This window comes from Algoriphagus iocasae (assembly GCF_014206875.1).
Lineage (GTDB): Bacteria > Bacteroidota > Bacteroidia > Cytophagales > Cyclobacteriaceae > Algoriphagus > Algoriphagus iocasae.
This window is the reverse complement of the sequence record NZ_JACIJO010000001.1, coordinates 346,029-461,371: the sequence shown is the minus strand read 5'-3', so window position 1 is coordinate 461,371 and position 115,343 is coordinate 346,029. Positions and strand designations below refer to the sequence as shown.

At 39.7% G+C, this 115,343-nt stretch carries 100 protein-coding genes and 1 tRNA gene (2 of these 101 cut by a window edge); 65 read left to right on the top strand and 36 right to left on the bottom strand.

The window, feature by feature from the left end; genetic code table 11:
- Both FHS59_RS01990 and FHS59_RS01985 read right to left on the bottom strand, forming a co-directional pair.
- Positions 1-330, bottom strand: partial view of a hypothetical protein gene (locus tag FHS59_RS01990; protein ID WP_184492734.1) — the 5' portion only. It extends 159 nt beyond the left edge of the window; 330 of the gene's 489 nt are visible here — the first part of the coding sequence; it begins with the start codon at positions 328-330; its stop codon lies off the left edge, out of view.
- 11 nt (positions 331-341) lie between these two features.
- Positions 342-1,436: a ferredoxin--NADP reductase gene (locus FHS59_RS01985; RefSeq protein WP_184492733.1), complete on the bottom strand. Its 1,095-nt coding sequence runs from the start codon at positions 1,434-1,436 to the stop codon at positions 342-344.
- A 217-nt stretch (positions 1,437-1,653) separates the two neighbouring features.
- On the opposite strand from FHS59_RS01985, the gene purB reads away from it, so the two are divergent.
- The 5 genes from purB to FHS59_RS01960 all read left to right on the top strand — a co-directional run bounded on the left by purB (position 1,654) and on the right by FHS59_RS01960 (position 5,108).
- Entirely contained in the window at positions 1,654-2,997 is a 1,344-nt protein-coding gene (gene purB, locus FHS59_RS01980; protein WP_184492732.1) for an adenylosuccinate lyase, read from the top strand.
- A 249-nt stretch (positions 2,998-3,246) separates the two neighbouring features.
- Positions 3,247-3,699 carry a GNAT family N-acetyltransferase gene (locus FHS59_RS01975; RefSeq protein ID WP_184492731.1) on the top strand — a complete coding sequence of 151 codons (453 nt, stop codon included), beginning with the start codon at positions 3,247-3,249 and terminating at the stop codon, positions 3,697-3,699.
- The gene (locus FHS59_RS01970; protein WP_184492730.1) at positions 3,699-4,010 is read left to right on the top strand and encodes an MmcQ/YjbR family DNA-binding protein; all 312 of its coding nucleotides are present in this window, start codon (positions 3,699-3,701) and stop codon (positions 4,008-4,010) included. The genes FHS59_RS01975 and FHS59_RS01970 overlap by 1 nt, the downstream gene beginning before the upstream one ends.
- Positions 4,011-4,120: 110 nt before the next feature.
- Entirely contained in the window at positions 4,121-4,423 is a 303-nt protein-coding gene (locus FHS59_RS01965; protein ID WP_221444426.1) for a DUF1801 domain-containing protein, read from the top strand.
- A gap of 31 nt (positions 4,424-4,454) precedes the next feature.
- Positions 4,455-5,108, top strand: a complete 654-nt coding sequence (locus FHS59_RS01960; protein WP_184492728.1) for a carbonic anhydrase — start codon at positions 4,455-4,457, stop codon at positions 5,106-5,108.
- Positions 5,109-5,163: 55 nt separating this feature from the next.
- Here FHS59_RS01960 and ctlX read toward each other — a convergent pair whose 3' ends face one another.
- On the bottom strand, positions 5,164-6,093 hold the full coding sequence (ctlX, locus tag FHS59_RS01955; RefSeq protein ID WP_246388262.1) for a citrulline utilization hydrolase CtlX: 930 nt from the start codon (positions 6,091-6,093) through the stop codon (positions 5,164-5,166).
- A 4-nt stretch (positions 6,094-6,097) separates the two neighbouring features.
- A complete protein-coding gene (locus FHS59_RS01950) occupies positions 6,098-6,964 on the bottom strand; it encodes a hypothetical protein (protein ID WP_184492727.1) in 867 nt (288 codons plus the stop codon).
- 105 nt (positions 6,965-7,069) lie between these two features.
- On the opposite strand from FHS59_RS01950, the gene FHS59_RS01945 reads away from it, so the two are divergent.
- A complete protein-coding gene (locus tag FHS59_RS01945) occupies positions 7,070-7,492 on the top strand; it encodes a hypothetical protein (protein WP_184492726.1) in 423 nt (140 codons plus the stop codon).
- A 47-nt stretch (positions 7,493-7,539) separates the two neighbouring features.
- Here FHS59_RS01945 and FHS59_RS01940 read toward each other — a convergent pair whose 3' ends face one another.
- Genes FHS59_RS01940 through FHS59_RS01930 form a run of 3 tightly spaced genes read right to left on the bottom strand, consistent with a single transcriptional unit; the run spans position 7,540 to position 11,644 of the window.
- A complete protein-coding gene (locus tag FHS59_RS01940; RefSeq protein WP_184492725.1) occupies positions 7,540-9,822 on the bottom strand; it encodes a xanthine dehydrogenase family protein molybdopterin-binding subunit in 2,283 nt (760 codons plus the stop codon).
- A 26-nt stretch (positions 9,823-9,848) separates the two neighbouring features.
- Positions 9,849-10,307: a (2Fe-2S)-binding protein gene (locus FHS59_RS01935; protein WP_184492724.1), complete on the bottom strand. Its 459-nt coding sequence runs from the start codon at positions 10,305-10,307 to the stop codon at positions 9,849-9,851.
- 47 nt (positions 10,308-10,354) lie between these two features.
- Entirely contained in the window at positions 10,355-11,644 is a 1,290-nt protein-coding gene (locus FHS59_RS01930) for a Gfo/Idh/MocA family protein (protein ID WP_184492723.1), read from the bottom strand.
- Between the two features lie 239 nt (positions 11,645-11,883).
- Here FHS59_RS01930 and FHS59_RS01925 point away from each other — a divergent pair.
- The 4 genes from FHS59_RS01925 (at position 11,884) to FHS59_RS01910 (ending at position 14,419) form a co-directional block, all read left to right on the top strand.
- Positions 11,884-11,957 (top strand) — tRNA-Asn (locus tag FHS59_RS01925).
- A gap of 55 nt (positions 11,958-12,012) precedes the next feature.
- Positions 12,013-12,321 carry a GIY-YIG nuclease family protein gene (locus FHS59_RS01920; protein ID WP_184492722.1) on the top strand — a complete coding sequence of 103 codons (309 nt, stop codon included), beginning with the start codon at positions 12,013-12,015 and terminating at the stop codon, positions 12,319-12,321.
- A gap of 528 nt (positions 12,322-12,849) precedes the next feature.
- Positions 12,850-13,329 carry a DsrE family protein gene (locus FHS59_RS01915; protein WP_184492721.1) on the top strand — a complete coding sequence of 160 codons (480 nt, stop codon included), beginning with the start codon at positions 12,850-12,852 and terminating at the stop codon, positions 13,327-13,329.
- A gap of 292 nt (positions 13,330-13,621) precedes the next feature.
- Positions 13,622-14,419 (top strand): hypothetical protein, encoded by a 798-nt coding sequence (locus tag FHS59_RS01910; protein ID WP_184492720.1) that lies wholly within the window; start codon positions 13,622-13,624, stop codon positions 14,417-14,419.
- Between the two features lie 58 nt (positions 14,420-14,477).
- Here the strand turns inward: FHS59_RS01910 and FHS59_RS01905 are convergent, their stop codons facing one another.
- Genes FHS59_RS01905 through FHS59_RS01895 form a run of 3 tightly spaced genes read right to left on the bottom strand, consistent with a single transcriptional unit; the run spans position 14,478 to position 16,710 of the window.
- Positions 14,478-14,756 carry a LytR/AlgR family response regulator transcription factor gene (locus tag FHS59_RS01905; RefSeq protein ID WP_317168127.1) on the bottom strand — a complete coding sequence of 93 codons (279 nt, stop codon included), beginning with the start codon at positions 14,754-14,756 and terminating at the stop codon, positions 14,478-14,480.
- Positions 14,757-14,773: 17 nt separating this feature from the next.
- Complete coding sequence (locus FHS59_RS01900; protein WP_184492719.1) at positions 14,774-15,424, bottom strand: hypothetical protein; 651 nt, start codon at positions 15,422-15,424, stop codon at positions 14,774-14,776.
- A 38-nt stretch (positions 15,425-15,462) separates the two neighbouring features.
- The gene (locus FHS59_RS01895; RefSeq protein WP_184492718.1) at positions 15,463-16,710 is read right to left on the bottom strand and encodes a serine hydrolase domain-containing protein; all 1,248 of its coding nucleotides are present in this window, start codon (positions 16,708-16,710) and stop codon (positions 15,463-15,465) included.
- Between the two features lie 329 nt (positions 16,711-17,039).
- Between FHS59_RS01895 and FHS59_RS01890 the strand changes: the two genes are divergently transcribed.
- The 10 genes from FHS59_RS01890 to FHS59_RS01845 all read left to right on the top strand — a co-directional run bounded on the left by FHS59_RS01890 (position 17,040) and on the right by FHS59_RS01845 (position 26,399).
- Entirely contained in the window at positions 17,040-18,017 is a 978-nt protein-coding gene (locus FHS59_RS01890; protein ID WP_184492717.1) for an AraC family transcriptional regulator, read from the top strand.
- 218 nt (positions 18,018-18,235) lie between these two features.
- Positions 18,236-18,940, top strand: coding sequence for a DUF4386 domain-containing protein (locus tag FHS59_RS01885; RefSeq protein ID WP_184492716.1), 705 nt, complete (start codon positions 18,236-18,238; stop codon positions 18,938-18,940).
- Complete coding sequence (locus FHS59_RS01880; protein WP_184492715.1) at positions 18,937-19,893, top strand: NAD(P)-dependent alcohol dehydrogenase; 957 nt, start codon at positions 18,937-18,939, stop codon at positions 19,891-19,893. The genes FHS59_RS01885 and FHS59_RS01880 overlap by 4 nt, the downstream gene beginning before the upstream one ends.
- A gap of 228 nt (positions 19,894-20,121) precedes the next feature.
- Positions 20,122-21,903, top strand: coding sequence for a tetratricopeptide repeat protein (locus tag FHS59_RS01875; RefSeq protein WP_184492714.1), 1,782 nt, complete (start codon positions 20,122-20,124; stop codon positions 21,901-21,903).
- A gap of 4 nt (positions 21,904-21,907) precedes the next feature.
- Positions 21,908-23,134: an MFS transporter gene (locus tag FHS59_RS01870; protein ID WP_184492713.1), complete on the top strand. Its 1,227-nt coding sequence runs from the start codon at positions 21,908-21,910 to the stop codon at positions 23,132-23,134.
- Positions 23,135-23,238: 104 nt separating this feature from the next.
- Positions 23,239-23,859: a CatB-related O-acetyltransferase gene (locus tag FHS59_RS01865; RefSeq protein WP_184492712.1), complete on the top strand. Its 621-nt coding sequence runs from the start codon at positions 23,239-23,241 to the stop codon at positions 23,857-23,859.
- 227 nt (positions 23,860-24,086) lie between these two features.
- Positions 24,087-24,302 carry a hypothetical protein gene (locus FHS59_RS01860; RefSeq protein ID WP_184492711.1) on the top strand — a complete coding sequence of 72 codons (216 nt, stop codon included), beginning with the start codon at positions 24,087-24,089 and terminating at the stop codon, positions 24,300-24,302.
- A 141-nt stretch (positions 24,303-24,443) separates the two neighbouring features.
- Positions 24,444-25,004, top strand: coding sequence for a hypothetical protein (locus tag FHS59_RS01855; protein WP_184492710.1), 561 nt, complete (start codon positions 24,444-24,446; stop codon positions 25,002-25,004).
- Positions 25,005-25,093: 89 nt separating this feature from the next.
- On the top strand, positions 25,094-25,447 hold the full coding sequence (locus FHS59_RS01850; RefSeq protein WP_184492709.1) for a hypothetical protein: 354 nt from the start codon (positions 25,094-25,096) through the stop codon (positions 25,445-25,447).
- A gap of 82 nt (positions 25,448-25,529) precedes the next feature.
- On the top strand, positions 25,530-26,399 hold the full coding sequence (locus tag FHS59_RS01845) for an SDR family oxidoreductase (RefSeq protein WP_184492708.1): 870 nt from the start codon (positions 25,530-25,532) through the stop codon (positions 26,397-26,399).
- Between the two features lie 74 nt (positions 26,400-26,473).
- Here the strand turns inward: FHS59_RS01845 and FHS59_RS01840 are convergent, their stop codons facing one another.
- Together FHS59_RS01840 and FHS59_RS01835 are read right to left on the bottom strand one after the other, a co-directional pair.
- Complete coding sequence (locus FHS59_RS01840; protein ID WP_184492707.1) at positions 26,474-27,163, bottom strand: LytR/AlgR family response regulator transcription factor; 690 nt, start codon at positions 27,161-27,163, stop codon at positions 26,474-26,476.
- A complete protein-coding gene (locus FHS59_RS01835) occupies positions 27,151-28,269 on the bottom strand; it encodes a sensor histidine kinase (protein WP_184492706.1) in 1,119 nt (372 codons plus the stop codon). The genes FHS59_RS01840 and FHS59_RS01835 overlap by 13 nt, the downstream gene beginning before the upstream one ends.
- Positions 28,270-28,472: 203 nt before the next feature.
- On the opposite strand from FHS59_RS01835, the gene FHS59_RS01830 reads away from it, so the two are divergent.
- Both FHS59_RS01830 and FHS59_RS01825 read left to right on the top strand, forming a co-directional pair.
- Positions 28,473-29,354 carry an ABC transporter ATP-binding protein gene (locus tag FHS59_RS01830; RefSeq protein WP_184492705.1) on the top strand — a complete coding sequence of 294 codons (882 nt, stop codon included), beginning with the start codon at positions 28,473-28,475 and terminating at the stop codon, positions 29,352-29,354.
- A complete protein-coding gene (locus FHS59_RS01825) occupies positions 29,351-32,914 on the top strand; it encodes a M1 family aminopeptidase (RefSeq protein WP_184492704.1) in 3,564 nt (1,187 codons plus the stop codon). Before FHS59_RS01830 ends, FHS59_RS01825 begins: the two co-directional genes overlap by 4 nt.
- Before the next feature lie 486 nt (positions 32,915-33,400).
- Here the strand turns inward: FHS59_RS01825 and FHS59_RS01820 are convergent, their stop codons facing one another.
- Positions 33,401-33,712: a hypothetical protein gene (locus FHS59_RS01820; protein WP_184492703.1), complete on the bottom strand. Its 312-nt coding sequence runs from the start codon at positions 33,710-33,712 to the stop codon at positions 33,401-33,403.
- Between the two features lie 351 nt (positions 33,713-34,063).
- Here FHS59_RS01820 and FHS59_RS01815 point away from each other — a divergent pair, with 351 nt between their 5' ends.
- Positions 34,064-34,483 carry a helix-turn-helix domain-containing protein gene (locus FHS59_RS01815; protein ID WP_184492702.1) on the top strand — a complete coding sequence of 140 codons (420 nt, stop codon included), beginning with the start codon at positions 34,064-34,066 and terminating at the stop codon, positions 34,481-34,483.
- 81 nt (positions 34,484-34,564) lie between these two features.
- Here the strand turns inward: FHS59_RS01815 and FHS59_RS01810 are convergent, their stop codons facing one another.
- Complete coding sequence (locus FHS59_RS01810) at positions 34,565-35,074, bottom strand: PIN domain-containing protein (RefSeq protein ID WP_184492701.1); 510 nt, start codon at positions 35,072-35,074, stop codon at positions 34,565-34,567.
- Positions 35,074-36,129 carry a helix-turn-helix domain-containing protein gene (locus FHS59_RS01805; RefSeq protein WP_184492700.1) on the bottom strand — a complete coding sequence of 352 codons (1,056 nt, stop codon included), beginning with the start codon at positions 36,127-36,129 and terminating at the stop codon, positions 35,074-35,076. The genes FHS59_RS01810 and FHS59_RS01805 overlap by 1 nt, the downstream gene beginning before the upstream one ends.
- A 261-nt stretch (positions 36,130-36,390) precedes the next feature.
- Here FHS59_RS01805 and FHS59_RS01800 point away from each other — a divergent pair, with 261 nt between their 5' ends.
- Genes FHS59_RS01800 through FHS59_RS01790 form a run of 3 tightly spaced genes read left to right on the top strand, consistent with a single transcriptional unit; the run spans position 36,391 to position 38,563 of the window.
- A complete protein-coding gene (locus FHS59_RS01800) occupies positions 36,391-36,618 on the top strand; it encodes a DUF2188 domain-containing protein (RefSeq protein WP_184492699.1) in 228 nt (75 codons plus the stop codon).
- A gap of 5 nt (positions 36,619-36,623) precedes the next feature.
- Positions 36,624-37,391 carry an SMODS-associated NUDIX domain-containing protein gene (locus tag FHS59_RS01795; protein WP_184492698.1) on the top strand — a complete coding sequence of 256 codons (768 nt, stop codon included), beginning with the start codon at positions 36,624-36,626 and terminating at the stop codon, positions 37,389-37,391.
- Positions 37,388-38,563, top strand: a complete 1,176-nt coding sequence (locus FHS59_RS01790; RefSeq protein WP_184492697.1) for a nucleotidyltransferase domain-containing protein — start codon at positions 37,388-37,390, stop codon at positions 38,561-38,563. The genes FHS59_RS01795 and FHS59_RS01790 overlap by 4 nt, the downstream gene beginning before the upstream one ends.
- Positions 38,564-38,985: 422 nt before the next feature.
- Here FHS59_RS01790 and FHS59_RS01780 read toward each other — a convergent pair whose 3' ends face one another.
- Complete coding sequence (locus FHS59_RS01780; RefSeq protein WP_184492696.1) at positions 38,986-39,333, bottom strand: DUF3024 domain-containing protein; 348 nt, start codon at positions 39,331-39,333, stop codon at positions 38,986-38,988.
- Between the two features lie 332 nt (positions 39,334-39,665).
- Here FHS59_RS01780 and FHS59_RS01775 point away from each other — a divergent pair, with 332 nt between their 5' ends.
- The gene (locus FHS59_RS01775; protein WP_184492695.1) at positions 39,666-40,328 is read left to right on the top strand and encodes a DUF6266 family protein; all 663 of its coding nucleotides are present in this window, start codon (positions 39,666-39,668) and stop codon (positions 40,326-40,328) included.
- A gap of 192 nt (positions 40,329-40,520) precedes the next feature.
- A complete protein-coding gene (locus tag FHS59_RS01770; protein ID WP_184492694.1) occupies positions 40,521-41,366 on the top strand; it encodes an N-acetylmuramoyl-L-alanine amidase-like domain-containing protein in 846 nt (281 codons plus the stop codon).
- Positions 41,367-41,432: 66 nt separating this feature from the next.
- Here FHS59_RS01770 and FHS59_RS01765 read toward each other — a convergent pair whose 3' ends face one another.
- The 6 genes from FHS59_RS01765 to FHS59_RS01740 all read right to left on the bottom strand — a co-directional run bounded on the left by FHS59_RS01765 (position 41,433) and on the right by FHS59_RS01740 (position 51,271).
- Entirely contained in the window at positions 41,433-44,138 is a 2,706-nt protein-coding gene (locus tag FHS59_RS01765) for a DUF4184 family protein (RefSeq protein ID WP_184492693.1), read from the bottom strand.
- A gap of 10 nt (positions 44,139-44,148) precedes the next feature.
- A complete protein-coding gene (locus FHS59_RS01760; RefSeq protein ID WP_246388260.1) occupies positions 44,149-44,550 on the bottom strand; it encodes a response regulator in 402 nt (133 codons plus the stop codon).
- A gap of 125 nt (positions 44,551-44,675) precedes the next feature.
- Positions 44,676-45,170, bottom strand: coding sequence for a cupin domain-containing protein (locus FHS59_RS01755; RefSeq protein WP_184492692.1), 495 nt, complete (start codon positions 45,168-45,170; stop codon positions 44,676-44,678).
- Positions 45,167-49,237, bottom strand: coding sequence for a PAS domain S-box protein (locus FHS59_RS01750; protein WP_184492691.1), 4,071 nt, complete (start codon positions 49,235-49,237; stop codon positions 45,167-45,169). Before FHS59_RS01750 ends, FHS59_RS01755 begins: the two co-directional genes overlap by 4 nt.
- Entirely contained in the window at positions 49,234-49,776 is a 543-nt protein-coding gene (locus FHS59_RS01745) for a heme NO-binding domain-containing protein (protein WP_184492690.1), read from the bottom strand. Before FHS59_RS01745 ends, FHS59_RS01750 begins: the two co-directional genes overlap by 4 nt.
- Positions 49,777-49,918: 142 nt before the next feature.
- Complete coding sequence (locus FHS59_RS01740; RefSeq protein WP_184492689.1) at positions 49,919-51,271, bottom strand: sigma-54-dependent transcriptional regulator; 1,353 nt, start codon at positions 51,269-51,271, stop codon at positions 49,919-49,921.
- A 177-nt stretch (positions 51,272-51,448) separates the two neighbouring features.
- On the opposite strand from FHS59_RS01740, the gene FHS59_RS01735 reads away from it, so the two are divergent.
- Genes FHS59_RS01735 through FHS59_RS01705 form a run of 7 tightly spaced genes read left to right on the top strand, consistent with a single transcriptional unit; the run spans position 51,449 to position 59,500 of the window.
- Entirely contained in the window at positions 51,449-52,327 is an 879-nt protein-coding gene (locus FHS59_RS01735) for a glycosyltransferase (protein WP_246388258.1), read from the top strand.
- Positions 52,328-52,341: 14 nt separating this feature from the next.
- Complete coding sequence (locus tag FHS59_RS01730; protein ID WP_184492687.1) at positions 52,342-53,427, top strand: mannose-1-phosphate guanylyltransferase; 1,086 nt, start codon at positions 52,342-52,344, stop codon at positions 53,425-53,427.
- A gap of 17 nt (positions 53,428-53,444) precedes the next feature.
- Positions 53,445-56,456, top strand: coding sequence for a glycosyltransferase family 39 protein (locus FHS59_RS01725; protein WP_184492686.1), 3,012 nt, complete (start codon positions 53,445-53,447; stop codon positions 56,454-56,456).
- Positions 56,453-57,277 (top strand): hypothetical protein, encoded by an 825-nt coding sequence (locus tag FHS59_RS01720; protein WP_184492685.1) that lies wholly within the window; start codon positions 56,453-56,455, stop codon positions 57,275-57,277. Before FHS59_RS01725 ends, FHS59_RS01720 begins: the two co-directional genes overlap by 4 nt.
- Positions 57,274-57,810 carry a hypothetical protein gene (locus tag FHS59_RS01715; protein ID WP_184492684.1) on the top strand — a complete coding sequence of 179 codons (537 nt, stop codon included), beginning with the start codon at positions 57,274-57,276 and terminating at the stop codon, positions 57,808-57,810. The genes FHS59_RS01720 and FHS59_RS01715 overlap by 4 nt, the downstream gene beginning before the upstream one ends.
- A gap of 21 nt (positions 57,811-57,831) precedes the next feature.
- The gene (locus FHS59_RS01710; protein WP_184492683.1) at positions 57,832-59,007 is read left to right on the top strand and encodes a glycosyltransferase; all 1,176 of its coding nucleotides are present in this window, start codon (positions 57,832-57,834) and stop codon (positions 59,005-59,007) included.
- A gap of 1 nt (position 59,008) precedes the next feature.
- Positions 59,009-59,500 (top strand): GtrA family protein, encoded by a 492-nt coding sequence (locus FHS59_RS01705; RefSeq protein WP_184492682.1) that lies wholly within the window; start codon positions 59,009-59,011, stop codon positions 59,498-59,500.
- 47 nt (positions 59,501-59,547) lie between these two features.
- On the opposite strand, the gene FHS59_RS01700 is transcribed toward FHS59_RS01705, so the two are convergent.
- Positions 59,548-60,387, bottom strand: coding sequence for a cyclase family protein (locus FHS59_RS01700; protein ID WP_246388257.1), 840 nt, complete (start codon positions 60,385-60,387; stop codon positions 59,548-59,550).
- Between the two features lie 265 nt (positions 60,388-60,652).
- Between FHS59_RS01700 and FHS59_RS01695 the strand changes: the two genes are divergently transcribed.
- The 10 genes from FHS59_RS01695 to FHS59_RS01650 all read left to right on the top strand — a co-directional run bounded on the left by FHS59_RS01695 (position 60,653) and on the right by FHS59_RS01650 (position 72,207).
- The gene (locus FHS59_RS01695) at positions 60,653-61,054 is read left to right on the top strand and encodes a hypothetical protein (protein ID WP_184492681.1); all 402 of its coding nucleotides are present in this window, start codon (positions 60,653-60,655) and stop codon (positions 61,052-61,054) included.
- Positions 61,051-61,242, top strand: coding sequence for a helix-turn-helix transcriptional regulator (locus FHS59_RS01690; RefSeq protein WP_008202526.1), 192 nt, complete (start codon positions 61,051-61,053; stop codon positions 61,240-61,242). Before FHS59_RS01695 ends, FHS59_RS01690 begins: the two co-directional genes overlap by 4 nt.
- A 155-nt stretch (positions 61,243-61,397) precedes the next feature.
- Positions 61,398-62,741, top strand: a complete 1,344-nt coding sequence (locus tag FHS59_RS01685; protein WP_246388256.1) for an ammonium transporter — start codon at positions 61,398-61,400, stop codon at positions 62,739-62,741.
- Between the two features lie 97 nt (positions 62,742-62,838).
- Positions 62,839-65,340: a phosphocholine-specific phospholipase C gene (locus FHS59_RS01680; RefSeq protein WP_184492680.1), complete on the top strand. Its 2,502-nt coding sequence runs from the start codon at positions 62,839-62,841 to the stop codon at positions 65,338-65,340.
- 513 nt (positions 65,341-65,853) lie between these two features.
- Entirely contained in the window at positions 65,854-68,028 is a 2,175-nt protein-coding gene (locus FHS59_RS01675; RefSeq protein ID WP_184492679.1) for a TonB-dependent receptor, read from the top strand.
- 127 nt (positions 68,029-68,155) lie between these two features.
- Positions 68,156-69,478 (top strand): aminotransferase class I/II-fold pyridoxal phosphate-dependent enzyme, encoded by a 1,323-nt coding sequence (locus FHS59_RS01670; RefSeq protein ID WP_184492678.1) that lies wholly within the window; start codon positions 68,156-68,158, stop codon positions 69,476-69,478.
- A 42-nt stretch (positions 69,479-69,520) separates the two neighbouring features.
- A complete protein-coding gene (locus FHS59_RS01665) occupies positions 69,521-70,612 on the top strand; it encodes a serine hydrolase domain-containing protein (protein ID WP_184492677.1) in 1,092 nt (363 codons plus the stop codon).
- 21 nt (positions 70,613-70,633) lie between these two features.
- Positions 70,634-71,188 (top strand): dihydrofolate reductase family protein, encoded by a 555-nt coding sequence (locus FHS59_RS01660; protein ID WP_184492676.1) that lies wholly within the window; start codon positions 70,634-70,636, stop codon positions 71,186-71,188.
- A 269-nt stretch (positions 71,189-71,457) separates the two neighbouring features.
- Positions 71,458-71,994, top strand: a complete 537-nt coding sequence (locus FHS59_RS01655) for a DUF2975 domain-containing protein (RefSeq protein WP_184492675.1) — start codon at positions 71,458-71,460, stop codon at positions 71,992-71,994.
- Positions 71,995-71,997: 3 nt separating this feature from the next.
- Positions 71,998-72,207: a helix-turn-helix domain-containing protein gene (locus FHS59_RS01650; protein ID WP_184492674.1), complete on the top strand. Its 210-nt coding sequence runs from the start codon at positions 71,998-72,000 to the stop codon at positions 72,205-72,207.
- Positions 72,208-72,254: 47 nt separating this feature from the next.
- Here the strand turns inward: FHS59_RS01650 and FHS59_RS01645 are convergent, their stop codons facing one another.
- Positions 72,255-73,949: a sulfatase family protein gene (locus FHS59_RS01645; RefSeq protein ID WP_184492673.1), complete on the bottom strand. Its 1,695-nt coding sequence runs from the start codon at positions 73,947-73,949 to the stop codon at positions 72,255-72,257.
- A gap of 415 nt (positions 73,950-74,364) precedes the next feature.
- Positions 74,365-76,059 carry a sulfatase family protein gene (locus FHS59_RS01640; protein ID WP_184492672.1) on the bottom strand — a complete coding sequence of 565 codons (1,695 nt, stop codon included), beginning with the start codon at positions 76,057-76,059 and terminating at the stop codon, positions 74,365-74,367.
- Between the two features lie 234 nt (positions 76,060-76,293).
- Between FHS59_RS01640 and FHS59_RS01635 the strand changes: the two genes are divergently transcribed.
- The 6 genes from FHS59_RS01635 to FHS59_RS01610 all read left to right on the top strand — a co-directional run bounded on the left by FHS59_RS01635 (position 76,294) and on the right by FHS59_RS01610 (position 82,959).
- Positions 76,294-77,739: a sulfatase gene (locus FHS59_RS01635; protein ID WP_184492671.1), complete on the top strand. Its 1,446-nt coding sequence runs from the start codon at positions 76,294-76,296 to the stop codon at positions 77,737-77,739.
- 8 nt (positions 77,740-77,747) lie between these two features.
- On the top strand, positions 77,748-78,950 hold the full coding sequence (locus FHS59_RS01630) for a glycoside hydrolase family protein (RefSeq protein WP_246388255.1): 1,203 nt from the start codon (positions 77,748-77,750) through the stop codon (positions 78,948-78,950).
- 81 nt (positions 78,951-79,031) lie between these two features.
- Positions 79,032-79,685, top strand: a complete 654-nt coding sequence (locus FHS59_RS01625) for a TetR/AcrR family transcriptional regulator (protein ID WP_184492669.1) — start codon at positions 79,032-79,034, stop codon at positions 79,683-79,685.
- Between the two features lies 1 nt (position 79,686).
- Positions 79,687-81,171, top strand: coding sequence for a sulfatase-like hydrolase/transferase (locus tag FHS59_RS01620; protein WP_184492668.1), 1,485 nt, complete (start codon positions 79,687-79,689; stop codon positions 81,169-81,171).
- A gap of 105 nt (positions 81,172-81,276) precedes the next feature.
- Positions 81,277-81,897, top strand: a complete 621-nt coding sequence (locus tag FHS59_RS01615) for an ABC transporter ATP-binding protein (RefSeq protein WP_184492667.1) — start codon at positions 81,277-81,279, stop codon at positions 81,895-81,897.
- 3 nt (positions 81,898-81,900) lie between these two features.
- Positions 81,901-82,959, top strand: coding sequence for a hypothetical protein (locus FHS59_RS01610; RefSeq protein WP_184492666.1), 1,059 nt, complete (start codon positions 81,901-81,903; stop codon positions 82,957-82,959).
- A gap of 28 nt (positions 82,960-82,987) precedes the next feature.
- Here the strand turns inward: FHS59_RS01610 and FHS59_RS01605 are convergent, their stop codons facing one another.
- Positions 82,988-83,464: a hypothetical protein gene (locus FHS59_RS01605; protein ID WP_184492665.1), complete on the bottom strand. Its 477-nt coding sequence runs from the start codon at positions 83,462-83,464 to the stop codon at positions 82,988-82,990.
- A 145-nt stretch (positions 83,465-83,609) separates the two neighbouring features.
- Positions 83,610-85,154 (bottom strand): carboxylesterase/lipase family protein, encoded by a 1,545-nt coding sequence (locus FHS59_RS01600; protein ID WP_246388254.1) that lies wholly within the window; start codon positions 85,152-85,154, stop codon positions 83,610-83,612.
- A 215-nt stretch (positions 85,155-85,369) separates the two neighbouring features.
- Here FHS59_RS01600 and FHS59_RS01595 point away from each other — a divergent pair, with 215 nt between their 5' ends.
- A complete protein-coding gene (locus FHS59_RS01595; protein WP_184492664.1) occupies positions 85,370-85,561 on the top strand; it encodes a hypothetical protein in 192 nt (63 codons plus the stop codon).
- On the opposite strand, the gene FHS59_RS01590 is transcribed toward FHS59_RS01595, so the two are convergent.
- Positions 85,539-87,383, bottom strand: a complete 1,845-nt coding sequence (locus FHS59_RS01590; RefSeq protein WP_184492663.1) for an alkaline phosphatase — start codon at positions 87,381-87,383, stop codon at positions 85,539-85,541. The two genes, FHS59_RS01595 and FHS59_RS01590, sit on opposite strands and share 23 nt — an antisense overlap.
- Before the next feature lie 339 nt (positions 87,384-87,722).
- Between FHS59_RS01590 and FHS59_RS01585 the strand changes: the two genes are divergently transcribed.
- Together FHS59_RS01585 and FHS59_RS01580 are read left to right on the top strand one after the other, a co-directional pair.
- The gene (locus FHS59_RS01585; protein WP_184492662.1) at positions 87,723-88,796 is read left to right on the top strand and encodes a phosphatidylinositol-specific phospholipase C1-like protein; all 1,074 of its coding nucleotides are present in this window, start codon (positions 87,723-87,725) and stop codon (positions 88,794-88,796) included.
- A gap of 16 nt (positions 88,797-88,812) precedes the next feature.
- A complete protein-coding gene (locus tag FHS59_RS01580) occupies positions 88,813-90,642 on the top strand; it encodes a metallophosphoesterase family protein (protein WP_184492661.1) in 1,830 nt (609 codons plus the stop codon).
- Positions 90,643-91,070: 428 nt separating this feature from the next.
- Here FHS59_RS01580 and tnpA read toward each other — a convergent pair whose 3' ends face one another.
- The 4 genes from tnpA to FHS59_RS01560 form a co-directional block, all read right to left on the bottom strand.
- Positions 91,071-91,517, bottom strand: coding sequence for an IS200/IS605 family transposase (gene tnpA / locus FHS59_RS01575; RefSeq protein ID WP_184492660.1), 447 nt, complete (start codon positions 91,515-91,517; stop codon positions 91,071-91,073).
- Between the two features lie 149 nt (positions 91,518-91,666).
- Complete coding sequence (locus FHS59_RS01570; protein WP_184492659.1) at positions 91,667-91,831, bottom strand: hypothetical protein; 165 nt, start codon at positions 91,829-91,831, stop codon at positions 91,667-91,669.
- 31 nt (positions 91,832-91,862) lie between these two features.
- On the bottom strand, positions 91,863-93,608 hold the full coding sequence (locus FHS59_RS01565; RefSeq protein ID WP_184492658.1) for a RagB/SusD family nutrient uptake outer membrane protein: 1,746 nt from the start codon (positions 93,606-93,608) through the stop codon (positions 91,863-91,865).
- A gap of 40 nt (positions 93,609-93,648) precedes the next feature.
- A complete protein-coding gene (locus FHS59_RS01560; RefSeq protein WP_184492657.1) occupies positions 93,649-96,735 on the bottom strand; it encodes a SusC/RagA family TonB-linked outer membrane protein in 3,087 nt (1,028 codons plus the stop codon).
- Between the two features lie 685 nt (positions 96,736-97,420).
- Between FHS59_RS01560 and FHS59_RS01555 the strand changes: the two genes are divergently transcribed.
- Entirely contained in the window at positions 97,421-98,593 is a 1,173-nt protein-coding gene (locus FHS59_RS01555; protein WP_184492656.1) for a sialidase family protein, read from the top strand.
- A 99-nt stretch (positions 98,594-98,692) separates the two neighbouring features.
- A complete protein-coding gene (locus FHS59_RS01550; RefSeq protein WP_184492655.1) occupies positions 98,693-99,157 on the top strand; it encodes a hypothetical protein in 465 nt (154 codons plus the stop codon).
- Between the two features lie 208 nt (positions 99,158-99,365).
- Here the strand turns inward: FHS59_RS01550 and FHS59_RS01545 are convergent, their stop codons facing one another.
- Positions 99,366-101,969 carry an alkaline phosphatase D family protein gene (locus FHS59_RS01545; protein ID WP_184492654.1) on the bottom strand — a complete coding sequence of 868 codons (2,604 nt, stop codon included), beginning with the start codon at positions 101,967-101,969 and terminating at the stop codon, positions 99,366-99,368.
- A gap of 273 nt (positions 101,970-102,242) precedes the next feature.
- On the opposite strand from FHS59_RS01545, the gene FHS59_RS01540 reads away from it, so the two are divergent.
- The 5 genes from FHS59_RS01540 to FHS59_RS01520 all read left to right on the top strand — a co-directional run bounded on the left by FHS59_RS01540 (position 102,243) and on the right by FHS59_RS01520 (position 108,471).
- Complete coding sequence (locus FHS59_RS01540; protein ID WP_184492653.1) at positions 102,243-103,694, top strand: PhoPQ-activated pathogenicity-related family protein; 1,452 nt, start codon at positions 102,243-102,245, stop codon at positions 103,692-103,694.
- 60 nt (positions 103,695-103,754) lie between these two features.
- The gene (locus FHS59_RS01535; protein WP_246388253.1) at positions 103,755-104,888 is read left to right on the top strand and encodes an alpha/beta hydrolase family protein; all 1,134 of its coding nucleotides are present in this window, start codon (positions 103,755-103,757) and stop codon (positions 104,886-104,888) included.
- 99 nt (positions 104,889-104,987) lie between these two features.
- Positions 104,988-106,001 (top strand): sialidase family protein, encoded by a 1,014-nt coding sequence (locus FHS59_RS01530; RefSeq protein WP_184492651.1) that lies wholly within the window; start codon positions 104,988-104,990, stop codon positions 105,999-106,001.
- Between the two features lie 21 nt (positions 106,002-106,022).
- Positions 106,023-106,955: a dihydrodipicolinate synthase family protein gene (locus FHS59_RS01525; protein WP_184492650.1), complete on the top strand. Its 933-nt coding sequence runs from the start codon at positions 106,023-106,025 to the stop codon at positions 106,953-106,955.
- A gap of 28 nt (positions 106,956-106,983) precedes the next feature.
- Positions 106,984-108,471, top strand: a complete 1,488-nt coding sequence (locus FHS59_RS01520) for a sodium:solute symporter (RefSeq protein ID WP_184492649.1) — start codon at positions 106,984-106,986, stop codon at positions 108,469-108,471.
- 89 nt (positions 108,472-108,560) lie between these two features.
- Here FHS59_RS01520 and FHS59_RS01515 read toward each other — a convergent pair whose 3' ends face one another.
- Genes FHS59_RS01515 through FHS59_RS01505 form a run of 3 tightly spaced genes read right to left on the bottom strand, consistent with a single transcriptional unit; the run spans position 108,561 to position 111,371 of the window.
- Entirely contained in the window at positions 108,561-109,946 is a 1,386-nt protein-coding gene (locus FHS59_RS01515; protein WP_184492648.1) for an NAD(P)(+) transhydrogenase (Re/Si-specific) subunit beta, read from the bottom strand.
- On the bottom strand, positions 109,943-110,230 hold the full coding sequence (locus FHS59_RS01510) for an NAD(P) transhydrogenase subunit alpha (protein ID WP_086501027.1): 288 nt from the start codon (positions 110,228-110,230) through the stop codon (positions 109,943-109,945). Before FHS59_RS01510 ends, FHS59_RS01515 begins: the two co-directional genes overlap by 4 nt.
- 13 nt (positions 110,231-110,243) lie before the next feature.
- On the bottom strand, positions 110,244-111,371 hold the full coding sequence (locus FHS59_RS01505) for a Re/Si-specific NAD(P)(+) transhydrogenase subunit alpha (protein ID WP_184492647.1): 1,128 nt from the start codon (positions 111,369-111,371) through the stop codon (positions 110,244-110,246).
- A gap of 497 nt (positions 111,372-111,868) precedes the next feature.
- Between FHS59_RS01505 and FHS59_RS01500 the strand changes: the two genes are divergently transcribed.
- From FHS59_RS01500 to FHS59_RS01485, 4 genes are all read left to right on the top strand, one after another.
- A complete protein-coding gene (locus FHS59_RS01500; protein ID WP_184494456.1) occupies positions 111,869-113,335 on the top strand; it encodes a Gfo/Idh/MocA family protein in 1,467 nt (488 codons plus the stop codon).
- A 108-nt stretch (positions 113,336-113,443) separates the two neighbouring features.
- Complete coding sequence (locus FHS59_RS01495; protein ID WP_184492646.1) at positions 113,444-113,947, top strand: DinB family protein; 504 nt, start codon at positions 113,444-113,446, stop codon at positions 113,945-113,947.
- A 117-nt stretch (positions 113,948-114,064) separates the two neighbouring features.
- Positions 114,065-114,859 carry an SDR family NAD(P)-dependent oxidoreductase gene (locus FHS59_RS01490; protein ID WP_184492645.1) on the top strand — a complete coding sequence of 265 codons (795 nt, stop codon included), beginning with the start codon at positions 114,065-114,067 and terminating at the stop codon, positions 114,857-114,859.
- Positions 114,860-115,086: 227 nt separating this feature from the next.
- Positions 115,087-115,343 carry the 5' portion of a DUF1549 domain-containing protein gene (locus tag FHS59_RS01485; RefSeq protein ID WP_184492644.1) on the top strand. It continues 2,215 nt past the right edge of the window, so the window shows 257 of its 2,472 coding nt (coding positions 1-257); it begins with the start codon at positions 115,087-115,089; its stop codon lies beyond the right edge, outside the window.

The window sequence follows — 115,343 nt, the reverse complement described above, 5'->3', positions numbered from 1 at the left end:
CAAAGTCGAAACCAAGGAACAGATGAATAGGATAAAAAACCGCTCCCTGGTTGCATTTGCATAAATCTTCACCTTTTTCAAGAGTTCCTCCTTCTGAAAACTTGCTTTAAGTTTTCTGTGAAACAAAAGGTACTGAACCAATAAAAGAGCCGTACCTGATCCCGCTAAAATTCCATTTAAAAAATCAGGCAATTCTGGTAGTCCCCAATCCAGATTCCCTGAATTATAATACAGGTAAATCATTCCAAAAACTGGCAATGCGATTAGCATTAAGATCAAAACCAATTGCTCAAGGCTTTTGTAGATCTTCCGGATTTCTTCAATTTCCATAAGTTTCGGAATTACTCAATTCGGATTTTCACATCGCTGGTTAGAGGTCTCCCTACGCAGCAAAGTACATAACCGTCTTTGATCTCATTATCACTAAGTCCGCCATCTTCATCCATTTTCACTTCTCCGCTTAGTAATTTCCCACGACAAGCTGTACACAATCCGCTTTGACAACTAAAAGGCATATTCAGATTTAGATCCAGCCCTGCTTCCAAAATAGTTTTGTCCGGAGAAACAGAAACCAAGTGCTCCTCTCCTTCTAGTTCTACCCATACATCACGGGTAAGCCCTCCTGCCAAACTTGCTGCTTCATGAGCTGCCTCTGCTGCCGCAGAATAGAAACTTTCTTTATGAATTTTTTCCTTTGGAATGTAAAGGGATGAAAGTAAATCCATTGTAGTCTCTAAAATCCCTTCTGGCCCACAGATAAAATATTCTGTTTCGTAATCCGCTTCCTCTTCAGCTGCTTTCACAAAACCTGACAGCATTTCGCTTGTCAGCCTTCCTTTCAAACCAGTCCATGCAGATGTCGGCTGACTAAGATTATGAATGACTTTTAGAGTATCAGGATATTTCTCTTCTAATTGATCAAGCTCTTTCTTGAAGATGATATGATCTTCATGTCTGCTGCAATACAGCAAAGTTACTTTTGATTTCGGCTCATTGACCAAAACAGACTTCAAGATTCCCATCATCGGAGTGATACCACTTCCGCCAGCTACCAAGAAGAAATGCTTTTGATTTTTGGAATGAAAATCTGTGGTAAAATGTCCTAATGGTTTCAGGACATTGATGGTTTTTCCAGGATGGATTTTTTCATTCAAAAAGTTCGAAAACAAACCACCAGGAACTCTCTTTACAGATATTCCGGGAAAAGGATCAACAAATGGCGAGGTGCAAAGGCTATAGGATCTTCTTTGCTCTTTGCCATCAAAATCTATGATGAGGGTCAAAAACTGACCAGGTTTATACTCTAAAAAAGGCTCTGGTTGCTCAAAATAAATACTTACTGTATCTGCCGTTTCTTTAACTACCTCCCTCACTTTTAGAGGCAGATAAGCAGGCTTCTTAACTTCCTCTTTCTTTTTCTTAAATAAATTGAACATTCGAAATCTAACTTTTTGAGTAATATTTTCAGACTGCAAAATTAACCCCTCCTCCCGAATAATTGCCTTTGGCCGGGATAATTTCCCCTGCATAACCCGAATTCTTTTAGGAGGGTTCGAAAATATCTCATAAAAGGAACGAAATCAGAGGAAGTAGACCCGAATTTTGGAGTCAAAAGGCTAAATTGCAGCCTCCTAAAACAAACGGAACACCCCAATGGAATTAAATGCGTTGACAGCGGTCACATCGGTAGATGGCCGATATGCCGGCAAAACAGCCCCTTTGAGAGCTTATTTTTCAGAATTCGCACTGATCAAAAATAGAGTTCATGTCGAGGTAGAATATTTTATCGCCCTTTGTGAGTTGCCTTTGCCTCAGTTAAAGGATTTCGATCATTCACTCTTCACTGAGCTTAGATTAATTGTGGATCATTTTTCACTGGAAGATGCTGAGAAAATCAAATCCACTGAAAAAATCACCAACCACGACGTAAAGGCTGTAGAATATTTTCTAAAAGAGAAATTCGATGCACTTGGTCTGGAGGCACAAAAAGAATTTATCCACTTTGGCCTGACATCTCAGGACATTAATAATACCTCCACTCCATTGATGCTCAAATCAGGGATGACAGAGGTAATTTTACCACAGTTGGAAGCAGTGATGCTGAAATTGGAGGAAAAGGCTGAAAGCTGGAAATCCATCCCAATGCTGGCGAAAACTCACGGTCAACCTGCATCCCCTACCCGTTTGGGCAAAGAAATCAATGTCTTCGTGGTGAGAATAGAAAAGCAATTGGAGCTTCTAAACCAGATTCCTTACACTGCAAAATTTGGTGGAGCTACCGGTAACATGAACGCCCACCAAGTTGCTTACCCAGAGATTGCCTGGAATGAATTTGCGGTAAAATTCGTCAGTCATTATTTAGGATTGGTGAGAAGTTTCCCGACCACGCAAATTGAGCATTACGATAATCTAGCAGCACATTTTGATGGACTAAAGAGAATCAATACGATTCTTTTGGACCTTGCAAAAGATATCTGGCAATACGTAGCGATGAACTACTTCAAGCAGAAAATCAAAGCTGGTGAAATCGGCTCTTCTGCGATGCCCCATAAAGTAAATCCGATTGATTTTGAAAATGCTGAAGGAAATCTAGGTATCGCTAATGCGCTTTTGGAACATCTTGCAGCCAAATTACCAATCAGCAGATTGCAACGTGACTTGACAGACAGTACCGTATTAAGAGTGATCGGTGTGCCTCTTGGACACATGGTGATCGCATTGGAATCTTTGGCGAAAGGCTTGGATAAACTGGAATTGAATGAAGCTGCGATTCATGCAGATCTGGAAGACAACTGGGCTGTCGTTGCTGAAGCAATTCAGACAGTCCTTAGAAGAGAAGCTTTCCCTAAACCATACGAAGCGCTTAAAGATCTGACCAGAACGAATTCGAAAATTACTGAAAGTTCGATCAAGGAATTTATTGCAAACTTGCCGATTTCGGATGAGTTGAAAGCAGAATTGAATCAAATCACCCCTTTCAATTACACAGGGATTTAAAGGAAAACAAAAGAATCATTATGATTGAAAACCGAGGCATATGTCTCGGTTTTTTTTCTGAAAATCCAATGGTATCCCGCAGATTGACGCAGAAAAAGAACGCAGATTCCCGCAGAATGCGTTCCGGGGACATGTTTCTTTCATCCCTGTTTGTGAAGTCCTAATTCATGAATGTTTTGTGCTTGACCAAAAGGAAAGTCTTGGCGATTTTAAAGAAGCTGTTTAAATTCAGTCTTTCCTTTCCCTAAGATGATCCAACTTTTAAGAACTGATTCTTCCAACCCTGATTTTCAAAACCTTGTGAAAAAGCTAGATGCCTATTTAGCATTTATTGATGGGGATGAAACTGCCTTTTATTCTCAATACAACAAGATTGATATGCTAAAAAATGCAGTGGTTTTATTCGAGGATGGAAATGCTATGGCTTGCGGCGCGATTAAAAAAATGGATGAAAACTCCATGGAGGTAAAAAGAATGTACACGGATGAAGCTAGTAGAGGAAAAGGCTTTGCGAAAAAAGTTTTAACAGAACTGGAGGAATGGGCAAAAGAGTTGGGCTTTGAATTCTGTGTTTTGGAAACCGGCAAAAGACAACCTGATGCCATTGCCTTGTATGAAAAATGTGGCTATCAAAAGATCCCCAACTATGGTCAATATTTCGGAATTGAAAACAGTGTTTGCTTCCAAAAACCCTTAAAATAATGGTCACCATCGAGGTTTTCAAATCCATTTGTCAAAGCTTTCCGAAGGTGGAAGAGATGCCACATTTTCATAAAACTTCCTTCCGGATCAAAAAGAAAATCTTCGCCACTCTGGATGAAAAAACCCAGAAAGCTACTCTGAAACTAAGCTTAAAAGATCAGGATCTATTTGGATTAATCGATCAAAACATGATTTATCCTGTTCCTAACAAATGGGGAAAGCAAGGCTGGACCAATGTGGAATTAAACTTAATTGACGAGGAAATTCTCAATGACATCCTTAGGAATGCTTATCTTGAAGTCAAGAAATGATTTTTATTAAAGGAACCTCAAATCGATAAGCTTAATTTTTTAGAAAATTGGAATTAAGAGAAGTAGACAAATTTTATTTTAAACAAAGCGAACCCCTTCAAACTTGTTTTTTGGCTTTGCGAAGCATGATCTTAGCCCAGAGTCCTGCTATTTCCGAAACCATCAAATATGGTATGCCCTGCTTTTGTTATCAGAATAAGCCGATGGTTTATCTTTGGAAGGATAAAAAGACTGAAGCTCCTTATCTTTTGTTTGTTCATGGCAACTTGATAAACCATCCAGGTTTGGAATCAGGCAACCGGGCAAAAATGAAAATATTCCCAGTGGAATCTGGTTCTAACCTGCCAAAAAAGGAAATTGAAGAGCTCTTGGAAATGGCGATTTTTGTCTTAAAATCTCAATTAAAAAAATGATCGTAAATTGGTCTTTTGAAAATTAACAAACATGAAATTATATAATCAGATTTTTGAGAACAACCAGAAATGGGTAGAAACTAAACTTGAGGTTGCTCCGGGTTATTTCCAGGATTTATCGAAAGGACAAAATCCTGAAATCCTTTACATTGGATGTAGCGATAGCCGGGTTTCAGCGGAAGAAATGACTGGCTCAGCACCGGGTGAGATGTTTGTGCATAGAAACATCGCCAATTTGGTACCCAATAATGACAACAGTTCAGCATCTGTTCTGGAATATGCCATCAACCACCTTAAAGTAAGACATGTAGTAGTCTGTGGACATTATTTTTGCGGAGGTGTGAAAGCAGCCATGCAGGCACAGGATCTTGGCATTTTAAATCCTTGGTTAAGGAATATTCGTGATGTTTTCCGAACTCATAAAACTGAACTAAATGCCATTAAAGATGAGGAAGCTCGCTACAAAAGGCTGGTAGAATTAAACGTGCAAGAACAGTGTATCAATGTCATCAAAATGGCATGTTGGCAAAAACGCTTTCTGACAGAAGGTTTCCCAACAGTTCACGGATGGGTATTTGATATTGAATCAGGAAAGTTGATTGATTTAAAAATCGACGTTCCTACCATATTGAAAGGTATCCAGGAAATCTATGATTTGGGAACCGTGGCCGGAACCGATCTATAAATTCAAAAAGTAATAATTAGATATATGCCTCAATTGACCTGCGTCGATTGAGGCATTATTTTTTTGGTAAAAAAATCTCAGCCATCATACATCTTGCACTTCCTCCGCCCAACTTTTCAATTGTCGGAATAGATGGGCTGATGATTGTCGTATACTTTTCGATTAATTGAATTTGCCCCACATTTAGAGAGTCAAGAGCGGTTTGAGACATCACTGTGAATTTCTCCCCTCCATCATTGCTGACTTCCAGCATATTCCCTGCAAAATTAAACTTCTGCTTTGGTGTAATAGGAATGACTTTCTTCCCAGCTTTTGTCAGTGCCTTCTGAACCCGTTGTTTTTCTGACGCTTTTGGGATGCTGTCTAAACATACCACTGCCAAATCCCTCCCGATATGCATCATCACGTTGGTATGGTAAATAGGACTGACTTTTCCATTTATTTCCTGAACGGAATGAAAACCCACCAGTTCGTAGCCTAAAATCTCTCCCACATATTGAAGAGGAAAACGATGTGTACGCTCAGAATAGCAAGCAAAAATCGTTTTGCTGTCATGATCCATCACCATACTTCCGGTACCTTCTAAGAATTGATTGTCATTTTCAAAAAAACTCAAATCTATGATTTCATCGATTTTATACCCTTTTTGAATCAATAGTTCGATCAGGTCCTTCCTTCTTTCCAGCCTACGGTTAGGTGAAAACATGGGATATAAAATCAACTTCCCGTCAGGATGGGTACTAAACCAATTGTTAGGAAAAACAGCATCGGTTTTTATCGGGTCAGTGGTATCCTCTACTACTTCCACATTGACACCTTGATCCACCAATAAATGGACAAAACCATCAAACTCCGATCTTGCCAACTCCCGGATTTCTTCCATGGGTCTCGGGTCTTCCTGCTGGTAAAAATTATTCCCAGCAGTTTCCTGATTAAAGCCAAAATTGGCTGGGCGAACCATCAGAATATTCGGAGAAGTTTGCATACAATTATTTCTTAGGATAACGATATAGCTTTGGTATGATAGCAAATCTAGCCTCACTAATCGTGTAAAATGCCTGTCCTTTTGGATTAAAGGCAATCGCCTCCCCTTGCGGTTCTGGCTCATAAGGCAATCGGACAGGTGATTTAGCAAGTGTGTTAGAAATAGACTCGCTGCCGTTCCTTTGCCAGTAGTAAATCTCAAGGTAGTTTTTTATGACGATTTGTGAGCCATCCTGAGAAATATCTCCAGCAACTGTACTTGTAATTGGCAGTTTCATCACTTCCTCCAAGATCGCTTCTCCATCAGAAAACTTATCCGCAGGTAGCCTAAAAAGGGTATTTTGCTTATCTCTTTTGGAAAGGATAAAAATATCACCGCTGATTGGATCTACCATCAAAGTTTCTGCATCCATCGGACCATCTGGGTAGCGCAAGACAATTTTCTCTGGGTTTACTTTCAGAGATTCCACTTTGTCGCTTGGCTCTGGAAATCGATAAATCGTGATAGATTCATATACAGCAGAATTATCACCTATATCCCCCACATAAATACTGCTTTGTCCATTTTTCCCCGGACCTATGGCTATATCCTCCCAATCTCTGTTCATGGCTCCCAAAAGTTCAATGTCTCCGAGTTCATTACCTAGTGAGTCCAATAAATAGACTTTAGGTTCCCCTCCACTATCATTATGCACATAAATTAAATTTGGGTTTAGCTTTCCAAAAACCATCCCACTGATCTCATTCAAAATAGGAGAATCAACACGTTTTACAATTATCCCATCCCCATATATAGAATCAATTGGGAAATTCTGGGCTTGAATCCTTTGAAAACATGCTAAAAACAAAACAAGTATTATGGATTTTTTCATTTCAAATTAAATGTGGTGCCCTAAATTAGAGAAAAACTACCAGCAGACTTAGTAATTGGCTAGTTCTAGGCAGGATTTAACGAACAAATAACAAGAGAAATTTCTATGGATCCCATATTAAAGAAAATGACCTGGAAAGGAGGGATGAATATCCAGGTTTGGAATGCTCCCAGCGAATTAGAACCTCTACTTTCAGAATGGGAAAAAGATGGATTAATTAAGCCAAGTATCAAACCGGATTTTATGCTTGCCTTTGTACAAAGTGAGGAGGAAGTGAAAAAGTATTTTTTTGAAATGCAGGCCTTGGCTCCAAATGACCAACAGATTTGGATGGCCTATCCAAAGGGAACATCAAAACGTTACAAAGCGAAGATCAACCGCGATTCGGGATGGAAATACTTGAGTGAATTTGATTATGAGCCTGTGAGGCAAATTGCTATCAATGAGGATTGGTCAGCGCTTCGGTTCAGAAACACAAAATTCGTGAAAGTCATGACCAGAAAGACAACTTTGAAGGATAAAAAATAAGCCCCGATCGCTTGAGCAATGGGGCTAAATAATACTGAAAGCTTGGATCAAACTTTGAAAGGCAATTTATAAATCCGCTGCCCATTCATTCGATACATGGCATTGGCCAAAGCCGGAATAAATGGTGGAACCGGTGGTTCACCTACTCCTGTTGGCTTGATTTGGCTTTCAACAATATGAACATGGATCTTCTTTGGCGAAGCCGGCATTCTGATAATCTGATAGGTATCAAAATTATTTTGCTGAACCTGCCCGTTTTCAAAAGTGATTGCTGAGGTAGTTGCAAGACTTGTAGCAAACTGAGATCCTCCTTCAAACTGAGAGCGAATTCGATCGGTATTGACTGCTACACCGCAATCCACCACATAGTGAACTTCCGGAATCAGAATTTTTCCGTCCGATCCTTTTTCCAATATGACCACACAACCCACATAGGTCAAGAAGCTTTTATGAGCAGCAAAACCCATGATTTTCCCTGCTTCCTTATTTGCTGTCCAATTAGACTTTTCTTTCAAGGTTTGAATGACATTTTTCATCCTTCCTGTATTCCAAGGATAATCCTCAATTTTCTCCCCATAATTAGGGTATTCACCATCAACCATTTCCGGTTGGAAGGTAATATCTCTGTCCTCTCCTAATAGTTCTAATGCATTTTCTATCGGATCCTTCCCTCTCGCTTCAGCTATTTCATCCATCATAGAATGGATCGCAAAAGCATGATGAATATTACTCACGGATCTCAACCAACCTACTCTGGTATTTCCAGTAGATTCATGGGATTCTATTCGAATATTTGGAACATCAAATGGGAAATCAACACAGCCTAAGCCCATTTCTCCATCAGATGGATGCAATTCTTCCTTACTACTCGTGGACCCAATCGCTGGGAATACTGTATGATGATTCCATCCGGTCAATTTCCCGCTTGAATCTAAGGTTGCATTGATTCTCTGGGCACTTTGTGAATGGAAAAAGTCAAAATGAAGATCATCATCCCGAGTCCACTGAACCCGAACCGGAGCATTGGCAGCTTTCGAAATCAAAGCGGCTTCCACTACAAAATCCGGTTTTGATTTTCTTCCAAAACCACCTCCCAATAAGGTGACATTCACTTTTACCTTACTGGCGTCAAGCCCTAATGCCCCTGCCACTGCTCCTCTCGCCCATTGCGGATGCTGAGTTGGTGCCCAAACTTCACAGGATCCATCGGCTTTTACATGAGCAATCGCCGCTGGTGGCTCGATGGTCGCATGGGCATAAAACGGCGCCTCATAGGTCCTTTCGATCTTTTTGGAAGCGGAACTATTTGCTCCATCAAAATCCCCTCTTTCTCTCCTTACTTTTCCTTTTCCCTTAGTACTCTGAAGCATTTCGGCCAGTTGATCAGCAGAATTATAGTTCTGATTTTCTCCTAAATCCCATTCTACTTCCAAAGCATCTCTTCCCTTGATGGCCGCCCAGGTATTATCTGCAATTACAGCTACTCCTTCCAGCGCTTTATCCAATCCAGGAGGAAATCCAGAACCTTCTATTTTCACTACCTGAACCACGCCTGGTACTGCCAAAGCTTTCTCATCATTGTAAGAAATGATTTTCGCTCCGATCACAGGAGTTCTTTTTACCACAGCGATTTTCATATTTGGAAGATCCACATCTGCTCCAAAAACGGCTTTCCCAACTGTGATATTCTTTAAATCATAAATTGGTACATCTGTGCCAATGAGATTGTAGCTAGAAAATTCGCGCAACTTCACATTTTCCGCTGCTGGAACAGGCATGTCTTTTAGCTTTCCTACCAAATCCCCGAAACTGGCACTTTTACCTCCTAAATGATGAACCATTCCATCTTTGGTATCGCATTCTGCTTCATCTACCCCCCAATCAGCCGCAGCCGCTGCTATCAGCATCTGTCTGGCTGTGGCACCCGCTTTTCTCATGGGCTCGTAAAACATTCGGACTGAAAAAGAACCGTCAGTATTCTGATTCCCGTATTTTTCTTCGTCTCCTTCGGCCTGTACAATCTTAATTTTCGACCAATCAGCACCTAATTCATCCGCAACAATCTGCGGAAGGGTTGTCCGGATACCAGTACCCATCTCAGACCGATGGGCCACAAGTGTCACCAAATTATCAGAGTCTATGGTCAGATAAACATTGGGTGCAAAGGTGACCAATTCTCCTTTTGGGCCGGAACATTGAAAATTCACTCCGAGGATTAAACCACCGGTGGCAAGAGAGCCTAATTTCAAAAAGTCTCTTCTGGAAGGAACAAAGACTTTGCTTTGATCCTCTCTTTTATTCTTCTGTAGAAATGGAATATTTGGAAGCATGAGTTTTGATTTTTTTTTGGGTGAGATTACATGGACTTTGAAGCGGAAACTATGGCATCTTTAATTCGATTGTAAGTACCACATCGACAAAGATTCCCTTCCATTGCCTGTTCGATTTCTGCTTCGCTAGGATTAGAATTCGAATTGAGCAAAGCCGCTGCATTCATAATCTGCCCAGACTGACAATAGCCACACTGTGGTACTATATGCTCCACCCAAGCTTTTTGGACAGGATGATCTCCATCTTCAGAAAGTCCTTCAATTGTCGTAATCTGACCATCCCCAACGGATGAAACCTGCACAGAACAGGATCTCACGGCAACACCATCCAAATGGACTGTACATGCACCACAAAAGGCTTGGCCACAACCAAATTTGGTTCCTTTCATACCTAGAAGGTCACGGATAACCCACAGAAGTGGCATATCCTCCACAGCATCCACCTCCTTGTTTTCACCATTTATATTCAATGTATACTTTGCCATAATCTTTTGTTTTTTGGGTTGAATATTTATCTAAGTTATTTCTTTCATTAAGCGCCTATTAAATTCCATTTTTCCCGGTAGGGTCTAAATATCAATTGGTTGGCGGCATCACTGTTTTTGAAAAGCTCTTTTTTTGCATCCCACTTTAATTCCTCTTTGAGTTTAAATGAAATCAAAGCCAAATGCATGGGCATTGTCATGTTTCGGGCATATTCTAAATAGGATTCTGGTTGGGAACGGGACTTCACCGCATCGATGAAATTCTGTTGATGCCCAGGCGAACGGACAATAGTCATTGGGATTTCAGGAATATCCTCCATGACTTTCCCATCAATTCGAATTTCCCTGCTTCCATAATCGCAAACCAATGTCCCTTTGGTTCCAATAAAATAGGCTCCAATATGTCTTCCGGCTGCACCAGGCAAATCCGGCGGAACGGAAGTCCAATGGATATCCAGTTTTTTAAATTTAAAATCTACGTCAATCCATCTGGGAGTATCTCCTACTCCATCTGATTTTTCTCCATTTGCCCGTACCTTTTTCAACCCTTCAGGAGCAATTGACCACCAAACTATGTCGGCGATATGGCACCAAAAATCCTGAAAAACTCCACCAGAATACTCCAAAAAATAACGGTAACTGAAATGACATTTTTCCGGTGCATAATCGGAATAAGGAGCCGGCCCTAACCACATATCCCAATTAAGACTGGGAGGTGGCGTTTGGTAAGTCAAAGCAGGAATCAAAGGAGGCTCACCAGTTTTCCACAAGTGAACCGTTTTAATTTTGCCCAAAATCCCAGACTGAATTATCTCAGCCACTCGATGGTAATTATCCCCAGCATGAATCTGGGTTCCTAACTGGAATATTTTCCCCGTTTCTTTTTGAGCATTCAGCATCAAATCCCCTTCTCTTTTTGCATAGGAAAGTGGTTTTTCACTGTACACATCTTTTCCTGCCTGAAAAGCCAAAATTGTGATTTGAGCATGCCAGTGATCCGGAGTTGCAATCGTCACCGCATCTACATCCTGCCGATCCAATACTTTCCTAAAGTCAGAATATAGTTGAGCTTTGGTGTCTGGATGAATTTCTTTTAGCTTTTCCAAAGCAACTTGTGCATGAGTTTCATCTACATCACATAAAGCGACGATTTCCACTTCTGGCAAATTTGCAAACCAATTCAGGTGGTTTAATCCCATCCCACCAAGCCCGATATGAGCAATTCTAACTTTATCCGAAGCAGCTGCTTTTACACCTTGAAAGGGTAGAAACTGAAGTCCTAAGGTTGTCAAGGCAGAATACCGAACAAAATCTCTACGGTTGAGATTGGTTTTCATAAGGTGGGTGGTCTTTTGGGGATAATAATTTTAAATAAATTACTAAATCCTTTCCGTATTCGTACTACAAACCTGCTTGAAAACACCTGCAGCTACTTAAAATCAAAAAATAAGTATCTGATTTTGAAGTAAGAATGAGTGACTTGAAAGATTTTTTTGGATTGGGTTTGGAATAAATCATATAGCCCCCTACATTTGCAACACCAATTCGGAAAACGCTCCGGGTTTAACCACAAAATTCCTCCTTAGCTCAGTTGGTTAGAGCATTTGACTGTTAATCAAAGGGTCCTTGGTTCGAGCCCAAGAGGAGGAGCTTCTAAAAGCCTTAATCTATCTAGATTAAGGCTTTTTTTATTAGTTTGGTTGCTATGTCACTTTTTATCTATATCCTTTATTCCGAATCAAAAGACCGTTTTTACATTGGTCAGTCGGAAGACCCTTTTCGCCGGCTCACTGATCATAATTCCGGAAAATCTAATAGGTACACATTCTCTGGTAGACCTTGGTTACTTAAAGCAAATTTTCTCGTAAGAGGCAATCGAGGAACCGCCTTAAAACTCGAAGCATTTATCAAAAAACAAAAATCCAGAAATTTAATAGAAAAGCTGGTAGACCCTGACTTTACCCCTACGGACGCCTTAGCTCAGTTGGTTAGAGTCCCGCATGTGCGGGATTAATCAAATCCCGTACGTACGGGATTGGTTCGAGCCCAAGAGGAGGAGCGAAACCTGATACGAAAGTGTCAGGTTTTTTTATGCCAACATTTTTTCAATTAATCAGAAAAGGATACTTTCTCAAGACAAGCCTAACCAACCTTGACCGGGTAGGTATTGCTCGAATTGAAAGGATAAGAGACTCGAATTCTTTGTCAGGCTGAACACTGGAGCTACGGGGGTAGCGGATATCGAAGCCTTTGTAACTATATCAAGTTCAGGGAAAATTAATAATTGTGAGAGGTAAGCATAATTAACAGTTATTCTTGTTCTCGACTACGCTCGAACTGACATGATTGGTGATTTGATTTCCATTTCAAAATTCTCGACCACATGACTATTGGATTGAGAGGAAAAGCAAAAGCCACTCATTTCTAAAAGGCTTTTACTTTACCTTCAACTTTGCTTTTTCTATTTCCTCCCCTGCTTTCCTACAAAATCCTTATTTTTAATCTTCTTATGTTTTAAGAATTACCAAACCCAGCTTCGACTATGAAAAAATCACTTTTATGTCTCATAACACTTACTTTCATTTTTTTAGGAAATGAAACCTGTTTTGGTCAAACAACGCTTAAAAAAGAAACCGTTACCGACCTCAGTAAAACTCCAAACTACGCCTTTGGAGTAAAAGACGAAGATGGTTTCAAAAGCGCATTATCGATATATGATACCTTTATAGAAAACGGGGTAGAGATTGAAAATTTTGAAATTGTAATGAAAGGCCCAGTAGTCAAAACGATGGTGAAAGACTCTGAACTTGAGAAGTATTTTGAGAAATATAATGGCAAAGTTCGTGTTAGTATTTGTAGTGTAGCGATGAAAAGACTTGGAGTTTCCAAAGAGCAGCTTTTTCCAGGATTGGAAGTGGTAGAAACTTACACGGTACGCGTTCTTCAATTACAGGCTTTGGGCTATAATTCGATTATATACTGGGAAAAAAAGCAGCACTCGGCAAGAGTAAATTTCAAATAAAATAGTGCCCTAGGTTTAACTGTTCACAGAAAACTCCTATTTACTATCGAAGAATACCTGTTCGGGTTCCATTATTTAATAGGAAGCAATTCATTTCTTATTATCTGAACTACCCAACCCAAGAAGTACATCTTTAAATATCGATAAAACCTCAAATGGTTGCCCTTTCATTGATAGGAGAAGCAAAACCTGACACGAAAGTGTTAGGTTTTTTTCATGTTCTAATTTTAATAAATCTAGTATATATTATTTTTAGTTTATTTCGTTAAAACTAAAGTTTTAACTTTTAGCCATGAAGACAATTCTACTATTCGTATTATTTATGATTCCAAACATCATTTTTTCTCAAGTAAAGGATCATGCTGCATACACTATGAACAAGCTTTCTTCATACGAAAAAAGAAAATTAAGATATAGCGAAAGCCGGGAGGATGGCAAATATTTCCTATTTCAGGCAGGACTCCGAAATCATAAAACCACACCGGGAGAAAATATATATTTTAACATCAATGGTGAATTAGACGGGGTTGTCAGTGGACTTTATGGGATTAGGAAAGGTAATATCTCTCTAGAAACAGGCTTCGGATTTATTTGGCACAATTCTACTATCAATCATTTTTTAGGTAATACAGGTGAAAAACTTGAGACCTATGTAAATTTCAACTCCGGATATTTGCCATTGGGATTTAGATACGATATCCCATTAGATGAGAAAAAAAGTGTCAGATTTGGTGCTCATGCCTCGGCAAATATCATCATCTTTTCAACAAGAAAGCCAAGCCAATCGGGGATTATCACTTATTATAGAAATTCAGGTACTGAGAATATTTACATAGACTTTCAAATAGAAGAGAAAAAGTTTCCAGCCTTTTTTAAGGTTGGCCTACATTCAGAAATAGCCATTTTTAAATCTTCTTTCTTGGTCATTCAAGGCAGCTATATTTTATCTCCAACTACCTACAGGACAATTTCATATAATTGGGAACTAAACAATGAATCTGGCTCATTTCGGAATGAAACAAAAATCGATGGATTGATTTTTGAAATTGCATACAAACTACCTTTGAATATTTTTAATCTCGAAAAGTAAAAGTGTAGAACTTCAAGGAGAAATTACAGAAATCAATAAACATCAACTTTTAATACCCTTACCCCAACAAGCTACTTACCTCCGCTCTATACGTCTGCCCGATTGGGATTTCATTCCCATCAATTTTGATTCGATTACCCTCGATAGTTTGGATTTTGGCAGTATTGACCAAATAGGATTTATGAACCCTTAGGAATTTTCCTTGTGCCAATCTCTCTTCTAACTCAGAGATTTTCTCAGGACAAATCATCATTCCTGATTGATGGAAAACCTTGAAGTAATTCCCCAAGGCTTCCACCAAGAAAATAAAATCAGCTCCAAACCAGCAACATTCCACAGATACTATTCAGCCGATTAGAAGTTTACTCCAAAGTAAAGATTGGGTTCAAAGAGGAAATAATTCTTCCATTTATCATCCAGTTGTTTGAATCCTTCAGGAGTATTGGTATCAAAAACCCAAAACTGGGAATGAACCTGAGGCTCGATGAAAAATCGCTTTTTCTTGCCGAAGTCCAAATGATAGCCAAGATGAAAGGAATTATATAGTTTAAAGCCATTCCCAATTTTGTTATTATCTTCATCTAAATAGGTTTTATACTGGGGCAATACTTCCACTGTTGCAAATAAGCCCTTCCAAAGCATACGTTGATAACTTATTCCGATCCCGGATTCTCGTACATGCCCTGGATAGAATTCACTTCCTGAATCTACTTTATCCAAAAGTCCATCCCACCAGAGGATACCCATTGGCTGAAATAATCGCCAGGTGGCAAACTTTACCCCAACTATATTCTTATTATCCAAATTGCGCTTCACATGAAATTCTATGTGCTGAGTATTTGTCCTATCATTCCAGGATTTTTCAAATAATTGGGGTACAATAATTACTGGGAAACTGACTCTATATTTATGAGTTAGTAAAGTTTCCTTGCTAGTTTTTTGGCTGTTTTGAGCAGACGCACTTAGAGTTATAAGCGTTAGAATAATGATCAATACGTTTTTCATTTTTATAATTTTTAGTAGTGAGATAGTTTAATTAAGAATTAATAGTTCGTTGTGAATTCCTTAATTGCGTCTTGAATCATTTCGGCCAATTCAAAATAGGCCGTTTCATTTTCTTCAGTAGAAGCATCCATATTGGTCAAAAGGAGATACCCCGTATTTTCAGTCATGTCGAACTGTAAACTGCAAGTTGTTCCAGGGTCGCTGCCATCATGTTTGACTTCGCTTCCATCCAAAAACCAGAAAATACCTTGATTTGCAGCCAACCCTGCTGGCAATTCGCCATGGGGAAGCATAGCTTCAAAAAGCATTTGATAACCCGCTTCTGAAAACAAATTGGATGACTTTCCTATTGCACCAGACATCATATCCATCAGGTATTTTGCTAAGTCTTCGTTGTTGCTGTAAATACTGCCATCTGGGTAGGAATCATTGGCGTACTTTGGGAGAGGGGTGTTTTTGTCCCAATACAATTTTGCGAGGTCAGCAGGATTTAGATTAGCCACCTCATAAGCGGTTTGAAACATATCCAAAGGCTGAAAAATGTTTGCATTTACGTACGCTTTGAAGGGTATGCCTGTAGCTGACTCAACCAAATAGGCCGCCAAAGAAGTAGCGACATTCGAGTAACTCCATGTTTCACCTGGAGCAGTCTCAGCAAAATTATCCAAGCTGTAGAAGGCTCCTCCTTCTTGATAGTATTCAGCCAAGAATTCATTTAGAGGCAAAGTTTCCCTTTGTTGGATACCAAAACCATCAGTCAACAATTGAGCGCCTTCAGTGGATAAATTTTCGCCAGGCAAAATATGGTAGGCTTTAAAGTACACATCAGGATTATCGAGCAGTCCAGAGGTGTGGGTAACGAGATGCTTTATCTGAATAACAGCATTAGGCATTTTGGGATTTTGTATGGTGAAAGGCAAAATGTCATTGATGTCCGTATCTAAAGAAAAATACCCCTGCTCTATCGCTTTCACGATAGCTGCCCCAACAAAAGTTTTGCTGATTGAACCTAGAGGTTGGGTAGTGTGATTGGTGTAGGCAATGCTGTTCTGGATATCTGCTTTTCCAAATGATTGTTGGTAAAGAAGTGAATCGTGTTTTACCACTGAAACTGCAAAACCTGGAGCTTTCGCCTTGATATAAATTTCAGCTAAAACTGCTGTCAATTCCGAAGGTGTTGAAATGGAACCTGAGCGTGGGTGTGGATTTTCCTCAAACTTGTTGCATGAAAAAAGAATTGGTAACATGAAAAATGAGAAAATCAGAACGGTAAAAGGCTTTTTCATAGATTGACTTTATTAAAATTTTAATTCAATAGGATGCTTTTCCCCTGTCTCCTACCGAAGAATCAGCAGAAAAAGAAATCCTTATCAATTGATCTGAAATGCTGATTGGTCAAATTGACATTGCAAAAATGAAGTTGAATAACATGTCAATCGTCCCATAATGTAATTGTGGACATTTTGATGAGATTCGGGACTTTTGGGCAAGAGTGGTGAGTCGGAATAAGCAGCTATGCTTTTCAATTCCTAAAAAAACCTTGAAGAATCCATATAGAGTCTCCCAGAAATAAATCTATTTTTTTGGGTAATATTACTTGACCAGAAAGAATAATATGGATTTTGTAAACGCAAGCATCTACTTAAAAGCCAAATACTTAGCTATTAAAGAAGGGATGCCTCCGCTTCAATTCTTTAAGAAACACTCAACCGTTAACCCTACCTATTTACCAATTGATTTCCTTTTTGAAATTTATGAATGGGCCAGAGACAACCTTTCACCGGGATTCAGTGTGCGTCAGGGAGAGCAACTGAATTCAGAAGACTATGGTACCTTGGGACTATCCTGGAAAACCAGCTGGCAGGCAAAGGATATCCTGGAAAGATTGCAGCGATACATGGTCTTGGTCACTGATCAGGGAACTATACAGTTACTGGAAAAAAACACTCACTCTCAGCTCTTTCTCCACCGACCTCCCCGTCGAAAAGGAATCGAAATGGCAAATGAAGTTTCCTTTGTCATGCTGACGGGAGTTTTGCAGGAAGTGACAGGGCAAAAAATCCAGCCAAATCAAGTGACTTTTCAGCATTCAGAATCCTCCTCTCAAAAAGCGCTTGAAGAATTTTTTCAATGTCCGGTGGAATTCGGAGCTTCTCAAAATATGCTTCGATTTCGAACAGAATTACTAGAAATTCGGACAATAAAAGCCGATAAAAGTATTCATCGATTTCTTTTAGATCGTTTAGAAGAGGAGAAAAAAGGGATTTTCTCGCAATCAGATCACCTACTAATGGACATTCGGCAACTGATCACAGAGGTTCTACCCAGTGGTATCCCAAGTATCATAGAAATTGCAGATCAACTCAATATGAGTGCCCGAACGCTCAAGCGTAGACTTGCTGAGAAAGAATTGACCTTTCGGAATCAGGTTCAACTGATTCAGCAAGAAACTGCACAGGATTTATTGCTGAATTCCCCCCTTAGCATAGCTGAAATCGCCTTTCAGACAGGTTTTTCCGAACAAAGTGCTTTTAACAGGGCTTTCAAAAGATGGACCCAACTTTCCCCTTTGGAATATCGCAAAACTCAGTGAATGAGTTCGAGTGGCCTTAAATGTCAAAGAATTGGCACAAAGCATCAATCTTACTTTTTTACCCTGCTTTACTTTTACACCTATCAATTAAACAGATTTTGAATCAAGGAAATCCTCAAGATTTTACCTCATTTCCGGAAATGGACTTCCGAGTAGAAAAGTAATGGAATGATTATTTCCTGATTTGAAGCGAAATCCAATCCAAAACCCCTAGAATAATGGGAAATCAAATCCAAAATACCCCACAGGTCAGACTTATTGGAACACTATATGTCTTTGTCATCATTTTGGCAGGTTTTAGTCAGGGATATGTGAGGGAAGGAATTTTTGTTGAGGGAGATGTTTTCAATACTTCCGAGAATATCCTTGAAAATGAAGGGCTATTCCGCCTCGGACTCATGACGGATCTTTTAGCATTTTTATTAGATGCCATCATTTCTGTATTGCTTTATTTACTTTTTAAACCCTACGGAAAAACACTTGCCCTTATTTCTTCTTCCCTGCGGCTTTTGGCACATCCCGCGATTGGAACGCTCAATCTACTCAACCACTACCTTGCACTTCATGTATTGAAAAGTGAAACTTTGTCTTTGTCTTTTAATCAGGATCAAATAGCCTCTCTAAGCCATCTCTTCATGGATGTACATAGCTATGGATACCTGATTGCAGGAGCTTTTTTTGGGATTCATTGTCTTTTACTGGGAGTTCAGCTCTTCCAAAGTGGTGTCTTCCCTAAGTTTCTTGGCATGCTCATGTTTTTTGCCGGTTTGGGCTATTTAGTTGAAACATTTGGTGACTTTACTTTTCCCGGAAACGAGGTGCTATTCTCTTGGATCGTTGGCATATCTGCTGCTTTGGGCGAAGTCACCCTGGCATTTTACTTCCTGATCAAAGGCTCAAAAATCAAATCCGTTACAGCATGAAAGCAATAATCTATCAAGAATATGGTTCAACAGAAAACCTCAAACTTCAAGAGATAAATCAGCCTGAACCCAAAGCAGATGAGGTTTTAATCAAGGTTCTGGCGGCATCGGTCAATCAAGCTGATAGACATCTTTTGAGTGGAACTCCCTTTCCGGTTCGTTTTACCACTGGATTGTTTCGACCGAAGTTTCAAACGCTTGGGGCAGATGTTTCGGGAGTGATTAAGAGCATTGGGAAAAACATCAGCCAGTTTAAGGTAGGTGATGAAGTTTATGGGGATCTTTCAGGGATTGGCTTTGGAGGCTTTGCTGAATATGCTGTAGCCAAAGAAGAGGCCCTGGCAATAAAGCCCAAAAATCTATCATTTGGGGAAACAGCAGCCATGCCCATGGCCTCGGTAACGGCTTTGCAGGGATTAAGGGATTTGGGAGAAATTCAAAAAGGAGATGAGGTACTTATCAACGGAGCTTCAGGAGGTGTAGGTGGTTTTGCCGTCCAAATCGCCAAGGCCTACGGTACCCGGGTCACAGCAGTCTGTAGCGGAAGAAATGAGGATCTGGCTAAAATACAGGGGGCTGATGAAGTCATAGATTATTCCCTTCGCGATTTCACCAAAGAAGATCGAAAATTCGATTTGATTCTAGATGGACCAGTTAATCATTCACTCAGTGAAATAGAAAGAGTTTTGAAAGGAAATGGAAGGTATGTTGCCTTTGGCTTTTCCATGGAGGCGCTTCTTCTGGGATCTTGGAAATCTTTCCGAACTGGGAAGAAATTCGAAACCCTACTTGCAAAAGCGAAACAAGCCGACCTTAAGCTAATGGCAAACCTTGCTGATGAAGGAAAGATCAAACCTTATATCCAACAAAGCTTTACGCTCGATGAAGTTCCTCAAGCTTTGGATTTGTTGATCAATGGAAAGGTTTCGGGAAAATTGGCAATTACCATCTAATCTTATGATTGGGATTTTAGAATTCAGCTACCTTTTCTACTATTGAATTGTAAGTAAATAGGCAATAAATGATTGCCAAAAAAAGTATCAATTAGAGACTCAATAAATCCACTTTATCTATGTTTTTAGCTTTAACATTTAGCCAAAAACTTCAGGAAGTTTTATCTTGAGTGCTATTTATGACCTAATTTCAATTACCAAGATGTTCTTGGGCTTTTTTTCCTTTGGATGAATCAACGCTCCATCGCAGTACTCCCTTTTGATAATCTCAGTTCAGATCCGGAAAATGAATATTTTTCTGACGGAATGGCTGAGGAAATCATCAATGCACTAAGCAAAATCCAAAGCCTAAAAGTAATAGCCAGAACTTCTTCCTTTGCCTTTAAAGGTCAAAAAATCGACGTACGTATTATTGGCAATAAACTGGGCGTCGCTTCTGTCATCGAGGGTAGTATTCGAAAAGCGGGAAGCCGGGTTCGGATCGCAATACAACTTATTCGCACAGACAATGGATTTCATATCTGGTCCGAAACCTTTGACCGGACTTTGGAGGATATTTTTGACCTACAGGATGAAATCAGCCTTTTGGTCGCAGATCGAATTCGGGAGAATTTTGGGCATATGGATATTGAGGACAGCCTTGTATCTTCCAAAACAAGTAACCCGGAGGCATACGACCTTTTCCTTAAGGCAAGTCATCACTTTAAGCGAAAAGACTTGGCCGATGTCAAAGAAGCTCTCCTGTTGTTTACCAAAGCCACCGAACTAGACCCCGAATTTACCGAGGCTTATGCTTATATCGGAGAAACCTATCTTCACCATGCTGGTTTCAATTTAATTTCTGCCAAAGAGGGTTTTCAGAAATCCAGAGAATATGCTCAAAAAGCACTGAATATCAATCAAAAAGACATGCGTGCCCATAAGGTCATGGCTTATGTCCACCTCTTTCATGACTGGAATTGGGAAGCAGCCATCCAATCCTACAATCAAGCAGTAGCAGCAGGACTGAATAACGAAATTGATTTTATTACCAACTACTATATTTTCATCCAAAAGGATTACGACTTGGCCATTGCTATCGCCAAAGAAAATCAATCTAGGGATCCACTTCACATCATAAGCTACTGGTGGTTAGGACTCTGTTATTACCTCTCGGGCAGGTTTAAAGAAGCTCTTTCTGCATTTGAAGAAAGCTTACGGATCGACCCTGATTTCAGTGAAGCTCTTCGCTGGAAAGGTTTGGTTTTAGGGTATCTGGGAAGATTTGAAGAGGCCTTTCAGACCCTCGACAAAGCGATCGAATTGACCAAGGGGGAAGGCTTGGTCAAACTGGATCTGATGACAGTAAAAGTGCTTAGCGGTGAGATCGAAGGAGTGCTCGAGGAACTCGAAAACAGTCACTACATTGACCCCTGTGACCCAGCGGCTTTATACAGTTTGATGAATCGACCAGATAAGGCGGTATACTTTCTTCAGAAAGGCTTGGAAGAAAAATCAAGTATGATGGTAAGCTTAAAATACTGGTGGGTTTGGGACAATATTCGAGAAGACCAGGGATTTCTGGAAATCTATAAACAAATGAATTTCGAAGACCATAAAGTACATCGACAGCATCCATCCAACCAGCAACTCGTCATTGCACAATCCAGTCAAATGACAGAGGAAGAATGTGAATATTTTCTTCAAAGCCTGCGGGCAAAAATGGCCTTGGAAGAGGTAGTGACTGACACCAATCTTACCTTACGCTCTTTGGCTGAGCAGATTGAGCTGCACCCAAACAAGCTTTCTTGGCTAATCAACATGAAACTGGGTCAAAATTTTAATGACTATGTCAATTCCCATCGCCTTTCTATCTTCCAGCGAAAAGTCATTGACAAAGCCAATGCACATATTACCTTGTTGGGAATGGCATATGAAAGTGGATTTACATCCAAATCAGTGTTCAATGATTTTTTCAAAAAATCAACAGGTCTGACACCCAAAGCCTGGGTAAAAGCTCATAGAAATTAACCCCATGCGAGAAAAGGAAGAATTCACTTCTTATCAAAAGTTAGTCATTTTGGGCCTGGGCAGCCTCCTTTTTACAGTTGTATTAGACTACATGCTATTGCCAGCCTTGAGCAGTACTCTTCTCGATAAGCTCAATCTCAGCACGGAAGAATTCGGTTTGGTTGCTTCTGCCTATGCCGTAAGTGCCGGGATTTCCGCCATTCTTGCATCTGGTTTTGCGGATAGATTTGATCGAAAATCCTTTCTGATCGTATTTTACAGTGGATTTTTAATGGGAATCATTTTCTGTGCGTTGTCGCCCTCATTTCCCATGCTTTTGGGAGCCAGAATTATTACTGGGGCTTTTGGAGGAATGATTGCCTCGATTTCTTATGCCCTTGTGGCTGATTTGTTTACCTTAGAACAAAGAGGTCAAGTGATGGGATGGATCCAAATGGCTTTTGCTGCCAGTTTAGTGATAGGCCTTCCTTTGTCCCTATTTCTAGCCAGCTCTTTTTCCTGGCAATTATCTTATGGGTTGATCTTTGGTTTGGGAAGCCTGGCTCTATTGCTTGTTAGTTTTATTATTCGTCCTTCAAAAAAACATAGCACAAGACTTTCTTCCCCCTGGGCACATCTTTTTCAAAGTTTAAGAAGGTCTTCCTATTGGACTGTTTTTGGAGCCAATATTTTGATTGTAGGAGGAGATGTGATTTTTATGACATTCAATGCGGCTTACCTTACTTACAACCTTGGAATTGAAGAAAGTGAACTTCCATGGGTTTATGGAGCCATTGGTCTGACTACATTGATTTCAGCTCCTGTATTTGGAAGGATTTCGGATAGGATTGGGAAATGGGTTGTTTTTTCCACGGGGACTTTGATAGCCATTTTAGCAGTTCTGGTTTACACCTGGTCAAATACGGCATCTTTTGAATGGATTATTTTGCTCCATGTAATTTTATATTTGGGAATAAACGCAAGAATGATCTCCCTTTCTGCTTTGGCAACAGCGATCCCTGCAGCTTCCAACCGTGGTGCTTTCATGGCCATTGATTCATCTATCCAGCAATTGGCTGGAGGTTTAGCAGCTGCAGTTGCGGGCTGGGTTATTTTTCAAGATGCGGATGGCAGATTACTTCATTATCCTCAAATAGGTTCGCTGATTGCAGTATTGATGGTCCTTTCTTCGGTATTGGTGCTTTTGGTAAACATAATAGTCAATACCAAATCTACCTCCGAAGAGAACTGATTTAGGCGAGATCTTTCCTAATACGTCCGAAATCATAAACCCGGACGCTTATAATCACTTTTTTAGGCTCTTTTACTTCATTCCCATCAAAAAACGATCTAATTATGACTGCTCCAGATAAAGAACAAGCCTTTCCCCTTGCCGGCTATAAGCGACTTTGCTTTCTAAAGAACCTGATCAAAAACCCACAAATTCAGGTAGGGGACTTTACCTATTATGATGATTTTGAAGATGTTCACAATTTTGAAAAAAATGTCAAATACCTCTTCGATTTTGTAGGCGACCGGTTAATCATCGGAAAGTTTTGCATGATCGCTTCAGATGTGACTTTCCTTATGAACGGAGCCAATCACCTTTCCAAAGCTCTATCCTCTTATCCTTTTGCAATTTTTGGGAAAGGCTGGGAAAAAGCCATGGAAGGCAAAAGCTATCCTCAAAAAGGTGACACCATCATCGGGAATGATGTGTGGATCGGATATGCTGCAACCATCATGCCCGGAGTCAAAATCGGAGATGGAGCTATCATTGCGAGCAAGTCGGTCGTCACGAGAGATGTAGAACCTTACAGTATTATAGGAGGCAATCCTGCCCAAGAAATCAGAAAGCGCTTTTCTAAAGAAAAAATAGAACAGCTATTGAAGTTGAAATGGTGGGATTGGCCGATTGAGCGAATCACCCAAAACGTACAGCATCTTACCGGCGATCGAGTAGCGAATTTGCTTTGAGCGAAATAAATCTGAATCTGCTAACCTTCAATGCCAAAGGGAAATCAACCTCCTTTTGGCATTTCTTTTTTTAGCGCGCTCCCCAAAAAGCTGATTTTTCATTCCTCAATTTCCTCCAAAGTCCGGGATTTCACGAAAACGTCCCAAATCATAATTCAAGACGACTGGAGACGCTCTATACCCCAACTTTGTCACAGTTATTTATCAAAAACCTAACACATACAACGATGAAAAATAAAGCAATCACACTAGGAACAAGTATTGGTATCGCCATTGGAACACTGCTCGGAGTAGCAATAGGCACATCCATCGGCATCATCGCACTCGGATTATTGGGAGTGGACTTTGACAATCAAATCACTTTCTGGATCAGCACAGGAATGGCTGTAGGTGGAGGAATCAGCCTGGTCAACTTTATGCTCAAATCCTCCAAAGAAGATTAATCAGGCATCAATTGGGTTAAAGTCCGGGATCTCACCAAAACGTCCATAATCATATTTCAAGACGACTGCCCACCCCCTTTAGCCCAAATTTGTCCCATCAATTTTGAAACAGACACAAGTAAAACTTAAACAACACAAAAAATGAAAAAGCTAATCTTTATCTTCTTCTTTGGCCTGATCACAACTCTGAATATTCAGGCCCAAACTGAAAACCCCATCCACAAAGGCTTCACCGCCGGAGCCTCTGTCGGTGTAGGAGTACTACACTTCACAGATGGGATGTCCGAAAAAGCCACCCGTGGAGGAATCTCCCTCCCTAACCTAAAAATGGGTTGGTTTGTATCTCCCCGAACGGCAATTTATGTCAATACCGTTGGTCAAATCTATGATTCAGAGGGAGTTGACCGAAGCTTCGAGGGTATTATCCCATCCATCCAATATTGGGCTACGGATAAGTGGTGGATCAGCGGCGGTTATGGTGCATCTCTTGATATGCGAGCACTTTATGAATCAAAGGCTGATTCCAAAAAAAATGAATGGGGAAAAGGAGTTTTGATCTCTACAGGTTACGAAGTTCTACAGCGTGAAAAGTGGGCCCTGGATATCCAAAGCCGTCTTTATATGGCTCGGGTAACCAGAATTGAAGGTGGTAATCTGGATGCAACCAATTTCTCCATCGGAGTAGGTATTACGCTTTTCTAAAATCAGAAAATCATTTTAAAAGAACCAGCTAGGACAGTCATGTTTCATTCATAGGCTATCCTTCTGGATTTCTTCAAACCAATTAAGCCATGAAATCCCAAAATATTTTCCTATTCCTTTTTGCTATGTTCAACTTTCAATTCCTCTTTGCTCAAAACATCCTTAAAAAGGAAAAAAACCTAGACAGTCTTTTCCAGGAAACAATGGAAAATGAGTTGCTTCATAATGCCCTCTTTCGGCTTGAATCCAAAACGCTGGAATTTCAAAAAAGCTGGGCTCATGGACACTTTATTGACGGCAAAAAAGTAGAAATCAATAGCCCATTCCATATTGCCAGCCTGGGAAAAACCTTTACAGCAGTGACTATTGCCCAGAATTGTATGCTTATTTCAGCGGTACTTTCAACCAATCTGAATTCCAAAAAGGATCTATGGAGTTTTTGATCAAGGTATTGATGGAGCTAAAAAACACTAAAATTTAGGCTTAGATAACCCTCTGAATTTAAAAGACCAAACTCAAAGAAACATGCAAGGAAAAATAATTCTGGCAGGAGCCACCGGGTATTTAGGAGGTTATATCTCCAAGGAGCTCAAGTATCAAAAATTTGATTTTTTGGCTTTTGGACGTAGCGAAGAAAAGCTCAAAAAAATGGGCTTAGCTCATACGCAATTTCAAGTCGTCGATGTTACGAAATTGGATACTTTTCCAAAAATCGAGGAACCAATAGACACAGTTATTTCAACTGTTGGAATCACCCGTCAAAAGGACGGACTAAGTTATATGGATGTGGATTATCAAGCCAATCTCAATCTTTTAGAGTTTGCCATACGGCACCGAGCAAGAAAGTTTGTTTATGTATCCGTGCTAAATGGAGAACAACTGCGTCACTTGAAAATAACTGCAGCTAAAGAACGCTTCGTCGATTCCTTGAAAGATTCAGGATTGGAATACAGCATCATTAGACCTAACGGTTTTTTCTCCGACATGAAGGACTTCTTGGCAATGGCAAAATCAGGCCGCGTGTATCTGTTTGGAAACGGGGAATTCAAACTCAATCCCATTCACGGAATGGATCTGGCTCGAGTGGTCATTGACAGCATTGCGTCCCCTCAAAAGGAAATCGAAGTTGGCGGCCCGGATATTTTTACACAAAATGAAATCGGGAAACTTGCCTTAGAAGCCTTGGGTAAAAAAATAAAAATCGTCCATCTTCCTGATTGGATGCGGAGGACTGCATTAGCCTTCATGCGTACCTTTACAAGTTCTAAGACTTATGGGCCAATAGAGTTCTTTTTAAGTATGATGGCTCAGGATAATATAGCTCCACGGCATGGCGTACATCGTCTCGAAACTTTTTTCCGGGAAGAGAGTGATCATACAAAAGAAGCAGTGTAGCTAGTTTTACTGGAAAATAGATTGATGAATTCTTGAACAACTAGTTCATTCTACGACAATTATAAGAGAAAAATTCAAGTCAAATACCCTAAAAGATTTGCTTTATAAGTCTGACCAACAGGAACTTTTATCCCAGAAATACTGATTTGATTTCCTTCCACATATTCTATTCGATGTCGATTGATCAGATATGACTTATGAACACGAATAAAATTGTGAGAAGGGAGCTTGGATTCCAAATCTGAAATCTTTTCAGGACAAATTATCATACCTCCAGAGTGAAAAACCTTGCAGTAATTCCCAAGTGCCTCCACATATAAAATCTCCTGCATTTTAAGCTGTACATGCTTTTTGTCTGACTTAAGAAAAATCCGCTCTGGTTCATCCTCTTTTTTGGAAGCTGAAGCATTTGAAGAGCATACCTTATTGATAGCTTTGATAAACCGATCCAGACTGAATGGTTTCAGCAAATAATCGGCAATATCCAGCTCATAACCTTGGAGGGCAAACTCCTGATGAGCAGAAGTTACAATCACCTTGGGAGGGTTTGGCAGAGATTTCAATAATTCAAAGCCTGTAAGTTTTGGCATATTGATATCTAAAAAGATCAGATCTACCTGATTACTCCTGAAAAACTCCAAAGCCTCAAATCCATTGTAGAAATTGCCCGCTTTTGCCAAAAAGGAAAAGTTCTCACAATAGCCTTCAATAATACGATGCGCGATAGGCTCATCATCCAAAATCACATAGGTTACCTGCTCCATAAGATTTCCAAAACCAAAGTATAGATACCGTTCTTTTGAGTGATTTGCAAGGAATGTTCCCCGGGATAGGTTAATTCCAGTCTTCTCTTTAAGTTCTCTAAACCAATTCCATTTCCCTCATTCTTACTTTCCAAATCATAATTATTGGCCACTTTCAGGCTAAGCTTTTCCAGATTTGCAGACAAATCAATGGTAACAATAGCGCCTTCAGTAAGTTTTTCCACCCCATGTTTAAAAGCATTCTCAACCGGAACAATAAAAAGCAAAGGGGCGATTTTTAAACCATCAATAACATCTACATTAAATTCAATGGTAGGCGCATTCCGGTGTCGCAATTTGTGCAAGGCTAAAAAACTCTCAAGGTATTCCACCTCCTTGCTCAGCAAGACCTCATTTTCTTTTCCTTCATAAATGGTATACCGCATCATATCCGACAGCTTCAGCACCACCTCAGGTGCAGCATCAGATTTCTCCACACAAAGTCCATAGAGGTTATTAAGTGTATTAAAGAGAAAATGCGGATTGATCTGGTTTTTCAGCATGGCCAGTTCAGCCTGATTTTTCTGGTTTTCCAGATCTCTCATCCTTTTCCATTGCTCAAATACCCAAAGCAGCAGGAAAAACGGAATAGGAATCAGCAGCATAAAAATCGCTAATTCATGATTTTCTCTCAGGTAAGTTTCATTCCATCGAATCAGCGTAAAAACAATCCAAATCAGCCCATAGACAAGAAAAATGACCTTTTGGAATTTTTTAAAAAATATGGGAGCCACAAATTGGGCTATCCCCATCCAAAATAGGATCAGCAAAAATATAGAAACAGGATTATCAGGAATCGACATCCATTGATCCAAAAGCAAAGTTCCGGTGAGAAATAGTGCCAAATAGAGAATCCTTAGTAAACTCTGCTTGCGAAGGCGAATCTTTCGACTGTAGTAAAAAAGCAAACTAGCCAACATCCACCATGAACCAAGAATCAGGATATTTTCAAGGTATTCATCAAAATCAATTTTGATAAAACCCATCCTCTGAAGCAAAAAGCAGACGAGTACCGTCACAGCGAAACCCCATCCTAGGGCTTTGAATAAAGTTAATTTTGGAAACATACTTCTAAGATAGGGGGCAGGTATTTTGGAGAAAATAAAGATGACCAACGCTTTCTATTTCATGACGAACATCAGCAAGCTGGCGATTTCCCCAAAAAAAATATAAAATCTCAAGTTCATCCTCCTAACCGGGCAGTTCGACATCTAAATTATTTCTGCTCAGACCGATTTCCAACCTTCGTCTTTCCAGAAATAAAAAGGCAATGAAGAACATTCTTGAAATCAACAATCTCTGCAAAACCTATCCCAATGGCGTAAAGGCATTGGATGGCGTGTCTCTCACCACAGAAAACGGAATGTTTGGTCTCCTGGGCCCAAACGGTGCTGGCAAATCAACGCTCATGAGAACTTTGGCGATGCTTCAGTCGGCTGAATCCGGTAAAATTCTGTTTAACGGAACGGATGTTCAACCACAACCTGAGATTATCCGATCCGCACTAGGATACTTGCCACAGGAATTTGGAGTTTATCCAAAGGTCTCTGCCTTAGAATTATTGGATCATATCGCTGTCCTCAAAGGGATTACAGATTATGGACAGCGAAAGGAACAGGTGGATTTTCTTTTGCAACAAACGAATCTCTACCAACACCGAAAAAAGGCTGTGTACTCCTATTCAGGTGGGATGAGACAACGATTTGGAATTGCTCAGGCACTACTTGGCGATCCCAAACTGATTATAGTGGATGAACCCACCGCAGGTCTGGACCCCGAAGAAAGAAATCGATTTTTGAATCTTCTTAGTGAAATCGGGGAAAACATCATCGTTATCCTTTCTACCCATTTGGTGGATGATGTGTTGGAGCTTTGTCCTCAAATGGCAATTATGAATCAAGGTAAAATCCTTGTTCAGGGAAATCCAGTCTTGCTCACTGCACGTTTGAAGGGCAAAATATGGTGTAAAAAAGTCACCAAATCGGAGTTGCCCCAGTATCAGGAAAAGCTGAATATCATCTCTTCAAAATTGATCGCCGGAGAAACGCTGATTCATGTAATAGCTGATGAATTACCAGCTGCAGGTTTTGAATCTACCCATCCCAATCTGGAAGACTTCTATTTCACCACCCTTAAAAGTTTCAAGAAATGAAAGGCTTCAAATTTTTATCCCTGCTTCTTTTTGAGCTCAACTACCAACTCAGAACCAAAGCAGTGTACCTCTTTACTCTGATCTACTTTGGCTTTGCCTGCTTGATGGGAAGTCAGGGTGCCACCCCAGCTGGCGTGAATTACAATTCGGAATATGAGCTGTTCTTTAAAATGGGCCTGATCAGCTTGGGAGCGGTCTTTTCCATCATGTTTTTTGTAGTGACGGCCGTTCAGAGAGATAGCAAATATGGAATGGAAGCACTTATTTTTTCCAGTCCACTTTCCAAATCAACATTCTTTTTCAGTCGTTTCTTGGGCGCCTGGCTTGTAGGAATTCTGGTGATTATACTAGCAATTCCAGGCTTCTACCTGGGAGTTAATATCTCCGGACTAGATCCAAGCAAAGTTGCAATTTTCCAGATTCAGGATAGCATTGCTGTAGCAGGGATGCTTCTGATTCCTTCAGTTAGCATTTGCACTGTTCTGCTATTCTCCGCTTGCCTGATCACCAAAAACTCTTTGGCCACCTATTCCGTGGCGGTTTTAATTTATGCTTTGTATTTCATCTCTGCCATTTTCCTGAACTCACCGCTCTTGGCAAATGCAGCTCCAGTTTCCAGCGAGAACTTATTCCTAGCAGCTCTGGCGGACCCTTTTGGGCTATCAGCTTTCTTCGAGCAAACCAATCTTTGGACTCCTTTTCAAAAAAATCAGGAGCGGATTTCATTTATCAGTTTGCTGGGGTTGAACAGGTTGATCTGGCTAGGGATCAGCGGATTGATTTTGGCAGCTTGCTTTCGCATATTCTCTTTTAGATCCCACAATCAAAAACAGCAAAAAACTGACCTCCTCAAAGAAACTGAAGGTGTAAATCGTCTTTCATTCCCCAAACCAAAAAAGGCTACCATTTCAATCCGTAATTACTTCCCAATCCTTACTTCTCTGATCCGAATGGACCTGAAATTCATATTCCAAAGCATTGCATTTTGGGCAGTGCTGGGAACCTGGATTGTGCTGGCCGTAACTGAAATCTATTCTAAACTCTATGCTGGGGGAGCCTATGATGAGAATTACTTTCCTGCCAGCCAACTGCTTTTGGAGCAGGTCCAGCAACCTTTGTATTTGTTTGGAATCTTGCTGCTGGTGTTTTTCTCTGGTGAATTAGTCTGGCGAGTAAAAAATGTTAAATCACATGAAATAATAAGTGCCACACCTTTTCCAAACACCTATTTTTTCCTTTCTAAACTGGGTTCCCTCTCAATTCTAGTAATGCTTTTGATCGGAGTGACAATGGTTATTTCCTTAAGCTTCCAGTTAATACAAGGCTATATGAATTCAGACAGCTTCGCAATCTTTAGCATTTTGTTATTTCCGGGAATCCCCCTACTCTTCTATGCTTCCTTTTTTCTTATAATTCAGAATTTCTCTCGAAGCAATTACCTTGGCATGGGACTTTCAGTCCTTGCATTCGCCTTATTTGCCGGGCCTTTAGGAACAGCAATAGGTTTAAATCATCCTTTGTGGCAAATGGGCGATCTACCTCCTCTAAGCTACAGCCAGCAAGCAGGATGGGAGATGAACAGTCCAGGATTTTGGATTTTTGCATTGCTTTGGTCAGTTCTGGCCCTATCGGCAATTCTGCTTTTGGCCAAGCATTGGACCGGCGGATTGAATAGAATCAAAGTCACTCAAGTCTGGAATAAACCCACCTTTTTCGGACTTGGGGCTTTGCTGGCATTCTTCGCTTTATCGGGTTTCTGTGCGTATCAGATCAACATTATCGAGGGATATCAAAGTAGCGATCAGCTGCTGGATAGGCAGGAAGCCTATGAATTAACTTACAAGCGATTCGAAAATGCTCCGGTACTGAGTTATTCTTCCATTCAATTGAAAGTCGATCTTTTCCCTTCAAAAGGAACTTACCATGCTTTGGTAAAAGGAAAATTAAAGAATAACTCAGAGGAAGCCATAGATAAAATGCTCCTCACGGAGAAAGAGTTTTTAGAAAATCTATGGATGGAGCAAGCTTCCAATCTTGACAAAAACGAGCTCCTGAAAGTCTACGAAATAGAATTTGAAAACCCGGTTTTGCCAGAGCAAGAAATAGAATTCTCTTTTGAGGTAAAAACTAACCCAACACTATTCAAGTACGATCCAGCCATTATTCAAGACGGTTCATATCTCAATTTAAGGGATTTTGCCCCCTACTTCGGTTATTCTGAAGGAAGAGAAATCAGCAATAATCAGGAAAGAAAAAAGCGCAATCTCCCTCTCAAGCCTGACAGATTTTCTACTCAGGATCATATGGAACAGCTGGAAGTCAACTTAATGAAGGTGGATTTTGAAGCTGAGATCAGCACCGAATCAGGACAAACAGCGTTAACCTCCGGCGATTTAATTACCAAGAAAACAGAAGGAAATAGGGAGATTTTCTTTTACAAAAGCCCTGAAAAAATTATGCCTGCAATAGCTATTTTTTCAGGAAATTATCAAGTAGAATCCCTCTTAACAGATAATCTTCAGCTTCAAGTTTATACAATTCCTGCCCATCGATTTGCATCCAAAGAAACACTAAACACCATGAAATTGAGTTTGGAATATCTATCCAAAACCTTTGGTGATTATCCTTTTTCATCGCTTAAAATCGTAGAAATCCCTTCTTTCTGGGGATTTGGGGGATTTGCCCATCCCGGCATCATCAGCATGGTGGAAGACAATTATTTTCTGGTAAAGCCACAGCCAGAAAATCAGTTCGACTTGCGTCGCAAACGTGCGATCCACGAAGTTGCACATCAATGGTTCGGACATTTGTTGGCACCTAGAAATATCCCTGGAGCTTCCTTCTTTGTAGAAGGTTTGGCAAAATATTCAGAGGCATTGGTCTTGAAAGAAACGGTAGGAAAACCGGCCATTTGGAATCTAACAGATAATGCCAACCGAACCTATTTTTCAGGAAGAGCATTTGCCAAAGAAACCGAGCCTCCACTCAGCTCAATGGAAGGGCAAAACTATTTGGCTTATGGAAAAAGTATCTTGAGTTTATTGGCAATTGAGGACTTAATCGGATCAGAAAGACTGAACTCTGTTATCCGGAAAATGGTCGATCAAAGCCGAAATAAAAGTATTCCTAGCATCGCTTTTCAGGATTTTCTCAACGAATTAAATCTCACTTGCAATGCTTCTGAAATGATGCTAATCAGGGATTGGCTGGAAAAAGTAATTCACTACGACATCAAAATCGAGTCTGCTCAATCCAGCGAACTTGACAATGGAAGTTTCGAGACCAGATTAACCTATTCTGCAAAAAAACTCGAAACGCTAAGTGATGGATCTATCCGGGAAATAGAATTCAATGAGCCGATAAGAATTGCTCTTTTTGAGAAACACCCAGATGAAAACATCTTGGAGAAAGAGATTATTTCATCAGAGATATTTAGCCTAGAAAGTGGCAAAAACGAGCTAATCCTACATTCTAAAGTAAAACCAAAATGGATAGGAATCGACCCTTGGGGAACCAGACCTGATCAAGATAGAAGGGATAATTTCTTAAAAATCGAGTAGTCATTTACCGATAGCAACATTTAGATGGAGTCTAATTCATAAAGGCAATAATAGTAGGATTTAGTAATAAGAGTAGTTTTTCGTCACTGCGAGCGAAGCGCGGCAGTCTCAATTTGGTTTTATAAACTCCTTTTGCCAGGAGGGTTTGCAATCCCTCCTTTATTTCTAACTGAATTTGAGCCCCTAAATTTTATGAATTTTTCTTACTTATTTTTTAGGCAAAAAGTAACAAAAGCCTTTGCCAGAAATCAGCTGCCTCCAATGGCATATTGCCCAGTGACGTTTAGGGAACTAATCCTCAAGCGAACCAAAATCCAGCCCTGTAGGGGCGATAGCTTTATAGCCCAGGGTTTCAACCCTGGGATTTAAGGATTTATGAGTACCCAGCGCTGGCCCGGAATTTTTACACGGAGACCGAAGCGAATTGCCAGCAAGATGGAAACGTATTGATTTTTAAAATCAAATGAAGAAAAGTGATTAAAAGTGTTAAACCAAAACACCAAGTAATGCCTCTAAACACTCCTTGCTCAACATCTTCAATTCTTCATTTGTAGTATCTACATGTGAATCAGCACTTCTATTCACAAACTCCATATAGACCTCCATAAATCGGTCTTTTTCTTGATCATTTTGGACTCCAATTAATCGGGCTACCAAATCAGCAATCCCCAAATAATGATTATCCATGGGGTCTAAGCCTAGGTTTGCTAGACCAATGGTCAGTTGAGAATGCTTTAAATCCGCAAGAATAATTTCTTCCAAAATAAATCTCAATTCTATTTCATTGATTGTTTTCATGACTCCCTTCTATTTAAATTCCTAACCTTAGGCTAATTACATAGCCAGAAGAAAGATCAATCAATCCTTATTTCTACCCAATTCATTTTCGGGATAAATTATCCACTATATTTTCTAAATTACCTTGATCATCGACATAATAAACTAAGATTAAAAGAGTATAATTCTTAAATTTGATTAAGCAGAATTATTTAAAACAAAGCAAAAAAAGTAACCTTGCCCCTGTGAGTGTCTTCCCTCACAGATCAGCAACACTGCCGCGGTTAGCGGCATACCAATCTAGAACAATTATCACACCTTCGTAGAGACACGAATGAGGGCGTAGAAAACTGAAATAAAAAGAAAATAACCATGAGCGACTCTTCCTCCAGACAGATCCACCAAGGCAGAAATGTAAAACGATTCAGAGAGATGCTTGGCTTCAAGCAGGAAGCATTGGCTTATGAACTGGGAGAAGACTGGAGCCAGAAGAAAATTTCCGCCCTAGAGCAAAAGGAAGAAATCGAAGAAAGCCTTCTTGCCCAAATTGCTGAAGTGTTAAAACTACCAGTGGATGCCTTTAAGAATTTTGACGAGGAACAGGCAGTGAATATTATATCTAGTACTTTTCATCATACTCAAGGAATTGTCAATTACAATCCGACTTTTCAAAACAACCCGATCGACAAATTAATCCAGCTTCACGAGGAAAAAATCGAATTGTACGAGCGGATGCTGAAGGAGAAGGATGAGATGATGGCTAGGTTGGAGAAGTTGATTGGAAACAAATAGTTTAAGAAAAAACTCTTTAAATCCCCCTTTATAAAAGGGAGCAGGGGATTTTTTTCCAAAATGAATTCTGTTCTGAATTGTTCAACTCCTCCAAATTTCCATTCTTTTCTCAATTTCCCTTTTCATTAGCCTTCCATGATACATTGAATTTATTTCAGGCATTTTATTAAGGATAGCCAAAGCTTTTGTTTCTGATAAAATTGAGTCACTGACCACCTGGTCCAAAACCCAAAAAATCCCATGATACGGTAGCCCTTGGGATCCGGCATAATCTCTGACCATCTTATCACTGCTGATCACCAAGGCGCCTCCAAGTTTCTTTGCAAGAAAAATTACAGTACAATCTTGAACAGAAAGCCCCCGAGGAAATGAAATCTTTTCCATTTCTAAAAAATCCGATTCACCCAAATTATGAACAGATAGCTTACCAACAGATTGATAAGCCTCTAAGATTTGTTGCTGTTCCTGATACAATTCATCCATCACCGACACTGTCGTATGCATATCCACATCCAACTGAAAAAACACCGAAATCAGATCCAACTCAATCAGATCAATAAAAATACAGGCATCCGTGACAGCTACCTTCATCAGAAAACAAGGTTCTCTTTCCTGAATTGAGCTAGCTTCTGATTTTTTAAAGATGCTGCTTTACTTACTGAAATGAAGTTTTCGGCAAGAGCTCGAAACAACAATTGTGAAAAGCGATTGGAATGCTCAGACCCTTCATATTCCACAGGTTCGTTGACTTTGTAGCCCAACTGGATAAAAGTCTGATAAAATTGTCTAAGGTAATTATCTGAAATCAACCCAATATCTTTTGCTCGATACACCAGCGCTTGCATGGATATCCCATACTGTTGCTTGATAGCAGTCAATTCATGAATAGATAGCTTGCTCCTTTTTCCACCAAGTTCTTTTTTGAGGGTCTCCTGGGGGATCAACATGGCAGTGGCAAAGGCATGACAAAACTTTTCTTTTTGCCTCTCTGGCAGATGATTGACCTTCAAAAGTAAATGCGCCAATTCATGAAATGCAGTGAACCGCTTTCGATCCAGCTTCTCTTTGAGTTTTGCTTTATTCAAAACGATCAGAGGAATTCGCTTTTCATTGACCCAGCTACAAAACCCATCAAATTCTTCTGAAGATTCCAGTTCTAGTACCTTGATATGATGATCTTCAAATAGCTCTATCACATTGGCTACGGCTCCCCTACCCAGTTCCCATTCATCTCGAAGCTTTTCAGCTGCAATCTCAATATCTTCCTGTGAACTGATAGTTAGTTCTGCAAGGGGATTATGAAAGGTAGTTTCTATCCCCAAAATTTCTTCCAGTTCCAAATATCTTCTTAACTCATCCTTCGCAACCTCCTCTATTCGAACCCGCTCTTTGGCTGGGTAACTCTGAAGCTTACGGAACTCTATCTCCCCAAACTCCACCGCAGTAGAAGTATAAAAGTAATCGGGTCTCACCCCTAAAGCTTCGGATAGGATTCCGATCATCGCACTATCGGGCACCACCTGCCCTTGCTCGTATTTGCTTAGGGATTGTTTGGTGACACGATTATCAATTTTGTCAGCCAGGCCTTGTAAGGATAGTCCATTCATCAAGCGAGCTGACTTTAGGCGTTCGGCAAAGTAATTCATACAAGTGTATAAGAGGGTTCGTAAAAGTAAACGCAAAAATAATACAGTAGTTTACAATTTTGTACATTTTTATACAGTTGACAACTACAAGTGACAAACGGTCACTCGGTCACTGACATTAATTTTCACAATTTCAGACATTTTGACAGAGAAAATACTGCTTTTTAAGATTTTATATACATTTTGAAGTAAATAAAACTCTATTTGACGAATTGGAATTTAATTTGATAGTTTGTCACTTAAACCACAACAAACATAATTATGTCAAAAGGAAAAAATCAACATGTAGTAAGACACGCAGATGGCTGGGCTGTCAGAGGTGCAGGCAATGAACAGGTAACACAGATTACCGACACACAACGGGAGGCTATTCAAATAGCTCGGGAAATCGCTCAGAATCAGCAATCCGAACTACTGATCCATGGTAGAAATGGACGGATTCGTGAACGGGATTCATTTGGAAACGATCCATTTCCACCAAAAGGGTAGTCGATATGGGAGCCTCAATAGCAGCAACAGTTGGAAAGACCATAGGTTCGAAAGCAGCGTCTGTAGCCTGGGAAAACAGAAAATTTTTGACTCTTTATACAAAAACGAAGTTGGGAAAATACAGGAATAAATACATCAGATTCTCATTAAGTGGACTTTACAAAATTCAGATTCCAGACTCAAATACCTATTTATTAGTCATGAATCGAAGAATTGAAAACCAACTTCAACCAGTAGGAGGAGTCTACAAACGGTACGCAAGTACGGACGCCCAGTTTCAGGAATGGGGATTCAAACCTGATAATTCAAAAAATGGGCTTGATGTCGATAAATATAGCAACGGCGATTTGAGATTTATGGTCATGGGAAAACATGTCATCGATGTTCTCAAATGGTTTGAAAGTCAAAAAGGTAGAGAAACGGAACCAAGAAGGGAGTTCAAAGAGGAATTGATCGATACCAATATTTTAGATCAAAAAACATTTGCCCATTGTCATCAGCAATTGATAAGAAGATACTCGACTGATTTAAAATGGAGCGATTTCTTCGGTTGCTATGAAATTTTGATATATGATATTTTTGAACTTTTGCCGAATGAGGATCAAAAAACCGCACTAATTCAGCTGGCAGAAAAGGGTAGTAATCTGAGTTTAGGCTATGCTATCGCGTCATGCGATGAAATAGAACAACTGCGCCTCATGGTAAAAGGTCGGCAAATCGCTCGAATTGGCCAACACACACATTTACTAATTAATAAAGACTTAAAGAAATGATTGATATCAACAAAGACTATTTTCTGCAGAGGGAAGAGCTTCTCGCAAGAATTGCTCAAGAATTGCAACTAGATAAATCTAGAGCTGAGCGCATGGAAACAGCATATAATGCTGTTGCGGATCTTTTAAAGAAGGATAATGATTTTTTTGAAAACCTTGAAATTGAGGTGTATGCTCAAGGTTCAAAGAGAATTGGAACGACAGTAAAGCCCATCAACGGTGAAGACTTTGATCTCGATATAGTACTTCATATTTATGACCTCTATTACAATCATTCTCCAGAAGAGATTTTCAATGCACTGGTGAGATCTTTAGAAAAGGACTCCTATTATCAGGAAATCATGGAGAAGAAAAATAGATGCGTTCGATTAAACTACAAAAGTGATTTCCACATGGACATTCTTCCAGGATGCATGCCCGATTATTTTCAAACGGAAATGATTAAGATTCCAGAAAAAGCACTGAAATCATGGTCATCAGGAAATCCTAAAGGATTTTCAAAATGGTTTCTAGAAATCGCGGCAATGGCTAAAAACCCATTCTTGAAAAGATATTCTGACGTACTGTTGAAGGCACAAGTTGAAACTGAAAAGCTTCCAGAGGAACTTTATTTGAAAACACCTCTCCAACGAGCAGTCCAGCTTTCAAAGCGATACAGGGATATGTATTTTCAGAAGAAGGACTTTAAAGTTTCAAGTATTGTCCTAACCACCCTAATCGCACAGTTTTATGAAGGCGAGGAGTCAATTTTTGAGGCATTGGATCAAGTCCTCAACAGAATAAAGACTAGTTATCTGGATGCTATTAATAGACGGGTGAAGTTTAGAGTTATGAATCCTGTTAATCCTGAGGAGAACTTTACAGATTCTTGGACCGATAGTCATTATCAAGCCTTTTATGCCTTTATTTCAGATTTTCACAAGAAATGGAACAACTTGAAAAATTCGTTTGAATCAAGCAAAGAAGATTACATCGAACTTTTTGGGGAAGGAATTTACAAAAAGGCTTTATCCGACCAATCGTTAAACTTCAGAAATTCGACAAGCGACTATTTAACCAAATCAGTCGGATTGATAGGCGCAGGGAAAGCATTAACTGACACTAAAGGCAATATTAACTCGAATTATGGCCTGAAAAATGAGCCTCATTACAACTATGGAGGAATTGATTAGGAAGCATCACATGGAAAATTGGGAGTTATTTCTAAGCGTTCAGAAAGATCTCGTTGAAAAAAAATTTGAATGGATCAAATTAACCATCGATGCGAAGAATAAGCAGCTCATCGGAAAGGGGGATATAACTATAAGCGGAAGGAAGATTCCAATTATTCTTTCGTATTCACCATTCAATGGGAATCGGTATGATAGAATTTTTATTCCAGATGGACAGCTTAAATACCATCGAGATATTCACCTTTACGGAGACCTATCACTATGCCTATATCACCCACTAATAGATCAAGGGCCATTTCGTAAAATCCCCTTAGTAAAAATGATTCCTTGGATAAGCGAATGGATCATCTTTTACCTTCAATGGAAAAAATATGGCGTTTGGCTTGGGAGGGAAATTAAACACTAGCAAATAATTAATTTTACTACCCAAAAAAACAATGATGGGGATCTTTCATAATCTCCTCTAAAGCCAATTCAAACTTACCCACCACAGGCTTGGGATCGTAGGCATCCCATTTTAGATTGCCCCGCATCCAGTAGATCTTCCAGAGATCAGAAGTCTTTTCATACTTGACCTTAGCAAAAGGATATCTCCTACTCTCAGACGGATTATTCCAAATTGGTCTGATTTCCTCTAAAAAGATATCCTGCCCCTTAATCGAATACCCCAGATCCAATTTATCCCGAATTTCCTCTGGAGGACGGCGCATCGCCATCCAGATTGTCAGGGAAGACTCAATATCACGAAGATGTTCCTTTGAAAATGCCATAGGTTCAAATTTAGCAAAGGTTGCTGATTCTATTGTATCCTAGTAATTCCTTTATCCTTCCATCCTCTATGCATCCAGGCAATATTTGCCTGCAATTGAACTCATTAGGATTGCTTCTCTACCCAACTTCACCTTTAGCCAACAAGTTAGGAAATTCAATACTTTAACCTTATCAACACCGTACTTAAACCATTATAAAACCTATTATAAACCTATATAAAGTTGGTTTTACTAAGGATAGAATTAGGTTATTATCAATATTTATATTGTGATATACATGGAATTAGATTAAAATAGTTTATATTAAACTATTATTTTAATCCAACTATCCTATGGCACGAGTATCCAACAGTTCATTAGAAGGTCTCAATGGTAATATGGGGGATATGATCTATTACCAAATCAACGGAGTGACTTATACAAGGCGAAAACCAAGAAAGCGAAGCACTGCGGAAAAGAAAAGGATGAAAATATCGCTAATCAATAAAAGATCTCAAGGGATGTTTGCTATGGTTCAGAAATACCTGAAAGGACTAAGCTTGGCGATAAAATTTGGCTTTCAAAATGAGGTAAAAGGCGCTCGGCATGCATACCATGCTTGCAGTTCTTATACCCGTTTGAACTGCTTTACCCTGGATGGGCAGGACTACCATATAGATCCAGCACTTTTCAAAATAAGCATAGGAACTCTACTGGGAGCTGAAGAAGGGGAAGCCATCCGAACAGATGAAGGAGTATTGTTTACCTGGAGAGACAACTCCGGTACATCCAGCGCCAAAGAAAGTGATCAGGCCTTTTTAGTAATTCATAATCCGACGAAAGAAGCTGTGGTTTGGAAAGAATTGGGAAACTACAGAAAACACGGTCAGGATTTATTGAAACATAGCTTCGGAAACCCTGAAGGAGATTGGCATGCTTATATAGCATTCAGCCAAGAAAATAGTAGGTCTAAAAAGAGGAAACTATCCGACTCTATTTATCTAGGGGTGGTTTGATTTATGTAATACCATAATTTTCAATTTCATTTATAGATTAAAATAAATCAGTAATTAGTTTCAAAATTTGTTTTGAAGAATCCCCCTACCCCCTTTATAAAGGGGGAATGGTTCTGCTTCACAAATAATGCTTAATTTTCAATGACGATGAACAAGTTTGCAAACTCGTCTCACTTTGATTCAATCCAATTCATGTTTAGACTAATCCTCATTCTCCTACTATTTGCTCCGCTTTGCTCTCAAGCACAAACTGTCTGCACCCTAGAAAGCCGGGAAAAATTAGATGGGTTTTTGGATCAGCTTTCTCAAAATGAATATTTAGAAAAATCCCCAAATGAACTGAATATAGAAATTGGGAAATGGTTTTTGGCAACTCCATATGTGGAGAAAACACTGGAACTACCTGGAACCGAAAAATTAGTCATCAATACCACAGGTGTTGACTGCACTACTTTTTTGGAAACTGTGGTAACCCTTACCAGAATTGCCAAATCAGGTTCGGTTTCATTTGATTCGTTCGAAAAAGAATTGGAAAACCTCCGCTATCGAGGGGGTAAAAATCAGGGCTATTCCTCTCGTCTTCATTATTTCTCGGATTGGATTTTTGATAATCAGGAAAAAGGAATCATCGAAGATGTCACTTCAAAGGTCGGAGGAAGCCCCTATCCCAACGCCCCAACTTTCATGTCTGAAAACCCTCAATTTTACAGACAGTTGAGTGAATCTAAAAACCTACAAGCCATTAAAGTGGATGAATCGAAAATTGCCAAACGAGGATATTTCTACATTCCTAAAGAGAAAATTGCATCGCTTGAAAAGAACATCCAATCAGGTGATTTGATCGCAATTACGACCTCCATGCCTAATTTGGACATCGTGCACACAGGTTTTGCCATTGAGAAAAATGGAAGAATTCATCTTCTACATGCCAGTTCGAAGAATATGGAAGTGGAGATTTCCGAAAAGCCACTAAGCGATTATCTTGCTGGAAATAAAAGTCAATCCGGCATCATAGTGGCTAGGTTGAAGACTCCATAAAAAAGCCCTCCCCTCTGGGATAATTCCCATACAGGAAGGGCAGGGTGATCAGAACAACTTTCTGCCTTATTTAAAGTTTTTAGACACTTTCAAGGTGAAATATTGGAATTTATAGCCTGTACCAGAGGCAGCAGCTACGTTGGAAAATTGTCCATTTAGTCCAAAATCAAATCCGCTGACCCTATAATTCAACTCAGCCTGGGCTCTGAAAGAAGGGTCTAAACTCTGTTTTTCTATTTGCTGAAAACCGGCAGCAGCTTGGAGTTTAAGAGCCATTTTGGATACCAAAGGCATTGGGGTGCTGTAATCCACAAAAATCTCAGTACTCAAAAATCGTTTGGGTGCGAAATACAAGGTTGTCTCCGAATCACTATAGCTTAATGCCGAGAAATTGACTCCTGTTTTTAAAGTGGGTTCTGTTCTCAGAAGTCGATAAATCGATCCGAAAAACTGAATTCTCGAATTCTGATCGTTGAGCAAACCGTAGCTTCCTTGTGAATAAAACCCGGTTTTTCCTCCAAACATAATGTGAGTCAGATAACCTAAATTTTGACTCCTGATATTTTTCCCAAGCAAATCGGCAGTAAAATTCAATAGATCCGATCCATAGGTCAGGCCAAACATCCTTCTATCATTGGGTTGAAATTTGGTTTCAAATTTCCCCGTCACTCCAATAAAGGAATCAACATCTCCAGGTTTTACCTGCTGCACCGTTAATTCCGCACTACTTTGCCAAGCCTGACTCCAAATAATGCTTGCTCCACCAGCTACAAAACTGGATTTAGTCTGCTGTCCTTCGGGAGCTTTCACCTGACTGGCACCTGTTCTAATCCCTACTTGTACTGGAGCATTTCGTTGATTTTGCCAAAATACAGACTGTTCAGTCCTGGTATTTTTGGCGATATCTGCAAAATACCCCACAATCAGCCCAGCAGTTTGAACAGAACGGTCACTGATGATTCCATTCAGTTTTTGAAGTTGAGAGTCTGAAAGTTCTCCTCTGTATTTTTCAATGGTAGCCTCGGCTTTTTTCCATTGTTTTTTGCCTAGCAAAACCTCCACGTATTCTTGGATGTAATATGATTTTGGAAATTCTTGTACCAAAGTGTCATAATAAGCCAAGCCTTGTGAATAATTCCCTGCGGTAGTAAACAGCCTAGCTTTCATGACCAAGGATTGATCCGGATCTACCAGCTCAATATTCTCCGATAGAAATGCTTCTGCCTCTTTGGTTTTGATGTTCCAAAGCATGGCATTGAAGTAATTGACGGTCGCACTTTTATTGATAGAATCTTGGCTCCACGCTCGATAGGCCGCTTCCAGTGCTTTGGAAGGCTTTTTATTCATAAATAGAGCATAGGAAAGGTTGATTTTGACAATAGTTGGCTCGTAATCCAATGGAATCAATTGATTGAAAACAGCTACAGCCTGAGCAAAATCCTGATTTTGGAGACAGAGATCTCCTTTAAACAATAGGATCTGGGAATCCTCTGGATTATGAAGGAGAATGCTATCCAATTGGCTGATTGCCTCCCCATATTTCTCTTGAGTTCTGAACTCGCTGGCTTTCTGGATAAACTGTTCCCGGGTGGCAGGATCTAGGGCATTATTTTGTCCATTGGCAAGGGAAGGAATTAAAATTAATCCCAAAAAGCCTATAAGTTTAAAAGGAGTATTGATATATTTCTTCAAACTCTTACAAACATGGAAATACAATTCAGCAATTTTTCGATAACCGGTTCGGAAAAACCCGCTTTGAAAGTAGAAGTGATCGGCGAAGCCAAAGGCAGTGCCACGGAAATACTGAGAGGCAAATTGCCCGAAATATTGGCGAATGAGGCTGATCTCGTCTATCTGGATATCAGAGGGCTGACTGATAATGATCTGGGTTTCGTCAATGAGATAATTCACATTCATTACACGCTTGCCGAACAATCCAAAAAACTGATCTTGCTTTATAAAAAGGGATCTGCTTTTGAACCCTGGATCAACACTTCTGGAATCGACAAATTCGTGGACTTGGCGATCACGGCTTAAGGCCCTTCTTAGCCAGAACTCCTCAAGGATGGATGCGAGAATAACTCCATAGATTATTGAACCTACTCCCATCATAAACACATCCCAAAACGAGATAAAGTCAGGAAAGAAGAATGTCCTATACAAAATAGCCATTCCTATTCCAGGGAGCGTCAACCACCAAAACCTCCTTTTTTTAGAGTCTGAAGGTGTTAATATTGGTTGAGCTTCCAGATGAATCATAAAATGAATCACCCAAAGCAAACCAAGTAAACTGAACCCATACTGTAGAAAATCATAGACTGGAAGTTCATAGATCCCCTTAAGAATGGATGTCTGAAATACTGGAAATAACTCCACAACCCAGCCATCATAATGGGTCATCCCATCCAGCACCAAATGGGTACTTATTCCCAACATCATCGATAACAAAATCCCAATCCAGTTTTTTTTCAGGGCCAAAAGCCAATTAAATTTTAGGAATTGAATTGTTCTGGATTGGAACCATTTCGGAGCTGCTTTGAATAGCGGCATCTTGATCAGACAATGGAAAATCAAGGCCATTAAGAAAGCAACTGGCAAGTCAAACAGGAAAATCCCTATAATCTTATGCCCGATATTTTCACTCAGTTTAAGTTGAAGATAAAACTCCAAATCAGGCACCACACTTCCCACGACAAGACCAGTCTGGGAAAGACGCCTGAAAGTTTTGGAAAAGGGCAAAATTGCTGCTGGATGTGAAAAGGTAAAAGGCATAAGATTGGGATTAGGCTACTTTGGCAGTTTGAGAATTTGATACAATTTCTACGACGAGTTCTTCAGTGACATTACTTTTAAGCAAGTACTCCACTGAGCCGTATTCCATGGCAGCAATCGCCACTTCCAGGTTTTCCATGGCAGTGCAAAAAACTACTTCGATTCCTGGATAATATCCTTTTACTTCCTTGAGGATATCCAGCCCATTTGAATGCTCCATTTGATAATCCAAAAAGATCATTCCTGGATTCAGGTGGATATTTTTCAAGCAGGACTCTCCGTCCTCAAATGTGTGAATTTTGGTAAAGCCAATCTTGGCTAGAATTTGTCTTAAGACCTCAGTCCAAAAAGGATCGTCGTCGACAATAAAGGCGGGTAAGTGTTTGATGTTTTTCATTCTTATTTTTTTCATACACCTATTTCATATATGTGACCAAAATAAAAAAGTGCCTTAGAACAATTCTAAGGCACTTTTTGAAATTTCAAATTCCAGATTTTGGAATCGCATTCTAAAAACAGGAATAGCTTTTGGTTAAATCATCTTCCAAAATCATCCTGTAATCTGACAATATCCTCCTCATCAGAAGGGTTTGCAGCATCTGTGTGTTGCCAGATTTCGGCTACAACTCCCCAATCTTCCAGACCAATTAATCGGTGTCTTTCACCTTGGATCAGTTTGATTTTATCTCCCTTGCTGAGAGTTTTTACTTCTCTTTCTGTATCGTCATTGCTTGTAGCCACTGCCACATTTCCCGCGATACATCTCCAGATTTCAGCTCTTCTGAAATGGTACTGCCAGCTCAACCTTTTATTCGGTGCAACCAACAGAATTTTAGGGCTTAACTTTTCCGAGATTTTTAATGCTTCAAAATCCTCCTCCGGAAAAAACTCCTGGGCAAACTGTGCTGCCTGACTCTCTTCCAAAACCAAAAAACCTCCCCATGGACGATCCCGGTCTTGCTTTACAATCTGTAATCCCAAGTCACTCATCAATGACTCAGCAAATTCAAATATTTCCTCTTTTGTTTTCATTTGTTTGTTGATTTCAAATCCTTGGCTACTAAATGAAGGACCTGATCTAAATGATTCATCAAATAAATCATCCTTTCTGACTTTTGTTGTTCTACTATTTCTTTTTCAATTTCTATTACTTCTTCGCTGATCTCCTGAATTTTCAACATCTTAATCGATGGTTTTATTTTATGAACCAACTTCCTTACTTGGTCAAAGTCGCCTTTTTCAAATTCTTTCATGGCCTGCTCGGCTGAAACCATCACGCTAGTATGGAATAACTGGATCATTTTATCCATGAATTCAGTATTGCCCCTGGCAATATTTTCCAGTTCCTCCAATGAGAATAGGGATTTCGATGGTGCAACTACGTCAGTGAAATTCGTAATCTCTGGCTGACTTCCTATCAACAATCGAGAAATCAGATTTAATAAGTCCTTTTCCTGAAATGGCTTTGCCAAAAAATCATCCATACCAAGTGAAAGATATTTCTCCCTATCCCCTTTCATTGCAAAAGCAGTCAACGCTACAATTGGAATTTTCGATTGTAATTCTTCCCGGATCACTTTTGTGGCCATGATCCCGTCCATTACAGGCATCTGCACATCCATCAGAATCAAATCAAGCGAATGATCTTTTGCTGCCCGGATCGCTTCCTCACCATTTTTTGCTGTAATGGTCAACATCTCATTTTGCTCCAAAATCGTCGTGGCAACCAATCGGTTAAACTCATTGTCATCCACGACAAGTATTTTTTTACCTTTCAATAAAGCCTGGTTGATAGAAGTAGAGTCTTCGATAGGCAAATCGCTTTCTTGACCTTTTTGGAATTTGAAATTGACTGAAACGATTGTTCCTAAACCTTTTTGGGACTCAATCTGCATATGACCACCCATCAGTTGGACTAGTTCTTTGCTGATGCTCAACCCAAGGCCGGTTCCTCCGAATTTTCTTGTGATCGTGGTATCCTCCTGGACATATTTTTCAAAATTGCTTTTGACAAAGGAATCCTCCATTCCAATCCCAGTGTCTATGACTGTGAATTTGATTTCCTGCTCATTTTTTGTTTCTGAAATAAAGTGGCATTGGAGTACCACTTTCCCTTTTTCAGTAAACTTGATTGCATTAGAAAGTAGATTCAACAAAATCTGACTGATCCGTATTGGGTCTCCGATCAGGATATCATTGATTCTGGAATCATAGTTTATAATATCGTAATCCAAGCCTTTGCTTTCAGCTTTGGCTTTCATCATTCCAAACGTATGCTCAATGACATCTTTTGGCTTAAAGCCAATTGCCTCAATAGTCATTTTTCCAGCTTCCAATTTGGAAAGATCCAAAATATCCTTGATGATCACCATCAGGTGATTTGCAGAATCCTGAATTGCTTTGATGTATTTATTTTGCTGGTCGTTTTGCGCTGATTTTGCCAACTGCTCACCCATGCCGACAATCGCATTCATTGGAGTCCGTATTTCATGGCTCATATTGGCAAAGAAGGTTTCTTTTGCCCGTTTGGACTTTTCTGCCTCTTCACGTTGGCGAATAAGCTCTTCCTCCAGCCTTTTTTGATCAGTGATATCCAAATGAATCCCTATGGATCCGATCAATTCATTTTTATCATTATAATTTGGAGCGCCACTGATAAACCACCATCGGTATTCCCCATTTGGCCTTTTATATTTCAATTCGTAAGAATCCGAAATCCCTCTTCTCCTACTTTCGGACTTGATTAATAATTTTTCTTTATCTGATTCATTGAGGAGCAAATCTGTTGCTTTTCTACCAATGAAATCCTCCAATTCATATCCTGCCATCTGGCAAAAAGTCTGGTTTGCATGAAGAACATGTTCATTTAAATCAACTTCAAGAAGCCCCAGATTCATATTGGAAATGATATTTCTGAACTTTTCCTCTTGCTGAAACAACCTCATTTCTGATTGTTTACGCTTCTGAACATTGACCAACATCTGCGCAAAGACAAATAACAGTTCAATCTCCTTTTGGGAATAAGTATGTTGATTATTCACAGAATCAAAGCCCACAAAGCCCATAAGTTCCTCTTTGAACATCATCGGAATAGCGATTAAACTTTTGATGCCTTGGGGTTCAAGTATCTCATAGAGCCCGTCTAAGCCCATTTCTTTTAATTTGGAAACGTCCTTTACAGAAAATGGCTGTCCTTGACTATGAGCATCCAGCCATTGGGGAACATATTCCAAAGGCACATCCTGGGTGTTTTCAATTTCACGGGAAATCCCTGGGCCACACCATTCATGCGTACAAGAGCAGGTATGGGCTGTAAGGTCATATGAAAAAATATAGGCCCTGTCCGCATTAACGAACTCACCGATTTTTTTCAAAGAAGCATTAATGCTAGTATCTACCTCATCCAGGTCAATATTGATATAGGTAGAGGATATATCTATCAATATGTTTTTGAGCTTCTCCTGGTTTTCCAAGAGGGCTTCAGTCTTTTTCCGTTCGGAGATATCAACTAAAATCCCATTGATTCTGACAGGTTTTCCATCTTCAAAAATCAACTTACCTTTTTCCTGAACCCATTTTAATTTTTTGGAAGGCGTAATAATTCTGTATTCCTGAATGTATTCCTTGTTTTCTTGTACTTCCTCCAAAATAGTATCCAGAACATGGAGATCTTCCGAATGAATAATTTTTCTTCTCCAAGATGTATCTTCCATGAGCGTATCCATATCCAGCTCAAATAGATCTTCCGCCGAAGGCGTAAAAAATATCCCTGACAAATCAGGGTAGCTGACTGACCAAATCACATCTTTAAGCTCATTTAAGACACTTCCCAGTTTTTTATTCAGGGAAATCAACTCTTTCTCAGCATTCTTTTGTTCTGTGATATCAGAGTGTGTCCCAATGATTTTTAGAGGAATTCCATTCGGATCTTTTTCTATCACGATCCCTCGGTCCTTTACCCATTTGATGCTTCCATCTTCGTGAAGCATGCGGTATTCCAACTGGTGAGAAGAAATTTCTCCCCGCTTATATTTCAAATCATTTTCGACTAAAATCGGATAGTCCTCCTGGAATATGTGAGAATACCAGACTTCTTCCAGGTTGGTCGACTGATCAAACTTGAGTCCAAGGAAATTTTTAGCCTTATTGGAAAAGCTGGTTTTATTAGTTCTGAAATCGTGCTCCCAAACATTGTCTCCGGAAAACTCTAAGACTTGTCTAAAAGTCTCTTCAAATTCCTGGATTTTGTTCTTGGAAATCTTTTCCTCGGTTACATCTTCCACCAAGGTGAAATAATGAAGAAATTCTCCCTTTTTATCCAATACTGCCTGACCATTCACCCTTGCCCAAAACCAAGTCCCATCCTTTTTGTAATGCTTTAACTCAACTTTATAGGGTTCCTTTTTAAAAAAGGATTCAAGCATCTTTTTCAGTTCTTCCTTTTGGGTCTCTTTCCCTCTTCCAATTTCAATGGGATCCTTACCGATCATCTCGGATAAATCATACTGAGTCTGTCTTAGGTAGCCCTCATTGGCATAGGTGATGATCCCTTCCGCATCGGTATAAATAATCCCATCTAAGTTGGCACTGGCCACATAGGATAGGTTTTCCAGACTTTCTTTTTGATGAGAAATGGTTTCGATCAGTTCTTTGAGATCTGCAGTGACTAGTTCCTGGTTTTTAATTAAATGGAGCAAATCCACTAAGGGGTCAAGTGCGGCAAAATCAGAAATAGACAAATCATTGGAAACCAACTCCTCTATAGAGCTGAACCACGGCGACCCCAAAAACACAAGTAATTCCTGCTCTTCAAAATATTCAAACTGCCCTCTGAAAAGCGTAGCATTTTCAGCATTTCTCTTGAGCAGAAAGGTTTTGGAAGAGGATTTTGACCATAAATCAAGATCAAAATCAGTTTCTTTTGGTCTTTCAATAAAGAATAGATCATCTACGGACTTTCCTTTTACATCACCCAGCATTTTAAAAAGGCTAGGGCCAAGAAACAATATTTTTTTGTCCTTGGAAATCGCAAAATGGAAAGGGAATGTCCTATCCAGGTGCTTCTTTTTGAGGTCTATATGTGGTTCATTTTTGTTCACCAGCTTACTTTAAATGCTTCATGGTCATGCCCATTTTCCCTTCCATAGAGATGAATGATTTCTACAGGAGTTTCAAATAATTTACCCAAACCAGACAATAATCCTTTCATAAATCCCACTAAACCTTCTCTTCTAGAGAAATAATGAACGACCAAGGCCTTATCCTCGATGCCATCAATTTTGAACTCAGGGGGAGTCAATTTTGGATAGATCAACATGATTCTGTCATGAAATAAAGGGAGATTGATCAAAAACTCCTTCAGGTTAGTTCCACCTGCCTTCATCAATCCACCATATTTCTCATTTCCGGTTTTAAGAATCCACCATTCTCCAAATGTAAACAAGACCTCATCGACCGAGATATTGAGTTCTTCAGAAGCAGCCATTGCCAACTGATAAGTGACCGAGTCATCATAAGGCTCAGTGCTGATGAAATAATCGATTTTTATCTCGCTTTTCATTTTGATGATTTCCCACCTTTCCTTACCAAAATTGGTAGTGATCAGCTCTTGAATCGATTTATTTACGAGTCCATACATATCTTGCTTTTTTTAGGAATAAATGGTTGTTCAAAAAATCAGGCCAAATCAAAAACCACTTCTCAGAGCTCGAAAGTGCATATTTTAAACTAAAAAGCATTTTTTGATTCCTATTTCCGGAATAAATTTCCAAATTCTGGAATTATTCCACCGTAACTTCACCCTCCTGGATCATTTTATAAATCGTGCTTTTCCCGATATCCAAAGCTTTCGCTGTTTCGATCACATCTCCATTATTCTTCTTAAGGTAGTGATTGACTATATCACAAGTATGCTGTCTCAAAGTCTTATTTTCCATCAAAAACATGTTCTCCTTTTGAAGGGAAAAGTAGCTGATGTCTTTTGCTTGGATTTCTTGTCCATCTGCCATCACCGCAGCCAGCTCAATCACTGCTTTTAGCTCTCTAATGTTCCCAGGGAAAGGATATTTCAAAAGTTTGTCCTTGGCATCTGATGACAGTGAAAGGGAAGAGATCTTATTCGTCTTGGCAAAATCATCCATAAAATGCTTGGCCAGAATCAACACATCTGAACCTCTCTCTCGTAAAGGAGGTAAGTCGATCGGCAAACCCATCACCCTGAAAAATAAATCCTCCCGGAAATTTCCTTTCCTGACTTCATCCGACAGATTTTTATGGGTAGCAGAAATGACTCTGACATCCAACTTCACCGATTCATTTCCCCCCACTCTAGTTAACTCACGCTCCTGAAGAACACGAAGCAATTTAGACTGGAGATTGAGATCCATTTCAGCAATCTCATCCAAGAAGATCGTACCGCCATTGGCCTCCTCAAACTTTCCGATCTTACGACTTACCGCGCCGGTAAAGGCTCCTTTTTCATAGCCAAAAAGCTCACTTTCTATCAAGTCTTTTGGAATAGCAGCCATGTTTACGGCCACAAAGCTTTTCTTCTTTCTATCACTATTATAATGTATCGCTTTTGCTACCACTTCCTTTCCAGTCCCGGTCTCTCCGGTAATCGACACATTGATATTGGTCTTGATCGCTTTTTCGATCAGGCCAAACACACTTTTGAGAACGGGACTATTTCCTAAAATAGTTTTTTCAAAAGTGTACTTCTGCCCCAATTCCTCCTTAAGAGTTTCTACTTCTTTCTTTAAAGATTGATTTTCCCGGATTTTAATGACACTGTTCCAAAGCAAATCTTTCGTCGCCTCATCTTTGACCAGATAATCACTTACACCGGCTTTGAGCAAACCAACAGCTACACTGATATCTTCTTGGGAACTGATCACCACTACCGGAATGCTGGGGTTGTATTCTTTGATCTTTTGAAAAAGCTTGTCCCCAGGTAAATCCGGCAAGGAAAAATCGACAGTGATCAAGTCTGGTTTTTCCTGAAGCTTTAATAAACAGGCTTTGGCTGTAGCAAATAAATGAACTTCATAGTCTGGGTTTAAAGCTAAGTGATACTCCAGAATCTGCCCGTACCAAGGATCATCTTCTACGATAAATATTTTAAACTGGCTCATAGCATTTCATTATTCCCTTAAGGTACAAAAAGGTTTTCTAACAATACAATTTTTGGAATTAATTCCATTTTCTGGAAAATACAGAACCCTATAAAATATTAAAATACTGATAATCAATACTTTAAAATATTGGATTGTGATTTGACTAATTGTTGGCACACTCAAAACTCAAAAAGGATGAAAATTATACAGAATCAAAAAAGAGAGAATGGGATCAGCGAAATGCTTCAAAGCGCATTGAATTATGATCCGGAAATTCAGCACCAGTATGCCATCGTAGTTCCATGCTACAACGAAGAAAAAAGATTCGCTTATCAAGAGTTCAAAACATTTGCTCAAGAGCATCCTGAGGTTTTATTATGTCTGGTTAATGATGGAAGCAAGGACAGAACATTGGCTGTACTTAGAGGCATTCAGACCGAAAGTCCAAACAACATTGTCGTTTTCGACATGCCGCAAAACGGAGGAAAATCTGAAGCTGTAAGACAAGGAATGTTGTTTGTTCATAGAAATTACGATTCGAAGTTGATCGGTTTCTTAGACGCTGACTTGGCTACTCACCCTAATGAGTGGTTACAAATGGCGAAATACAAAGAGGAACATCCAAAATATGGTGCAATCGTGGGAAGCAGAATTCAGCGTTTAGGAGCTGATATTAACCGCGACGACAGCAGGTCTTTTGTCAGCAGCATGATCAAAAAAATCATCAAAGCTATTTTGCGCGCCAACTTCCAGGATACCCAGTGTGGAGCCAAAATTTTTCAAAGAAACCTGGTTCCTTTTTTATTCAAAAATCAATTTGAAACTCCTTGGCTTTTTGATGTTGAAATCTTCTTGAGACTTCAGCAAAAATTCGGGAAGACCACCTTACAAAAAGGAGTGCTGGAGTACCCTCTTCTACACTGGTCAGAAATCGGAGATTCCAGATTAAAACTAAAAGACACCATCAAAATCCCATTGCAATTATTGGGACTCTATTATCACTATCAAATTAAAAGAAAACCAAAGAGCCTTCTGACTAAAAAACAGTTAAAAGTTTCTCTTCAATCAAACTAAAAATCACTCAACCCATGAAAAATCAAAATAACTACGTAGCCATTATGGCTGGAGGAGTCGGAAGCAGATTCTGGCCAATGAGTAAAACAAGCTATCCAAAGCAATTCTTGGATATCCTGAACACTGGAAGAACATTGATCCAGTCTACCTATGACAGGTTCTCTAATTTCATCCCTGAACAAAACATTTTTGTCGTTACCTCTGAAGAATATGTATCCATTGTAAAAGAGCAGTTACCTCATTTACCAGAGGGAAATATCGTGGCTGAGCCAGAGAGAAAAAACACCGCAGCCTGCGTAGCTTACATCTCTTTCAAGTTGAAGAAAATGAATCCAAATGCCAATATGATTGTGGCTCCAAGTGATCACTTGATCGGGGATTTGGATCTTTTTACCGACACCTGCAAAAAGGCATTGGATTTCACTGCAAAGCAATATGCTTTCGTCACTTTAGGTATCAAGCCTACCCATCCAAATACCGGTTACGGCTACATTCAATTCGATCAAGAAAAAAATCATTCCGGAGTGTTTAAGGTAAATAGATTCACCGAAAAACCAGATTTAAGCACTGCCAAGGAATTTCTTTCTGAAGGTAACTACCTATGGAATTCAGGTATTTTCATATGGAAAGCTGAAGATATCGTGGATGCATTTTGGGAGCATTTCCAATACATGTATGATCTTTTCCAAGATAGAATCGATGATTTGAATACTTCAAACGAAGCTCAGGCTATTCAGGATATCTATGAAAAATGCCCTTCTACTTCCATCGATTACGCCATCATGGAAAAATCAAATAATGTATATTTAATTCCTTCTGACTTTACCTGGAATGACCTGGGAACTTGGAACAGCGCCTATGAGAATTTTAAAAAAGACGAAGAAATGAATGCCAGCAATAGCAATAGCGCCATTCTGGTTGACAGCAAAGGATGCCTAGTTCACTCCAACGAACAGAAGTTAATGGTGATAGGTGGGTTAGAAGATTTGATAATAGTAAATACGCCAGAGGCACTTTTGATCTGTAAGAAAGAAAACGAGCAGCAGATTAAAGAATATGTCGCCAAAGTGAAAGAAGTAAAAGGAGTTTTTTACATTTAATCAACCTAGAAAATTAAGTGAAAAATCAAGATCATGTGCTATGGAGTGAATTTCTTGGGAAAAGGCTTCTTCTAGTGGCCTTGTCCCTTGGACTCCTTACTCATGGGATCATTGTGTACTTCACTTTGCCGCAAACTTATGATGCCTATGTGCACATGTTTTTTGCGGATCACTATTCAAGATTCTGGTTCGAACCTTGGGAATATCGCTGGTACACCGGCTTTTTGACCATCAGTTATCCCCCTTTAGTTCATCAGTTAATAGCACTGATCAGTAAGATTTTCCCATTGAAAATCGCTTTTGCTATCTATGCCATCTGTATTTTCGAAGCACTGATACTTGGAGTTTACAGGTTCACAAAAATGTTCTACTCCAAACAAACAGCCGGAGTAGCGGCCATCTTAGCAGTAGTTTTAAGTTCCTTGGTTGAAACTCTGCATGTTTATGGCCAGGTGCCAACATTGACAGGACTTGCATTTCTATTGAATGCATTACCCTTCCTTTACCAATACATCAAAACCTCCGATTGGAGATATCTATTGATGTCATTGGCATTCATTGCCGTGACTGTCAGTTCACATCATGTGACCGCAATTTTCGGGATGGTTTTCTTTATCGCTCCAGCCATGTTGATGGCGGGTATTGATGGCAATCCGGAATTGGGAAAAAAAAGCATTTTCGGAGGTTTTCTTCCTGGTCTTATCGTTGTGGTTTGGAAGAAAAAGAAAGAAATCCTGCTTTTCGGATTCTCGACAATCTTTCTGGCCATTTCATTGATCTTCCCTTACTGGTACTGGAGTCGTACTGATCCTATTACTCAAGTTTCTATTCCTCATGGATCCAGAGACAATTTTCTGGAAGAAACCAGCTCAGGACTTGTATTTTATATCATTCCGCTTTTGCTGATTTTCGCCCTTCTTCCAGCAATCTCTTTCCTGATTACGCGCAAGAAAAGACATTTGGGTTGGGCAGTTTCTTTCTACACCTGCTTGCTTTTGGGAAGCGGTGGCACCACTCCTTTGCCGAAAATGATTTTGGGAGAAAATGCCTTCAACATTCTGACATTAGACAGATTCGGGTTTTGGGCTTCTATTATTGCAATCCCTTACATCAGCCATTTCTTGGTATCCTTCATCGGAGGAACAGTCAAAAATTATTGGACTGCAAAATATGGAGAAACTTCCCATTTCCTAATCTCTGGATTGAGTGGCTTTTCTTACTTACTATTTATTATTTACATCTTCCACCTGGCTAGCTTTCGTCCTTTGCAGCCGAAATCAGTTGAAATTGAACCAATTATCAATTTCCTGAATCGTGATGATCATATGCGTTGGAGATACCTGACTTTAGGTTTTGGGGATCAAATGGCTTGGCTATCATCAAATACCTTGGCAGCCACCATCGATGGAAATTACCATTCGGCAAGAAGGCTTCCAGAAATGACTTCCAGAGCGGTTGAGCGATTGGAAAACGCAAAATATCTGATGGAAGATGGAATGGCATCTTTGAATGACTTCCTGACCCTAGCTGAAAAATACCAACTTAAATATGTTTTCAGCAACGATCGATATTATGATCCTTTGCTGTTTTATTCAGGATGGAACAGAACTATCCGTTTGGAAAACGGGATCATGGTTTGGGAAAAAGGCAATATCTCCACGATCCAACCGATCAAGCCAACTGACCTAAATCCATTGCTTAAAAAACTTTGGGGAGCTCTTCCTTTAACAACACTTTCAGTGGCCATTCTTCTGACTTTGGTTTACTTGTTTTATTTCAAGAAAACCCAAAATGAATTGATCGCAGAGGAAGAAGTTTCTATTTATCCAAAGCCTGTCATTCATTCTTCAGCTTGGATTCCATTTATCCTATTCAGCAGCTTTTTGATCTTCCAGATCTATGAACTCTTATTGACTGATGAGCAAAAAGACCCAACAACCACGATCTATTCCCATTTCAATCACTTGGATTTCCAGCGATTTGAGGAAGCTTTCCAGTTCTTTAAACCAGGACCTGCTTATAGCTTGGATCAATATCTATTGGAAAAATCTGTCAGCGACGGTGGACTTTTACCATCATTTGCCAAACTGGATCATCTGAAGATTGACACGCTGGAATTGAAAGACAATTCTGCCAAAATGAAGGTTCATACCACTTGGAGAACTTCTCTTGGTCCAAGAGAAAAAGAAGAAGAAATAAACTTGGAGAAGATGGATAACAAATGGTTTATCCTTCCTCCACAGCTTGAGCTGGAAATTCCTGAAGAGCAAGTCATCACCTATACTTACACACTTTTCAAGAAAATGGGAAAGCGAGTAGTCAGCAGTTTCCCGACTGTAAAAGATGACCGAATCAAAAAACCATTTGCTGGATTTTATCAGGCCAATTTGGTGCAGGTTGGAGAAGAATTGAACCTTACAGGTGAACTGATCAATGCTGACAATATTCCGATTACACTGGCTTTGAAAGCAGTAATCACCTATGAAAATGACAGTACTGTAAGCTTTTTCCCACAAAGAAAAATCCATTACAACCTGGCTCCAAAAGCTTCTACTTGGTTTGAAGTTCCATTGGGAGTTCAAGAGATAGACGGCGACAAAAAGATCAAATCCATCTATTTGGAACTCGAAACGGACATCAGTGAGCGTGGCTACATCAGAGGCGGGGAACTTTCTTATAAAGTCCTGAATGAAGGAAGTCAATCTTCCCTATTTGAGGCTACCATGAAAAACCCTTTTACAGCCGAAATCACGATTCCGGGAGTATTGATTTCAGAAAAGGATTCTTTGGGAAGAATTGTACAAGTGGACCTTTGGACTTATCCAAAATCTATTAGAAGTGGACTTGAGGCAAATTTCGAGATCCCTTTCCAAAAAATTGAATCCACATCCAAAATCATTTCTGAGATCCCAATACAACTAAAAATTAACGGTCAATCCCGTGAATTGCTGGAAAACAAAAATTCCTCCACTGAAAGGATCAGCTTCTTACCGCATTGCTTCATCTCACAAGAAATCTATTTACAATGAAAAACACGAGCTACCATTTCTTTTTGGTTTTGAGCCTTTTTGCTTGTCAAAAAGTAGCGGTCAAACAGCCTGTTTTCATCAATCCAGAAAGCATGCATTTGACTCATCAAGACAGTTTGAAGTTTGAGGTGGAAGGTGAAAACTGGGCCGTCTCCATCCAAACTCCTGTTCACATCATCTATCCAGAATTCACTCAGGAAAACGGTCAACTCACCGTTCTTTTGACACCAAAAGAAGGAGTAATCGAAGGCTTTGCTTATATCACTCTCTATCATGAAGACCAGCATTTCAATTTTCCAATCTATTTGAAAAATCAGGGCTCTGAAATTCAATTGGAGGATCTAAGAAGTCCAAAGACGGTAAATACAGATTCTTCGATGGTTCAACAGCAAATCCTATATGCTTTTGATCAATCAGGAAATTTGACCGAAGTAACAGATGGAATCTTTTTCCAGGAAAACTATCTGGAGCTAAGCCCAAAGACAGGGATTTTCAAAGGGATCACAGGCACTGCAGTTTCCAGCTATTATGTAGATCCAGGAACTGTCAAAGAGATTCCTTTAAGCTATTCTGTAGACCAGATAAATCAATCTTTGACCATCAAAGCTGGACCTTTAATGGATCAATTTCAGAACACAGTTGCCAACGGAACTTTAGTCATTTTCTCATTTGAAAAAGATGGAAAAACAACCCGCTTAGAGGCAGTAGTTCAAGAGGCTTACAGCCAATTAACCTTTCCTCTTTCTAGAGTCAAAAACGCAAACGTAACTGCGAAAATCGCCCATATTTCATCTTCCACCTTAACTCTTTCTAAGCCATGACCAGATGGATATTCTTAGGTTTCTTGCTGATAGTGGGAGTTCTTTTGGCTTCCATGGCCAGACTTCAGGAAAAGAATGACGACATCCCATATTTCCTTCGATATGATTCTTTGGCAGCAAATTCAAACCCTGCCATTCAATTGGAAGTGGTTTCCACTGAAATCCCAACCGAAGAGCAATTAGAAAAATTAAAGAAGGATTATGCTGCGATTTGGGCACACTTAAATGAACTCTATCAGCATCCTAATCCAAAACCTAGCAAGGAAAGATTGACAGAAAGATTTTATCTGCACCTCGCAAAAAATTACAAAGAGGGACCTTCTGGAACTATCAAGAGAAAGAATTTAAGCCATTCACTTCAGGTGCAAACCTGGTCAAGAGATGGACTTTCCTGTAACATTCTGGATCAGGAAGCCCAATTCAGTCTGGAGTTTCCCGATGGAACCACAGAAAACTTTACTTCCAAAATTGCAATCAGTCTGCTGTTACAAGGAGACAATTGGAGACTGGATGGCATTAGATTTATTGACTAAGAAAATTAAAATTCACAGCATATGAATTTAGCATTTATTACCCCCTACCCACCAAGCCAGGTAACTCTAAACGAATACGGGTACCATTTGACCAGGAGTTTCCTTGGCAAAAAAGAAATTGAAAAAATCTATATCCTTACCAATAATCTGGAGGACAATTCGGAATATTCCAGATATGCCACCGAAGGTTTGGAAATCATCCCTTGCTGGGATTTTGATAGCGTATTCACAGTGTTGAATCTAAGAAAAAAGCTAAAAGAACTTCAGCCGGATGCAGTGATACTAAATCTTCAATTCATGACTTTCGGAGCGGGAAAAATCCCTGCCGCGCTGGGTCTTTTGACGCCTTGGATGTGCAAATTATTAGGAATTCCTTCCGTGACCATTCTTCATAACATCACAGAAACAGTGAATTTGGAAACAATCGGAATGGCGAATAGCAAATTAAAAGGAAAGCTCTTCTTATGGATCGGCGAGCAATTGACCAAGTTTATCCTAAAGTCTGATTTGGTCGGAGTAACTATATCCCAATACGTGACCATTTTGAAGGATAAATACAAAGCAGATAATGTCATCCTGCTGCCCCATGGCAATTTTGAACTCCCTGAGAGAAATTATGTACCAGAAGACTCTGAGGAAATCAACCTGATGGCATTTGGCAAATTCGGGACTTATAAAAAAGCGGAGGTAATGATTGATGCCATGGAAATCTTACAAGAGAAATATCCTCACCTGAAGTTCACTTCCACCGTAGCAGGAACAGATAATCCAAATGTCAAAGGCTACATTGACGGCTTAAAAAGTAAATATGCTCATTTACCCAATGTAGAATACACAGGATATATCCCAGAGGAGAAGGTTTCCCAAATTTTTTGGGATAGTACCTTTGTGATATTTCCCTATACCACAACAACTGGAAGTTCGGGAATTTTGCACCAGGCAGGCAGCTATGGGAGAGCTTGTATTTTACCAAAAATTGATGACCTGGAAAGAGTGGTAGAAGAAGAAGGATATGGAGGAGCCTATTTTGAAACAGACAATGCAGAAAGTCTTGCAAATGCTGTTTCTCATTTGATTGAAAACCCTGAGGAGAGAAAAAGAATCGAAGATCAAAATTACAAAGCAGCCAAAGGTCTACCAATGGGTGAGTTGTCACAATGGTACTTAAGTCATATCCATCAACTTATAAGGAAATAATATGGCTTCCTTTTTAAACAGGGGAATTGAAAGTTTCCTTCAGCTATTCTATCCCATTTTCAGAAAATGGCTGGCCTACGATGTGTATGCATACCTGGCAGTAGGCGCAATTAATACAGCTCTAAACATCCTGTTATTTGCTGTCTTTTATGAATTTATTTTGCCGAAAGAAGGCTGGATTATCGATGGATACACCATAGCCTCCTATACTATTGCCTTGTTACTTGCCTTTTTTATCACCATTCCTACTGGCTTTTGGTTGAGTAAGAATTTTGCTTTCCGAAGCGCCTCTACCGGAGCAAAAAAGACTGGAAAACAACTCTTTAAATACATACTAGTAGTCGGACAAGGCCTGGGGAGTGACTATCTGATCCTGAAGGGATTGATCCTCTTTCTAAACATGGAACCGACTTTAGCCAAAATCTTCTCTACGATGATTGTTTTGACGGTTAACTTTCTCCTTCAGAAGTATTTCACTTTCAAAAATGCTTGAAAATAATATCTTCCAAAACCTCAGAAAATCAATGATGTAAAAATCATCTATTCCAGAACTGTTGCAATTATCCGTAGCGGGCCACCGCTTCCACCTTTGATTTTCATAGGAAGAGCGAGCACATAAATTCCTGTTGCCGGTAGCTGATCCAAATTGGCTACATTTTCAAAGCCAGGAATCTGGTTTTCCATCAAAGCCTGATGTGCCGCAAAGTCTTTGGATTGCCCATAATCCAGACTTGGCGTATCCAAACCCACAGCTTTTACATTGCGGGACTTTGCCAACCAAAGTGCTGTTTCAGGCTGAATCCCCGGGAAATGAAGTTCTGGTATTGCTTCAGTTCCAGTTTTTGCCGTTCCGAAATAACCTTTCCGGTCAGGATAAAATTTTCCATATCCAGTTCGGAATAAGACCATCGTCTGCGCAGGGATTTTGCCATGCTCTTGTTCCCAAGCCAAAACTGCTACCGAGTCGATCAGGTAATCCCGATCCGCCAAGGCTTTCTCACTGACATCTATCACCACAGCTTTTCCGGTCAACTTGGATAGAGGAAGTTCATCTACCGTTTCTCCATTTTCGTAAAAATGAATCGGCGCATCCAAGTGCGTTCCGCCATGCTCAGGAGTGAGAATGGTGTAAGAAGAATAATAATACCCCAAATCCGTCACTCCTTCAGCATCCACTCTGTGCTGAAATCCATCCGGATTATTTGGCCAGTATAAGGTGGTAGAATCAAATGCATAGGATAAATCAATCCATTCGAGATTTGCTAAAGGATCTGTTGTGGTGGTGGAAACCTCCTCTTCTTTTGTGCATCCGCATAAAACAAAAGGGATAAAAATCATCAATACTTTGCTATCAACCTGGAGTAATTCAAAAAATTTCATCTGTTTATTCGGTTAGTTTTTTTCAAGTTAAAAATGTATTCCAAGAACTGATAAAAGTCTGCTGGAAAAATCTATACGATAAAGCAAGCTCTTGTAATTAAACCAGTCCCTATTGTCAATTAGAAGTCATTTTAGAAAGGCCAATTAAGAAAAGACTAATTTTTAAAACCTCATCTATTAGCTCGATAAGAATAAAAATGTAAATAAAACTTGACTTTTGTAAAGTCTTGTTTACATTTGTAAAGTTAACTTTACAAAAAACAGCATGGAAACGATGAAATTGGAACGGAAAAAAAGATTAAGAAAACTTGCCATTTGGAGCTGGTCATGGGTAGCCACCTTGATGATCGCAACATTTGGACCTATGTTTATTTGGGAGGGAAATGCCTTCCTCACCTACTTCTTTATCGTAATTAATTTAGCGAATGGCGTATTGATGATTCTGGCCAACAGAAACCTTTTCAATCATTTCGATGAATTAGAAAAGAAAATCCATCTGGAAAGCATGGCGATTTCTCTTGGTCTAGGAATAGTAGTCGGCATTACATTTTCTCTGCTAGGCACATTGCATTTAATCCCTTTTGAACCAGACATTAGCTTTCTTGTCATGTTTATTGCAATCAGCTATATGATAGCCTTGTCCATAAGTAAAAAACGCTTCAAATGAAAAACCGTGTCAGAGATTTTCGCACAGCAAAAGGGATGACTCAGGAAGATTTGGCAGAAATAATCGGAGTCTCAAGGCAAACCATAAATGCCATCGAGAAAGAAAAATTTGATCCGAGTTTACCGACGGCCTTTAAGATGTCAAAATTATTTGAAAAGCCCATTGAGGATATTTTTCAATTTGAATGAATCACCTAATATTCGGCTATAAAAACCTGTATTTTAAGTATTTATCAAATCAATTTTAACCTTACTTTTCCTTTGTAATTCCGAAAAACATGATTTTTTATTCTGAATTTTCTTTCTAATACAGAATAAAAAATTAAAACCACTATTTTTGCGCCATGGAAAAAAGTGGAATGAAATTTAAATGGAAATTAGCTTTCCTGATCACAATTGCTGCTCCTGTAGTAGGCCTTTTTTGGAAACATGCCCAGCCTGTTCTTGAGAACTTCGGAACAGAAGAGGATTTGGTTTTTGCGGATATTGCTTGGCTTTTAACAGCCTCTTGTCTGGTATTATTGATGACTCCAGGACTTTCTTTGTTTTATGGAGGCATGGTCAATAAGAAAAATCTGATTTCTACCATGCTCCAGAGTTTCATTTCTCTAGGTGTGATTACCATGCTTTGGGTGGTGGTTGGCTTTAGTTTGGCCTTCGGAGATCCGATAGGAATCACCATTGATGGCGTGAAATATGGTTTGATTGGTAATCCTTTTCAATACCTCTTTTTTGATCAAGTAGCCGAACTACCCCACAAAATACTGGGGCCATCCATTCCATTTATCCTATTTGCCTTGTTCCAGATGAAATTTGCCGTGATTACTCCTGCAATCATCACGGGGTCTTTTGCTGAAAGGGTCAGATTCATTGGTTACCTTTTCTTCATCGGGATCTTTTCAGTTTTTGTTTATGCCCCACTTTGTCACATGGTTTGGCATCCAAATGGTCTCATCGGTTCCTATTTTGGAGTACTTGATTTCGCTGGTGGTACAGTCGTTCATATCAGTGCTGGAATGGCTTCTTTGGCTGGCGCCTTGTTTTTGGGAAAAAGAAACAAGCCTAATCACGAGCCATCTAACATAACTTATGTTCTCCTTGGAACAGGAATGCTTTGGTTTGGTTGGTTCGGATTTAATGCTGGATCCTCTTTCGGTGCCAATGGAACTGCCGCTTTGGCATTTGCTACAACCACCATCAGTTCTGCCACAGCGATGATGACTTGGGTGCTTTTTGACAGAATTCAGGGTAGAAAAATTTCTGCTTTGCAAGCATGCATCGGTGCAGTAGTTGGCCTGGTCGTAATCACTCCAGCTGCTGGATATATTACCGTACCGGAAAGCTTTTTCTTCGGAGCAATTGGTGCGATCGTTTCCAATCTGGCAATGAATGCCAAGTTCTTGAAGAAAATCGATGACACTTTAGATGTATTTGCTTGCCACGGAATCGGCGGTATCATGGGAATGATCCTAACGGCTATTTTCGCAGGAAAGGAAGGCTCTAGCCTACTTCACGGAGGCATCGGAGTATTTGCTTCCCACATGGTAGTATTGATCGGAGTATGTATTTTCTCCTTTGGAATGGGTTATCTGATCTTCTTTGTTCTCAACAAATTCGTGACGCTAAGAGTCCGTGAAGAGTATGAAGAAATAGGTCTAGATATGTCCCAACACGGAGAATCCATTTAGTCCATTTATCCATAAAAACCTCTTGGTAATAAAAAGCTAAACCAAAATTAACCTTGAAAAATAGGGCAAATCCAATCCTTGCCCTTAATTTTCAACCATGAATAATTCCCGGAGAGAGTTTCTCAAAAAGACTGCTTTGCTAAGTGGCGCGGCAGGTTTATGGCAGGTTTTGCCAAGTTCAATAGAAAAAGCCTTAGCTATCAGTCCTGATCCAGGGACTACTTTTGAAGATGCTGAGCACATTGTGATGCTTATGCAAGAAAACCGGTCTTTTGACCATTGCTTTGGCACACTAAGAGGTGTCAGAGGGTATAATGATCCGAGAGCCATTACTATACCCGGTAAATTACCTGTTTGGATGCAACCCGATAACTCTGGAAATCGATTTGCTCCTTTCCGATTGGACATCAAAGCGACCAAAGCCACTTGGATGCGTGATATTCCCCATTCTTGGGAAAATCAGGTAGATGCCAGAAATAATGGAAAATACGATGGTTGGATCGAATCCAAACGTCCCGGAAACAAAGAATTCAGAGAAGTCCCATTGACCATGGGCTATTACACTCGCGAGGATATTCCTTTCTATTATGCACTAGCAGATTCTTTCACTGTTTTTGACCAGCACTTTTGCGCAGCATTGACTGGCACCACCACCAATAGAAGCTATTTCTGGACTGGAAAAACCCATGGGAAAGCCGGAGAGAAAGCAAAGGTGAGAAATGGGGAGGTCAATTATAAGAATGAAGCTCAATGGACCACATTTCCTGAGAGACTGGAAAAATTGGGGATCTCATGGCAGGTGTATCAAAATGAAATCAGTATACCTTCTTTGGTAGATGATTCCTCTTTATTGGCCAATTTCACTGACAATAACTTGGAATGGTTTTCCCAATTCCATGTCTTTTTCAGCCCTGGCTATTATGAGTTTTTGGAACATCAAAAGCCAATTATCGAAGCGGAACTAGCCGAATTTGATAAAAATGGAATGCCAGAAGGCGCAGGAGAAGGATATTTGAAGGAAATCGAAAAGAAGCGCGAAGAGTTGAAAATGGTGTCTGAGCATTTGGTGAAATACCATCCAGACAATTTTGAAAAGCTAAGTGATTTCGAAAAAAGTCTCCACAAAAAAGCTTTTGCCAGAAATACTGGAGATCCGGATTTCCATAGTACAGAAAAAATAAAATACACCGAAAACGGCGAGGAAAGAGAAGTTGAGGTGCCTAAAGGAGACATTCTCTACCAGTTTAGAAAGGATGTCGAGGAGAAAAAACTACCGGCAGTTTCTTGGCTGGTTGCTCCACAAAAATTCTCAGATCATCCTAGCGCACCTTGGTATGGAGCATGGTATGTTTCTGAGGTGTTGGACATATTAACGAAGGATCCAGAGGTTTGGAAAAAGACGATTTTCATTCTCAATTACGATGAAAATGACGGGTATTTCGATCACCAGCCACCATTTGTGGTTCCCGATCCAAAAAACCCAGCAGAAGGTTTGATTTCAAAAGGAATCGGCACAGATGGAGAATATGTTTATGAAGAGCAAGAAGAAAAAGCCGGTTTTGATAAAGAAGACCGCCGTACCAGTCCTGTTGGTTTGGGATATCGGGTGCCGCTGATTGTTGCTTCTCCCTGGACAAGAGGAGGATATGTCAATTCGCAGGTATCTGACATTACTTCGACCATAATGTTTATGGAGAAATTCCTCAGCAAAAAGACTGGAAAAAAGGTCGAGGAACCGAATATCTCTGATTGGAGAAGGATGATTTCTGGAGATTTGACTTCGGCATTTAGACCCTATCAAGGAGAACCTCTGGAAAAACTCAAGCCAATCAATCGAAATGAGTTTATGCAGCAAATCCACAAAGCACAATTTATGTCGCTTCCGGACAACTTCATGACTATTCCGCCTTCCGAAGTCAACAATTGGAACACTGAGAAATTGAAATCTGAAGGTAGCCTTCCTTATCAGGAAAAAGGAGAACGACCTTCCAATGCTTTGAACTATGATTTAAGAGTGCTTGGAAGTTTGGACGCAGCTAAGCAAAAAATAACCTTGACTTTTGAAGCCTCCACAGAAATCTTTGACGAAGATACTTGGGGAATACCCGTTCAGGTATATGCTCCTGGAAAATATAAAAGTCCTGATTCAGAAAATTGTGAGGAAGCCAGGGTATGGCAGTTTGCGGTGAAAGCCGGAGATCGATTGGAATACAGTTGGCCCATATCCGATTTTGAAGGAAATGAATATCATTTAAGAGTGTATGGCCCAAATGGCTTTTATAGAGAATTTAAAGGAGATGTAAGATCAGGTTCAGTTTCTATGCAATTAAGGCCGGGGTTCTATGCCAAGGGAGAAGATAGAAAAGGAATTCTGATGACGGACATCCAAGGAAATGCCCCGATTCAGGTGAAAGAAAATTCCTATCGGAACGATGAAGGAGGCAATAAAATCAATCCAAGAAATCAGGAAACCAGTTTGAATTTCGAATCGTCACAAGGTTGGTATGATCTGACTGTGAAAGGTCCTGGCTTTGAATGGACTTTTGCCGGAAGGTTAGAAAACGGGGAAGAAAGTATTTCAGATCCTTTGCTTTCCTAAATCGACAACAATTCTTTATAGACTTTAAGCCCCGGAGATATTCGGGGCTTTTTCATTTTTTGAAAAGCCTAGCTGCTCTGTATAAAACAGAAATTCGATTCATTATTCTTGCGATAGATTTTTACCTTTGGAGCATGAAGGTTTTACCGATTTTATTGTCACTGTTTTCATTTTGGCTGACAGCTATGCCCTGCTGCAGTGCAGAAAGCACCTGCGATACTATCGAGGTAAATCAAAATTCGGATTCAGAACCCCAAGATGATTGTGAAGATCATCTGCCCTGCTCCCCTTTTTATTCATGTGGAAGTTGCACGGGTTTCTCTACTGAAAACTTCTCATTTCCTCTTCTTCTTTCTTCGGAAGAAATTAGTATTGAGACCATTACAGAATGGAGCGTTCCTTTTTCGGAGCAGCATAGAAAGAGAATCATTAAACCCCCAGGCAAAGCTTTTTTCCAAATTGCCTAGCTCGCCATGAGCTTTTCTTCTTTCTTACTCAGTTGAATTTTAAACCATGCTAAAATATTTCTTAGTAGGCATACTCCTATTTGCCAGTCAATCTGTCTTTTCTCAAAGTACCTATCAAGCAAAAATCATTGATGAAGATTCCGGCACTCCTTTAATCGGAGCCACTTTATTGTTCAGAGAAATTTCCCTTGGAGCAGTATCAGATGAAAATGGATTTGTCACAGTGAAAGAAATCCCAGACGGGACTTATACACTTGAAATCCGATTCCTAGGCTATGAATCTCAAAAAGTCAAACGGACTTTTCCCCTTGAGACATCTGAAAATCCAGAGGTGTTTTCTCTGGGGCATTCAGAGGAAGAAATGGAGGTTTTGGTAGTCCAATCCAATCGAAGTTCCAGAGTAATAGAGGATGTTCCCACGCGAGTAGAGATCATCGCGGGAGAAGAACTCTCCGAAAAAGGAAATATGAAACCCGGAGACATCCGAATGCTTCTCAATGAAAGTACCGGGATCCAAACCCAACAGACCTCTGCCACGAGTTACAATTCAAGCATCCGAATTCAAGGTCTGGACGGAAAATACACTCAGTTACTGCGTGACGGTTTTCCATTGTATGCAGGATATTCTTCCGGATTAAGTCTGATGCAAATTGCACCTTTGGACTTGGCTCAGGTGGAAGTAATCAAAGGAGCTTCTTCCACTTTGTATGGAGGAGGAGCCATCGCCGGCTTGGTTAATTTGATTTCCAAAACTCCCGAAGACGAACCCGAACTCTCGGTCATGCTTAATGGAACTTCTTCCTTGGGATTAGATGCTAGTGCATATTACGCCGCAAAAAAAGGGAAAATTGGAACTACCATTTTCACTTCTTACAACAAAGGAACTGCCTACGATCCTGCTAAAATTGGATTGACAGCAATTCCAAAATTTGATCGATTTACAATTAACCCAAAGTTATTTTGGGACATTAATCCACAATCAAGTTTGGTCTTGGGACTGAATCTAATGCGTGAGGATCGATTGGGTGGGAATATTGATTTCATCGAAGGTGAATCTGTAAGCGATCCTTATTTTGAAAAGAATGCAACCGATAGGATTTCCACCAGTCTCAATTACCAAAACCAACTCAGTGAAGCTACTCAGCTTACTATCAAAAATAGTTTAAGTTTTTACGATCGAAGCATTGAAGTTCCTGACTTTCTATTTTCAGGAAAGCAGTTTTCTTCTTTCTCAGAGGTGAATATCAATTCTCAAGGAAAAAAATCAGAATGGATCGGGGGTTTGAATTTATGGACAGATAAGTTCACCCAAAAAGAAGGAAATGAAGCTCTTCCATTAGATTACACGCTGAATACCTTCGGAGCCTTTGTCCAAAACCTTTGGAATATTTCCGAGCAATGGACACTGGAATCTGGCTTTAGACTAGATTATCAAAAGGACTATGGGGCATTTCCATTGCCGAAAATATCTGCGATGTATAAACCCAGCGATGCACTTACTTTCCGCTTGGGAGGTGGATTAGGATATAAATCTCCAACAGTTTTTACAGAAGATGCTGAGCGAAACCATTTCCAGAATATACTCCCTATTGATCCCAAATTATTCGATGCTGAAAAATCAGCGGGAACAAATCTGGACATCAATTACAGAGTAGCTATTGGGGATGAGTTATCATTGGTTGCCAATACACTATTCTTCTACACCAGCATTCAAAACCCACTTTTACTGACTCCTGTGGGTAGTAATTACGAATTTCAGCAACCACTAGGAAGTCTTGAAACTCAAGGAGTCGAAGTGAATATGAAGTGGAATTATAAGGACTTCAAACTATTTGTCGGCTATACTTTTGCTGATGTAAACCAGCAATATAATGACATCAAATCCACCTATCCTTTGGTGGCAAAGCACCGGATCAACAATGTGCTGATGTATGAAAAGCATGAGAATTTTTGGATAGGATTAGAAGCCTATTATTTCAGTCACCAGCAATTGAATGACGGAAAAACGGGGAAATCCTATTGGATTGTGGGCTTGATGAGCGAAAAGAAATTTGGAGAGAATTTCTCTGTATTCCTGAATTTTGAAAACTTCTTGGATACCCGACAAACCCGATTTGATACGATTTATACTGGCAATCTTCCAAACCCTGAGTTCCGGGACATTTACGCCCCTGTCGATGGTTTTGTGATCAATGGAGGGATAAAATTCAGACTTTTATAATTTAATCGTGTGTCAATTAAACTTAAGCTGATTATACTTTCTGGAAATTCCATTTTCAGGTCATCACTTTCAGAATTGGAATTAAGGTAAGCTATTCCAAGCTTTTCAATGCAAATTAAATTTATAAATGACTATTCCTACCTTATCCCTCAAAGGGATCTCAGCTGCACAAACACCCGCTCGGGTGGATATGGAAATCTATTTTGAAGCTTTGGGAAACCGCTACCATCGCGATCAAAATCCCACAGGAACCTTCCCGATGAATGTGGCAGAAAATCACCTTTGTTGGGACATTCTTCGTGAAAAAATCCAGCAAATAACCCGGGAAAACGACATCCCAGAATGGGTAGCGAGCTATGGAGATCCATCTGGAATCCCGGATTTTCGGGAAGCAACCGCAATTTTTTTATCTAAATTCCTGATCAAAAAACCGATTGACCCGAATACATTAGCCTGCTCTGTTGGGGCGACATCCGTAATAGAAATGACAGCATTTTTATTAGCAAACCCAGACAGCACCGCAGTAATTCCAGCCCCTAGCTATCCTGTTTATACGGGAGACATTGGGGTTTTCCCTGGCGTCAAACGCTATGATTTGCAAACGCATCTGGAATTAGAAGAACTCAAAAATGGCATTCCTATCAGCATTGCCCAACTTGAAAAGTCCAAAGAGGAAATAGAGTCTTCCGGAAGTAATTTTAGCATGTTGATTTTGACCAGCCCGGATAACCCTACAGGCGGAATTTATAGCGAAAAACAATTAAGGACGATCACAGACTGGTGCATTTCCCATCAAATTCACCTGGTGGTCAATGAAATTTATGGGTTAGTGAGAATAAATCACCAGCATCCGGACTTGATTCAAGATTATCCCCAACCAATAGAATTCATCTCGTTCGGTAGTATCATGCAAGAATACGAAAGCCCATATTTACACCTATGGCATTCCTTCTCCAAGGATTTTGGAATTTCAGGATTTAGAATCGGGACTTTGCATTCTTACAATGAGGACTTGATCAAAGCGTACAAAAATGTCGGTTTGGGCCATTCGATTTCCAATTACACCCAATGGACGCTTACGGAGGTTTTAAAAGACATGGACTTCTTGGACAGCTACTTTTCTGCTTTTCAGGAAGCTTTGACAGAATCTTATTTGATTGTCAGATCTACTTTGAAAGAGCTGAACATCCCTTTCAATCCTTCCTATGGAAGCTTATTTATTTGGATGGATCTTTCTGAATTTCTAAAAGAAAAATCAGCAAAGTCCGAAGAAGAGCTTTGGCTGAATATCTATCAAAAATCTGGTATTTTATTAACTCCAACAGCTGGATTTGGCCATCAAAAGCATGGCTTGTATAGGATCGTCATCACCAGTTTCGATCACGAAGATCTACAATTAGCCATGAAACGGCTAAAAGATTATGTTAATGCTAAAAGAAGTTCGAGGTAATTGAATAATTTTAATCAAAACATTTAGTTAGCCAATAGAAAAATGAAAAAATTGAGTTTTGTCTTTTTGGGATTTTTCCTTCTCAATTTCATTAATGCACAAGACTTTTCGTCTGTACTCGAAAGTGAATTAGGCGATAACAAAGCTGGGATTTCTGTTTCCATCCAATCTGGAGATGACTCATTTTCTTGGTCGGGAGCCGCTGGATTTGCGGATATCAAGACAGAGGAAAAACTAAAACCCAACCAGACTTTCCGAATTGCGAGTGTCACCAAAACCTACGTCGCTGCAAGTATTCTCAGGTTGATGGAGTTGGGGGTTTTAAATTTGGACGACCCCATTTCCAAACATATTTCTGCAGCCCATGCAGCAATTCTATCTAAAGACTACAATCTGGACGAGATTACTATTCGCCAGATACTAAGGCATTCAGCAGGTTTCTTTGACCATACTCACGCAGCCGAATTCTTCGATACAATTCTAAAAGACCCAAGCCATACTTGGACCAGAACCGAGCAATTTCAAATGGGTGTGGACAAGGGCGACCCAATTGGACCTCCAGGAAAGCAATTCAGCTATTCGGATACGGGATATGTGATCTTAGGCGAATTGATAGAAAAATATACCGGTAAAAATCTGGACGGTGGAATCAAGGAATTGCTGAAACTGGAAGAAAAAGGATTGGAAAGAACCGACTTTGAAGGAGAAGATCCGATTACCGATCAACTCCGAATCCATCAATATTTTCAAGGAATGGATACCTATCAATTCAGCCCAACCATGGATTATTTTGGTGGGGGTGGATTTTTATCAAATACCGAAGAGCTTGTGGACTTTTTCCAGTTGCTTTTCCAAGGGAAGATTTTTGATGATCCAAAAACTTTGGACATCATGCTCGAACATGTGACATATGAAAATAAGGCAACCATGGACTATCAAATGGGCATGTATCGGGTAAAAATCGGGGATTATGAAACCTATTGTCATTCCGGATTTTGGGGAACAATGGTGGCTTTTATTCCTGAAAAAGATATGTACCTCGCCGCCAATTACAGCTCCGGTTGGAAAGGTAGTGCTGTGGCTCCAGTATTGGTGAAGATGATAAAAGAAATGGAGAAAGATAAAATGGAATAAAAATTTAAATCAAGGAAGAAAATGAGAAAGATCATCGCCGCATTTAATTTAACCCTAGACGGGTTTTGTGATCATACCGCTATTAATCCTGATGAAGAAATCCACGATCATTATTCTCAGCTTATAAGAAATTCTTCCTTGGCATTATATGGCAATACTACTTTTCAATTAATGAAGTTTTGGCAAGAATTGGTCGCCAATCCTTCCGGTGAGAAATCATTGGATGAATTTGCCAAGGTAATGGATCAAATTCCGAAAATTGTGTTTTCAAATCAGTTGAAAACCACTGCAGAATTAGCTTGGGAAAATGCCTCTCTTGCCTCTGAGTCATTGGAAGAAACTGTACGGGATTTAAAATCTCAGGCTGGCGGGGATGTATTAGTTGGAAGTCGAAGCTTGATTGTTCAGCTGACCAATCTTCACTTAATCGATGAATTCCAGTTTTGCATCCACCCTATCATGGCTGGAAAAGGCCTTCCATTTTTTGATCAAATCCCAGAAAAACACGATATCCAGTTAAGGCAAACAAAAACCTTTGGGTCTGGAGCGGTACTATTGACTTATTCTTGTCTTTGAGAAAGTAAGATTTTTAATCTGCCTGGGGCATGCCTATAAATTTGGCAATCAATATCCTCTCACCCCTTGGGTAATTATTTTTTAGACAATGGGTAATTTACCGACTAAGATATTGGATTGGTGAAGTTGATAAAGGAAATGGAAAATGACTGATCGAAAAGTAAAATCAGTTTACAAGGAATTAAAATATTTTTCTCGATTAACAACCTATATTTATTGTTTTTCAATAAAATTTTATTTCTTTTGGTAAAATTTAATTCTGAGAAATTATGTCAAAAACAAATTCTTTCGTTTTTAGGGCATTAACCTTTATTGCTTCCTTAATTCTAGTAGGGCTATGCATCCAAACAGGAGGGCTACTGACCAATTTTATATTTCATTTCTTAAATCCCAAAGCCTTATCTAAGCTATTTATTACCTTGGATCTAACCGAAATATATGATAAAAGCCAATGGGTATTTTACAGCATGTATAGTTTTATCTTATCGATAGCAATCCTTACCACTGTTCTATTTTTGGAATTGGTTATGATGATGATGAAAATGGATCTTACAAATCCCTTCAATTCATTTGTATCCGATAAGATTTATAGGATCAGCTACATAACTTTTTCAATTGGAATCTTAAGTTTGATCGCCAGAAAATCAGCAGATTATTTGCAAAAACATGGCTATGATACAGACATGTTGAATCAATATTGGCAAGATAGCCAAGCTTTTATCTTAATGGCTGGCATCATATATATCATTGCTGTGATCTTCCGCAAAGGACTTGAAATCCAAAACGAAAACGAGTTAACAGTTTAAGACATGCCTATAATTGTAAACTTGGACGTGATGATGGCCAAACGAAAAATGTCATTGAATGAACTTTCTGAAAAAGTAGGTTTAACGCTTTCCAACCTTTCTATCTTAAAAACAGGAAAAGCAAAAGCGATCCGGTTCAGCACTTTGGAAAGCATCTGTGAAGTATTGGACTGCCAGCCAGGAGATATTTTGGAGTTTGTTCCTGAAGAATAAAAAAAGCCCCACATTCAGGTGGCTTAATTTTTTCTCGGTTCGAATGATTACTTATTCTCTTCAATCTCTTTTCCTCTCGCTTCAATTTCCTTAATTCCTTTTTTATAGATACCAAATACCCTATCCTCTCCCATATCTTCCCAATATTGATCAATATAGCCTTGGCTGACTTCCTCGCTATCTTTGTATTTAGTTCTTAATTCATCCAGCTTTTGATGAAGTTCTGCACGAATTTCAGCATAAGCAGGATCATCATAGAAATTTTTCAGCTCCATCGGATCTTTCTTTCTATCGATCAGTTCCCACTCATCTGCTGCATAATAATAATGGATCAGTTTATAATCTTTGGTAACCACTGCATAGTGTCTATTCACCATATGTTCTGCAGGGTATTCATAATAGTGGTAATAAACTGCATCCCGATTCCACTTCTCCAAATTTCCGGTAAGAACAGGAACGATACTTTCTCCTTGCATATCCGCAGGAGCCTCAACTCCAGCTATTTCCAAGAAAGTCTGCGCAAAGTCCAGATTTTGAACTAATTCGTCGGACTTCGAACCTGCTGCTACTTTGCCCGGCCAAGCCACCAAAAGTGGTGTTTTAAAGGATTCATCATAAACAAATCGTTTATCAAACCAGCCATGTTCGCCAAGATAAAAACCTTGATCGGACGTGTACACAATGATCGTATTTTCCATCAGATCATTTGCTTCCAAATAATCCAATAGTCTTCCTACATTTTCGTCCACAGATTTGATGGTACCTAAGTAATCCTGCATGTACCGCTGATATTTCCATCGCATTTGATCTTCCTCGCTCATACTTGGATAATCCTGGATAAACGCCTCACTGATTGGCTCGTAATACTTTTTGAAGTTTTCTGCCTGCGAAGGAGTAAATCGTCTCATCTGCCCATTAAATCGGTTGGTATCATATCCGCCTACATCAGCAATTCCCAAATCTCTCAGGACTTTTGGAAATAACTTATTGTCTCCAGACCAACCCATATGCTCCAAAATGTTCATTTCAGCCTCTCCAGCAGCAGAAGTTCTGCCTGAATAATCATCAAACAAAGTAGCGGGTTCTGGAAACGTTTTGGTGGTAAACTCCTCCAAATGACGCTCTGCCATATACCAAGCACGGTGCGGCGCTTTATGTAAATACATCAACAAAAAGGGATCTTCCTTTTTGCGTTCATTTTCCATCCAATCCAAGGTCAAATCAGTGATAATGTCTGTCACATATCCTTCAATTTTGATTTCTCCATCTTCCTTGGTAATGAATTCAGGGTTGTAATAATTTCCCTGACCCGGAAGGATTTTAAACTGATCAAAGCCTTTGGGATTATTTCCGAAATGCAGTTTTCCAAACATGGCAGTTTGATATCCGGCGTCTTGAAGAAGCTGGGGAAATGTCACATTGGTGGTATCGAAAGGAAAATGATTGTCAATTTTACCATTCATATGGGAATGCTTCCCTGTCAAAATCGTAGCCCTAGATGGAGCACAGATGGAATTTGTCACCGAAGCCTGCGTAAACAACATCCCCATTTCCGCTATTCTATCGATGTTTGGCGTTTCGATCAAGGTATTATCATAGGCAGAAATTGCCTGATACGCATGATCATCCGACATGATAAAAATGATGTTTGGACGCTGCGATTTTTCTTCATTCGCTTCTTGACATCCTGTCAAAAGAGTGATTCCAAGAAGGAGCGAGAAAATAGAATTGTTGAATTTCATAGGGTGGGTGGTTTGGTTGTCATTTCGAACGAGGAGGTACGACGAGGAGAAATCTCTTGGAGGTCAAAATTGATAAGGTTGAGATTTCTCTCTTCGCAAGCTTCGTTCGAAATGACCAAGGTGGACTATTTACTCCTAATCTTTCTTCAGCAAGCAAGTTATAATTTTGAATTCCTCACTTCGAACTGATTACTGAAACAGTGTAAACTGTTTACTGTCGACTTTTTTACTCTCTTCGCAAGCTTCATTAATGTTATCGTTTAATTTTAATTGCAATCTTAATGTCATTTCGAACGAGGAGGTACGACGAGGAGAAATCTCTTACATATTCCTAATTTTTCTATTTGAGATTTCTCCTCCTTCGTCGTCGAAATGACTGTAATAGATACTGCTTACTGCGACTGCTCACTGCCTTCTATTTTTCAGTCGAAAACTTTCTATTCTTGAAGATCTTATCCAGCAACTCGGTATTCTTCCCACCTGCATAGGAATTATTTTCCTGCAAATAGTCTAAATACTCGTCGATATACCTCTGTGAAATCTGGGAGTTGTCTCCATACTTTTCCCTTAGATCCTCCAACTGTTTGTGCAAATCAGCTCTGATTTCTGCATATGCAGGATCATCGTAAACATTTTTAAGCTCGTATGGATCATTTTTCCTATCGATTAATTCCCACTCGTCCACATCAAAGTAATAATGCACCAATTTGTAATCCTTGGTGATTATCGCATAATGACGCTTCACCATGTGTACCGAAGGGTATTCGTAATAGTGGTAATAAACCGCATCTCTGGTCCACTCTCCCTCACCGGTCAGGAGCGGCAACAGACTTTCTCCTTGCATATCGGATGGAGCATCAACTCCCGCTGCTTCTAAAAATGTCTGCGCAAAATCAAGGTTTTGAACCATGGCATCTGATTTCACACCTGCCTGAGTCTTTCCAGGCCAAGCCATAATCAGAGGAGTTTTGAATGACTCATTGTAAACAAAACGCTTGTCAAACCAGCCATGCTCTCCAAGGTAAAATCCCTGATCCGAAGTATACACGATAATGGTATTTTCCATCAATCCATTGGCCTCCAAATAATCTAAAACCCGACCGACATTTTCGTCTACCGCTTTGATAGTTCCCAAATAATCCTGCATGTATCGCTGGTATCTCCACTTCATTTTATCCTCATCCGTCATGGTAGGATAAGCCTTTTTGAAGTCTTCGATTACTTTTTCGTAAGCTTTATCCCAAACAGCACGCTGCTCTGGATTCATTCGTCCAACTTCTCCTTCAAAAGCTGCCTTATCCCAACCCGAAGTCGGCTCGATTCCCAATTCATCCAGCACCTCTGGGCGAAGTTTGGAATCACCTGCCCAGTGCATGTCTTTCAACAAATTCATCTCCGCTTCATGAGCAGCTCTGCCTCTACCGGAATAATCATCGAATAATGTTGCTGGCTCTTTAAACGTACGATTTGTAAACTCCTCGACGTGTCTTCCCGCAGGAAGCCATTCTCTGTGAGGAGCTTTATGCAAATACATTAACATAAATGGCTGATCGGCTTTTCTTTCATTTGCCAACCAATCCAAAGTCATATCGGTGATAATGTCAGTCACATAGCCTTCTACCTGGATATTTCCTTCGTTTTTGGTAATGAAATCCGGGTTGTAATATTTTCCTTGACCAGGTAATATTTTAAACTGGTCAAAACCTTTCGGATTGTTACCAAAATGTAGTTTGCCAAACATCGCCGTCTGGTAACCAGCATCCTGAAGCAATTGAGGGAAAGTGACGTTGGTCGTATCAAAAGGGAAATGGTTGTCTACTTTGCCATTGATATGAGAGTGCTTTCCTGTCAAAATCGTTGCTCTGGAGGGTGCACAAATGGAATTTGTAACTGAAGCATTTGTAAACAGCATCCCCATTTTCGCGATTCGATCGATGTTAGGAGTTTCAATCAAAGTATTATCATAAGCAGAAATCGCCTGATAGGCATGATCATCCGACATGATAAAGACAATATTGGGTCGTTGGGGCTTAGCTTCCTTTGTTTTGGAACAAGAAAAAAGAAAGGGTAAAACAATTACACCTAGAACTAGGTAGGTTTTCAATTTCATGGAAAGGTTATTTTGGCGGAAATAGATCAATAGAAATTAAATCTAACATTAATTCATCCTCTGACAAAAACCAATGAGATTCAAGATCCACAGGCAGTGGCAATTATAACTTAATGGCTTTGGGAAAGACATGTGAAGATATTTCAAGTAAAAAATCTTTCCTAATAAAATTGGTGCATTTGGACTAATAGATCTATTTTGTACCCTGATTTTATATGTTAATGATAATCACCCATGAAATCGATATTGATTTTAATAGCCTCCTTGATTTCAATTTGCTCTATTGCCCAAGAGAAGCAAAAGCCAAATATTCTTTTCATTATTTCTGATGATTTGACTACTACGGCAATCGGAGCCTATGGAAATCCGATTCCGAAAACTCCTGTGATCGACCAGTTGGCTAAAGAAAGTACCGTTTTCACACATGCTTACACTCAATATCCTGTCTGTGGTCCTTCTCGGGCCTCTTTTATGTTTGGCTACTACCCAAATGCAACACAGACATATGGGTATGTAAGCGGCAGAGAAAATGTAGGGCCAGATCGACCTTCTTTGACAGAACTATTTAAGCAAAACGGATATTTCACTGCCCGAGTGAGCAAAATCTATCACATGGGAGTCCCTGGGGATATTGAAAAAGGTTCAGACGGACAAGATGATCCTGCTTCCTGGACAGAAAGATTCAATTCGCAAGGGCCTGAATGGAAAGCCGCTGGCAAGGCAGAATTGGTACAGAACAATCCTGATGGAAGCATCGAGCGAAAGGGTGGAAATGTGATGACGATTGTGCAGGCCGATGGCGACGATTTGGTGCATTCTGATGGAAAAACTGCAGAAAAAGCTTCCGAACTGATTCGAACTCATAAAGACAAACCTTTCTTTTTGGCTGTAGGTTTTGTGAGGCCTCATGTTCCCTTTGTAGCTCCTGCAGGTTATTTTGACCCATTTCCTTTTGCCAAAATCAAAGCACCCGAACAGGTAGAAAATGACTGGGCCGACATTCCAGAGCGGGGAATCAATTACGTCACCAGTGTGAATGCAGAAATGAACCAGGAGCAAAAGCAAAAAGCAATTGCGGCTTATTATGCTTCGGTTACTTACATGGATGCACAGGTCGGAAAAGTATTGAAGACCTTAAAAGATGAAGGCTTGGAAGACAATACGATTATAGTCTTCACTTCCGACCATGGATTTCATCTGGGTGAACACGAATTCTGGATGAAAGTCAGTCTTCATGAGGAATCTGTGAAAGTGCCCATGATGATCAAAGTTCCAGGTAAAAATCCTGCCGTGGTCAATTCTTTTACTGAATTAATCGACTTGTACCCAACTTTGGCTGATTTGGCAAGTCTAGATTATCCAAAGGCCGTTCAGGGGAAAAGCCTAAAATCCTTGATAGAAAATCCAAATAAGAAAGTCAGAGATATGGCTTTCTCTGTAAGTCAGGGAGGAAAATCATTTTTGATCCGAACAGAAAAGTGGGCTTATATCCAATACAATGAGGATGCTTCGGCTGGAATGGAGCTTTTTGATATGGAAAATGACCCTAAGCAGTTTCATAATTTGGCTGCTGATCCTTCGCATCAAAAAACACTTAAAGATCTACAGAAAAAACTCGCTGCAAAACTGGCCGAAGTAAGAAAGAACGACTTGGGAATTGATTACGAAAGTTCAAAATGACGCATCCATTGAAATTAATTTCTGCTCTTTCATTTCTTATATTCCTATCAGGAAATGGATATGCCCAATTACGATTGGAGCCTTTGCCCATAGATGCAAGATTAGTTTCGGAAGGAGAAAGCGAGATTTTAGATGGACCTTCTGTATTGAAATTAAAAGACTTTTTTGTCTGGGGTGGTTCTGTTTTGCAGGGAAAAGATGGAAAATACCATATGCTTTTTTCTCTTTGGGAAAGTGGACCTGACAAAGCAGATTTCGTGACGAGCTGGGTACTAGAAAGTAAAATCGGCTATGCCGTCTCTGACTATCCGGATAGAGAATTCAAGTTTCAAAAGATCATTCTGAAAGGAAGCCGTTACGAAAGAGACACTACTTCCTGGGATGCACAAATGGTTCACAATCCGCATTTGAAGGAATTTGAAGGCAAATATTATCTCTATTACATCGGCTCCAAAGATCCCGGAGAGGCGATTGCCCCTAACCTGGATAAGAGAACAAGAGTACAGCAATCCCAAAAGATTGGCGTTCTAAGTTTTGATTCGTTTGAGGATTTGATGTCAGGAAATTTTGAGCGGGCAAAAGAACCTGCCCTTCTTCCGCGAACTAGGGTGAAAGCAAAAAATGCCGTCAGTCCCTCTCCCCCAGGGACGATTGCAAAACCGGATAACCTAGTGATGGTAAACCCATCTGTGGATTTTAATCCAGAGACAAAGGAATACATGCTTTTCTTCAAAGGAAATATCTATGAGCCAGGTTGGAAAGGTGTGCATGGGGTTGCTACCGGGCCAACTCCCATGGGACCATTTAAAGCAAAAGATGATTTTATTTTTGATGTCAGAATGCCTGATGGAAACTTGGCCAGTGCGGAAGATCCTTATGTCTGGTATTCAAAGCAACATGCCTCTTTCTTTGCTATAGTAAAAGATTTCACGGGAGCATTTACCGGAGGTGAGAAAAAATCTCTTGCCATTTTGAAATCGAAAGATGGGATCAAGTGGCAAAAAATGGATAATTCATTATTCATGAAGCGGGAATTGCAACTGAAAAATGGAAACTTTATTCAATTGGATCGGTTGGAAAGACCACAACTCTTGTTGAGCAAAGAAGGAAAACCAATTTTTCTATATTGCGCAGCATCCGTTGGGAATGTTAATCCAAAAAAAGACGGAAGTTCTTTTAATGTCCAGATTCCTTTAAAAAACTACCCATAACCTATCTTTCAGATCAAAAAATATGAAAGAATCAATTATCTAAACCATCAAACCTAAGACTTGAGGAAAACTCCTATTGGAATGGAAAAACCGAAAAAAATTAAAACTAAAGACAAAATTCTTTTTGAAGCGATCAAGCTTTACAATGAACAAGGAATTCAAAATGTGACTAGCAGGCACATCGCTAGCAAAATGGGAATCAGTCATGGAAATCTTGACTACCATTACAATACTAAAGAAGATATCATATTGGCAATATATGATAAGATGAGAAGTGAGATGACTGAATCATATGGGTCTCGAAAAGAGGGAGCCAGCGCTATTGAACAGTTTCATATTCTTATCCAACAGTTAGAAGAATTCCAGTACAAATACCGTTTTTTCAACTTGGATGTACTAGAAGTCACCCGATCATTTCCAAGTATTAGCGAATTGATTCAAGAAACTTTTATCAAAAGAAAAAAGACAACCATTCAGCTTTTCCAAGAATTTATCAGTTCAGGATTTATGGTGGAAATGGAAGAATCTGAATTAGAAAGACTCGAACATATCATCCGAATGATCATTACTTTTTGGCTATCTCAACGAGAGGTGATGAGTTCATACAAATTTTCCGAAATGGGCTCAATGGTAAAAAGCATCTGGACCATTATCAATCCTCATCTCACAGACCTAGGAATAGAAGAATATGAAAAGGCAATAAAGACACACGGATATACATTTACTTCAAAATAACATGAAAATCAGATTACTAACCTCAATCCTTGGAATCGTGATGTTGGTCGGATTGAGTACCCTAAACACAATAGCCCAGCAAAAAACCTCCAAACCAAACGTTTTATTCCTTTTTGCAGATGATCAACGTGCAGATGCTTTAGGCATCAACGGCAATCCTTATATCCAAACTCCGACGATTGATCAACTAGGAAGAGAAGGCAGTCGTTTCTCCAATGCCTATGTGATGGGAGGAGTCCATGGAGCAATTTGTATGTCTAGCCGAGCCATGCTTTTCAGCGGTAAAAACCTTTATAAAGTCACTGATAAACTAAGCGGAGAGCATACCATGACCATGAGCTTTGCCAAAGCTGGTTACAGAACTTTTGGAACAGGGAAATGGCATAACGAAAAGGAAGCTTTCGAAGCGAGTTTTCAGGAAGCCAAGAATGTTTATTTAGGAGGTATGGCCAATCATTATGATTTGCCTTTAAGAGATTATGGCTCCGACGGGAAATTAGGAGAACCAACGAGAAAGGGTTATTCTACCGAGCAATTTGCACAAGCAGCCATTGACTTTATCAAAGATCATGGGCAAAGAAAAACAGATCAGCCATTTTTCTGCTATGTAGCTTTTACGGCACCTCATGACCCTTATTCTCCAGAAGCAAATTATATCAATCATTATCCGGACGGCACCCTTCCTCTTCCAGGAAATTACATGCCTTATCACCCTTTTGAGTTTGATCAATTGACGGTTCGTGATGAGAATTTGACTGGATGGCCAAGAAAACCAGAAGTAATTCAGATGATTTTGTCTGATTATTATGCTTTGGTCACACACTTGGATACTCAGATTGCAAAAATCCTGAATGCACTTAAAGAAACCGGTCAGTATGACAATACCATTATCGTTTATGCAGCAGATAATGGACTTGCTGCTGGGAGTCATGGCCTTTTAGGAAAGCAAAGTTTATACGAGCACAGCTCAAAAGTTCCTTTGATCATCAAAGGCCCTGGAGTTCCCCAAGATCAGGAATTGGATGCTTTTGCTTATATCCATGACCTCTATCCTACTTTGGCGGAGCTGGCGGGAATCCCCGATCCAAGCGACATCGATGGAATAAGCTTAGTTCCGGTTATCCAAGGAGAAAAAGATGGAGTTCGTGATGCACTTTACACTTCTTATAAACATACTGTAAGAGCTGTCAGAAATAAGAAATACAAGTTGATCAGGTATCCTGAAAGAGATTATACTCAACTATTTGACTTGGAAAATGATCCTTTGGAAATCAATAATCTGGCTGAGAAATCTGAATACCAAAGCAGAAAATCAGAAATGATGGAGTTGATGGAAACATGGCAGCACAACTTTCAAGACACACTAAAGTTAACTGCTGATAAAATCAAACCGATGAAATATGATCCGGATACGTTGGTCAGAAAACCAGATCAATGGCAACCAGAATATACTTTGAAAAGATATTTTGAGGTGGATAAAAAATAAGTGAGTTCGAAAGGCCAGTTTTTAATTAGACTGGCCTTTTAACTTTTTTAACTAGGTGAGAATCGGTAATTCATCTTATTTTTAAAATCGGCCAAATCCAGTTCTATGCTAAACCTCCACAATTTCCATAAATCCTATTCGTCAGGTTTTAGCATCAGTGTGGACCAATTGACTTTGGAACCAGGACTTCATCTAATCAAAGGAGCCAATGGTTCAGGAAAATCCACTTTATTGAAAGCGATTGCTGGCATTCATGATTTTCAAGGAGAAATAAACCTACTCGGGGTTTCTATCAAAAAGGACCCGGTTTCTTATCGGAAAATGGTCAATTTCTCAGAAGCCGAACCTGTATTCCCGGAGTTTTTAAGCTTGGATGAACTGATCAATTTCACTGCTTCAGTTATTCTTCCAGATAAAAAGCAGATCGATGAACTGAAAGAAAAGTTGGATATCGGAGATTATTCTGAGAATCCCATTTCCTCTTATTCCTCCGGGATGCTGAAGAAATCGGCGCTGCTTTTGGCTTTTTTGGGCAACCCCAAACTGATCATTTTAGATGAGCCATTTACAACCATTGACCTTGCTACTCAAAGGCATTTGAAAGAACTTATTCTTAGCAAATTAAATGAGGGTATTAGCTTTATTCTGACTTCTCATTTGGCTGATTTTGAAGATTTGTTTGAATACACGTCTACTATGGAAATAAAAAATGGATCATTTGTTTAGGCCATGAAGGAAGTCCTGATCAAGTCTTTTGTTTATCCATTTTACAAAGCCTATCTCGGGTTTTTCATTCTGATTACGGTGGTTTTTGGGGTTTTTATGGAAATCAAGCAACATCTGATGATTGCAGAGAAAATCCTTGAAAAGAACACTTGGTTTTTGGCACTGCTCCTTTCTTTTCTGATTTATGAAATTCTTCAGGCAAGACATATAAAAAAGCTCTCCCAAGATCCGAGATACCGCCAATTCCAAAAACTATCATTTCTAAGTTTCTTTGATTTTGCCCGACATTTCGCTCCCGTTTGGCTGGCAAACCAAGGCCTGATTCTACTTTATTCTCTCTTACTTTTTTATGTTGGTATTCCTGCTGGAGCTTGGATTCAATTAAGCCTTCTAGTGCTTTTTCTAATTCTTTCCTTATGGGCTTCACTTTATTACAACTATTTGATTTTCAGTAAATTTATACCGGAAACTAGAATCTCAAGCAATCGTATTTTTAAGAAGAAGCCATTTTCATTTTGGTTTTTGTTCCACCTGAAAGAGAACAGGCCCTTGCTTCTCCTATTGATTAAAGCACTCAGTTTATTTCTTTTGAGTGGATTTTTTTATTCGTACTTCTCAGGAGGGTATGATTCCAGATGGCTTGCATTTGGCTTATTGATTTCCTGCTTTGCTCATTACCCTATTTGGCTGGAAAAATGGGAGTTTGGAGAAAAAAAATTGTATCTATTCAGAAGTTTACCGCTGAAATTCGGTCACAAATTCAGACTGGAATTCATCGTATTTACAATTTTGACATTACCGGAATCTATTTTGATCCTTTATCAAGGAAGAGGAATAGAAAGTAAGTTTGACCTGTTTTGTTTACTTGTTTTCTGGTTTGGGTTGAATCCAGGACTGTTTGCTCTCTGTCATTGGGTACAGATCAATAATAAATTTTCAATCCTTTATTTGGCATTTTTCGGCTGCTTCTTAGCAGTAATTTTTGGCATCAATCCCGCAATTTTATCCTTATTGATGCTTACTTCTTTTGGAATCAGTATATCTTCCCCGTTTAGAATATAAAAAAGGGAGCTTTGAAGCTCCCTCTCTATTAGTTATCTACTCTATAATATTCTATATCTGAAAAACATTGATCTCCTTCACAGCCTCCTGGGAACAATAATACTGTTTGCTCTGCATTCACTTCAAATGGACGAATCCCAAAAAATGCAGGATTCGCATAAAGCTCATCTTTAGAAACATAGCTACCACTTGCAATATACTCTGTAGTGAAATATTCATAATCTGGAACAGAAACCTTTCCATCTTCAATTTTATAAGATCCTTCCGCATAAAACTGATATCCTAAATCCACTTCAGAATCAGGTTCACGAATTGTACCTGACCATGTCATAGTGCCATCAGATCTAAAAACCATCGTGTTTACGGCATCTTTATCCCAATCATCTACATAATAAGATTGTTGCCACTCTCCCACAATCGGGGAATTAATCTTGTCAGCATCCTCATTACAAGAGGCCAAAGCGAAACAAAGAATCAGAAAATTCAGAAAATATAATTTTTTCATTCGTAAAAGTTTTTTGGTTATATGACTCTGTGACGTATACATAACCTGATTTGTTAACAAATTAGTTGAAAAATCTGAAGCTTCTTTCTATTTACCAACATTTGGTTTTTTTGAAGCCCTTCAATATTTCTACTCTAGACAAATTCTATTTCATATAAACACTTTCCAGAAATTGTATCTGTTCCAAATGCGGAGGTTTTATAGCTTGAATTTTATCTCCAAGCTCCATCAGCATCGGATTATCTGAAGAAAATGCTGGCCAATTTGGTAATCCATCCCCATTTGGATTCCCGCTTTTCACAAAATTCACCCAATACTGGGACATGACATCTTCCAGTTTGTAATCCACATCTGTAAAGGGTCTATTCCAATACTTGAGGGTATGAAATGAATAGCTAAACTCAGCAGAGTGAAATGCTCCATAATTAGGTTCTCCAGGAGGAATTCTTGTAAAATGGTACAAAAAGGATGATTCTGGAGCCAGATCTGATTGGATTTTTGCCCAAGTGAAATTCTGATATCCAAACATCATTTCAGAAAGTGTGGATCGGGTCTCTTCCAGTTCTTCAGGAGTAGAAGCAGGAAACAATTTCAAATATTCTTCAGCACGGTCTTGATATTTTTCTTTGGCCTGAGCTCTAAACTGCTCCGGTGTCATTGGTCCTCCAAAACTCACATTGTCATCCGCATTCCAACCCGTCAGAAGCTTTATTTGATTGGCTTTTCCAGAAATAAATGTCTCGTCAAAGTCTAAGGGAATGACATTTCCATCTTTATAAGGCCAAAAAGAGCCTCCCACTTTCAACAAGCTATCTGCTGGAATTTGTCTTAATGCCTCCAAAGATCCAGCACCTGTTTTCTCCATAAACTCCTCTCCTGCCTTTTCGGCCATTTCTATATTCCTTCCAGACCTACCTCCATCGTAATTAAACATCGCACCACTTTGGGCAATTGCTTTATTGAAAAGTCCTTTAGCCATTGGGGAGCTAACCAGAACATTGACGCTCATCGAACCAGCAGATTGACCAGCAATCGTGACATTTTTAGGATCTCCGCCAAATTGGGAGATGTTATTTTTCACCCATTTCAATGCTGCAATCTGATCCAAAACCCCATAATTGCCAGAAGTCCCTGAATCAGATTCTTTCGAAAGCTCTGGATGTGACAGAAATCCCAAGACTCCCAATCGATAATTAATAGTAACTACGACGATACCCTTTTTTGCCAATTCCTCTCCATCATAAAGTGGAACTGTGCCTGAACCTCCTGTGAATCCACCCCCATGAATCCAAACCATCACAGGTCGCTTTTCATCTGACTTTTCGGCATCCGTCCAAACATTCAGATAAAGACAATCCTCAGAAATCGGTGTAGGTGGAATGAGGAATTCCTCTGACCATGCAAAAAATGGAACCGGAGGATTTTGAATCGCCGAAGCTGGATTAGCAACACATTCTTTGACTCCTTCCCATGGGGAAACTGGTTGAGGTGCTTTCCATCTCAATTCTCCAACTGGTGCTGCTGCAAATGGAATTCCCATAAAAGTTTTGACAGAATCTTCTCCTACAAGTTTGCCAGAGACTAATCCGTCCTGAGTTTTAACTGAGTGAACATCCAATAAATTGCTAGGAGTATTTTGCTGACAGGACCAAAGAAGTCCAAGTATCATAACTAGGGAAAGAATTCTCATAAGTAGGTTTTTCGGGAATGAAGCTAAAAGTTAATGATTCAAAATGATACATTAAAACCTTTTGTTGCCTTCCCTAAAAACGTGCGAAAACGGAAAAGAAAACCGTTCGTTATCGAACATGGATTTTTTCAAATAACCCTTATTCAGGGCAATGAAGAGTACTTTTATCGCTTGGAACGTGATTTGAATAAACAGTCATAAATAAACATCAACACATGCTTAGCTTCTTACTTTGGTGCATCCTATTTGTCCTATGTTGGCCTTTGGCACTGATCGCCCTGATCCTTTATCCAATCGTTTGGCTTCTGCTTTTGCCTTTCCGTTTGTTAGGCTTTGCAGTAGATCTGTCATTTGACTTGATCAGAAATATCTTTATGCTGCCATTTACTTTGGCTGGACGTAGGTAAAAACTGTATTCGGTGAATGATATTCCTTCACCAAATCCATGATTTTGTGAAACACTTCGGTGTTTTCATAAACTCCTCTGAAATCGCCTGCATGAGCCCCGTATGCAAATATCGGAACCATAATTCCAGTGTGATCATCAGAATGATAGGCTAATTCGATTGTCCTGCTATCTATATCACCTTGTGGAATTGAAATTCCTCCAGTCTCATGATCCGCGGTGATGATGACTAGTGTTCCGGGGTTATTATCTGCGTATTCCAGAACTGTTCCGATCACTTGATCAAAATCCAACATTTCGGAAATCACCATTCCGCTGTTATTGGAATGTCCCCCAGAATCAATATTTGCCGCCTCAATCATCAGGAAAAAGGGTTTTTCTTTTTCCTCCAAAAATTCTAAGGCAAAATCAGTACTTCTTTTCAGGTAATCTCCTCTCCCATCCAGAGCTTTGGGCAATGATCCTTGCGAAGCAAAGTATCCGATTTTGGTAGCTGAAAAATCATTTAAGTCCTCAACCAAAGTAAAACCTTCTTTCTTCAGATTATCCAACTGGGATTCGAAATCTGACTTTCCTCCACCGATAAACAAATCCAACTGACTTTTGGGTAAAAATGCCGCAATTTCGGCCGAATCATCTCTTTCTGGATGATGGGCATAAAAAGCCGAGGGAGTCGCACCCGTCAGATTGTCTGTAGTAATTATCCCGGAGTTGAATCCATAGGAATTCAAAATATCCGGTAAGTTCTCTAATTCCTTGCCGTTTGGATCCACTCCCAAAGCCCTGTTATTGGTTTTGGTACCCGTAGCATAAGCCGTAGCCCCCGCTGCTGAATCCGTTGTAAAATCGTCTGCAGCCTGAGTTTTTATCAAACCCATATTTTTTATTTGGGTCAAATTCAGATTATTCCCATTGGCAAAAAGCCCGGAAGAAATTTGAGCTAAGCCATTTCCATCTCCGATCATCAAAATCACCTGATTGACAGCAACGGATTCTCCATCCACTTCATAGGAAGGAGTATAAATCTCATGGATGGCTGGGTTTTGATAAACGAAGGTAGATAGGTGGCTTAGGTAATTCGCTACTTCAGCAGGATGGTCTGTATTTATGTAATCCACTCCCATTTCATGAAAAGCTTTCCAGGCAGTTTTGCTGTCTGGCGTTCCCCAAAATCTAACAGGCTTGTCAAAAGAGTGCACCAAATCAATAAACTCCTGAAGAGAATTTCGTTGCTCCTCAACCATCCTTCCCTTTCCATTCCAAATAGAAAATTGCCTAAAGCTAAGACTCACCATTCCTATCTTTTCCCATGGAAGATCAGCGCTCAGGTTTTTGCTTTGATAGTCAAAAAACATCCATTCTGGATACTCCTCATAGGTATTTGGATCAGGTCTATTTCCGGAAATAATCAATTTCAGTCCTTTTGGATTTGATTTTGAGAAGGCCAAATCAGCATAATCAAGCATGATTTTCTCCAAAACTTCCAAAGTCGGCAAAGCTTCCGTTTTTAAATCCACCAACAAAGTAAAATCAATTTCAGCGATGGATTCATTTTCCAAACCAGCACGAATCGGGTCCAAATAAAGACTCTCGATAGTTCTAGCTGGATGGATACTTTCTGCTTCATGAGCAGCCATCAACTTTCCATCTTTTAAAATCACATCCACTTCGATCGAACTGGCACCCGCTGCATAGGCTTCCCAAAAAGGAGCCTTTTGTAGGTAATCATTATGAGAATGGATCTTGTAATTTTTAGAATCCTGCGCTGAAAGTTGGAACACAAAAAACAGCAGAAAAAGAAGGGATGAAAAGAATTTTTGCATCTTCAAAAATAAGGCTTTCAGAGGAAAATCAGGCTTTAAATACCCGATTTACGTCATGCTTAACAGATTGATAAAATTAGAATGATCCTTTTTTGGGTTTGCTTAACACCTTACGGCATATCAACTTCATAATAAGCAATTTGCTGTCTTTAATCACTTCGCACCAACAGGGAATTTCATAACAAAATGGTGAAGTGGAATAGGTGGATTTAAGCTCAAAAAGCTTGAAACTTGCCAATTGAATCAATTTGCTTGAAGAATACTTTAAAGCAGCGAATTCAAAATCATTGCGCTATTTCTTCCTGCTCAATTCGGTAATTTCAAATCAATTTAAACCTCATGAAAAATCTATTTTTCTACAATTTATCTTTTCTCTGCTTATTTCTATCTCTTCAGGTTTCCGCTCAGAAACTCAACGAAATCCAGGTGATTGGCAGTCATAACAGTTACAAAAGCCAGATGGCTCCTGAGCTTTTGGAATATTTATCCAAGGTAAATCCCTCCGCATCACAAAGTTTGGAATATGCTCATATCCCTATGGAGTCCCAATTGGATTTAGGATTAAGAAACTTGGAATTGGACGTTTTCCATGATCCTCAAGGAGGAAGGTATTCCAATCCAAAAGGTCTGGAAATCATTCAAAGCGCAGGCGGTAAAATCCCAAATTATGATCCAACAGATGCACTCTCCAAACCAGGACTCAAACTCTTCCATATCCAAGATCTGGATTTTCAATCGCATTATTTACTTTTTGCAGATGCCTTGAAAGCTTTGAGATCCTGGAGTGAATCAAACCCAGATCACAGTCCGGTTTTTATCCTCATCAATGCAAAAGATGGAAATATCCCGGGAACCAGACCCGTTTTACCTTTTACCGCTGCTGCCCTTGATAGCATTGACCTCGAAATCAGAACCCACCTTGGGATGGAGCATTTGATCACACCTGATGATATCAGAGGAAACTATAAGGATCTAGAATCTGCTGTTTTAGCAGGGAACTGGCCATTATTAGAGGATGTAAGAGGTAAATTTCTTTTTGTTTTAGATGAGAATGAAGAGAAAATCGACCGATATCTCAGCGCAAAACCTGGACTTGAAAACGCGGTGCTTTTTGTCAAAAAAAAAGAAGGAAATCCAACTGCAGGATTTAGAATCATCAATAATGCCGAGAAAGATGAAGCCTATATCAGAGACTTGGTGAAAAAGGGTTATATAATCCGGACTCGGGCAGATTCTGACACCAAACAAGCCAGAACAAACGATTATAGCACTTTTGAAAAAGCAAAAGCATCGGGAGCACAGGTGATTTCTACAGATTATTATCAGCCTTCCTCCTTTTTCAAATCAGATTACAAAGTTAATTTCGATGGAAATGTCTATGAAAGACCAAATCCTGTTTTGGTCAAAAACTAATTGAGCTCTACCTATTTTGAATAAAAAAACCTTATTCCCTTTACTCTTTGGAACAGCTTTTCAACTCGCTTTTCCTCAATTAGCCCAAGGTCAAGATCAGGAAAGTAAAATTGCTTTTCTTTCTGATATTCATCTTCAGGATGTTTATGCAAATCTGGGCTCAGAGGAATTTAAGGGAGTTTTTAATCCCATTTCCGGCAAATTTGCGACCATCCGCACGATGAAAAGCCAGGTCAATTCTACCCGTCTTTTCAATGAAAATTACTTTGCTTTCCTCAGCGCTCTGGAGGATTTGAAAGACAAAGGAATTCAGCTGGTCGTCCTTCCGGGAGATTTTACCGATGATGGGCAGCCCATGAATGTTTTGGCTTTGAAAAAGATTTTGGATCGATATTCTGCAGAAAGTGGAATGCGTTTTTTTCTGACCACAGGAAACCATGATCCGGTCAATCCTTTTGGAGGCTTGGCAGGAAAAAAAGACTTTCTTGGAACAGATGGATCTGAACAGGCAATAGCTGGCGCAAAAGAGTTGTTTCCTTCGGATCAAGTCGCCATTTCGGATCAGATCAATTATTGGGGATATTCAGAAATCACCGGAGCTTTGAAGAATTTCGGATTTTTTCCCAATGAAAAAGATCTCTTTTGGGCTCATCCATTTCAGGAATTGGATGTCGATAATTACAAATTTAAAAAAGCAACCAATGAGGCAACACTTGAGAATCGAGTATACGAATTGGACAATTCCGGATTATTTCTTCCTGATGTCAGCTATGTAGTTGAGCCAATTGATGGCATTTGGCTTTTAGCTTTGGATGGAAATGTTTATACTTATAGTGGAAGTGAATGGAAAGGATCATCCCAAGGCTTTAACCAAGCTGCTTTCCACAAAAATCACCAACTAGACTGGATCAGAAAAGTGTCTGCTGAAGCTGAGAAAAGAGGAAAAATTCTCATTTCATTTAGCCACTATCCTCTAGTCGAATTTCTTGAAGGAGCTTCCGAAGAAATGAAATCCTTATTTGGACCCCAGAAGTTACAGCTAGAAAGAGTACCCACTTCTGAGACGAGTAAACAGTATGCAAAAGCCGGTATAAGAGTCCACTTTGCCGGTCATATGCATTTCAATGACACAGGAATTTATAAAGACCAAACAACCACCCATACCATGTATAATGTTCAAGTCCCTTCACTAGCAGCTTTTCCCGCGGCTTATAAAACTCTAAAAACCTCGAATTCCTCCACCCTGGAAATCGAAACCATCCCACTCACAGAAGTTGATCACATGAATGAGTTTTTTGATCTATATAGAATGGAGCACAGATGGCTACTGGAAAAGAAAGACCCGGGCATTTGGGAAAGCAGTATACTAGAATCCAAAGACTATTTGGACTACACTAGAAATCACCTTTTGGAGCTTACAAAATCCCGATTTATCCCATCTGACTGGCCACAAAATCTTGCCCTGCTTTTACAGAATCTGAATCAAAAAGAATTGTTGGAATGGAGCGAAATGAATGAAAATGAGAGTGAAGATTTTCTTCAGAAAAAACTGAAAAAACTTCAAATCAGTAAAAACCAAACTGGAGCCAGGCCGAATATTATTGACGATTTTTATTTGCTCAAAAATGGGGATGAGTTAGGCAAAAAGCTTATTCCAGAGAGTAGAACTGCTTTCTATGAAGAGTTGATGCCGAAAGTAAACCAAAAAAGCTACTCTCCAGACCAGAAACTCACTCGTGAATTCATTCAGTTTTTCGGGATTTTCGAAAAGCTTTATCATTCTAATCCTTCGGATCATTTTTCTATAGACTTGAAGAATAATACCATCAAAAAAATCGAGGATTGAGTTAATATTTCCCTTTTGCTTTGTCTTCATTTAGCCATTCAGGTCTTTGGAATGGCTTTTTCCTTCTATTAAAAAATACCGATCGTGCCTTTGGCACTCTTATTAAAATAAATCTTTTAAAACCCAGAATTGCATTCTGGGCAATTACTGGTTTTGCCTTTGGCAAATGTTACCCCTGCTCCAACTGTCTAAAATGAATTTAACCTTTTCAAAATCTCTTCTAAGAGGAAAAGAATGGCAATACTAAGTCTAATTTCAACCAAAATAAGACTGATAATTTTATCCTAATTTACTTTTTAGAATTCTGCGCTAAAATGCCAAAGGCACTTTCAGTATCAACCCCGAATACAGCGAAGCGAAATTCGGGGATTAGGAGCGAATATGAACCCAAGAGTGCCAAAGGCACGATCAGTAAAGATTTATTAAAATCAATCCCACACATATTTTGGGTCATAGTCCATTTTATACTCTTCCAAAAATCGAACATACTCCTCTTTAAATGTTTGTTTGCGGTGGTGTTCTTCTTGATTCTGAATATATTTCTTCACAATTCTCAACTTCGATTGACTCACGGAAAAAGCTGCATAGCCTTTTTGCCAATGAAAATTATTTAATCCAAGAGAGGTAATTTTATTAGAACTGGATATCTTGACTTTTTGCACTAAATCAGCAATTGAAAGAGTTCTTGGCAAAGTACATAGCCAATGAATGTGGTCAGGATTGGCATATATCTCCTCTGTAAAAACTGCAAGATTGGCTCCGAGCTTAATAACATAGGCCTGCAAAATCGGCTTTATTTCAGTAGTGATAAGTGGTTTTCTTTCTTTGGTAGAAAAAATAATATGCAGATAAACTTTGGATAAGGACTGCGGCATAAATAAGAAAAATTAAGTTTACAATACCGATCGTGCCTTTGGCACTTCATTTAAATATAAACTTTTTATAACCCAGAATTACATTCTGGGCAGTTACCTAACTTGCCGTTGGCAAGGATTCAAAACAAAACCCTACTTAAGGAACAAACCTAAATGCCATAGGCATTTTCAGTATCAACCCCGAATACAGCGAAGCGAAATTCGGGGAATAGGAGCGAAAAAGAACCCAAGAGTGCCAAAGGCACGATCAGTCCCCCCGATCCAGTCACCACGAACTGCAAATGAAAAACAATAAAGCCGATGAGAAATCTCATCGGCTTTTATTCTTTTAAAGTTTAATAGGTTTTAATAACCAGGGTTCTGAACCAAAAATCCTGCTTCACTGGATGCTCCATCCATTGCTTTTTGAGGAATCGGGAATAACCTTTTGTTGACATCCGAATTGGTTTTCTCAGTCCAACTATCCTCGTATTTGCCATATCTGATCTGGTAAACTCTTCTATGACCTTCCCAATACAATTCAAATCCTGACTCACGGAATAATATATCCAAATCGATGGAGTTAAGCGGAGCTGGAGTCTGTGCCGGACGGGCATTTCTTGATGTTCTCAAAGTATTGATATCCGCCAATGCACCAGCAGTATCTCCTTTTCTAAGTTTTGCTTCAGCACGCATCAGATAAATTTCTCCCAAACGGATCAAAACAATATCCACGCTGCTGTTGCTACAACAGTTCGTTGCAGTATGGCTGAACTGATATTTTGAAAATCTGTATCCAGCATTATGAAGGCTACCCTCTGTGGTAAAATCCACTTTGAGCGTATGGTCTACGTAGCGGATATTTGCTCCACTGCTTCTTCTGTTGATCACTGGATAGATTTTCACCTTGCCATTTTCGTCAGTCATGATATTTCCGCTTCCATCTTTTCTTGGACCCCAGATGATATTGCGAAGGATCCCTCTATCAATCTCAAAATCTGTGGCTTCAACAGTGTAGAAATGATCCTCATCATTAGTTGGATTCACTCCGGTTAAATCTTTCAATTCATCAGGAATCACAGTATTCTCTTGGAAGAATCTTGCGTCCGCATCAGCTGGATCCACCTCACCATAAGCATCTACCCATGTCTGATAAAAACTTGGAGTGACAGCTACCGCATCAGTTCCTCTGGTGCTTGGAAACTCAGGTCTTGGAACTTGATCACCAGAAATTGACCAATATTGCCATCTGCTATGCTCTGTCTGAAGCACACCTCTTTGGTCTAGAGAGAAGATGATTTCAGGATTGGTGTTGTTATCATCGTTGAACAATTCAAAATATTCCGGAGAAAGAGCAAAAGGTCCCTCGATGATATTATTGGTGTATTGGATTACTTTATCCAAGTCAGCGTCTCTGAAATCAGGCATTCCGTAAGGATCACGGTACACAGCCGCATTCAGATAAAGTCGAGCTAGCAATGCATTTACAGCAAATTTGTTCATCCTTCCAGGTCCTTTGTTGCTGTTAATCACATCAACTACAGAAAGTAATTCGCTTTCCAAATAATCAATGGCATCTTGTCCTCGAAGGATTTCTGAAAGCTCATTGGAAGCATCCTTTTTGAAAACCAAACCCCAATTATCCAATGCAAGCATATTGAGATAAGCTTTCATTGCAGTCATCTCATACATCGCATCCTGAGCACTGGAATTTCCATTTTCCACTTCCAGTCTCATTCTTTCCTCTGCCAAAACTGCTCTGGACAAAGTCAAAGTAATATAAGTCCAGGCATCCCCCACCAAACCATTGGTAGGTGTCATCAAGTGTTGGTGAACAGCAATAAATTTACCGCCATCAAACCAGTCTGTTCCTCCACGGTAAGGTAGAATTCCTTCATCAGATGCTACTTCCTGAAGTCCAAAATTGACTGTGTGCATCCAAACTTGACGAAGCATTCCATAAACTGGAGCAATTGAACCGCTGATTACTTCTGCTTGACCCGTGCCTGTAAGTGACTCATCGAGTACTTCCTCATCCAAATCGGTACAGCCCAAGAATGAGATTAAGAAAGCAGCAATAGGTAGTATTTTGTAAAATCTATGATTTTTCATGTGTCTATGATTTCTAAATGATTTACTGATCATTCTTTTTTTAGAAAGTTAAATTCAGGTTGATCGAGAAGGTTCTCGCTCTTGGATAGGTAAATCGATCAATTCCGAAGGTCTGGATTCCACCGGCAGTAGAACCAGTATTTACCTCAGGATCAAATCCTGAATAATCTGTGATCACAAATAAATTTTGGCCGGTTACAGAAAGGCGGATATTTTGGAAAACATCACGTAACCCAACCGCATCCATATTCAGATTATATCCTAAAGTAGCATTGTTCAATCTGAAGAAAGAGCCACTTTCTAAGAATCTTGTCGAAACAGTATTGGAGTTATTGAAAGACTCTTCCGGGAATTCGTTCGCGAAATCAGTGGTGTTATTTGATCTGGATAATTGGGCTTTGGTAAATAATGACATCGCTGTGTGGTTGTAAATTTTACTTCCAGCAGTTCCGTTAAAGTTCAAGCCCAAGTCAAAAGCTTTGTATTTAAAATTGGTATGAAAACCGTAGATCACTTTTGGAATAGCACTTCCGACTACGCTTCTGTCATTATCCAAGATTTCACCATCGCCGTTGATATCTTTGAATTTATTGACTCCATCTTCAGTGATTCCATCAAATTGAAGCATGTAGAAAGCTCCAATCGGCTGGTTATTGATATACCCGTTAATTGTGGCACCTGTTTGACCAGCACCCTGAGCAGCACCTGTGGTCAAAACTGAGTAAGGGGAATCTTTTACCTCATTTTGGATGAAAGTAACATTACCTCCGATGTTGTAAGTAAATGCTCTATCCGCATTGCCTGCATAATCCAAAGCGATTTCAATACCGCTGTTATGGATTTCCATATCCTTGATATTATCCCAATAAGTAGAAGTAGGCTGAACCGGATCTGCAGGGACAATTTCAAGCAAGATATTGGAAGACACTTTTTTGAAGTAATCCAAAGTACCTGTCAATCTGTTGTTAAGGAAAGCGAAATCAACTCCGACATCAAACTGAGTGGAAACTTCCCACTGCAAGTCAGGATTTGCCAATCGAGTAAACACAATTCCATATGGATAGCTATCCAAAGTATTGCCATCAGTATCGATAGGATAAGTATTCAAACTTCCTGAACCTGAAGACAATCTATCCTCTGCATAACTTGCTTTGGTGATTTTAGAAGGAATCTCCTGGTTACCGGTTTTACCCCAGCTGGTTCGCAGTTTCAAGTTGTTAAAAACCGAATTTGCCATGAACTCTTCATTGCTGATATTCCAACCCAATGCAAATGATGGGAAGTACCCGTATTTGTTATTGTCACCAAATTTGGAAGATCCGTCTGCACGGAAAGTAGCCGTGAATAAATACTTGTCTGAATAGGTATAATTAAGTCTTCCGAAAAAGGATTGAAGTTCATTTCTAACAGCCGAAGAGGTAACCGTCGTAGGGTACTCACTGGTACTGTTGTGATCCTGATATCTCGGTTCAATATTATTATCAGCAAAACCTCTCGCAGAAGTCAATCTGAACTCATCCAAAAATGTTTGGTAGGAATGTCCAGCCAAAACAGTCACATGGTGAACATCCGTGTTCCAGTTATAGGTCAGGGTGTTTTCAATCAACTTATTGATATTGGAATTGACATATTCATCCAAAGAACCATCAGAAATATTGGATTCATTGATTACACCAGAGTATGGCTTATACTGCTGATATCTATTGGTAGTAGAGTAATCCACGCCCAGATTTAATTTGTAAACAAGGCCTTCGAAAATCTCAAATGAAGGTGAAATCGTACCTAAAATCCTGTTATTGGCAGCATTATCCGTATAAAGCTCATATCGTTTTAAAGGATTCAATGCATTAGTATTCAACATGGTTGGCTCACCATCTGTGTAAGCAGGGATTGTTGGATTTAAACTCAGCATATCGCTGATGCTGGAAGTAATGCTTGGTCTTAAATTCTCAGTATAAGAAGCAGTCAAGTTATAGTCTACAATCAATCGCCCTTCAAAGGCTTTCTGATTCATATTCAACTTTCCAGAATAGCGCTTCAACTCAGAGTTTTTCAGAATACCTTCCTGATCTTGATATCCCAAAGAAGTGAAATATGAAAACTTCTCAGTATTGGCTCCACTCATGGAGAAATTGTAATTCTGGGAAAGTCCGGTCTGAGTTAATTCATCTTGCCAGTCTGTATTTCCACCAAAATCTTCCAAGGCTCCACCAGCAGCTACCACTTCATTTCTGAATTCATCAGCACTGAAAACATCAATCTTCTTGGCCATGGAAGACCATGCCGTTGATGCTGAGAAATTCATCTGTGAAGTTCCCTTTTTACCTTTTTTAGTAGTAATTACCACAACCCCATTGGAAGCTCTGGAACCATACAAGGCCGTTGCACTAGCATCCTTAAGGACATCGATGCTCTCGATATCGCCAGGATTCAAAAAGTTTAGCGGATTAGAAGCGATCCCAGTATCCGAATTGTCAAGTAAAAAGCCATCTAAAACATACAATGGCTGAGTTCCTGATCTTAAACTACCAATCCCTCTAATGATCACATTTTGATTTGCGCCAGGCTCACCACTGGTAGAGGTAATATTGACACCAGATACTTTACCTTGCAAAAGATCCACAGGGTTTGAAATGACACCTTTATTGAAATCTTCAGTTTTTACCGAACCAATAGCTCCGGTCACATCAGATCTCTTTTGAGTTCCGTATCCGATTACCACCAATTCATCCAATTGAGTCGCATCTGGCTCTAGTTGAACATTGATAATGGATTGGCCATTAACAGAAATTTCCTGCATGACATACCCTACATAGGAAACCTGAAGAACAGCTCCGGATGCAGCGTCGATTGAGAAGTTCCCGTCAAGATCAGTCACGGTTCCATTCATGGTGCCTTTAACCAAAACAGTTGCTCCTGGAAGTGGCTCTCCTAGCTCGTCGGTAACCTTACCGGAAATTGATTCTTTGGCCAGCAAATTATCTGCAAGAGATAAACTGGAGGACAAGTTTCCCGAAGTACCCAACCCTTTTGCGAACAAGCGCGATGGACTGGAGGTAATCCCAGCTCCAATAATCAAAAACGCTGATGCATAGATGATTTTAGACAATCGTAAATTTGTATTCATAAAATTTATTATTGGATAAATAAAAACAGCACAATACTTTTTATTAATCCTGTTTATTCAGGTAATTAATAATTATCGCACAAATGTAGGGTTTCAATAACGCTAGCCTGTTAAGGACACTTTAGCATTATATTAATTGTAAAATGAAATTTGTTACAAAAAATTAACACTCAAATCATATCATAAAAGAACATGGAAAAACACAAAATAAACTAGATTCAGAAAAATTTAATTAAAACAAACAAAGCCAAAAAAATGGTCTAAAAATCATTTTTTGACTATCCTAGGCACATTACTGTCTCATTCCTTTTCATTTAGCAGTGTAAATCTCTATTCGAAGAAATTCGGAAAAAGTATAATTTATAATTATTACTTTATATAAAATAAATTTTGAATCAATCAACGTAACCAACATTAAATAAAAATCTTGTTATAAATAAAAATCATCAATTAAAATCCTATATCATTAAAATTATATAACAATAATTTAATCATGATAAAATAAATTTTTCAAATGTTATATTATGATTAATTTTTCGTTTCTGAAATGTTTTCATTTTTTAGATTTCTTTTGATTTTGGTAATAGTCCCAAGTGCCATTCTTTAAAATCAACCTCCAAAGATTCATCCTCTGCCTTCTCTCTTTAAAAAAGAAACTCTTAATTTCGTCAAAACCCAAAACCACATGAAAAGATTACCAACCATTGCATTGGCATTGGCTCTCTTCCTGATTTTTCCGAATGTTTATTCTCAAGATGTCATAGTTTTTAAAGGGGGACAGGAAGGCCATAAGATTTATAGAATCCCTGCAATTATTTCCCTGCCAAACGAAGATCTAATAGCTTTTGCCGAAGGTCGCGTCAATGGAAGTGATGATTATGGGGATGTAAATCTCGTGATGAAACGAAGCAAGGATTTTGGTTTTACTTGGTCTGAGCTGAAAATGCTGGTGGATTATGATTCGCTTCAGGCGGGAAATCCTGCTCCGGTGGTAGACATGTTTGACCCCGATTATCCTGAGGGTGTGATTTATCTGTTTTTCAATACTGGAAATAATCATGAATACGATATCCGGATGAATCGCGGAGTAAGAGAAGTCTGGGTGATGAAATCATTTGATTTGGGTGAAACTTGGGAAGAACCCGAAAACATTACCGAACAAACACATCATCCTAATAACCCAGCTTTCAATCCGGCTTATACTTCTCAAGAAGATTGGAGGCATTACGCCAACACTCCTGGACATGCTTTTCAGTTTCAAGAAGGCAAGTATAAAGGAAGAATTTTTGTCGCTGCCAATCATTCAAAAGGTGATCCTAAGGATAACTTCAGTGAATACCAAGCTCATGGTTTCTTTACCGATGACCACGGAAAAACTTATGGAATTTCCGAATCCATTTCATATCCTGGATCAAATGAATCCATTGCTGCTGAGCTTCCAAATAATCGGATGATCATGAGTATCCGAAACCAAAAAGGAGATGTTCGTCAAAGGATTCTGGCTTTTTCTTCTGATGGTGGAGAAACCTGGGATTCTGAAGAATTTGAGGATGAACTTCCAGATCCAGTTTGCCAAGGGTCTATTAATTCACTAACCGATTCTAATGGTCGATTTACTTTAGTCCATGCAAATAATGCTGACACTGCAAATAGGAATAATTTAACAGTCAAATTCAGCTATGACGAAGGAAAAACCTGGCCAAAATCCATATTGATCGATGGAGTTGAAGACCCTGGAAAATCGGCATACACAGCTTACAGTGATTTGGTTGCTCCCAAAGAAAACATGATTGGGATTATTTACGAAAAGAATAATTACACAGAAATCGTCTATAAATGGATAAAGTGGGTGTATTAAAAAATCACTTCAATTACGGCAAAATTCTCAAAACCTGATTTTTGTCATTGGAAGAGTTTCGGGGATAGTTTAGGTTTCGAAGATCTAAACAATAACCCTATGAAAACCTCCGCTTTACTTGGCCGCTTCTCTTTATTCGTAATCTATTTCTGGTTTGGTATATTAAAGGTGTTGGGGTTTTCCCCAGCGGAAGCATTAGTGCAAAATCTTTTCAATGAAACCATTGGTTTTTGGATTGATTTCAATCTTTTCTGCAGAGGGTTTGGCCTTTTTGAATGTGCATTAGGCATCCTTTGGCTTTTTCCAAAACTGAGCAAAATCTCTCTTTACATACTCATTGCTCACATGGTTACCACTTTTCTTCCAGTTTTGGTTTTAACAGAAGAAATTTGGCAAACCTGGTTCACCCCTACCTTGGTAGGTCAATACATCATCAAGAATCTTGCGTTGATTTCGCTGGCAATGTTTATTTCAAAAAGCTACGAACAGGAGCAATTGGAACTGGAAAGAGAAACTAAATCTCTTATGAAATTTGAAGGATTTACAGGAAAGCTGGTTTCGTAAAAAACCAAAGACGAGGCTGGCATAATTATGCTGTTTGTCACATTGAGCACTTGAGAGTCGAGAGTCTCGAAATCGAGGACCCTTCGACTCCGCTCAGGGTGACCCAAACCCCGTTTTTAAGACGAATTCCTATCATTTCCATTTTGTAGGTTCGAAGAATATTTAAGTCCCAGACTGACAAATGAAAAGCCTAAGTGACAGCGTCGCTTTAACTAAAATCAACCTCTATCGCACTTCCTTGAGAAATTTCCAGCTGTTTCTTTGAGAGCTTTCTGCCTGATACTGAATCAATCAAATCCACTCGATAAGTATCCTTTGAAAAGACTTTTGGAGTAAACCTGTCTTCTTTCATTCGGAATGCATATTCCAATTCGCCAGTTTTTTCATTCCAAACTTCGATTACTGGCTGAGTTGCACCCTTGACCACAATCTCCGGTAAATAACCAACTGCTTTTCTGGCGTAATTTTCCTCTTGCGATATTTCTATCGGCCAGCCATCATACTGACCATCTGGCTTTGAAATCGGGTCGACATTTCTTGGCCAGCATTCGATTTTCATTTTTCGAGACGCCATCTCAAAAGTAATGATTCCATATCCCGTTCCTCGGTCATAAATTCTTGAAGGTTCGAAGCCCGTTTTATAAGGATTTGCCACAGCATGAATCGTCATTTTATTTCCAAAACCATCTATGAAATCACCAGTATTCTTGGCTTTGCCCGGAATCGGCTGATGGCCAGCTGGAACCTGAGGCCACCATCTTCTCGGCCAAAGATTGTTTAAAGCCGGTCCAGCGAAAGCAAATCCTGAGTCTCTAAATTCATCCACACCATAATGCACGGTACTTGCCAAATGCTGGTCACCCGCTATATGAAGGGCAAAAGATTTACGAATTGCACGCAATGCCTCATCTCTTCCTTTTTGCGGCCAGCCATTTGAATCCATATCAGAAGTAGGTGCATCCCCATCTACATATTCACCTTTTTCAGGAATTGCCAAACTAGGTACAATTTCATCGATAATGCTTCCTACGGGAAGTGTAGCCACTGTACAGAAATTGGTTTGTGAGCAAACCGCTTTCATTTGGATATCTGTACCCCAATCGGCAGCCCATTTTTCGAGAAATTCCATCTGTCTTTCTCCCAAAAGCTCTGCGTCAATATCATAGTGCTTCTTGATATCGAAGTCCCTATTTTGAATAAACCCATTTTGAACCTGAGCTTCTTTAGGCAACACTTTTTTAGGTGCTGATTTAAACTTTCTATCTTCTAAAATCGCAAAACTTACCCCACCGTAATTCCAATCGGTATAATAAACATTGATTCCTTGTTTGACAGGTCGCGGATCATAAGGATCAGGCAAATGGCTGGTCTGCGTAGCCTGAACCATGTTTACCCATTGCGCTGCCATTTTATACCCTCCTTCATCTTGGGCGATATATCCCCAACCCTTATCAGTTGGCGCATGCTCACCGCCAGCTCCCCAAACATTTCCATGATAGACATCATGGTCATCTGGAATAAATGCCGCAGGAATACTTCTGAAAATGTCTCGATAAGACCAGCCGAACATATACCATTTTCGAAGGTAATCAAGACTTGATTTCTCAATTCGGTCAGTCTGTATACCAAATCCTCCGGTACCCTCATAAAACTGATCTCCAAGAAATAAGGCCATGTCTGGCTGATGTTTATTGACATGAATGCTAACTTCTTCATCAGGAAAACCATGGTCTGCATTGCAACTAAAAACCGCAACTTTCAAATCTTCCAGGGATTTTGGTTCAGCAGCGATTTCACCATAATAAGCGAATTCTTGCTTCTTGTTTTTCAAATGAATTTCAAGAAAAACCCGGTATGGAACTGCCTCAGTTGACTGCCAATCTGGGATTCTAAATTGGGCTATTCTGCCCAATGGATCGATATCTGAAGTTTGAATCGTTTTCCAATCCGACCCTTCTTTAATCTGTAAAGCAATTTGCAAACCCTTGATTTCCTCGACTGGGGCCAATTGGGCAGTCATTTTTAAGAGTTGATCATGAAGAGTGTATTGCGCAAAGCAAATTGGCCCAAAAAGCTGATCGCCATTTTCGGTGATTTTTTCTCCCCTAAATACCCAATCAGAAAATGAAACCAATGGGGCATCTTTCTGGAAACCTTTTCCCGCATGGGAGACCAAAGCAATATTCCCTCTCAATTGCTCTGTTTCAATTCCGCTCAGTTCCAGTTCCACTCCTTCCCCAGAATCAGATGAATTGCTAGCCTTTACTTTTAGAGCGTAAGACTCTTGCTTAGGTTCGGCCTTAAGAGACAGGTAAATCGGTTTGGAAAGATCCACTGTGGAATCGCTCAACTTCTCACCTAGTTTTATTTGTCCCAAACCATTGATTCCCACATCCAATCCCTCACCAAAAACTGCGGCAGAGCGATAGTCTTCAAACCTTCCTTTGGCACCAAGTCTAAAACCGGCATAAACTTCAGCACCTCCTTTTTGATTTTCTTGATCCCAGTGAATCGTTACTGATTCTTGGAATGAGCCATTGGAATCACCCAATTGATGTGTCAAAACATGAAGTGTACGGTTAGGAGCAGCAATCACGCAGCAGGCTTTTCCGTCAACAATTTCCCAGTCTTGAAGTCTATTAGCCCAAAACTCAGGCCCTACCCATTTCATATTTGGCCAGTTTTCCCAATTGCTTTTGAAAGCAGTTTCTGCTTCTCCAAAAAGTTTTTTTATTCCTGTAAATCCCTGCGGGAAAAAGAAAGGTGAAACGGAACTGAGGGCCATAGCCTTGACGGCGGATCTTCTTTTCATATTGATACTGGTAATCTGAATTTAATTTTTGCTAATTGATTACTGGAATTAAAAAATCCCACTAATTAAATGTGATCCAATATCTCCATTCTCACATAAAGATTCAGGGGACACATTATTCAAAAAGAGGGCAGAAATTAGGCTATTTTTTCTAATCGACCGAAAAATCTGGATTTCAATTGCCTGAAGAAAGCAAAAATCGATTTCTCTAAATTGTTCCTTTTAGTTTAAATCCTTAGCTTTTTGAAATAAATAACCTAACACCATTCTTTGATGAACATCAATTTTTCAAATCGTTTCTATTTCATTGTAAGAATCTTGACTCTTACTACACTTTTTCAAGCCTGTAATAAAGAACCGGAAAAAGAAGAAGTCATCCCTGAAAAATCAGAGAGTATTTTGAAAGACTATGTCATGGCTCCTGACACGAATTTCCATTTTGAGGTCGTTCATACTGTCACCGGGCCAGATTATGATTATCATGTCTTAAAAATGACTTCCCAACAATGGTTGACTCCTGATTTGGTAGACAAGACTGAGTGGTGGCATTGGGTGTCCATTGTGGTACCAAGAGATACTCCTTTTGACACTGGATTGATGTGGATTGGAGGAGGAAGCACCAACACCAAAATGCCTGAAAACCCTGATGAATTGATTCTTGCTGCTGCTACTCAGACCAATTCCATCGTTGCTCAAGTCCATAACATTCCGTTCCAACCGTTGACTTTTGCCAATGACACCTTTGGTGAGCGCTATGAGGATGCGATCATTTCTTATGGCTGGAGAAAATTTTTAGAAGGCGGAGCCAAAGATGAAGACGCCATCTGGCTTGCTCGACTTCCCATGACCAAAGCAGTCAAATTAGCTATGGATGCGACTTCCGAATTGGTTCAAACTTACTACGATATAAACCTGACAAATTATGTGGTGGCTGGTGCTTCCAAAAGAGGCTGGACCACTTGGACCACAGCTGCTGTGGATGATCGGGTGGTTGCGATAATTCCCATTGTGATCGACATGCTAAATCTTGTTCCATCCTTTGAGCACCATTGGAGAAATTATGGTTTCTGGGCGCCTGCTGTGGACGATTACGTGCGCGAAGGGGTCATGGAATGGATGGGCACTCCTGAATTTGACAGATTGCTGGAAATCACAGAACCTTATTCTTTTGTTGAGGATTTGAATCTACCAAAGCTATTAATTAATGCTGCTGGAGATCAATTTTTCCAACCTGACAGTTGGGAGTTTTATTGGAATGATCTGAAAGGCGAAAAACACATCCAGTACGTCCCGAATTTTGGACATGATCTGAGCAAGTCAGATGCTTTGCCAAATATGATTTCTTTCTATTCCTCAGTCATCAATAATCAGGAAAGGCCTAGCTATGAATGGACTATCGAAGACGACTTGATTTCATTTCAGGCAGATCCAGAAAATCTGCCGATCTCAGTTAAAATATGGACTGCAACTAACGAGAAAACCAGAGATTTCAGAGTGGATGTTTTTGGTCCGAATTGGAAATCTACTGAATTAGAATCGGCAGCGAATGGACAATATTCCTATCAGATGAAGCAACCGGAAAATGGATATCAAGCCTATTTTATGGAGGTGACTTTTGCAGGTCAAACGCCATTAAAAGTAACCAGTGGCGTGGAAGTTCTACCACGAACGTACCCATTCGAGGATTTTATTCCTGAACATGTAGCCAGCACCAATTCCAATTAAAGAATGCTCAAAACTCTGTTTTTCAACTCGATTCTAATCCTTTTTGTAAATTCATTTCTTATGGCACAGCGAGTAGTGAATCAAGATGAAAGTAAAGTTCCAGATTTAGTTCTTCCTGACCCTTTTGTCAGTAAGTCAGGCCTAGTAATCCACTCCATTTCTGATTGGGAAAATATCCGCAGGCCAGAACTCATGGACTTATTCAAAAACGAAGTTTACGGGCCCATACCAAGTGATTTTGAGGAAATAACTTTTACAGAAGTTTCAGAAAATCCCAATCCATTTCCAGATCTGGCTAATTTTAAGGAAATAGACATTCAGGTTTCGAGAAAAGGGAATACCCACACTATGAGACTTTATGTGTTTTTACCAAAACAACAGTCCGGTCCATCCCCTATCACTTTATTGGTAGACCATCGGCCTTTAGAACCTGATGAGGAAATTGCTGAAGAAGGATATTGGCCGGTAGAAGCTATCTTAAAAAGAGGTTTTGCGACAGCATCTTTCCATGGGGAAACGGTGGCACCGGATGATGCAGATACTTTCTCAGAAGGAGTCATTTCCAATCTTTATCCGGAGGAATTAACAAAACCTGAAGGCATGAGAACCTTTGGAGCTTGGGGCTGGGCAGCAATGAGAGCCATGGATTATTTCGAGCAAGAACCTCTGATCGATGAAAAGAAATCGGCAATTGTCGGTCATTCCAGATCAGGAAAAACTGCCTTATGGACCGGAGCAACAGACCCAAGATGGGCAGTAGTGATTTCTAATGAGTCTGGCTGTGGTGGTGCAGCACTCTCCCGTCGCAAGTTTGGAGAAACAGTCAAAATCATCAATACTTCTTTTCCTCATTGGTTTAATGACAACTTCAAAAATTATAACGATCAGGAGGATTCCTTGCCAATTGACCAGCATATGCTGGCAATGATGATGGCTCCTCGAGCAGTATACTTTTCCAGCGCCAGAGAAGATTTATGGGCAGATCCAAAAGGTGAATATTTATCGATGCAGTTGGGAAGCCGCATTTACACCGATATCTATAACATGTCAGTCTCTTTTCCGACTCCATTTGAGCAACTCAAATCTCCTATTATTCAAGAACATGCAGGCTATCATATTCGGGAAGGAAAGCATGATCTCACCTTGGAAGATTGGAATCATTTCATGGATTTCATGAATCTCAACTTTAAGTAATCCCATTAAAATTTCAGGAGAGTACAAGACAGTAATCTAAAGAATTCGTCGCTTTTTGTTAGTTTAAACCTGAAATACACCTCCTAATCAAGATAAATTATGAAGCACCTGTGCTGCCTCTCCCTATTTCTGATTTTTTGCACAATGGGATATGCTCAAAAACTGCCAACAGTCGAAATACTTGATTCCGAATTTATTTACGAAACAGCTCCATTCCCTTCCTGTCATGCTTCTACTTTGGTAGAAACTCCAGAAGGAATCTTGGCTTCCTGGTTTGGTGGCTCTTACGAAAGACACCCCGATGTCAGCATTTATACTTCTTTGCTAAAAGACGGAAAATGGAGCAGTCCGGTAATGGTGGCAGATGGGGTCGAGAACAAAGACTTTCGAAATCCTACATGGAATCCGGTATTGTATAGAAATGCTGACACCGGACAAATTGTTCTTTTTTACAAGGAAGGCCCCAACCCAAGAGAATGGTGGGGACTATATAAGACTTCAGAGGATGGAGGAAAAACCTGGTCAAAAGCCATCCAAATTCCACCAGGAATGCTTGGCCCTGTAAAGAACAAATCCGTGACTTTAGCGGATGGAACTTTGCTCCATCCAAGTAGTTTCGAAACCAATGGCGTTTGGAGCATGCACGTGGAATCCACTACTTCAGATATCAAAAACTGGAAGAAAACAGAAATTGATAACGGAAACTTTCATGCGATCCAACCCACTGTTTTATTCTATCCAAATGGCAAATTGCAGATGCTTGCAAGAACACAGGAAGATGTCATCGGAACCACCTGGTCAATGGATGGAGGGAAAACCTGGTCAACTGTAGAATCCACAGGATTGGTACACAATAACTCTGGAATTGATGCGGTAACGCTTAAAAGTGGCATCCAATTACTGCTTTGCAACCCGATCAAAGATGGAAGAAATAAATTATCTCTTTTCATGTCTATGGACGGTGTCAACTGGAATGAAATCTATGTCTTGGAGGATCAGCCAAAAGGAGAATTTAGCTATCCGGCCATCATTCAAGCGAAAGACGGAACAGTTCATTTGACTTATACCTATAATCGGGAGAAGATCAAGCACGTGGCATTGACCTTGAAATAAAACATCTCACCAACCTATTTTATGTCATTTCCAAAACCATTTCGGGGGATTATTCCTCCTATGATCACTCCTCTTTTGCCAGACTTTAGTCTGGATGAAAAGAGCTTGCCTTTGGTGATCGAGCACATGATTTCAGGTGGAGTACACGGGATTTTCATTTTAGGAACTACTGGCGAATTTGCAAGCTTGAGCTATGCTGTAAAGGAAAACCTGATTCAAAAAACCTGTGAAATTGTATCCAATCGGATCCCTGTATTGGTAGGAATAACAGATTGTTCTTTTCAGGAAAGTCTAAATTTAGCTTCTATCGCAACAAAATCAGGAGCTGACATTGTAGTTGCCACCACTCCATTTTATATGAATGTGGGACAAGACGAGCTGGTGAACTATTTCTCCAAACTTGCTGATGATGTCGACCTTCCTTTGTACTTGTACAACATGCCTTCTCATACAGGCATCACTCTTGAATTGGAATCTGTTGCAGCTTTGGCAGAGCATCCAAACATCATTGGTATAAAGGACAGCTCTGGAGATCAAGTTTACTTCGAAAGCCTATGTGACCGATTTAGAGAAGATCCTGAATTCACCGTTTTGGTGGGTCCTGAAGAAATTTTGGTGGAAACCATGAATATGGGAGGTCATGGCGGAGTCACTGGAGGTGCAAATTTATTCCCTGAATTATATGTCAAGCTTTTTGAAGCGATAGAATATCAGGACAAAGAAAAGATGCAACGCTTAAATGATGCGGTGCAATTTTTAAGCAAAAACCTTTATAGTCACGGCACCTACCAATCCAATTATTTAAAAGGTTTAAAGGCTTCTATGTCATTTGAAGGCTTATGCCAAGGAAATTTGGCTCTACCGATATGCTCTTTCAATGAAGCTGAAAAAGCGAGTTTGAAATTGAAATTTGATGAAGTGAAAGTTGCAATATCTTCCGCCCTTTCCTCTTAAACCCATTCATTAAGAATCTCTTGGACCTATGAATCTGCCAATTATTGATCTCGCGATTTTTTTGATTTACATGTTGGCGATCGTTGGTTTTGGGATTTCATTTTCTTTCAGAAAGAGAAATTCCAATGATTTCACCACCGGAGGAGGCAGACTTCCTTCCTGGGCAATTGGGATGTCAATATTTGCCACTTTCGTCAGCAGCATCAGCTTTTTGGCACTTCCAGGAAATGCCTATTTAAGCAATTGGAATGGGTTTGTGTTTAGCCTTTCGATTCCTTTGGCAGCCTTGATTGCAGTAAAATACTTTGTTCCACTCTATCGGAAACTCAATAGCGAATCTGCCTATTTCTACTTGGAACAACGATTTGGGCTTTGGGCAAGAATCTATGCTTCCATCTGCTATTTATTGACTCAGTTGGCACGAATGGGCACAATTCTGTATTTACTTGCTTTGCCCATGAATGCTCTTTTTGGCTGGAGCATCCCGATGATCATCATTATCACCGGTATTTCAGTCATTATTTATTCCATGATGGGAGGAATCGAGGCGGTAATCTGGACCGATGCCATTCAGGGAATTGTCTTAATCGCAGGAGCTTTGGCCTGTCTCTTGGTGATTTTTATTGAGATCCCAGGTGGACCATCAGAGGTTTTTATGATCGCCGAAAGTAGCGACAAATTCAGTTTGGGAAGCTTTGAATTGGATTTCACCACCTCCACTTTCTGGATGATTTTGATCTATGGCCTTTTCATCAATTTGCAGAATTTCGGAATCGACCAGAATTACGTGCAGCGCTACATTTCAGCCAAAACTGAAAAAGAAGCCATTAAATCTACTTGGCTGGGAAGTTTACTTTATGTACCGGTATCACTGATTTTCTTCTTTATCGGGACAGCATTATTTGCCTTTTACCAAGCGCAGCCAGATCTATTGCCGGAATCTCTATCTGGAATGGAAAATGCCGATAAAGTATTTCCCTATTTTATTGTTTCACAGCTTCCAACAGGCATCACTGGATTGCTTATCGCATCCATTTTTGCCGCAGGCATGAGTTCAGTTTCTACTTCTGTCAACAGTTCGGCAACGGTGATTTTATCGGATCATTTCAAAAAATACATTCAACCTAATCCTTCCGAAAAAACATCCATGCGGGTATTATGGATTTCCTCCTTGGCAATGGGTATCGCAAGCATTTTAGTGGGTTTGGCATTTAATGGCGTTGCAAGCGCATTGGATGCATGGTGGGCATTGGCGTCAATTTTTAGCGGAGGAATTTTGGGTTTATTCCTTCTTGGACTGATCGTCCAAAACACCACTAGCAAACAAGCTGCTATTGCAGTTTTAGCCGGAGTTTTGGTCATCATCTGGATGAGTTTATCGGCTTTGATTTTCACAGGTGAATTAGAACCTTTTCAAAATCCATTACATAGCAATATGACCATTGTGATGGGCACGGTCACAATTTTTATCCTTGGCTTTGTTTTAGGAGCAATCGGAAATAAGAAGAAAGCTTGACCATTCATTCGATTAAAAGAAAAAATACCTCACAAAAAAAGGCTACCCGAAAATCAGGTAGCCCAGGTATATAGGTTTGAGATAGATAATTACATTTCTTTCATTTCTGAAACTACTTTAGTGATGGTCTGCTTAGCATCACCGAATAGCATCAGACAATTTGGATAGCCAAAGAGCTCATTTTCGACACCGGCATAGCCTTTACCCATGCTTCTCTTGCTGACTATTACCGTTCTGGCTTTGTCGGCATTCAAGATTGGCATTCCATAAATCGGGCTTTGTGGGTTGTTTCTGGCTGCTGGATTGACCACATCATTAGCTCCCACGATCAATACCAAATCGGTATTTGGAAAATCATCATTGATAGATTCCATCTCTATCAGCTTATCGTAAGAGATGTTGGCTTCCGCCAAAAGCACATTCATGTGTCCTGGCATTCTTCCTGCAACTGGATGGATCGCAAATTTGAAATCGATATTTCGTTTTTCGCATTGCTCCATCAGTTCTCGAATTACGTGTTGCGCCTGAGCCACGGCCATTCCATAACCTGGAACAACAATCACAGAGGAAACAGAATCAAATAACATGGCAGTTTCTTCCACTCCGATTTCTTTTACAGTAATCGCTGGTCCATCTTCTGCACCAGCAGAAACCGTCTGACCAAAACCTCCCAGCAATACATTGACCAGAGATCTATTCATTGCTTTACACATGATCTGCGTCAGAATTATCCCCGAAGCTCCTACCAGCGAACCTGCTACGATCAGTACATTATTGTTCAGAATAAAACCTGTGGCGCAGGCAGCCATTCCAGAATAGGAATTCAACAAAGAAATCACAACAGGCATATCTGCCCCACCGATTGGAATCACTGTAAGAACTCCCAAAATCAAAGAAATAACGATCAGAGCAATGATTAAAATCGGATCAGATTGATCAATTACGGTGTAAGTTGCAGCAGCAAGAAAACTTAGAAAAAGAACCAAGTTCAAAGGATGCTGGCCTTTGAAAGTAATTGGCGATCCAGAAATATTACCGTTTAGTTTCAAGAATGCTATAATAGAACCAGTAAAGGTCACACCACCGATAAAAACTGAAACGATGATACTGATGACCGTTACCAACTCAATGGATTCCATATTGACTTCAGTGCGCAGGAAATAATCAGACAAGGCAACAGAAAAAGAGGCCAAACCACCGAATCCGTTGAACAGCGCAACCATTTCAGGCATTTTGGTCATTTCTACTTTGTTGGCATAATAGAGGCCAATGGCAGATCCAAGGACTATACATCCAAAAATCTCAACCAAAGAAATCACTTCAATCTGTAGCAAAGTTGCTACGATGGCAATAAACATCCCCAATGCAGAAAGACGGTTTCCTTGTCTTGCTGACTTGGTTTTATTCATCATTTTGATCCCCAATACAAATAAGATCGAGGCTATCAAATAGGCTATTTGTATTGAAATACTCATTTCTTCTTAAACATTTTAAGCATACGATCGGTCACAGTGTATCCGCCTACCACATTGATTGTGGCTAAAACCAAGGCGACCATTCCTAACCATTTACTGAGGGTGGTATATCCCATTTCGTTGCAGGCCAAAAGTGCTCCTACGATGGTAATTCCCGAAATCGCATTCGAACCTGACATCAAAGGTGTATGTAAGGTGGGAGGAACTTTGGCGATGAGTTCAAACCCTAAGAAACTTGCCAGAACAAGTATATAAATCAGAATTATTAATGCTTCTGAGCTCATAATTGAAAAGGTTTTACTGGTTATTTAAAATTTTCTTGGTGAATTCATGCACTGTTTTACCCTCATATGTGATCAAAACACCTTTTGTGATTTCTTCTTCACGGTCTAGGTTAAAGCCATCTTTAGAAGCAAGATGCAATAACAAGGTGCTGATGTTTGTCGCATACAGCTGACTTGCATTGGTTGGAAGCAAAGCGGGTAAATTAGATTCGCCGATGATGGTAACACCGTGTTTTACCACGATTTTATCCTTTTCGGAAATCTCACAATTTCCTCCTGACTCCACAGCCATATCCACGATTACCGCTCCTTGCTTCATCGTTTTCACCATTTCTTCAGTCACTAGAATCGGCGACTTTTTACCCATTACCAAAGCAGTGGTTATTACCAAATCAGTTTCTTTGATTTTACTTTGGATTAACTCCTTTTGCTTTCGCAGAAACTCTTCAGAAACTTCCGCAGCATAGCCACCTTCCACTTTCACAGTTTCTGCTCCTTCCACGATCAGAAATCTACCTCCAAGGGATTCTACCTGCTCTTTGGTTTCAGGCCTCACATCACTAACCTCCACAATTGCTCCTAGTCTTTTCGCTGTTGCAATCGCCTGCAAGCCAGCAACCCCAGCACCAAAAATCAAAACTTTGGCAGGGGTGATCGTACCGGAAGCGGTCATCATCAAAGGGAATATCTTACCCAAATAATTCGATCCCAAGATCACAGATTTATATCCTGCGAGATTCGCTTGGGAACTCAAAGCATCCATTTTCTGAGCACGGGAAATCCTCGGCACAGCATCCATTGAGAAAGACATAATGGATTTTTGATTCATCGCATCAAGGACTTCCGGATGATTGTATGCATACATCAGGGAAATGCATGCACCACCAGATTTCATCTTTCCAACTTCTTCAAGAGTGAAAATATTCACCTTTAAAAGTACGTCTGCCTCAAAAACCTGATCCTTAGAAGCTATAGTTGCACCTACTTCTTGATAGTCTTTATCGGAAAAATATGAGCTTTCTCCAGCTCCAGTTTCTACAAGTACTTCAAATTCTTTTTTGACTAAAAGTTTGATTACATCTGGACTCAGAGCCACCCTTTTTTCATGCTCTTTTGTCTCTTTTAAAACTCCAATTTTCATTTCTGGCTGGTTGAAACTTTAAATTATTCGCTTACTTCCTTCAATATATTCAAAGAAAGTCTGAAAAATACGCTTTGCCCACCTGCATTATCCTGATTTCTTCCTCTTTCTTGATATTTTATTCTGAATTCACACAAATCAATTATTTGTCATATTAAACCGATTTTTGCCCATTCATCAAAAAATAGAACTCGAACAACCTAAATCAAAACCAGGATTTTACTCATCTACAAAAAGATGTAAGAAAAGACAGAGATTTTTACCCTACTTACGCAAAACAGCTCAAAAGAATAAAAAAACTCCTTATACCGTTAATCATCAAAGAATACCACTTTAAAGACAAACAGGATTCAATCAAAAAGATAAATTCCTATTTTACATTCACTTATTTAACCTAATTCAAAACCCATGAAATTGAGCATTATGAAAATCATCACTTATTGGGATGTTTTTAAATGCGAGATCACATGAACCCACTGAAAAACTATAATACTCACATGAAAAACCCCAAGAAAAATTCTGAAGGTCAAACCCGCCGGGATTTTATAAAGAATGCTGCGATTGCCTCCTCATTTTTTATTGTACCAAGACATGTTCTAGGGGGCGTTGGCTTTACTTCGCCTTCTGATCAACTAAACCTCGCAGCCATTGGAGCAGGAGGAAAAGGAGCCAGTGATATCAGAAATGCATCTGTCAATGGCAGAGAAAGAGTAGTCGCTCTATGTGATGTGGATTTTTCCGGATCTGCTAAAGCTTCTGTAGAGAGATTCCCTGACGCAAAACTTTATGCGGACTTCCGCAAAATGCTTGACACTGAAAAAGACATTGACGCAGTAACTATCTCGACTCCAGATCACGTGCATGGCCCTGCGGCTAAATATGCCATGGAAAGAGGCAAGCATGTCTATGTGCAAAAGCCAATGACTCACAACATCAAAGAAGCAAGAATGCTTACTGAGATGGCAAGAACACAAAAAGTAGTTACCCAAATGGGTAACCAAGGTGGATCTAACCCGCTTCTTAACTTGGTTCAAGAATGGATCGATAAAGATCGAATCGGTAAAATATCCAAAGTAGAAGTTTGGACTAACCGTCCAGTATGGCCACAAGGAGGACCTTTCCCAAAACCAGAACCAAGTGCTAAACCAAGTGCTTTGGATTGGGATCTGTGGTTAGGCCCAGCTCCAGAAATCCCATATACTCCAGGATTAGCTCCATTCAGCTGGAGAGGTTGGTGGAATTATGGTACCGGCGCTTTGGGTGATGTAGGATGCCATTTGATTGATATTCCTTTCAGAACCTTGGGACTTCATTATCCTACCGATGCAGAATGTTCTGTGGGATCTGTTTATAGCCAAATGTGGACTCCAGATTACCACCCAGATGGTTGCCCAGCTTCTTCCTTCATTTCTTTGAATTTTGCAGCTACTCCAAAAAGTAAATCTCCTATTAATATGACATGGAGTGACGGAGGCATCCGCCCTGCTCACCCTGACATTATCCCTGCTGATCATGATATCGGTGGCGCAAATTCTGCCAATGGTGTTTTGATTATCGGAGAAAAAGGAATCATTTCTACAAACATCAATGACTCTTCTCCTTTGATGCCAAAGCTTTACCTAAATGATGGTACACAAGAATTTGGTCCTCAAACCGAGCCAAATGATGAGCCAGAATATGGACACCAAAGACTTTGGGTGGATGCTTGTAAAGCTGGATATGGAAGTACAGAACACAAAGGTTTGACTTCTTCTTTTGACTATGCAGGACCAATGACCGAAACTGTTTTGATGGGTAATCTTGCAATCAGAAGCTATATGCTTAGAAAAGAAAATGCAAAAGGCCAGATGGAATTCTACGGTCGTAAGAAGCTTCTTTGGGATGGTGACAACTTGAGAATCACCAATTTTGAAGATGCTAATCAATTCGTAACCAGAACCTACAGACCGGGCTGGGAAATGTAATGAATGCAAATTCTTAATTCACTAAACCCTTTCAAACTCGTTTTGGAAGGGTTTATTTTTTGTACTTTGGAAAAGCAATTTTCAATTCCACAGAAAAATATACCCTCTATGAAATTCTTCCTGGCAACCCTCCTATTCTCACTGGCTCAAGTGATGACGCTTTCTGCGCAAACGACCAATGAATTCTTGGTAAAACAACTTCAGTATTCCCATTCGGTAGAAAATTGGTTTGCTCCCGTCAATGTGGCCACAGAAGGACTCACTGCTGAAAAGGCAAACTGGCATGATGATTCCGGAAATCACTCCATAGCACAACTGGTTTCCCATTTAGTCTTTTGGAATGAACGATTATTAAAAGGCATCAAGGGTGAGACAGTAACTGATTTTAGCGGTGACAATGACGCAACTTTCAGCGAAATCTCTGAAGAAGAATGGATAGAAATGGTGAAAAAGCTAGATCAAATCCTGACAGAAATCGAAACAGAAAGTAGAAAAATGGAAGGCAAACAGCTAGAAGGTTGGAGCGAAACTTTGGCAAACATCGCATCTCATAATGCCTATCATACAGGCCAGATTGTTTATATCAGAAAGCAACAGGGATGGTGGAGATAATAGAATAGCCTAATAAGAAAAAAATGATATTTCCCGAATTATATCGGGTTCGTATGGGTTAACTCAACAGGTGAAAAAAAGGCACCATTTTTCTAAAACCTATTATTTTACAAACACATGGATTTAAAATTAGCAGACAAAAAAGCCTTTATCAGTGGATCTACTGCAGGTATCGGCTATGCAATTGCAGAGAGATTTTTGAAAGAGGGAGCAGAAGTAATCCTCAATGGAAGAAGTCAAGAAACTGTCGATCAGGCAGTCGAAGCATTAAAAAAAGCTACCGGTAGCAATAAAGTAAGTGGTATCGCGGCGGATTTTGGAAAAGTTGAGGAAGTCAACCGTCTTTTGGAAGCTCTCCCAGAAGTGGATATTTTGATTAACAACACAGGGATTTTTGAACCTAAAGCTTTTGAAGAAATTCCGGACGAAGATTGGTTCAGATTCTTTGAAATAAATGTCATGAGCGGAATCCGTTTAGCAAGGCATTATTTCCCAAAAATGCTTTCTAAAAACTGGGGGAGAATCATCTTTATTTCCAGTGAATCCGGAGTATTCATTCCAGATGAGATGATTCATTACGGAATGACCAAAACAGCTCAGATTGCCGTAAGCCGAGGCTTAGCCGAACTTACCAAAGGGACAGATGTCACTGTCAATTCTATTCTTCCAGGCCCAACAAAATCTAAAGGAGTTGGGGCATTTATAGAAGATCTGGCAAAATCAGGAAACATTTCTACTAAAGAAGTAGAAACAGATTTCTTCAAAAACATGAGACCTACTTCTTTAATTCAGCGTTTTGCGGCGGTAGAAGAAGTAGCGGACACAGTGGTATATTTCTCAAGTCCTTTGGCATCGGCCACTAATGGAGCGGCCATTCGAGTAGAAGGTGGCTTGGTTCGATCCATTTTATAAATCGCCTTTACAGCGAATCAAATTTTACCAACCGGGATTGAAATCGACCTCAATCCCGGTTTTCTTTTTTCACCCATTTATCAAAAGACTCCTTCATCAGGATAGCTTAATCCATTAAAACCCTTATTTTTTGGTTGAAATGTCCAAGGAAATTAATCTCTTATCAAATAGGATGATAATTCTGGACATTCACCCTGACAATTAAAAACAGGTGAATTGAATTAAGAATGCCTTCTAACCTCATAAAATCCTTTCTTAAATCATTCCTTTTGGTGACTCTTTTCTTTCTGTCCAATTCTGGATTCAGTCAAGAATTAGCTACCTCAGAGGAGAGTCAATTTTGGCTATGGTCTTTTTTGGGAAGGCTACATCCTCTTATTGTCCATTTCCCGATTGCTCTTATTATCGTTGCCGCGGTATTGGAGCTTTTTTCATTACGGAACTTCAAATCGAAATTCAGAGCAGGAATCCATTTTCTAATACT

What these genes read in the sequence shown, in the direction of transcription:
- FHS59_RS01600 (WP_246388254.1), bottom strand. Translation starts at nt 85,154, where the DNA reads ATGAGAATTCTTTCCCTAGTTATGATACTTGGACTTCTTTGGTCCTGT.
- FHS59_RS01715 (WP_184492684.1), top strand. Translation starts at nt 57,274, where the DNA reads ATGACCAGATGGATATTCTTAGGTTTCTTGCTGATAGTGGGAGTTCTT.
- FHS59_RS01945 (WP_184492726.1), top strand. Translation starts at nt 7,070, where the DNA reads ATGGATCCCATATTAAAGAAAATGACCTGGAAAGGAGGGATGAATATC.
- FHS59_RS01550 (WP_184492655.1), top strand. Translation starts at nt 98,693, where the DNA reads ATGAAAACCTCCGCTTTACTTGGCCGCTTCTCTTTATTCGTAATCTAT.
- FHS59_RS01515 (WP_184492648.1), bottom strand. Translation starts at nt 109,946, where the DNA reads ATGAGTATTTCAATACAAATAGCCTATTTGATAGCCTCGATCTTATTT.
- FHS59_RS01970 (WP_184492730.1), top strand. Translation starts at nt 3,699, where the DNA reads ATGGTCACCATCGAGGTTTTCAAATCCATTTGTCAAAGCTTTCCGAAG.
- FHS59_RS01830 (WP_184492705.1), top strand. Translation starts at nt 28,473, where the DNA reads ATGAAGAACATTCTTGAAATCAACAATCTCTGCAAAACCTATCCCAAT.
- FHS59_RS01865 (WP_184492712.1), top strand. Translation starts at nt 23,239, where the DNA reads ATGACTGCTCCAGATAAAGAACAAGCCTTTCCCCTTGCCGGCTATAAG.
- FHS59_RS01670 (WP_184492678.1), top strand. Translation starts at nt 68,156, where the DNA reads ATGACTATTCCTACCTTATCCCTCAAAGGGATCTCAGCTGCACAAACA.
- FHS59_RS01985 (WP_184492733.1), bottom strand. Translation starts at nt 1,436, where the DNA reads ATGTTCAATTTATTTAAGAAAAAGAAAGAGGAAGTTAAGAAGCCTGCT.
- FHS59_RS01685 (WP_246388256.1), top strand. Translation starts at nt 61,398, where the DNA reads ATGGAAAAAAGTGGAATGAAATTTAAATGGAAATTAGCTTTCCTGATC.
- FHS59_RS01665 (WP_184492677.1), top strand. Translation starts at nt 69,521, where the DNA reads ATGAAAAAATTGAGTTTTGTCTTTTTGGGATTTTTCCTTCTCAATTTC.
- FHS59_RS01805 (WP_184492700.1), bottom strand. Translation starts at nt 36,129, where the DNA reads ATGAATTACTTTGCCGAACGCCTAAAGTCAGCTCGCTTGATGAATGGA.
- FHS59_RS01625 (WP_184492669.1), top strand. Translation starts at nt 79,032, where the DNA reads ATGGAAAAACCGAAAAAAATTAAAACTAAAGACAAAATTCTTTTTGAA.
- FHS59_RS01935 (WP_184492724.1), bottom strand. Translation starts at nt 10,307, where the DNA reads ATGGCAAAGTATACATTGAATATAAATGGTGAAAACAAGGAGGTGGAT.
- FHS59_RS01610 (WP_184492666.1), top strand. Translation starts at nt 81,901, where the DNA reads ATGAAGGAAGTCCTGATCAAGTCTTTTGTTTATCCATTTTACAAAGCC.
- FHS59_RS01655 (WP_184492675.1), top strand. Translation starts at nt 71,458, where the DNA reads ATGTCAAAAACAAATTCTTTCGTTTTTAGGGCATTAACCTTTATTGCT.
- FHS59_RS01825 (WP_184492704.1), top strand. Translation starts at nt 29,351, where the DNA reads ATGAAAGGCTTCAAATTTTTATCCCTGCTTCTTTTTGAGCTCAACTAC.
- FHS59_RS01820 (WP_184492703.1), bottom strand. Translation starts at nt 33,712, where the DNA reads ATGAAAACAATCAATGAAATAGAATTGAGATTTATTTTGGAAGAAATT.
- ctlX (WP_246388262.1), bottom strand. Translation starts at nt 6,093, where the DNA reads ATGCAAACTTCTCCGAATATTCTGATGGTTCGCCCAGCCAATTTTGGC.
- tnpA (WP_184492660.1), bottom strand. Translation starts at nt 91,517, where the DNA reads ATGCCGCAGTCCTTATCCAAAGTTTATCTGCATATTATTTTTTCTACC.
- FHS59_RS01675 (WP_184492679.1), top strand. Translation starts at nt 65,854, where the DNA reads ATGCTAAAATATTTCTTAGTAGGCATACTCCTATTTGCCAGTCAATCT.
- FHS59_RS01565 (WP_184492658.1), bottom strand. Translation starts at nt 93,608, where the DNA reads ATGAAAAATCATAGATTTTACAAAATACTACCTATTGCTGCTTTCTTA.
- FHS59_RS01890 (WP_184492717.1), top strand. Translation starts at nt 17,040, where the DNA reads ATGGATTTTGTAAACGCAAGCATCTACTTAAAAGCCAAATACTTAGCT.
- FHS59_RS01650 (WP_184492674.1), top strand. Translation starts at nt 71,998, where the DNA reads ATGCCTATAATTGTAAACTTGGACGTGATGATGGCCAAACGAAAAATG.
- FHS59_RS01570 (WP_184492659.1), bottom strand. Translation starts at nt 91,831, where the DNA reads ATGAGATTTCTCATCGGCTTTATTGTTTTTCATTTGCAGTTCGTGGTG.
- FHS59_RS01930 (WP_184492723.1), bottom strand. Translation starts at nt 11,644, where the DNA reads ATGAAAACCAATCTCAACCGTAGAGATTTTGTTCGGTATTCTGCCTTG.
- FHS59_RS01645 (WP_184492673.1), bottom strand. Translation starts at nt 73,949, where the DNA reads ATGAAATTCAACAATTCTATTTTCTCGCTCCTTCTTGGAATCACTCTT.
- FHS59_RS01795 (WP_184492698.1), top strand. Translation starts at nt 36,624, where the DNA reads ATGGGAGCCTCAATAGCAGCAACAGTTGGAAAGACCATAGGTTCGAAA.
- FHS59_RS01700 (WP_246388257.1), bottom strand. Translation starts at nt 60,387, where the DNA reads ATGAAATTTTTTGAATTACTCCAGGTTGATAGCAAAGTATTGATGATT.
- FHS59_RS01940 (WP_184492725.1), bottom strand. Translation starts at nt 9,822, where the DNA reads ATGCTTCCAAATATTCCATTTCTACAGAAGAATAAAAGAGAGGATCAA.
- FHS59_RS01525 (WP_184492650.1), top strand. Translation starts at nt 106,023, where the DNA reads ATGTCATTTCCAAAACCATTTCGGGGGATTATTCCTCCTATGATCACT.
- FHS59_RS01845 (WP_184492708.1), top strand. Translation starts at nt 25,530, where the DNA reads ATGCAAGGAAAAATAATTCTGGCAGGAGCCACCGGGTATTTAGGAGGT.
- FHS59_RS01870 (WP_184492713.1), top strand. Translation starts at nt 21,908, where the DNA reads ATGCGAGAAAAGGAAGAATTCACTTCTTATCAAAAGTTAGTCATTTTG.
- FHS59_RS01555 (WP_184492656.1), top strand. Translation starts at nt 97,421, where the DNA reads ATGAAAAGATTACCAACCATTGCATTGGCATTGGCTCTCTTCCTGATT.
- FHS59_RS01705 (WP_184492682.1), top strand. Translation starts at nt 59,009, where the DNA reads ATGGCTTCCTTTTTAAACAGGGGAATTGAAAGTTTCCTTCAGCTATTC.
- FHS59_RS01540 (WP_184492653.1), top strand. Translation starts at nt 102,243, where the DNA reads ATGAACATCAATTTTTCAAATCGTTTCTATTTCATTGTAAGAATCTTG.
- FHS59_RS01775 (WP_184492695.1), top strand. Translation starts at nt 39,666, where the DNA reads ATGGCACGAGTATCCAACAGTTCATTAGAAGGTCTCAATGGTAATATG.
- FHS59_RS01755 (WP_184492692.1), bottom strand. Translation starts at nt 45,170, where the DNA reads ATGAAAACAAAAGAGGAAATATTTGAATTTGCTGAGTCATTGATGAGT.
- FHS59_RS01530 (WP_184492651.1), top strand. Translation starts at nt 104,988, where the DNA reads ATGAAGCACCTGTGCTGCCTCTCCCTATTTCTGATTTTTTGCACAATG.
- FHS59_RS01915 (WP_184492721.1), top strand. Translation starts at nt 12,850, where the DNA reads ATGAAAAAATCACTTTTATGTCTCATAACACTTACTTTCATTTTTTTA.
- purB (WP_184492732.1), top strand. Translation starts at nt 1,654, where the DNA reads ATGGAATTAAATGCGTTGACAGCGGTCACATCGGTAGATGGCCGATAT.
- FHS59_RS01730 (WP_184492687.1), top strand. Translation starts at nt 52,342, where the DNA reads ATGAAAAATCAAAATAACTACGTAGCCATTATGGCTGGAGGAGTCGGA.
- FHS59_RS01950 (WP_184492727.1), bottom strand. Translation starts at nt 6,964, where the DNA reads ATGAAAAAATCCATAATACTTGTTTTGTTTTTAGCATGTTTTCAAAGG.
- FHS59_RS01900 (WP_184492719.1), bottom strand. Translation starts at nt 15,424, where the DNA reads ATGAAAAACGTATTGATCATTATTCTAACGCTTATAACTCTAAGTGCG.
- FHS59_RS01815 (WP_184492702.1), top strand. Translation starts at nt 34,064, where the DNA reads ATGAGCGACTCTTCCTCCAGACAGATCCACCAAGGCAGAAATGTAAAA.
- FHS59_RS01620 (WP_184492668.1), top strand. Translation starts at nt 79,687, where the DNA reads ATGAAAATCAGATTACTAACCTCAATCCTTGGAATCGTGATGTTGGTC.
- FHS59_RS01780 (WP_184492696.1), bottom strand. Translation starts at nt 39,333, where the DNA reads ATGGCATTTTCAAAGGAACATCTTCGTGATATTGAGTCTTCCCTGACA.
- FHS59_RS01860 (WP_184492711.1), top strand. Translation starts at nt 24,087, where the DNA reads ATGAAAAATAAAGCAATCACACTAGGAACAAGTATTGGTATCGCCATT.
- FHS59_RS01960 (WP_184492728.1), top strand. Translation starts at nt 4,455, where the DNA reads ATGAAATTATATAATCAGATTTTTGAGAACAACCAGAAATGGGTAGAA.
- FHS59_RS01640 (WP_184492672.1), bottom strand. Translation starts at nt 76,059, where the DNA reads ATGAAATTGAAAACCTACCTAGTTCTAGGTGTAATTGTTTTACCCTTT.
- FHS59_RS01690 (WP_008202526.1), top strand. Translation starts at nt 61,051, where the DNA reads ATGAAAAACCGTGTCAGAGATTTTCGCACAGCAAAAGGGATGACTCAG.
- FHS59_RS01585 (WP_184492662.1), top strand. Translation starts at nt 87,723, where the DNA reads ATGAAAAATCTATTTTTCTACAATTTATCTTTTCTCTGCTTATTTCTA.
- FHS59_RS01975 (WP_184492731.1), top strand. Translation starts at nt 3,247, where the DNA reads ATGATCCAACTTTTAAGAACTGATTCTTCCAACCCTGATTTTCAAAAC.
- FHS59_RS01615 (WP_184492667.1), top strand. Translation starts at nt 81,277, where the DNA reads ATGCTAAACCTCCACAATTTCCATAAATCCTATTCGTCAGGTTTTAGC.
- FHS59_RS01850 (WP_184492709.1), top strand. Translation starts at nt 25,094, where the DNA reads ATGAAATCCCAAAATATTTTCCTATTCCTTTTTGCTATGTTCAACTTT.
- FHS59_RS01840 (WP_184492707.1), bottom strand. Translation starts at nt 27,163, where the DNA reads ATGGAGCAGGTAACCTATGTGATTTTGGATGATGAGCCTATCGCGCAT.
- FHS59_RS01595 (WP_184492664.1), top strand. Translation starts at nt 85,370, where the DNA reads ATGCTTAGCTTCTTACTTTGGTGCATCCTATTTGTCCTATGTTGGCCT.
- FHS59_RS01490 (WP_184492645.1), top strand. Translation starts at nt 114,065, where the DNA reads ATGGATTTAAAATTAGCAGACAAAAAAGCCTTTATCAGTGGATCTACT.
- FHS59_RS01605 (WP_184492665.1), bottom strand. Translation starts at nt 83,464, where the DNA reads ATGAAAAAATTATATTTTCTGAATTTTCTGATTCTTTGTTTCGCTTTG.
- FHS59_RS01895 (WP_184492718.1), bottom strand. Translation starts at nt 16,710, where the DNA reads ATGAAAAAGCCTTTTACCGTTCTGATTTTCTCATTTTTCATGTTACCA.
- FHS59_RS01560 (WP_184492657.1), bottom strand. Translation starts at nt 96,735, where the DNA reads ATGAATACAAATTTACGATTGTCTAAAATCATCTATGCATCAGCGTTT.
- FHS59_RS01765 (WP_184492693.1), bottom strand. Translation starts at nt 44,138, where the DNA reads ATGCCTTTTACCTTTTCACATCCAGCAGCAATTTTGCCCTTTTCCAAA.
- FHS59_RS01770 (WP_184492694.1), top strand. Translation starts at nt 40,521, where the DNA reads ATGTTTAGACTAATCCTCATTCTCCTACTATTTGCTCCGCTTTGCTCT.
- FHS59_RS01835 (WP_184492706.1), bottom strand. Translation starts at nt 28,269, where the DNA reads ATGTTTCCAAAATTAACTTTATTCAAAGCCCTAGGATGGGGTTTCGCT.
- FHS59_RS01710 (WP_184492683.1), top strand. Translation starts at nt 57,832, where the DNA reads ATGAATTTAGCATTTATTACCCCCTACCCACCAAGCCAGGTAACTCTA.
- FHS59_RS01680 (WP_184492680.1), top strand. Translation starts at nt 62,839, where the DNA reads ATGAATAATTCCCGGAGAGAGTTTCTCAAAAAGACTGCTTTGCTAAGT.
- FHS59_RS01735 (WP_246388258.1), top strand. Translation starts at nt 51,449, where the DNA reads ATGAAAATTATACAGAATCAAAAAAGAGAGAATGGGATCAGCGAAATG.
- FHS59_RS01790 (WP_184492697.1), top strand. Translation starts at nt 37,388, where the DNA reads ATGATTGATATCAACAAAGACTATTTTCTGCAGAGGGAAGAGCTTCTC.
- FHS59_RS01745 (WP_184492690.1), bottom strand. Translation starts at nt 49,776, where the DNA reads ATGTATGGACTCGTAAATAAATCGATTCAAGAGCTGATCACTACCAAT.
- FHS59_RS01590 (WP_184492663.1), bottom strand. Translation starts at nt 87,383, where the DNA reads ATGCAAAAATTCTTTTCATCCCTTCTTTTTCTGCTGTTTTTTGTGTTC.
- FHS59_RS01545 (WP_184492654.1), bottom strand. Translation starts at nt 101,969, where the DNA reads ATGAAAAGAAGATCCGCCGTCAAGGCTATGGCCCTCAGTTCCGTTTCA.
- FHS59_RS01810 (WP_184492701.1), bottom strand. Translation starts at nt 35,074, where the DNA reads ATGAAGGTAGCTGTCACGGATGCCTGTATTTTTATTGATCTGATTGAG.
- FHS59_RS01695 (WP_184492681.1), top strand. Translation starts at nt 60,653, where the DNA reads ATGGAAACGATGAAATTGGAACGGAAAAAAAGATTAAGAAAACTTGCC.
- FHS59_RS01510 (WP_086501027.1), bottom strand. Translation starts at nt 110,230, where the DNA reads ATGAGCTCAGAAGCATTAATAATTCTGATTTATATACTTGTTCTGGCA.
- FHS59_RS01535 (WP_246388253.1), top strand. Translation starts at nt 103,755, where the DNA reads ATGGCACAGCGAGTAGTGAATCAAGATGAAAGTAAAGTTCCAGATTTA.
- FHS59_RS01910 (WP_184492720.1), top strand. Translation starts at nt 13,622, where the DNA reads ATGAAGACAATTCTACTATTCGTATTATTTATGATTCCAAACATCATT.
- FHS59_RS01520 (WP_184492649.1), top strand. Translation starts at nt 106,984, where the DNA reads ATGAATCTGCCAATTATTGATCTCGCGATTTTTTTGATTTACATGTTG.
- FHS59_RS01875 (WP_184492714.1), top strand. Translation starts at nt 20,122, where the DNA reads ATGAATCAACGCTCCATCGCAGTACTCCCTTTTGATAATCTCAGTTCA.
- FHS59_RS01885 (WP_184492716.1), top strand. Translation starts at nt 18,236, where the DNA reads ATGGGAAATCAAATCCAAAATACCCCACAGGTCAGACTTATTGGAACA.
- FHS59_RS01740 (WP_184492689.1), bottom strand. Translation starts at nt 51,271, where the DNA reads ATGAGCCAGTTTAAAATATTTATCGTAGAAGATGATCCTTGGTACGGG.
- FHS59_RS01505 (WP_184492647.1), bottom strand. Translation starts at nt 111,371, where the DNA reads ATGAAAATTGGAGTTTTAAAAGAGACAAAAGAGCATGAAAAAAGGGTG.
- FHS59_RS01800 (WP_184492699.1), top strand. Translation starts at nt 36,391, where the DNA reads ATGTCAAAAGGAAAAAATCAACATGTAGTAAGACACGCAGATGGCTGG.
- FHS59_RS01660 (WP_184492676.1), top strand. Translation starts at nt 70,634, where the DNA reads ATGAGAAAGATCATCGCCGCATTTAATTTAACCCTAGACGGGTTTTGT.
- FHS59_RS01635 (WP_184492671.1), top strand. Translation starts at nt 76,294, where the DNA reads ATGAAATCGATATTGATTTTAATAGCCTCCTTGATTTCAATTTGCTCT.
- FHS59_RS01880 (WP_184492715.1), top strand. Translation starts at nt 18,937, where the DNA reads ATGAAAGCAATAATCTATCAAGAATATGGTTCAACAGAAAACCTCAAA.
- FHS59_RS01720 (WP_184492685.1), top strand. Translation starts at nt 56,453, where the DNA reads ATGAAAAACACGAGCTACCATTTCTTTTTGGTTTTGAGCCTTTTTGCT.
- FHS59_RS01760 (WP_246388260.1), bottom strand. Translation starts at nt 44,550, where the DNA reads ATGAAAAAAATAAGAATGAAAAACATCAAACACTTACCCGCCTTTATT.
- FHS59_RS01855 (WP_184492710.1), top strand. Translation starts at nt 24,444, where the DNA reads ATGAAAAAGCTAATCTTTATCTTCTTCTTTGGCCTGATCACAACTCTG.
- FHS59_RS01920 (WP_184492722.1), top strand. Translation starts at nt 12,013, where the DNA reads ATGTCACTTTTTATCTATATCCTTTATTCCGAATCAAAAGACCGTTTT.
- FHS59_RS01495 (WP_184492646.1), top strand. Translation starts at nt 113,444, where the DNA reads ATGAAATTCTTCCTGGCAACCCTCCTATTCTCACTGGCTCAAGTGATG.
- FHS59_RS01500 (WP_184494456.1), top strand. Translation starts at nt 111,869, where the DNA reads ATGAAAAACCCCAAGAAAAATTCTGAAGGTCAAACCCGCCGGGATTTT.